This is a genomic window from Noviherbaspirillum humi (assembly GCF_900188095.1).
GTDB classification, from domain to species: Bacteria; Pseudomonadota; Gammaproteobacteria; order Burkholderiales; family Burkholderiaceae_D; genus Noviherbaspirillum; species Noviherbaspirillum humi.
On sequence record NZ_FZOT01000003.1, the window covers coordinates 1 to 115,343 of the forward strand.

Annotated in this window: 91 protein-coding genes and 2 pseudogenes (1 of these 93 running past the window's edge); 46 read left to right on the forward strand and 47 right to left on the reverse strand. The window is 64.7% G+C overall.

The window, feature by feature from the left end; all coding sequences use genetic code 11:
* Nucleotides 1-254 precede the first annotated feature (254 nt).
* Together CHB88_RS06570 and CHB88_RS06575 are read left to right on the forward strand one after the other, a co-directional pair.
* On the forward strand, nucleotides 255-1,472 hold the full coding sequence (locus CHB88_RS06570) for a cupin domain-containing protein (protein WP_245844791.1): 1,218 nt from the start codon (nucleotides 255-257) through the stop codon (nucleotides 1,470-1,472).
* A 24-nt stretch (nucleotides 1,473-1,496) separates the two neighbouring features.
* Nucleotides 1,497-3,023, forward strand: a complete 1,527-nt coding sequence (locus tag CHB88_RS06575; protein ID WP_245844792.1) for an ethanolamine ammonia-lyase reactivating factor EutA — start codon at nucleotides 1,497-1,499, stop codon at nucleotides 3,021-3,023.
* A 15-nt stretch (nucleotides 3,024-3,038) separates the two neighbouring features.
* On the opposite strand, the gene CHB88_RS06580 is transcribed toward CHB88_RS06575, so the two are convergent.
* Entirely contained in the window at nucleotides 3,039-4,025 is a 987-nt protein-coding gene (locus tag CHB88_RS06580) for a Bug family tripartite tricarboxylate transporter substrate binding protein (RefSeq protein WP_089398527.1), read from the reverse strand.
* A 158-nt stretch (nucleotides 4,026-4,183) separates the two neighbouring features.
* On the opposite strand from CHB88_RS06580, the gene CHB88_RS06585 reads away from it, so the two are divergent.
* The gene (locus tag CHB88_RS06585) at nucleotides 4,184-4,651 is read left to right on the forward strand and encodes a CreA family protein (RefSeq protein ID WP_089398528.1); all 468 of its coding nucleotides are present in this window, start codon (nucleotides 4,184-4,186) and stop codon (nucleotides 4,649-4,651) included.
* A gap of 68 nt (nucleotides 4,652-4,719) precedes the next feature.
* On the opposite strand, the gene CHB88_RS06590 is transcribed toward CHB88_RS06585, so the two are convergent.
* Nucleotides 4,720-4,908, reverse strand: coding sequence for a hypothetical protein (locus tag CHB88_RS06590; RefSeq protein WP_089398529.1), 189 nt, complete (start codon nucleotides 4,906-4,908; stop codon nucleotides 4,720-4,722).
* Between the two features lie 99 nt (nucleotides 4,909-5,007).
* Complete coding sequence (locus CHB88_RS06595) at nucleotides 5,008-5,400, reverse strand: hypothetical protein (RefSeq protein ID WP_089398530.1); 393 nt, start codon at nucleotides 5,398-5,400, stop codon at nucleotides 5,008-5,010.
* 278 nt (nucleotides 5,401-5,678) lie between these two features.
* Here CHB88_RS06595 and CHB88_RS25090 point away from each other — a divergent pair, with 278 nt between their 5' ends.
* Complete coding sequence (locus CHB88_RS25090) at nucleotides 5,679-5,855, forward strand: hypothetical protein (RefSeq protein ID WP_176442347.1); 177 nt, start codon at nucleotides 5,679-5,681, stop codon at nucleotides 5,853-5,855.
* Nucleotides 5,856-5,896: 41 nt separating this feature from the next.
* On the opposite strand, the gene CHB88_RS06600 is transcribed toward CHB88_RS25090, so the two are convergent.
* On the reverse strand, nucleotides 5,897-6,106 hold the full coding sequence (locus CHB88_RS06600) for a hypothetical protein (protein ID WP_089398531.1): 210 nt from the start codon (nucleotides 6,104-6,106) through the stop codon (nucleotides 5,897-5,899).
* A 951-nt stretch (nucleotides 6,107-7,057) separates the two neighbouring features.
* The gene (locus CHB88_RS06605; RefSeq protein WP_143131149.1) at nucleotides 7,058-7,345 is read right to left on the reverse strand and encodes a hypothetical protein; all 288 of its coding nucleotides are present in this window, start codon (nucleotides 7,343-7,345) and stop codon (nucleotides 7,058-7,060) included.
* Between the two features lie 274 nt (nucleotides 7,346-7,619).
* Here CHB88_RS06605 and CHB88_RS06610 point away from each other — a divergent pair, with 274 nt between their 5' ends.
* Nucleotides 7,620-7,997 carry a hypothetical protein gene (locus tag CHB88_RS06610; RefSeq protein WP_089398533.1) on the forward strand — a complete coding sequence of 126 codons (378 nt, stop codon included), beginning with the start codon at nucleotides 7,620-7,622 and terminating at the stop codon, nucleotides 7,995-7,997.
* A gap of 214 nt (nucleotides 7,998-8,211) precedes the next feature.
* Here the strand turns inward: CHB88_RS06610 and CHB88_RS06615 are convergent, their stop codons facing one another.
* On the reverse strand, nucleotides 8,212-8,574 hold the full coding sequence (locus CHB88_RS06615) for a hypothetical protein (protein WP_143131150.1): 363 nt from the start codon (nucleotides 8,572-8,574) through the stop codon (nucleotides 8,212-8,214).
* 327 nt (nucleotides 8,575-8,901) lie between these two features.
* Here CHB88_RS06615 and CHB88_RS25820 point away from each other — a divergent pair, with 327 nt between their 5' ends.
* A complete protein-coding gene (locus tag CHB88_RS25820) occupies nucleotides 8,902-10,506 on the forward strand; it encodes a methyl-accepting chemotaxis protein (RefSeq protein WP_089398535.1) in 1,605 nt (534 codons plus the stop codon).
* A gap of 51 nt (nucleotides 10,507-10,557) precedes the next feature.
* Nucleotides 10,558-11,523, forward strand: a complete 966-nt coding sequence (locus tag CHB88_RS06625; protein WP_089398536.1) for a chemotaxis protein CheV — start codon at nucleotides 10,558-10,560, stop codon at nucleotides 11,521-11,523.
* A 21-nt stretch (nucleotides 11,524-11,544) separates the two neighbouring features.
* Here the strand turns inward: CHB88_RS06625 and CHB88_RS06630 are convergent, their stop codons facing one another.
* Entirely contained in the window at nucleotides 11,545-12,405 is an 861-nt protein-coding gene (locus CHB88_RS06630) for a PhzF family phenazine biosynthesis protein (protein ID WP_089398537.1), read from the reverse strand.
* A gap of 377 nt (nucleotides 12,406-12,782) precedes the next feature.
* Here CHB88_RS06630 and CHB88_RS06635 point away from each other — a divergent pair, with 377 nt between their 5' ends.
* From CHB88_RS06635 to CHB88_RS06645, 4 genes and pseudogenes are all read left to right on the forward strand, one after another.
* A complete protein-coding gene (locus CHB88_RS06635) occupies nucleotides 12,783-14,504 on the forward strand; it encodes a ShlB/FhaC/HecB family hemolysin secretion/activation protein (RefSeq protein ID WP_176442348.1) in 1,722 nt (573 codons plus the stop codon).
* 13 nt (nucleotides 14,505-14,517) lie between these two features.
* Nucleotides 14,518-14,661, forward strand: a pseudogene (locus CHB88_RS25980) (ESPR domain-containing protein); the annotation flags it as partial.
* A gap of 3 nt (nucleotides 14,662-14,664) precedes the next feature.
* Nucleotides 14,665-25,470: a filamentous hemagglutinin N-terminal domain-containing protein gene (locus tag CHB88_RS06640; RefSeq protein ID WP_245844793.1), complete on the forward strand. Its 10,806-nt coding sequence runs from the start codon at nucleotides 14,665-14,667 to the stop codon at nucleotides 25,468-25,470.
* A 323-nt stretch (nucleotides 25,471-25,793) separates the two neighbouring features.
* On the forward strand, nucleotides 25,794-27,335 hold the full coding sequence (locus CHB88_RS06645) for an acetolactate synthase large subunit (protein ID WP_089398540.1): 1,542 nt from the start codon (nucleotides 25,794-25,796) through the stop codon (nucleotides 27,333-27,335).
* Nucleotides 27,336-27,608: 273 nt separating this feature from the next.
* Here CHB88_RS06645 and CHB88_RS06650 read toward each other — a convergent pair whose 3' ends face one another.
* The 5 genes from CHB88_RS06650 to CHB88_RS06670 all read right to left on the reverse strand — a co-directional run bounded on the left by CHB88_RS06650 (nucleotide 27,609) and on the right by CHB88_RS06670 (nucleotide 36,634).
* Nucleotides 27,609-28,382: a ferredoxin--NADP reductase gene (locus CHB88_RS06650; RefSeq protein ID WP_089398541.1), complete on the reverse strand. Its 774-nt coding sequence runs from the start codon at nucleotides 28,380-28,382 to the stop codon at nucleotides 27,609-27,611.
* Between the two features lie 346 nt (nucleotides 28,383-28,728).
* Nucleotides 28,729-29,898, reverse strand: coding sequence for an NAD(P)H-dependent flavin oxidoreductase (locus tag CHB88_RS06655; RefSeq protein ID WP_089398833.1), 1,170 nt, complete (start codon nucleotides 29,896-29,898; stop codon nucleotides 28,729-28,731).
* 160 nt (nucleotides 29,899-30,058) lie between these two features.
* On the reverse strand, nucleotides 30,059-32,425 hold the full coding sequence (locus CHB88_RS06660; RefSeq protein ID WP_089398542.1) for a PAS domain-containing hybrid sensor histidine kinase/response regulator: 2,367 nt from the start codon (nucleotides 32,423-32,425) through the stop codon (nucleotides 30,059-30,061).
* Nucleotides 32,426-32,554: 129 nt separating this feature from the next.
* Nucleotides 32,555-33,778 carry a sensor domain-containing phosphodiesterase gene (locus tag CHB88_RS06665; RefSeq protein ID WP_217900135.1) on the reverse strand — a complete coding sequence of 408 codons (1,224 nt, stop codon included), beginning with the start codon at nucleotides 33,776-33,778 and terminating at the stop codon, nucleotides 32,555-32,557.
* Between the two features lie 210 nt (nucleotides 33,779-33,988).
* The gene (locus tag CHB88_RS06670; RefSeq protein WP_176442349.1) at nucleotides 33,989-36,634 is read right to left on the reverse strand and encodes a bifunctional diguanylate cyclase/phosphodiesterase; all 2,646 of its coding nucleotides are present in this window, start codon (nucleotides 36,632-36,634) and stop codon (nucleotides 33,989-33,991) included.
* 349 nt (nucleotides 36,635-36,983) lie between these two features.
* Between CHB88_RS06670 and CHB88_RS06675 the strand changes: the two genes are divergently transcribed.
* A complete protein-coding gene (locus CHB88_RS06675) occupies nucleotides 36,984-38,144 on the forward strand; it encodes a GGDEF domain-containing protein (RefSeq protein ID WP_176442350.1) in 1,161 nt (386 codons plus the stop codon).
* Between the two features lie 162 nt (nucleotides 38,145-38,306).
* Here the strand turns inward: CHB88_RS06675 and CHB88_RS06680 are convergent, their stop codons facing one another.
* Nucleotides 38,307-40,283 carry a PhoX family protein gene (locus tag CHB88_RS06680; RefSeq protein WP_089398545.1) on the reverse strand — a complete coding sequence of 659 codons (1,977 nt, stop codon included), beginning with the start codon at nucleotides 40,281-40,283 and terminating at the stop codon, nucleotides 38,307-38,309.
* A 395-nt stretch (nucleotides 40,284-40,678) separates the two neighbouring features.
* Here CHB88_RS06680 and CHB88_RS06685 point away from each other — a divergent pair, with 395 nt between their 5' ends.
* The 3 genes from CHB88_RS06685 to CHB88_RS06695 all read left to right on the forward strand — a co-directional run bounded on the left by CHB88_RS06685 (nucleotide 40,679) and on the right by CHB88_RS06695 (nucleotide 46,863).
* Nucleotides 40,679-41,107 (forward strand): response regulator transcription factor, encoded by a 429-nt coding sequence (locus CHB88_RS06685; protein ID WP_089398546.1) that lies wholly within the window; start codon nucleotides 40,679-40,681, stop codon nucleotides 41,105-41,107.
* Between the two features lie 281 nt (nucleotides 41,108-41,388).
* Nucleotides 41,389-44,445: a hybrid sensor histidine kinase/response regulator gene (locus tag CHB88_RS06690; protein ID WP_176442351.1), complete on the forward strand. Its 3,057-nt coding sequence runs from the start codon at nucleotides 41,389-41,391 to the stop codon at nucleotides 44,443-44,445.
* 144 nt (nucleotides 44,446-44,589) lie between these two features.
* Nucleotides 44,590-46,863: a hybrid sensor histidine kinase/response regulator gene (locus CHB88_RS06695; protein WP_176442352.1), complete on the forward strand. Its 2,274-nt coding sequence runs from the start codon at nucleotides 44,590-44,592 to the stop codon at nucleotides 46,861-46,863.
* A gap of 89 nt (nucleotides 46,864-46,952) precedes the next feature.
* Here CHB88_RS06695 and CHB88_RS26035 read toward each other — a convergent pair whose 3' ends face one another.
* The 5 genes and pseudogenes from CHB88_RS26035 to CHB88_RS06715 form a co-directional block, all read right to left on the reverse strand.
* Nucleotides 46,953-47,297, reverse strand: a complete 345-nt coding sequence (locus CHB88_RS26035; protein WP_483869941.1) for a galactose oxidase early set domain-containing protein — start codon at nucleotides 47,295-47,297, stop codon at nucleotides 46,953-46,955.
* A 33-nt stretch (nucleotides 47,298-47,330) separates the two neighbouring features.
* Nucleotides 47,331-47,603: pseudogene (locus CHB88_RS26040) on the reverse strand (galactose oxidase); the annotation flags it as partial.
* A gap of 10 nt (nucleotides 47,604-47,613) precedes the next feature.
* Entirely contained in the window at nucleotides 47,614-48,447 is an 834-nt protein-coding gene (locus tag CHB88_RS06705) for a Kelch repeat-containing protein (protein ID WP_089398550.1), read from the reverse strand.
* 356 nt (nucleotides 48,448-48,803) lie between these two features.
* Complete coding sequence (locus CHB88_RS06710; RefSeq protein ID WP_089398551.1) at nucleotides 48,804-50,309, reverse strand: cytochrome c peroxidase; 1,506 nt, start codon at nucleotides 50,307-50,309, stop codon at nucleotides 48,804-48,806.
* A 78-nt stretch (nucleotides 50,310-50,387) separates the two neighbouring features.
* Nucleotides 50,388-50,624, reverse strand: coding sequence for a hypothetical protein (locus CHB88_RS06715; protein WP_089398552.1), 237 nt, complete (start codon nucleotides 50,622-50,624; stop codon nucleotides 50,388-50,390).
* Nucleotides 50,625-51,232: 608 nt separating this feature from the next.
* On the opposite strand from CHB88_RS06715, the gene CHB88_RS24250 reads away from it, so the two are divergent.
* Both CHB88_RS24250 and CHB88_RS06730 read left to right on the forward strand, forming a co-directional pair.
* Complete coding sequence (locus tag CHB88_RS24250) at nucleotides 51,233-51,814, forward strand: Spy/CpxP family protein refolding chaperone (RefSeq protein WP_143131151.1); 582 nt, start codon at nucleotides 51,233-51,235, stop codon at nucleotides 51,812-51,814.
* A gap of 131 nt (nucleotides 51,815-51,945) precedes the next feature.
* Nucleotides 51,946-52,485 carry a PaaI family thioesterase gene (locus CHB88_RS06730; RefSeq protein WP_089398555.1) on the forward strand — a complete coding sequence of 180 codons (540 nt, stop codon included), beginning with the start codon at nucleotides 51,946-51,948 and terminating at the stop codon, nucleotides 52,483-52,485.
* Between the two features lie 106 nt (nucleotides 52,486-52,591).
* On the opposite strand, the gene CHB88_RS06735 is transcribed toward CHB88_RS06730, so the two are convergent.
* Entirely contained in the window at nucleotides 52,592-53,587 is a 996-nt protein-coding gene (locus CHB88_RS06735; RefSeq protein WP_089398556.1) for a Bug family tripartite tricarboxylate transporter substrate binding protein, read from the reverse strand.
* A gap of 152 nt (nucleotides 53,588-53,739) precedes the next feature.
* Complete coding sequence (locus CHB88_RS06740; protein ID WP_089398557.1) at nucleotides 53,740-54,885, reverse strand: extracellular catalytic domain type 2 short-chain-length polyhydroxyalkanoate depolymerase; 1,146 nt, start codon at nucleotides 54,883-54,885, stop codon at nucleotides 53,740-53,742.
* Between the two features lie 297 nt (nucleotides 54,886-55,182).
* Between CHB88_RS06740 and CHB88_RS06745 the strand changes: the two genes are divergently transcribed.
* Complete coding sequence (locus CHB88_RS06745) at nucleotides 55,183-55,647, forward strand: YaiI/YqxD family protein (RefSeq protein WP_089398835.1); 465 nt, start codon at nucleotides 55,183-55,185, stop codon at nucleotides 55,645-55,647.
* A 261-nt stretch (nucleotides 55,648-55,908) separates the two neighbouring features.
* On the opposite strand, the gene CHB88_RS06750 is transcribed toward CHB88_RS06745, so the two are convergent.
* The 6 genes from CHB88_RS06750 to CHB88_RS06775 all read right to left on the reverse strand — a co-directional run bounded on the left by CHB88_RS06750 (nucleotide 55,909) and on the right by CHB88_RS06775 (nucleotide 61,438).
* A complete protein-coding gene (locus CHB88_RS06750; protein ID WP_245844826.1) occupies nucleotides 55,909-56,184 on the reverse strand; it encodes a copper-binding protein in 276 nt (91 codons plus the stop codon).
* Nucleotides 56,185-56,312: 128 nt separating this feature from the next.
* On the reverse strand, nucleotides 56,313-57,683 hold the full coding sequence (locus CHB88_RS06755) for a multicopper oxidase family protein (RefSeq protein ID WP_089398559.1): 1,371 nt from the start codon (nucleotides 57,681-57,683) through the stop codon (nucleotides 56,313-56,315).
* A 16-nt stretch (nucleotides 57,684-57,699) separates the two neighbouring features.
* Nucleotides 57,700-59,124 (reverse strand): TolC family protein, encoded by a 1,425-nt coding sequence (locus CHB88_RS06760; protein ID WP_089398560.1) that lies wholly within the window; start codon nucleotides 59,122-59,124, stop codon nucleotides 57,700-57,702.
* The gene (locus tag CHB88_RS06765) at nucleotides 59,124-59,495 is read right to left on the reverse strand and encodes a hypothetical protein (RefSeq protein WP_143131152.1); all 372 of its coding nucleotides are present in this window, start codon (nucleotides 59,493-59,495) and stop codon (nucleotides 59,124-59,126) included. Before CHB88_RS06765 ends, CHB88_RS06760 begins: the two co-directional genes overlap by 1 nt.
* A 100-nt stretch (nucleotides 59,496-59,595) precedes the next feature.
* Nucleotides 59,596-60,024 carry a hypothetical protein gene (locus CHB88_RS06770; protein ID WP_089398562.1) on the reverse strand — a complete coding sequence of 143 codons (429 nt, stop codon included), beginning with the start codon at nucleotides 60,022-60,024 and terminating at the stop codon, nucleotides 59,596-59,598.
* Nucleotides 60,025-60,259: 235 nt separating this feature from the next.
* On the reverse strand, nucleotides 60,260-61,438 hold the full coding sequence (locus tag CHB88_RS06775) for a DUF2863 family protein (protein ID WP_089398563.1): 1,179 nt from the start codon (nucleotides 61,436-61,438) through the stop codon (nucleotides 60,260-60,262).
* A 270-nt stretch (nucleotides 61,439-61,708) separates the two neighbouring features.
* On the opposite strand from CHB88_RS06775, the gene CHB88_RS25095 reads away from it, so the two are divergent.
* From CHB88_RS25095 to CHB88_RS06785, 3 genes are all read left to right on the forward strand, one after another.
* On the forward strand, nucleotides 61,709-61,882 hold the full coding sequence (locus CHB88_RS25095) for a hypothetical protein (protein WP_176442353.1): 174 nt from the start codon (nucleotides 61,709-61,711) through the stop codon (nucleotides 61,880-61,882).
* 16 nt (nucleotides 61,883-61,898) lie between these two features.
* Complete coding sequence (locus CHB88_RS06780; protein ID WP_089398564.1) at nucleotides 61,899-63,464, forward strand: sensor domain-containing diguanylate cyclase; 1,566 nt, start codon at nucleotides 61,899-61,901, stop codon at nucleotides 63,462-63,464.
* A gap of 202 nt (nucleotides 63,465-63,666) precedes the next feature.
* A complete protein-coding gene (locus tag CHB88_RS06785; protein ID WP_089398565.1) occupies nucleotides 63,667-64,119 on the forward strand; it encodes a Spy/CpxP family protein refolding chaperone in 453 nt (150 codons plus the stop codon).
* A 115-nt stretch (nucleotides 64,120-64,234) separates the two neighbouring features.
* On the opposite strand, the gene CHB88_RS06790 is transcribed toward CHB88_RS06785, so the two are convergent.
* Nucleotides 64,235-64,711, reverse strand: coding sequence for a hypothetical protein (locus CHB88_RS06790; RefSeq protein ID WP_143131153.1), 477 nt, complete (start codon nucleotides 64,709-64,711; stop codon nucleotides 64,235-64,237).
* Nucleotides 64,712-65,123: 412 nt separating this feature from the next.
* On the opposite strand from CHB88_RS06790, the gene CHB88_RS06795 reads away from it, so the two are divergent.
* From CHB88_RS06795 to CHB88_RS06805, 3 genes are all read left to right on the forward strand, one after another.
* The gene (locus tag CHB88_RS06795) at nucleotides 65,124-67,862 is read left to right on the forward strand and encodes a bifunctional diguanylate cyclase/phosphodiesterase (protein WP_089398567.1); all 2,739 of its coding nucleotides are present in this window, start codon (nucleotides 65,124-65,126) and stop codon (nucleotides 67,860-67,862) included.
* Between the two features lie 237 nt (nucleotides 67,863-68,099).
* Nucleotides 68,100-68,678: a peroxidase-related enzyme gene (locus tag CHB88_RS06800; protein ID WP_089398568.1), complete on the forward strand. Its 579-nt coding sequence runs from the start codon at nucleotides 68,100-68,102 to the stop codon at nucleotides 68,676-68,678.
* A gap of 161 nt (nucleotides 68,679-68,839) precedes the next feature.
* Nucleotides 68,840-70,387: a cation:proton antiporter gene (locus CHB88_RS06805; protein WP_089398569.1), complete on the forward strand. Its 1,548-nt coding sequence runs from the start codon at nucleotides 68,840-68,842 to the stop codon at nucleotides 70,385-70,387.
* A 48-nt stretch (nucleotides 70,388-70,435) separates the two neighbouring features.
* On the opposite strand, the gene CHB88_RS06810 is transcribed toward CHB88_RS06805, so the two are convergent.
* The 5 genes from CHB88_RS06810 to CHB88_RS06830 all read right to left on the reverse strand — a co-directional run bounded on the left by CHB88_RS06810 (nucleotide 70,436) and on the right by CHB88_RS06830 (nucleotide 75,645).
* Nucleotides 70,436-71,398, reverse strand: a complete 963-nt coding sequence (locus CHB88_RS06810) for a tripartite tricarboxylate transporter substrate binding protein (protein WP_089398570.1) — start codon at nucleotides 71,396-71,398, stop codon at nucleotides 70,436-70,438.
* Nucleotides 71,399-71,456: 58 nt separating this feature from the next.
* Nucleotides 71,457-72,473, reverse strand: a complete 1,017-nt coding sequence (locus CHB88_RS06815) for a cyclase family protein (protein WP_089398571.1) — start codon at nucleotides 72,471-72,473, stop codon at nucleotides 71,457-71,459.
* A 22-nt stretch (nucleotides 72,474-72,495) separates the two neighbouring features.
* Entirely contained in the window at nucleotides 72,496-73,476 is a 981-nt protein-coding gene (locus CHB88_RS06820; protein ID WP_089398572.1) for a tripartite tricarboxylate transporter substrate binding protein, read from the reverse strand.
* Nucleotides 73,477-73,538: 62 nt separating this feature from the next.
* Entirely contained in the window at nucleotides 73,539-74,750 is a 1,212-nt protein-coding gene (locus CHB88_RS06825) for a CaiB/BaiF CoA transferase family protein (RefSeq protein ID WP_089398573.1), read from the reverse strand.
* A gap of 16 nt (nucleotides 74,751-74,766) precedes the next feature.
* Nucleotides 74,767-75,645 (reverse strand): HpcH/HpaI aldolase/citrate lyase family protein, encoded by an 879-nt coding sequence (locus tag CHB88_RS06830; protein ID WP_089398836.1) that lies wholly within the window; start codon nucleotides 75,643-75,645, stop codon nucleotides 74,767-74,769.
* A 137-nt stretch (nucleotides 75,646-75,782) separates the two neighbouring features.
* Between CHB88_RS06830 and CHB88_RS06835 the strand changes: the two genes are divergently transcribed.
* From CHB88_RS06835 to CHB88_RS06850, 4 genes are all read left to right on the forward strand, one after another.
* On the forward strand, nucleotides 75,783-76,670 hold the full coding sequence (locus CHB88_RS06835; protein WP_089398574.1) for a LysR family transcriptional regulator: 888 nt from the start codon (nucleotides 75,783-75,785) through the stop codon (nucleotides 76,668-76,670).
* 116 nt (nucleotides 76,671-76,786) lie between these two features.
* Nucleotides 76,787-77,377 carry a TetR/AcrR family transcriptional regulator gene (locus tag CHB88_RS06840; RefSeq protein WP_089398575.1) on the forward strand — a complete coding sequence of 197 codons (591 nt, stop codon included), beginning with the start codon at nucleotides 76,787-76,789 and terminating at the stop codon, nucleotides 77,375-77,377.
* A gap of 88 nt (nucleotides 77,378-77,465) precedes the next feature.
* The gene (locus CHB88_RS06845) at nucleotides 77,466-78,173 is read left to right on the forward strand and encodes an SDR family oxidoreductase (RefSeq protein ID WP_089398576.1); all 708 of its coding nucleotides are present in this window, start codon (nucleotides 77,466-77,468) and stop codon (nucleotides 78,171-78,173) included.
* A gap of 14 nt (nucleotides 78,174-78,187) precedes the next feature.
* A complete protein-coding gene (locus CHB88_RS06850; protein WP_089398577.1) occupies nucleotides 78,188-79,588 on the forward strand; it encodes an MFS transporter in 1,401 nt (466 codons plus the stop codon).
* Nucleotides 79,589-79,647: 59 nt separating this feature from the next.
* On the opposite strand, the gene CHB88_RS06855 is transcribed toward CHB88_RS06850, so the two are convergent.
* From CHB88_RS06855 to CHB88_RS06865, 3 genes are all read right to left on the reverse strand, one after another.
* The gene (locus tag CHB88_RS06855) at nucleotides 79,648-80,658 is read right to left on the reverse strand and encodes a Bug family tripartite tricarboxylate transporter substrate binding protein (protein ID WP_245844795.1); all 1,011 of its coding nucleotides are present in this window, start codon (nucleotides 80,656-80,658) and stop codon (nucleotides 79,648-79,650) included.
* A 90-nt stretch (nucleotides 80,659-80,748) separates the two neighbouring features.
* Complete coding sequence (locus tag CHB88_RS06860) at nucleotides 80,749-81,585, reverse strand: metallophosphoesterase (protein ID WP_089398579.1); 837 nt, start codon at nucleotides 81,583-81,585, stop codon at nucleotides 80,749-80,751.
* Nucleotides 81,586-81,687: 102 nt separating this feature from the next.
* A complete protein-coding gene (locus CHB88_RS06865; RefSeq protein ID WP_281254985.1) occupies nucleotides 81,688-82,980 on the reverse strand; it encodes a M20/M25/M40 family metallo-hydrolase in 1,293 nt (430 codons plus the stop codon).
* 441 nt (nucleotides 82,981-83,421) lie between these two features.
* On the opposite strand from CHB88_RS06865, the gene CHB88_RS06870 reads away from it, so the two are divergent.
* The 3 genes from CHB88_RS06870 (at nucleotide 83,422) to CHB88_RS06875 (ending at nucleotide 85,012) form a co-directional block, all read left to right on the forward strand.
* Nucleotides 83,422-83,838: a hypothetical protein gene (locus CHB88_RS06870; RefSeq protein ID WP_089398580.1), complete on the forward strand. Its 417-nt coding sequence runs from the start codon at nucleotides 83,422-83,424 to the stop codon at nucleotides 83,836-83,838.
* An 89-nt stretch (nucleotides 83,839-83,927) separates the two neighbouring features.
* Nucleotides 83,928-84,200 (forward strand): hypothetical protein, encoded by a 273-nt coding sequence (locus CHB88_RS24255; protein WP_143131154.1) that lies wholly within the window; start codon nucleotides 83,928-83,930, stop codon nucleotides 84,198-84,200.
* 449 nt (nucleotides 84,201-84,649) lie between these two features.
* Entirely contained in the window at nucleotides 84,650-85,012 is a 363-nt protein-coding gene (locus CHB88_RS06875; protein ID WP_089398838.1) for a hypothetical protein, read from the forward strand.
* A 175-nt stretch (nucleotides 85,013-85,187) separates the two neighbouring features.
* On the opposite strand, the gene CHB88_RS06880 is transcribed toward CHB88_RS06875, so the two are convergent.
* The gene (locus CHB88_RS06880; RefSeq protein ID WP_176442354.1) at nucleotides 85,188-86,795 is read right to left on the reverse strand and encodes an ATP-binding response regulator; all 1,608 of its coding nucleotides are present in this window, start codon (nucleotides 86,793-86,795) and stop codon (nucleotides 85,188-85,190) included.
* A gap of 230 nt (nucleotides 86,796-87,025) precedes the next feature.
* Between CHB88_RS06880 and CHB88_RS06885 the strand changes: the two genes are divergently transcribed.
* Complete coding sequence (locus tag CHB88_RS06885) at nucleotides 87,026-87,790, forward strand: phytanoyl-CoA dioxygenase family protein (RefSeq protein WP_089398582.1); 765 nt, start codon at nucleotides 87,026-87,028, stop codon at nucleotides 87,788-87,790.
* 186 nt (nucleotides 87,791-87,976) lie between these two features.
* On the forward strand, nucleotides 87,977-90,127 hold the full coding sequence (locus CHB88_RS06890) for an FUSC family protein (protein WP_089398583.1): 2,151 nt from the start codon (nucleotides 87,977-87,979) through the stop codon (nucleotides 90,125-90,127).
* An 86-nt stretch (nucleotides 90,128-90,213) separates the two neighbouring features.
* Here CHB88_RS06890 and CHB88_RS24260 read toward each other — a convergent pair whose 3' ends face one another.
* Nucleotides 90,214-90,435 carry a hypothetical protein gene (locus CHB88_RS24260; RefSeq protein WP_143131155.1) on the reverse strand — a complete coding sequence of 74 codons (222 nt, stop codon included), beginning with the start codon at nucleotides 90,433-90,435 and terminating at the stop codon, nucleotides 90,214-90,216.
* On the opposite strand from CHB88_RS24260, the gene CHB88_RS06895 reads away from it, so the two are divergent.
* The 4 genes from CHB88_RS06895 to CHB88_RS06910 all read left to right on the forward strand — a co-directional run bounded on the left by CHB88_RS06895 (nucleotide 90,434) and on the right by CHB88_RS06910 (nucleotide 95,256).
* Nucleotides 90,434-90,940: a DUF1269 domain-containing protein gene (locus tag CHB88_RS06895; RefSeq protein WP_089398839.1), complete on the forward strand. Its 507-nt coding sequence runs from the start codon at nucleotides 90,434-90,436 to the stop codon at nucleotides 90,938-90,940. The genes CHB88_RS24260 and CHB88_RS06895 overlap by 2 nt on opposite strands.
* Nucleotides 90,941-90,988: 48 nt before the next feature.
* On the forward strand, nucleotides 90,989-91,501 hold the full coding sequence (locus tag CHB88_RS06900) for a hypothetical protein (protein WP_089398584.1): 513 nt from the start codon (nucleotides 90,989-90,991) through the stop codon (nucleotides 91,499-91,501).
* Between the two features lie 558 nt (nucleotides 91,502-92,059).
* Entirely contained in the window at nucleotides 92,060-93,154 is a 1,095-nt protein-coding gene (locus CHB88_RS06905; protein WP_089398585.1) for a calcium:cation antiporter, read from the forward strand.
* 266 nt (nucleotides 93,155-93,420) lie between these two features.
* The gene (locus CHB88_RS06910; RefSeq protein WP_089398586.1) at nucleotides 93,421-95,256 is read left to right on the forward strand and encodes an FG-GAP repeat protein; all 1,836 of its coding nucleotides are present in this window, start codon (nucleotides 93,421-93,423) and stop codon (nucleotides 95,254-95,256) included.
* Nucleotides 95,257-95,406: 150 nt separating this feature from the next.
* Here CHB88_RS06910 and CHB88_RS06915 read toward each other — a convergent pair whose 3' ends face one another.
* Both CHB88_RS06915 and CHB88_RS06920 read right to left on the reverse strand, forming a co-directional pair.
* Complete coding sequence (locus CHB88_RS06915; RefSeq protein ID WP_089398587.1) at nucleotides 95,407-96,231, reverse strand: alpha/beta fold hydrolase; 825 nt, start codon at nucleotides 96,229-96,231, stop codon at nucleotides 95,407-95,409.
* A 58-nt stretch (nucleotides 96,232-96,289) separates the two neighbouring features.
* The gene (locus CHB88_RS06920) at nucleotides 96,290-97,348 is read right to left on the reverse strand and encodes a LacI family DNA-binding transcriptional regulator (RefSeq protein WP_425436072.1); all 1,059 of its coding nucleotides are present in this window, start codon (nucleotides 97,346-97,348) and stop codon (nucleotides 96,290-96,292) included.
* 150 nt (nucleotides 97,349-97,498) lie between these two features.
* Here CHB88_RS06920 and CHB88_RS06925 point away from each other — a divergent pair, with 150 nt between their 5' ends.
* The 4 genes from CHB88_RS06925 to hpaI are packed head-to-tail and all read left to right on the forward strand — an operon-like array spanning nucleotide 97,499 to nucleotide 102,422.
* Nucleotides 97,499-98,500, forward strand: coding sequence for a Bug family tripartite tricarboxylate transporter substrate binding protein (locus CHB88_RS06925; RefSeq protein WP_089398588.1), 1,002 nt, complete (start codon nucleotides 97,499-97,501; stop codon nucleotides 98,498-98,500).
* Nucleotides 98,501-98,503: 3 nt separating this feature from the next.
* Nucleotides 98,504-100,063, forward strand: a complete 1,560-nt coding sequence (locus tag CHB88_RS06930; RefSeq protein ID WP_089398589.1) for a UxaA family hydrolase — start codon at nucleotides 98,504-98,506, stop codon at nucleotides 100,061-100,063.
* Between the two features lie 43 nt (nucleotides 100,064-100,106).
* The gene (locus CHB88_RS06935; protein ID WP_089398590.1) at nucleotides 100,107-101,594 is read left to right on the forward strand and encodes an NAD-dependent succinate-semialdehyde dehydrogenase; all 1,488 of its coding nucleotides are present in this window, start codon (nucleotides 100,107-100,109) and stop codon (nucleotides 101,592-101,594) included.
* Nucleotides 101,595-101,624: 30 nt separating this feature from the next.
* Complete coding sequence (gene hpaI / locus CHB88_RS06940; protein ID WP_089398591.1) at nucleotides 101,625-102,422, forward strand: 4-hydroxy-2-oxoheptanedioate aldolase; 798 nt, start codon at nucleotides 101,625-101,627, stop codon at nucleotides 102,420-102,422.
* Between the two features lie 20 nt (nucleotides 102,423-102,442).
* On the opposite strand, the gene CHB88_RS06945 is transcribed toward hpaI, so the two are convergent.
* From CHB88_RS06945 to CHB88_RS25100, 4 genes are all read right to left on the reverse strand, one after another.
* A complete protein-coding gene (locus tag CHB88_RS06945) occupies nucleotides 102,443-103,204 on the reverse strand; it encodes an anti-sigma factor family protein (RefSeq protein ID WP_089398592.1) in 762 nt (253 codons plus the stop codon).
* Nucleotides 103,201-103,704 (reverse strand): sigma-70 family RNA polymerase sigma factor, encoded by a 504-nt coding sequence (locus CHB88_RS06950; RefSeq protein WP_089398593.1) that lies wholly within the window; start codon nucleotides 103,702-103,704, stop codon nucleotides 103,201-103,203. The genes CHB88_RS06945 and CHB88_RS06950 overlap by 4 nt, the downstream gene beginning before the upstream one ends.
* A gap of 6 nt (nucleotides 103,705-103,710) precedes the next feature.
* On the reverse strand, nucleotides 103,711-104,085 hold the full coding sequence (locus CHB88_RS06955; RefSeq protein WP_089398594.1) for a COG4315 family predicted lipoprotein: 375 nt from the start codon (nucleotides 104,083-104,085) through the stop codon (nucleotides 103,711-103,713).
* A 305-nt stretch (nucleotides 104,086-104,390) separates the two neighbouring features.
* On the reverse strand, nucleotides 104,391-104,702 hold the full coding sequence (locus tag CHB88_RS25100) for a hypothetical protein (RefSeq protein WP_176442355.1): 312 nt from the start codon (nucleotides 104,700-104,702) through the stop codon (nucleotides 104,391-104,393).
* Nucleotides 104,703-104,861: 159 nt separating this feature from the next.
* On the opposite strand from CHB88_RS25100, the gene CHB88_RS06965 reads away from it, so the two are divergent.
* The gene (locus CHB88_RS06965; RefSeq protein ID WP_245844798.1) at nucleotides 104,862-106,199 is read left to right on the forward strand and encodes a c-type cytochrome; all 1,338 of its coding nucleotides are present in this window, start codon (nucleotides 104,862-104,864) and stop codon (nucleotides 106,197-106,199) included.
* A gap of 22 nt (nucleotides 106,200-106,221) precedes the next feature.
* Here the strand turns inward: CHB88_RS06965 and CHB88_RS06970 are convergent, their stop codons facing one another.
* Nucleotides 106,222-106,836, reverse strand: a complete 615-nt coding sequence (locus CHB88_RS06970) for a hypothetical protein (RefSeq protein ID WP_143131156.1) — start codon at nucleotides 106,834-106,836, stop codon at nucleotides 106,222-106,224.
* A 97-nt stretch (nucleotides 106,837-106,933) separates the two neighbouring features.
* Entirely contained in the window at nucleotides 106,934-108,112 is a 1,179-nt protein-coding gene (locus CHB88_RS06975; protein WP_089398842.1) for an acyl-CoA dehydrogenase family protein, read from the reverse strand.
* A gap of 134 nt (nucleotides 108,113-108,246) precedes the next feature.
* Between CHB88_RS06975 and CHB88_RS06980 the strand changes: the two genes are divergently transcribed.
* Complete coding sequence (locus tag CHB88_RS06980; RefSeq protein ID WP_089398597.1) at nucleotides 108,247-109,137, forward strand: LysR family transcriptional regulator; 891 nt, start codon at nucleotides 108,247-108,249, stop codon at nucleotides 109,135-109,137.
* A 117-nt stretch (nucleotides 109,138-109,254) separates the two neighbouring features.
* Here CHB88_RS06980 and CHB88_RS06985 read toward each other — a convergent pair whose 3' ends face one another.
* Nucleotides 109,255-110,232: a Bug family tripartite tricarboxylate transporter substrate binding protein gene (locus tag CHB88_RS06985; RefSeq protein ID WP_176442356.1), complete on the reverse strand. Its 978-nt coding sequence runs from the start codon at nucleotides 110,230-110,232 to the stop codon at nucleotides 109,255-109,257.
* A gap of 205 nt (nucleotides 110,233-110,437) precedes the next feature.
* Between CHB88_RS06985 and CHB88_RS06990 the strand changes: the two genes are divergently transcribed.
* Nucleotides 110,438-112,009: an acyl-CoA synthetase gene (locus CHB88_RS06990; RefSeq protein WP_089398599.1), complete on the forward strand. Its 1,572-nt coding sequence runs from the start codon at nucleotides 110,438-110,440 to the stop codon at nucleotides 112,007-112,009.
* A 94-nt stretch (nucleotides 112,010-112,103) separates the two neighbouring features.
* Nucleotides 112,104-113,000, forward strand: coding sequence for an alpha/beta fold hydrolase (locus CHB88_RS06995; RefSeq protein ID WP_089398600.1), 897 nt, complete (start codon nucleotides 112,104-112,106; stop codon nucleotides 112,998-113,000).
* A gap of 95 nt (nucleotides 113,001-113,095) precedes the next feature.
* Here the strand turns inward: CHB88_RS06995 and CHB88_RS07000 are convergent, their stop codons facing one another.
* On the reverse strand, nucleotides 113,096-114,721 hold the full coding sequence (locus CHB88_RS07000) for a methyl-accepting chemotaxis protein (protein ID WP_089398601.1): 1,626 nt from the start codon (nucleotides 114,719-114,721) through the stop codon (nucleotides 113,096-113,098).
* Between the two features lie 308 nt (nucleotides 114,722-115,029).
* Here CHB88_RS07000 and CHB88_RS07005 point away from each other — a divergent pair, with 308 nt between their 5' ends.
* Nucleotides 115,030-115,343, forward strand: the beginning of a protein-coding gene (locus tag CHB88_RS07005; RefSeq protein ID WP_089398602.1) for an MFS family transporter. Its footprint extends 1,012 nt past the window's final position; only the first 314 of its 1,326 coding nucleotides appear in the window; its start codon is at nucleotides 115,030-115,032; its stop codon lies beyond the right edge, outside the window.

Sequence of the window (115,343 nt, forward strand, 5' to 3'; positions counted from 1 at the left end):
CGGAGCGGCCGGTGCGGCTGATCTCGGCGATCAACCGCATCTACGAGAAGTTCGGGCTGAACGATCTGGAGCAGATCGAGGATGCGCCGGAGTACAAGCCGGGATTGATTCTCACCCCGGAACTGATCCAGCAGTACCTCACGAAGAAGGTATCCGAGCCGGCCTGACAGGCGAGAAAACAAAGGGCGGCCAACGGGCTGCCCTTCTTCATTCAAGGTTCCATTTCAAACACGCAGCGGAGAGGCATCACGGCAATGACGAGCTTGGGCAGCGAAACCGCATCGAACGGCGACACGCCGGAAGTGAAGGAATCACGGGTCCTGATCGACCCCTACCGCGACTGGTCGGAGGGCGAGGGCATCCCCATCCATCTCGATTTCGGCCACAACCTGCTGGCCCTGGAAACCGGCTGGTGGGACCGCTACGAAGCCAAGGGATGCTTCGCCCATACCCATGGTTCCGGCGACTTCATGGCCAACTACGTGCTGGAGGTGCCGCCGAGCGGCAAGACGCGCCCGGTGAAGCACTTGTACGAAATGTTCTGCTACGTGCTGGCCGGCCACGGCTCGACCAAGGTGTGGCTGCCCAACGGCGAGACCCGCACCTTCGAGTGGGGCCCGAAGGCGATGTTCGCCATTCCGCTCAACTGCCAGTACCAGATATTCAACGGCACGGGCAAGAAGGCGGTCCGCATCTCCTGCACCAACGATGCGCCGATCACCATCAACCTCTACCACAACCTCGATTTCGTCTTCAACAATCCCTGCGCGTTCCCTGAACGCGTCGGCCAGGAGAAGCATTTCGAGGGCGAGGGCGACCACACCGCTTACACGCACAAGTCCAACACGGTGAAGCGCAACGTCTGGGAAACCAACTTCGTTCACGACCTGTCGAGCTTCAAGCTGTACGACCTGGAAGAGCGCGGCAAGGGTTCCACCAACGTCAGCTTCATCCTCGCCGACGGCACCATGCATGCGCACGTGTCGCAGATACCGAAGGGGCGCTACAAGAAGGCGCATCGCCATGCCGCCGGCACCCATGTGCATGCGGTCGATGGCGAGGGATATTCGCTGCTGTGGTACGAAGGCGATTCGGAATTCACGGAAATCCCGTGGGAGCACGGCTACATGTACACGCCGCCGTTCTGGATGTTCCACCAGCATTTCAACACCGGCCCGGCGCCGGCGCGCTACCTCGCCTGCAGCCTCGGCAGCCGGCGCTATCCCTTCATCTCGCTGCGCCGCAAGAGCGCCGAAGGCGCCGGCTCCATCTCGCTCTCCCAAGGCGGGCGCCAGCTGGAGTACGAGGACCAGGACCCACGCATCCATCGCAAGTGGCTGGAAGCGATCCGCGAAACCGGCGTGCCTTCCGAGATGGGCGAAATCTTCGATGAGCCGGCCATCATGGCGCTGCCGCAGGAACGTCTCACCGGCGTGATCAGCACGCCGCGCTCCACCGGCCCGGCAGTCTGATCCGGTTCGAAGCCACAGGACGACATGCCGCACGATCTCGATTTCGACCATGAGCATGAGCAGATGTCGGCGGCGCAGCGCGATGCGCTCGCCCGCTTCCTCTGGGAGCAGGAAACCATTGCGCTGACCACGGTCGGCATCGACATCGGCAGTTCAACCTCCCACCTGATCTTCGCCCGCGTGGTCCTGCAGCGCCTGGCGGAAGGCTTGTCCAGCCGCTTCGTGGTGGTGGAGCGGCGCGTGCTGTGGCGCTCGCCCATCATGCTTACGCCCTTCCTGCCGGATGGCACGATCGATGCGCATGAGCTGCAGCACTTCATCCACCACGCCTACCACGATGCCGGCCTGGCGCGCGGCGATGTCGACAGCGGAGCGGTGATCCTCACCGGCGAGGCGATCAAGCGTCGCAATGCCCGCGTCATCGACGAGATCTTCGCCCGCGAATCGGGCAAGTTCGTCTGCGCCACCGCCGGCCACAAGCTGGAATGCATCCTGGCGGCGCACGGCGCCGGCGCCACCGCGCTGTCGAAGCGGCGCGGGCAGTGCGGGCTGCACGTGGACATCGGCGGCGGCACCACGAAGCTGGCGCTGATCGACAATGGCAACATCGTGAGCGTGGCTGCCTTCGCAGCCGGCGGCCGCCTGCTGGCGCAGGATACTGCGGGCGCTTGGAGCCGCATCGACGATGCGGCCCGTTTGGCGGCTCAGGAACTCGGCATGGCCGCGACGCCCGCCGCCTTCGACAGCAGCGCCGGCCGGCAGGCCGTTGCCGCACGGCTGGCGGCCATCATCATGGACCGGATCACTGGCACGCCGCTCGATGGCCTCGGCCGGCAGCTGATGCTCACCGACCCACTCCACCGCACGGTCGAGCCCGAGTTCGTCACTTTCTCCGGCGGGGTCGCCGAATACCTGTTCGGCCATGAAACCCGCGACCATGGCGACATCGCCCCCCTGCTCGCCGCCGAGATCGTCGCGCAGATCAAGGCGCGCCTGGCCATCCCCGTGGTCGAGCCGCAGGAGCGCATTCGCGCCACGGTGATCGGCGCCTCGCAATTCACGGTGCAGGTCAGCGGCAAGACCATCTATCTGCCGGACCGCGCCGCGCTGCCGGTGCGGAACCTGCCGGTGCTGCACCTTGGGGTAGACCTGCCGGAGCACATCGACAGCGAGGCGGTGGCGTCAGCCCTGGCGCGCGAAGCCGACCTGGTGAATCTCGATGCCTCGGCGCGGCTGGCCATCGCCTTTACCTGGCAGGGCGAGCCGGAGCATGCGCGGCTGCTGGCCATGGCGCGCGCCATCATGGGCTTTGCCGCTCCCGGCGGACACCGACATGCGCCGCTGTTCCTGATGATCGATGGCGATGTCGGCGCCTCTCTCGGCCGCATCCTGCATGAGGAACTCGGCCTGGAAGATGGGGTGGTTTCCATCGACGGCGTGCAGCTGCGTCCGCTCGACTTCGTCGACATCGGCGAACTCATCGATCCGCCCGGCGTGGTGCCGGTGGTGATCAAGTCTTTGCTGTTCCCGGGCGACATCCCGGCGGGCTGAGACGAGATCGGCTGCCTACTCCGCCCGCGCTCCCGAAACCTTCACCACCTCCGCCCATTTCTTCGTCTCGCTGCGGATGTAGGAAGCAAACTCGTCCGACTTGCTGCCGACGGGTTCCGCGCCTTGACCCAGAATCTTTTCGCGGATCTCCGGCAGGGCGACGATCTTCGCCACTTCGTTCGACAGCTTGTTCACCACCGGCGCCGGCGTGGCGGCCGGCACGAACAGGCCGAACCAGGAGCCGGCTTCGAAGTCCGCGAGTTCGCCGCCGTAGCTCGCCACCGTCGGCACGCCGGGCAGCGCCGGCACCGGTTTGGTGGTCGTGACGGCCAGCGCCTTCAGCTTGCCGGTCTTGATGTGGCCGATGGAAGAGGGCAGGTTGTCGAACATGATCTGCACCTGCCCGCCCACCAGGTCGGACACTGCCGGCGCCGAACCCTTGTAGGGGACGTGCACCATCTGGGTATGGGTCTTGGCCTTGAACAGCTCGCCGCTCAGGTGGATGGAAGTGCCGGCGCCGCTGGAGGCAAAGTTGATCTCGCCGGGATGGGCGCGCATGTAGGAGATCAGCGCCGGCACGTCGCCGATGCGGTTCTTCTCCGCGAAGCCGCTGTTGATGGCAAGGACGTTCGGCACCGAGGCTACCAGGGAAATCGGCGTGAAGTCGCGCAGATGGTCGTAGGGCATCTTGGCGTACAAGGCCGGGTTGATGGCATGGGTGCCGACCGTGCCCATGAACATCGTGTAGCCGTCGGGGGCCGCCTTGGCGGCGATCGCGCCGCCGGTATTGCCGGCCGCGCCGGGGCGGTTCTCGACGATGACCGGCTGGCCCCAGTTCTTGCTCAATTCGGCGCCGACCAGGCGCGCCAGGATGTCGGTGGTGCCGCCCGGCGTGAAGGGAACGATGATGGTGATCGGCTTGGTGGGATAGTTTTGCGCCTGTGCCGGACCCAGGGTGGCGAAGGCCATGGCGGCGACTGCCGCGAAGCGTCGGAACTTCATGCTTGTCTCCTGATTGTGTTGTGTTGTGTTGTGGCCTAATGATAGGCGATTTTGATTCCGAGACGCAGCTTGGTTCGCCGTCGATTGCGCTTGCCGGGACCGCCTGCCCGATTTGCCGCCATAATTTGTTCAGTTCAATCTGTGCAGAGGATGAAGACATGAAGAAAAGCGTCATCGCCGCCCTCGGGCTCGCATTCGCCGCCGCCGCGCAGGCGGAAACCATCGGCGACGTCAGCACCACCTTCCGGCTGCTCGGCGCCAACAACAAGATCGTGGTCGAGGTGTTCGACGATCCCAAGGTGAAGGGCGTCGCCTGCTACCTGTCCCATGCCAAGACCGGCGGCATCAAGGGCAGCCTCGGCATGGCGGAAGACACATCGGATGCGTCGGTGGCTTGCCGCCAGGTCGGGCCGATCGCCTTCAATGGCACGATTCCGCGCGAAGAAGAAGTGTTTTCGGAGCGGTCGTCCATCCTGTTCAAGCATGTGCGGGTGGTGCGCATGGCCGATCCGAAGCGCAATACGCTGGTCTATCTGGTTTATTCGGATCGGGTGATCGAAGGCAGCCCCAAGAACAGCGTGACGGCGGTGCCCGTGCCGGGCGATATGCCGCTGCCGCTCAAATAAGCTTGCTGCTCATCGGCGGCACCGGGTAACCCGCCCAGAATGCGAGACGGCCCGTAGGACGGGCCGTTTCATTGCAGGCGCTTGGCGATCCGGAACAGTTCCCTCGCCTTGTCCAGGGTGAACGCTTCGTCCGGCAGGCGCTGGGCCAGCGAATTGACTAGGCGCGCCATGGCCTTGCGGTCATCCTCGGAAAGCGCCATGAACAACTGACAGAATTGGGAAAATTCGGGCTTGGAGTGGGATTCGATTTGGGCCATCTCTGCTCGCCATGCTTGTAACTGGACGATCAATAGTCCTAGAGCGCCGAAATCCGCACAATCCCCTCTACACGGTATGACCTATCGATGCGGCGGAAGTCATTGATCCTGTTTAAGTTCAAGCAGGGTCTCGATCAACTGGATCACGACCTTTTGTTCCGACCGGTCGAGCTTGTTGAAGCCGTTGAGCAGCGAAGGCGGAAGGGTTGAAGACCGTCCTTCCTGCGCGCCGGGCGCATGTTCGCCACCACCGAAGCGCAGCCACTCCGGCGTGACGCTGAGTTCATGGGCAAGAATGCGGATCTTGTCCTGCGTCGGAATGGATTCGCCGACCAGCCATTTGCGCGCAGCATGGATGGTGACCTTGTCCGACATGGAGAGCGAATTGTAGAGGCGGGCGAGCTGTGTCGGCCCCGCGCCCGGGAACCCTGCGTTTTCCAATGCGTTGACCAGGCGTTCACTGAACTGCCGGCGCTCCAATTCCTTGTTCAACTTTGCCTTCCTCATGAACCAATTGCCAATGGGCAACAATTATAGCGTCAAGCCGGGAAATTGGAATTTGATGTAGCACATATTTCATGCAACATCTGAGCGGCATCAATACACGTTTCGTCAATCGACGCCCCGCGTCGAGAGCGGACTTCCCGGTTCCATCGCCATAACGCGAAAAGAACGCGATTATGCCCTTTAAATAACGATATGAAATTGAAATGCAAAAATTATGATTTTCCTGAACCGACTATGACGCCGCGCGAGCGGCTGGCCGACGAATGGAAAACGAACAATTTCTCCGACGCGCCGCGTCCGCTGCGCTGCGCGACTATGCCAAGCGCATGAGCGAGGGCCGCGAGACCAGCTTTCCGCGCTGGGCGGTGGAAATGCTCGGCATGCCGCTGCGTACGCTGCAGCAGCAGGCGCCCAAGGGCCATCTGGCTTCAGGCGGCTGAGGCCGAATCCCGGGTCGCCGCCTTAGACCCTCAGAGCCTGTTCAGTGTCGATGGCCCCAGCCGCGGCCGCCCCAGTAGCCGAAGCTGAAGCTGACCGGGGGCGCGGCATACACCGGCGCCGGCTGCACCATCACCGGCGCAGAATATACCGGCGCCTGGCTGTAGACCGGGGCGGGCTGGTACACCGCGCAGCCGCCGAGCAGGGAAGAGGCTGCGGCAACGGCAGCGAGAACTTTGATGGACGATTTCATGGAACACCCCTTTCTCATGTCTGCATGATAGACAGAGCCAGAAAGTCTCCGTAGCGCGCTTACCCTTTCTTACAGGGAAGGCAAGCCCTGATACATGGCGACACAAGCAGCGTGTTCCATTGACGCCATGAACGAATTCCTTCGATGCCGCCGATAAAAAAAGCCCGGCGACTTGCGTGGCCGGGCAAAACTTAACTCTTAAAGGAGACCAATGGACATGTTCATGAACATGTCCTGATTGGAGACCCAATTGTAGGGGGCGAGACTGACAGAGAGCTGAAGCCCCCGGGCGGCTGGGCGTTTAGTGGGCAGGGCTTGAGAAAGATCAAGCCTCGCATGACTCGTGCACGCCGGATCGCGGAGCCTGGCCGCGCATTCGCTACCTGCGCTGCGGGAGCCGCGCTGCCTGCTTCAGCGTTGAGCGGCTCAGTCTATGTAGCTCAGTCTATGTAGTATTCGGCGGGCGCACGCGTCACCTCGTGCGATGGCGTGGAAGCGCAGCCGACCAGCATCGACGCCAGCAATGACACAGCGATCAGTAACTTGCCCATGGCTATTCTCCGGAGGTTGATCAATCGGGATGCTGCATCCCTTCAACCCTAGACCATGAACGGTGAAACGCCACTTCCGGATCGTGATATCACTCATTTGCGTGAGTAATGCCACGCACGGCTGCCGTGATCAGGCAATCCTGCCGGGCACGCCGGGTTCCTCATGGGCGGCGAAGCGCACACGCAGGCGGTAAAACCCGTCGGCAAGACGAGCGGACCGCCGTGATCCTGCGAACGCGGTGAATAGGCGACATCGGTGCGCCATCATGCGACTTGTTCCGATGCGTTCTCCAGCCAAAGAATGGAGGCCCCGAAGGCGCGCAGGCTGTCCCTCGCCTGACTCGCCGCTATCGGCGCTTGAGCTTGCGGACCGGCCGCGAAGGCGATCCTTCCTTCCCGCTCATCGCGGCAGCGGCGGAGTCGGCGACTGGGGCGGGCGCTGAATGGGCGTACCCAGCGAAGGGTAGAAGTAAGGCGACGGGCGCGGAAAAACCGTGGTGCCGGAGCGGGCGGGCGCCGAACCGCGCTCGGCGGCCGCGTCGGCGTTGTAAATGAGCGTGTCGGATGGCAGCGGAATGGCTTCGCGGGTGGCAGGATCGATGACGGTCAGCTCCGGCCGTCTGGCGCCGTCCTCGGGATGGGCAGGGAGGGCGAGAAGCAGAAACGGCGTCAGTATCAGGCTTCGCATGATTTCTCCTGGACCGTGCATGTCGCGCAGGCGGGCGGCCGGCGAGCGGCGTTGAACGCGGGGCAGCGCAGCCGCCGTGTGAAGCATAGCCGACTCCTTCGGTCGGCAGCATTGATCTGGACCAGATGCCTGCCATCCGCTGCGAACTGTGAACTAATAGCATAGGAAGCAGTCCTTTTTTAACAGCGAACTGAATGGTTGACCATTCTGCGCTCGCTCTCATTCAAGGCATAATGCTGCCTTTCATCCATTCCCTGGTCGCTGAAGTTTGAATATGGCAAGCTCCGCGTTCGACGTAACCGTGGTCTACATGGGCAAATCCCTCACCGTCCATGTGGCCGACAGCTGGACTTACCGTACGGCCGATCTGTTCGGCATTCTCCTGGACGAGCTGGAACAGGCCAGCCTGCGCCAATCCGACTTTCCCGAATTCCTCGGCAACCTCGAAGCCGGCGACCTGATCGAAACGGCGGCGCGATTCTCGACCCGGGCGCAGGAGTTCGGCAGGTGGTTCAAGTGGCAGATGTCGCAGCAGGTCTACGATGCGACCTACGCCCGCGGCAAGGAAGATCATCACGCCGAGCGCGCCGAGCGCGAGTATGCGTCGCTGCTCTCGCGGCTGGACGTCAGGACGACCAAGACCAGGCCCTGAGTCTTTTTCGATGGTGTTTGCCGCCTGGGAGGCGAGGACCGACGAGCCGCCGTCGCAGTGATGGCGAAGGGAAAACGCACCGTCTTCTGCAGGAAAGGTTTTGGATAACTCCAACCGCGCTTACGGAAACAAGGGATGGGTCATTTCACGTTAATGAGAGAGTAATCTCGACGGCTTCGGGCAGCGCGGATGCCCGGCTGGAAAACCCGATGGCCTATGGACGCCCGAGCAGCCGCATCCACCTTGCCGGAAGGGCCGCGCGTGCGAAAGCCGGCACGGCCTGGCCGGCGACTCGCCGCGTCAGCATGGCGATCCGAGGACGGCGGGCAGCAAGCCAGTTCCCGAAGCAAGGCAGCGCAAGGACTTGCACATCCTCGCAGGTGAACTTAAGCGAGACGCCATCCCAATGCAGTTGCGAACGGCTCTTGCGAGCGCCCGAGGGCTGATGGCTTTCCATCCCCGACCATGCCGCTTCATAGTCGCGCCGCAAATCTTCGAAGCAGGCATGCCAGTCGGCCAAGGTGGATTTCCGGCCCAGTGAATCGGCTTGCAGGAAACGGGAGGGGGCCGGCTGCATGGGTTCCACGGTCGGCTCGGCTTGCGGAGCGGCTGACATCGACCTATTCATCATATTTCCTCAATCACACGACAAGCCGAGCCTAGCGGCGCCGGTTTGCCTCGGCGAGCAGGGTTACATTTTGTAGCTGGTGGATCCGAAAGCCCAGTCTGCCGCGCTTGCCGATGCTGCTCCCGCCCTCGGCGTGCCGCCGCCCTGTTCAAGGTCGAGGCGGCTTTCCAACCCATGGACTTTTCACGCGCGATGCTTTCCACGAGCCTGCTGACTGTGGTATTTTCCTCACGGAAACATACTTAAAGGCAACAACGTCTACCCGCGGAGACATCGGTGTTCAACAACATATCCATAAAAACCAAGCTCATCTTCATCCTCGCTTCCCTTTCCACCGTGTCGCTCCTCGTCGGCGCCTTCGGCCTGTACAGCCTGAATGGCACCAACCGGTCGGTGCAGAACGTCTATCAGGACCGTCTGGTCACGCTGGGAGAACTGAACAAGATTGCCTTGCTGATGCAGGCCAACCAAATCCTCCTCGCCAAGGCGGTCACCGGCGATGCCTCCGGGGTGGAAGCTGCGGTTGCCGATATCAACAAGCGCAACGCGGAAATCGACGCCATCTGGAAAGCCTACTCTGCCCGCACGCTGAGCGAAGAGGAAAAGCAGCTGGCCACTGCAGCGGCGGAGACCCGAGTCAAGTTCTTCAATCTCGGCTTGATGCGCGCGCTGCGCGAACTGAAGGAAGGCGACCCGCTGACATCGGCCGAACTGTTCCGCGGCCCGGTGATGAAACTCTTCGATGCCGCCCGCAAGGACAGCGATGCCCTGCTGCAGCTGCAGCTCGACCTCGGCAAGCGCGAGTACGAGCAGTCCCAGTCAAGATACGAAACCGCGCGGGTGGCCTTCATCGCGCTGCTCGGCATCGGCCTGGCCCTCGGCGTGGCGGTCGGCGTTTCGCTGATCACCGGCATCAGCCGTTCCCTCAACCAGGCGGTGCAGTTCGCGGAACGCGTCGCTGCCGGCGACTTGAGCCACCGGGTGGAGGTGCGATCCCGCGACGAAGCCGGCCAACTGCTGCTGGCCATGACCCGCATGAACGACGAACTGGCGAAAGTCGTTGGTGAAGTGCGGGAAGGAACCGATACCATCGCCACCGCCTCCAGCGAAATTTCCAACGGCAATCAGGATCTGTCTTCGCGCACCGAGCAGCAGGCCAGCTCGCTGCAGCAGACCGCATCCTCGATGGAGGAACTGGCCTCCACCATCCGCCAGAACACCGACAACGCGCGCCAGGCGAACCAGCTGGCCGTTTCCGCTTCCGACATGGCAGGCCAGGGCGGCGCCGTGGTGTCGGAAGTGGTGCAGACCATGGGCTCCATCAAGGAAAGCTCGCGCCGCATCGTCGACATCATCGGCGTGATCGACGGCATCGCCTTCCAGACCAACATCCTGGCGCTGAATGCGGCGGTGGAAGCGGCCCGCGCCGGCGAGCAGGGCCGCGGCTTCGCCGTGGTGGCGGCGGAAGTGCGCAGCCTGGCCCAGCGCAGCGCTGCGGCAGCCAAGGAAATCAAGGAACTGATCAACGATTCCGTGGCCCGCGTCGATACCGGCGCCCAGCTGGTCGGCAAGGCTGGCAGCACCATGGACGATGTGGTCAACAGCGTCAGGCGGGTGGCCGACATCATGGCCGAGCTGCTCGCCGCCAGCCAGGAGCAAAGCAACGGCATCGAGCAGGTGAATCAGGCGATCTCGCAGATGGACCAGGTGACGCAGCAGAACGCGGCGCTGGTGGAAGAGGCGGCGGCCGCCTCCGAGGCGATGCGCTCCGAGGCCGCGCGCCTGGCGGCGACCGTCGGCACGTTCCGGCTCAATGCCGAAATTGTCCCCGGCAGCATGCTGCCTGCGCCCGGCATGAAGGCGATCGCGCACCTGGGATGACGGCGGCCGCCCGCTGACGGCCCCGACGATAACGATATCGAGGAGACAACCATGGATGCGATCCAGAGCGATCTCGAGGCGCGCACCTCGCTGACCGCGAACAACAAATTCGAACTCATGCTGTTCCGCCTGGGGAAGGGCGGCGGCGAGCGAAGCGAGCTGTACGGCATCAACGTTTTCAAGGTGCGCGAGCTGATGGAAATGCCGGCGATCACCACGATTGCCGATGCCTCGCCTTATCTGCTCGGCATGGTGAACATTCGCGGCCAGATCATCCCGGTGCTCGATCTGCCGGCGCTGGCGGGATGCCGGCTGGAGCAGCCGCCGAAGATACTGATGGTGACCGAGTTCGCCCGCACCGTCCAGGCCTTCGCCGTGGAAGAGGTGGATGACATCGTCAGGCTCGACTGGTCGCAGGTGAAGCCGGCCGAATCCTGCGTCGCCGGCGAGGGCACCATCACCAGCATCGCCCATCTCGATGTCGACGTGCGCGGCAGCAGCCTGGTGCAGGTGCTGGATGTGGAGCAGATCCTGCATCGGGTCTTTCCGCCCCGGGAAGCCGCGCTGGATCGATCGGAAGCGGCATCGGAAGCCGGCGCCCGGCACGACATCCATGTGCTGGCCGCGGACGACTCCTCGTCCGCGCGAATGATGATCAGCCGCGCGCTCGATACCATGGGCATCGCGCACCGGATGGCCACGTCGGGCCAGGACGCCTGGAACCAGCTGAACCGGCTCGCCGAGGAAGCGGAAGCCGAAGGCGAGCCGTTGCTCAGCCGCGTTTCCCTGGTGCTGACCGACCTTGAAATGCCGGAAATGGATGGCTTTACCCTGACCCGCAAGATCAAGGCAGACCGCCGATTCGGCAAGCTGCCGGTGATCATCCACTCCTCCCTCACCGGCGACGCCAACGAGCAGCATGTCAAGGGCGCCGGCGCCGATGCCTATGTGGCCAAGTTCAAGCTGGAAGAACTGGCGGCCGTGATCGACCGCGTGCTGCAGCGGGTGCCGGCCTGAACGCCTGCGGGCGTGACCAGCTCAGACGGTGATGGAGCCGGAACCGAGCCCGAGGACACGTCCGCCGACCCGGATGGTGCCGTCGGCATCGAGAGCGAGCCGCAGCAGGCTTTTCCGGTTCACCGCTTCGCCTTGCTCCACTTCGTAGCGGGCAGGAAGCGCCACGCCTTCCCGCAGCAGCCAGGCGCCGAGATTGGCGCAGGCCGAGCCGGTGCCGGGGTCCTCGGCGATGGCACCGCTGGGCCGCACGGAGAAGAAGCGGGAGAGCAATCGGTCCGGCATGATGTGGTCCCGTGCGAACACATAAGCCACCTTTCGGCCTTGGCTGTTGCTGGGCCAGATGTCGAAGCGGCGGCTATCCGGCGCCGCCCGGCGCACCGCTTCAACCGAACGCACCGGCACCATCAAGTGCTGGGCGCCGGTATCCATCCACAGCGGCGGTCCCAGCAGATCACTTTCCTCTAGTCCCAGCAGCGTGGCGATCTCCTCCGACGGAAGCGCCACCGTTGCCGCTTGCGGCTCCCCGACGACCGGCGGCTTGAATTGCCAGATGTCGCCTTGCGCGGCAAGGTCCACGCATCCCGCCTCGAACTCCAGCTGGAAGGCATCTCCCGTCTGCAGTCGCTCGCGCACGACATGCGCGCTGCCGAGCGCCGGGTGCCCGGCAAAGCGCACTTCCTGGGTTGGCGTGAACACCCGGACGCGGGCGGCAGCGCGAGAAGAGGGCAGCAGGAAAGTCGTTTCCGAGTAATTGAACTGGCGTGCCAGCGCCTGCATGAGCGTTGCATCCATGCCGCGCGCATCCTCGAATACGACAAGCGGGTTGCCCCCGAAGGGTGTTTCGGCGAACACGTTCAACAGCGCAAATGTATAGGTAGGCATCAGTCAATTCCCGAATCAATTCAAAGATCATCAATGGCGGCCTGCATTGTAGTTGCTTCGATCCGATCATGCGTGGCGCGTTCGTCTATGTGCGCCGTCACAAGCAGTTTCAACTGCGCCACCCTCGAGGCGCGACGCGCGTTTGTTTGCGCGTGAAGGGAGCAAGTAGTCATCGACGCAACCCTGTCGTCAATTCTCCACGCGGTCCTGAATTGACATTGTGGCGTGATTGGAAAGTTTGGTCTTATTGATGCTGACACAAGACCCTCTTTCCATTTCGCCTTCCTCCTATGCGCCTGCGCCCATCTGCTATCGACCACCCGTCAACGGCTTGCTTGTTGCGGCAACAGAGCAAGACTGCAATCCGCACACGCGGCATGCGCAGGAAGGCGCTTGCGCTGGCAGTGCTTGCCGGTTACGCCAGCCTGACCGATGCGCAGACCGTCGCACAGCCGGGGGCGCCGGCCGGCGCACGTGTGCCGGAAGCGGGCGATATCGGGCGCGACCTCGGCCAGGACAAGGAACGATTTCCGCAACCGGCGCGCAGCGTACAACCCAGTGACGACATCGGCGAGGCGGAGCCGGGCGCGCCGACGGTAACCGTCGCCCGCTTCGAGTTCGACGACATCAAGCTCGTCGAGCGGCAGGAACTGGAAGCACTCATGGCCCCGCTGATTGGCCGCGTGCTTACCATCCGCCAGCTGGAGCGGGCGGTACAGCGCGTCACCCGCTTCTATCGCGAGCGCGGCTGGCTGGCCGTACCCTACCTGCCGCGCCAGGAAGTCAGGGATGGCGTGATCCGGGTGGGCGTGCTCGAAGGCGTATTCGACAAGGTCGAAACGACCGGCAATGCCGCCCAGGGCGACATCGACTTCGCGCGCCACATCGTTACCTCCCGCCTCACACCGGGCAAGCCGATACGTGTGGACGACCTCGAGCGCGGCCTGCTGATCGCCAACGACCTGCCCGGCACGCTGGCCGTCGGCACGCTCGGTCCGGGCAGCGAGACCGGCACCGTCGGCCTCAAGCTCAAAATCGACCGCGGCATCCGCTATCGCGCCGATGGCGAGTTCCGCAACTTCGGCAACCGGGCCACCGGCGTCGAGCAGCTGGTGCTGGGCGGCGAGTACTTCCCGGAGAATGCCTCCGGCGCCAGCATCGCGGCGCGATCGCTGGCCAGCGAGGGCATGCTGGCGCACAGCCTGGCGTATAACCGGTACGTCGGCCGCGACGGCTGGCGCATCGGCGCCCAGGCCGGCCACCTCAAGTACAAGTTGATCGAACCCTACGAAGCGCTCGACGCCCGCGGCGAAAGCAACACGCTGGGCGGCGCTGCCAGCTATCCGCTGCTGCGTTCCGAAACCGCCAACCTGCGCACCACCGTCTCCACGCTCTACCGCCACTCCATCGACTATGCCCTGAACGTGCCGCTGCGGCGTCGGCGCATCGTCAACGCCACCGCCGGCATCGACGGCGACCGCGCCGACGGGCTGTGGGGCGGCGGGGTCAACTGGGGCGGCGTCTCGCTCACCGTCGGCCGGGCCAACCTGCGCGGCGTCATCCAGGACTACCTGCAGGACCAGGCCGGCCCCAAGGTGCATGGCCCCTTCGCCAAACTCAACTTCTCCCTCAACCGGCGCCAGGAACTCAAGGACGGCTTTTCGGTGGTGGCCAGCTTCAATCTCCAGCATGCATGGCAGAACCTGGACGCGTCCGAACGTTTCGTGCTCGGCGGGCCGACCAACATACGCGCTTATCCGGTGGGCGAAGCGCCCGGCGACAGCGGCATGCTGGCCAGCGTCGAGCTGCAGCGGCGCCTCAGGGACGGCTGGCAGATGTTCGGCTTCATCGACAGCGGCCGCATCCAGGTCAACCAGAAGCCGTGGGCCGCGTCCGCTTCCGCCGCCGCGCTTCCCAACCGCTACGCGCTGCACGGCATCGGCGCAGGCGCCCGGGTCACTACCCCCGAGGGCTGGCGCGTGGAAGCCACCGCCGCCATGCCGATCGGGTCGAATCCCGGCTCGCGTTTCCGCAACCGCGAGGGCGATGGCACGGCGCATGACTTCCGCTTCTGGATCCGCATTGCAAAACCATTCTGAGTAAGGAAACACCATGAATCGCCACGCAGGACTGAACCACATCTACCGCCTGGTATGGAGCGACCGCCTGGGCGAATGGGTTGTCGCCTCGGAGATCGCCGCCAGCCGCGGCAAGCGCAGCGGTGTGAACCGTAGCCGCCGTGCCGTGGCGGTGGTCGGGATGCTGTTCAGCCTGAATGCGACGGCTGCGCCGCCCGTGGGGCAGTTGCCGCAGGGGGCGAGCGTGGCGTCGGGATCGGTGACGACAAACACCGTCGGCAGCGCGATGACGGTGACCCAGAGCACGCCGAAAGCGGTGGTGAACTGGACCGGCTTCGACATCGGCAGCTCGGCCAGCGTGGCCTTCCAGAACAGTTCGGGCAGTGCTGCGACGATCCTCAACCGCGTCTCCGGCGCGCAAACACAGATCTACGGCGGTCTCAGCTCCGACCCGACCCAGCATGTGTTCATCGTCAATCCCGCGGGCGTGCTGTTCGGCCCGGGCAGCACTGTCAGCGTCGGCGGCCTGACTGCTTCGGCATTCGATATTACTGACGCGGACTTCAATGCCGGCACCTATCGCTTCACCCGGGGAACTTCCACCGGCATGGTCATCAATCAGGGCAGCATCACCGCATTGAGCGGCGGCGCAGCGACGCTGATCGGCGTGACCGCCCGAAACGACACCGCCGGGGCGATTACGGCCGCTGGCGGCAACATCGCGCTGGCGTCGGGGGACGAGGTGACGGTCGGCATCGGCGCCAACAACCGGCTGCAGGTGGCCTTGACACCGTCGACTGTGCAGTCTCTGGTGGAAAACAAGGGCCAGCTGGAAAGCAGCGGCGGGCAAATCTACCTGGGCCTGCAAGCCACCAGCGCGGCGCTGGGCAGCGTCATCAACAACACCGGCCTGATTCGCGCCAACTCGCTGTCCACGTCCGAGGGCATCATCAAGCTCGATGCGACCAATGGCAACGTCACCAATGCCGCCAGCGGCGTCATCGAATCGAATGTCGGTGAAGCAGGCGCGCTTGCGGGCAGCATCACGCTGAACGGTGCCAATGTCACCAGCGCCGGCCAGCTCACCAACAACAGCGGCAGCATCGCCATCACCGCCGGCACTGGCGCGGCATCGCTGACGAATGCCGTGAACGCCAGCGGCGCCATCACCGTCAACGCTGGCGGCACGATCACGGCTACAGGAGGGGTAACCAGCAGCGGCGGGCAGGTTTCGATGACGTCGGGGTCGACCACCACGGTGGGCACGCTGAGCGCGGGCACAGGGCTCATTCTGCGAAGCGCGAGCACCATTACGCTTAACAGCGGCGCGGCGCTGACTGCGGGGACTGGCGGGATTGATGCAAAGGTCACGTCAACCTCCGGCAGCATTACTGGCGCGGCGAGCGATGCGACGCTGACTGCCTCGGGTGATGTGACCCTGGCAGCCGGTTCATCGAGCGGCAACATTACTGGGATACAAAGCATCACGACTACGCCAGGCAGCAATGGCAGCATCGACCTACAGGCGCTGGGCGGCACAGTTGACGTCACCGGAAATACCAACTTTAGTCTGATGACCGACAAGAATTTGGCATTGGCATCGCGTGGTTCGCTCAATGCCGGAGATTTGTCTGCGCCAGGCAATCTGAGCGTCACATCGACCCACAGCATCGTCAACGTAGGAGACCTGACTGGCGGGACAGGCGTTTATGTGGGCAACGACACCACAGGGGCCCAGCTGAACTCCCAGGGCATAGTCAAAAGCATCACGGCCGGTGTGTCGGGCAGCAAGAACGGCAAGGTGACCATTGTCAGCAACAATGGCAACAACACCAACTGGTATCAACAATACCTGACGGTCAACGGCTCCATCACCACGTATAACGATGCACTGGGCACGACCGACAAGGCGATCGACATATCAGGCAGCGGACGGCTGCAATTCATGGGGGCCAACCGCAGCATCCAGGCGCTGGGCAGCAATAGCGGCAACGTCAGCATCGCCATGGGCAAGGAGGTTTCTTTTGGCGGATACACGGACAACAACTCGAACTCTTACTCAGCAATTCAAAACTACGTAAGTCAGATCCGCTCTGCTACAGGCGATATAGAAATCAACGCAACGGGTAGCGGTGCTGGGATTTATGGTGATGCGAGCAGCACGCAGTTGATGGCGGCCCGAGATATCTCTCTAACGGCCAATGGCAATGTCAGTAGTTTCAACAGCATGACGGCTGGGCGCGATATCAGCATTACCTCACAAAACAGCGCCATCATTAATGCTGGTAATGCCACAGCGGGCCGCGACCTGAACCTGCTGTCGCACGATTCACTGATTGCTGGGGATTTGTCTGCGCCCGGCAATCTGAGCGTCACATCAACCCACAGCATCGTCAACGTAGGAGACCTGACTGGCGGGACAGGCGTTTATGTGGGCAACGACACCACAGGAGCCCAGCTGAACTCCCAGGGCATAGTCAAAAGCATCACGGCCGGTGTGTCGGGCAGCAAGAACGGCACGGTGACTATTGTCAGCAACAATGGCAACAACACCAACTGGTATCAACAATACCTGACGGTCAACGGCTCCATCACCACGTATAACGATGCACTGGGCACGACCGACAAGGCGATCGACATATCAGGCAGCGGACGGCTGCAATTCATGGGGGCCAACCGCAGCATCCAGGCGCTGGGCAGCAATAGCGGCAACGTCAGCATCGCCATGGGCAAGGATGTGGCCCTTGCTAGTTATGTCGACAACAATTCAACCAACATTTCTTCGGTAAACGCGGACTACGTGGGCCTGCTTCGATCGGCTACAGGCGACGTTACGGTCAATGCTCTTGGTAGTGGCGCGTCAATCAATGGCTCTCCAAGCTATACCCAATTAGCGGCGGCACGCGATGTGACAGTAACGGCTGCAAAGGATGTTAGCGGCTTCAACAGCACCACTGCTGGCAGAGATATCAGCATCACGGCAACCGGCGGAGCCATCACCAATGGTGGTGCCTGGACGGCGGGTCGCAACCTGAGCCTGCTGTCGCATGACGCATTAGTCGCTGGAAATCTGAGCGCGCCGGGCTACTTGAGCGTGAAGTCAACCGATGGTCAAGTCAGTGTGCTGGACCTTAGTGGCGGTACCGGTGTTTATGTGGGCAATGCCACTTCCGGTGCAGCAGTTAATGGTCAGGGCAGCGTCGGCAATATCACAGCAGGCGCACCAGGTAGCACGAATGGAACGGTCAAGATAGAAAACAACAACAGCATTGGAACATCATACAGACAATATTTAACGGTTAATGGATCGGTAACCTCCTATAACGATGCTCTGGATGTCAGTACACCCGCCATCGACCTATGGGGTACCGGCCCGATCCAGTTCAAGGATGCCAACCGTAGCATTCAGGCGCTAGGGAACAGTAGTGGGAGCGTGCGCATTGTTACGGGTAAAAGCATTGATTTCGGCGGTTATGTCGATAACAGCGGCACTTCGTTTCCCTCGATTGCCCACAATGTTGGCCAGGTGCGGGCGGCTACCGGAGACATCATAATCAGTGCGACAGGCAGTGGGGCTTCCATCACCGGCGCACCCAGCAACACGCAATTGACCGCAGGCAGGGACATCATCCTGACTGCCAGCAAAAACGTAAGCAATTTCAATAATCCGACTGCGGGCCGCGATATCGACATATCGGCGCAGGGCGGGGCCATCATCAACAGCAGCGGATGGAATGCCGGCCGCAATCTCAGTTTGCTCTCGCACGATCCGCTTACCGTCGGCAGCTTGTCGGTGCCTGGCACACTGAGCATCACGTCCACACATGGTCACATCACCGCATTGGATTTGACCGGCGGCACAGGCGTCTTTGTTGGCAACGATACCAGTGGTGTCGACGTTGCAGCGCAGGGCAGTGTGGGCAATATCACGGCGGGTGTGTCCGGCGGCACGAACGGTACCGTCACTATTGTCAATAATAATGGTGGTAATGCCTATTGGGCCCATCAATACCTGAAGGTCGATGGATCGATCACGACCTACAACGAATCCCTCACCGTCAATGACAAGCCGATCGACATATCGGGCACGGGCGGGCTGGAATTTTCGGGCGCCAACCGCAGCATCCAGGCGCTGGGCAATGGCAGCGGCAGCATCGGCATTGCCATGGGCAGGGAGATACGCTTTGGTGGCTACTACGACGGCAATGGTACCCAGTACCAGGCAGCCGGCAATTATGTAGGTGCAATCCGCACACTCAATGGCAACATCAACATCAGCGGCAACTCGATTAACACCGGGGCGATCAACGTATCGTCAACGCCGACGACACTCAATGCTGCTGGCAACATCACCGTCACGGCCACAGGCAATATCGCTGGAATCCAGCAGGCGACTGCTGGAGGCAACGCGACGCTGACCTCGACCGGCGGCAATATCAGCAGCGCCGGCAACTGGACGGCTGGCGGCAACATCACCGCATCGGCCAATGGCTCGCTGGGCATGGGCAATGCGACTGCAGGCACGAGCTTTGTCAGCGTGACCTCCAACGGCGGTCTCACCATGGGCAACGCCACGGCGCCTGATACGGTGAGCGTGACGGCAACCGCAGGCGCAGTCGATACCGGCGATCTGACCGCAGGTACCTCTGTCTATGTCGGAAGCGATGTCACCGGGGCGGCCTACAACGGGCAAGCCAAGGTAGACAGCATCACGGCCGGCGTATCGGGCATCAGGAACGGCACAATCACCATCGTCAATAACAATGGCAGTGCCAGCTGGTGGCCGGATCGATACCTGCGGGTGGACGGCTCGATCACGACCTACAACGAATCCCTTACCGTCAATGACAAGCCGATCGACATATCGGGCACGGGCGGGCTGGAGTTCTCGGGCGCCAATCGCAGCATCCAGGCGCTGGGCGGCGGCAGCGGCAGCATCGACATTGCCATGGGCAAGGAGATACGCTTTGGTGGCTACTACGACGGCAATGGTAACCAGTACCAGGCAGCCGGCAATTATGTAGGTGCAATCCGCACGCTCAATGGCAACATCAACATCAGCGGCAACTCGATTAACACCGGGGCGATCAATGTATCGTCAACGCCGACGACTCTCAATGCTGCTGGCAACATCACCGTCACGGCCACTGGCAATATTGCTGGAATCCAGCAGGCGACTGCTGGAGGCAACGCGACGCTGACCTCGACCGGCGGCAATATCAGCAGCGCCGGCAACTGGACGGCTGGCGGCAACGTCACCGCATCGGCCAATGGCTCGCTGGGCATGGGCAATGCGACTGCGGGCACGAGCTTCGTCAACGTCACCTCCAATGGCGATCTGACCATGGGCAACGCCACTGCGCCTGATACGGTGAGCGTGACGGCGACCGCAGGCGCAGTCGATACCGGCAATCTGACCGCTGGAACCAGCGTGTATGTGGGAAGCGATATCAATGGCGTAGCGTCTGTCAATCAAGCCAAGGTGGGCAGCATCACGGCAGGCGTGTCGGGCAGCAGGAACGGCACGGTCACCATCGTCAACAACAATGGCAGCAACACTACCCCCTCGCATCAGCAATATCTGCGGGTAGACGGCTCGATCACGACCTACAACGAATCCCTCACCGTCAATGACAAGCCGATCAACATATCGGGCACGGGCGGGCTGGAGTTCTCGGGCGCCAATCGCAGCATCCAGGCGCTGGGCAATGGCAGCGGCAGCATCGGCATTGCCATGGGCAGGGAAATACGCTTTGGTGGCGGCTATGACAACAACAACAACCAGTATTTCGCAAATAATCACTATGTCAGCCAAATCAAATCCGCAACAGGTGAGATCGACATCAACAGCGGAGGCTCGATTATTGGCGCAGCCAATAACACACAAATAACATCTGCACGAGACGTCACTTTGACTGCGGCGAATAGCGTCAGCAATTTCAAGAGCACTTCAGCGGATCGCGATATCAGCATCTCGGCATTGGGCGGGGCGATCGCCAATGCCGGCACTTGGAATGCGGGACGAAATTTGAGCCTGCTTTCCCATGATTCCTTAAGTACAGGAAATCTCTCTGCACCAGGACTGGTAAGCGTCACGTCGACGCATGGCCAGGTCAACCTCGGCGACATTACCGGCGGTACCGGCGTATTTATAGGAAGCGATACCGCAGGTGTGGATGTGGACGCGCAAGCGACCGTTGGCAACATCACGGCCGGCGCTCCGGGAAGCAAGAACGGCACCGTCACCATTGTCAACAACAATAATCCCAGCAGCGGCCCGACGCAGGGTGGCAAGGTCTACTTGATCGTTGGCGGCTCGATCACAACTTACAATGAATCGCTGAACGCGGATGATAATGCCATCAATATATATGGCACCGGACGGCTGGAATTTTCGGGGGTCAACCGCACCGTGCAAGCACTTGGCAGCAACAGCGGCAGAATCCGCATTGCCATGGACAAGGAAGCGCGCTTTGGCGGGCTTTGGTTGGGCAGTTCCAATTTCACAGGGCCCAGCCAGCATTACGTCAGCCTCATCAATTCCAATTCCGGCGATATCGTCATTACTACCTCAGGCACCGGATCATCCGTAATCGGTTCAGCCGCTTCCACTCAGTTGACCGCAGGACGCGATGCCGTCATTACCTCGGCAGGCAGCGTCATCGATTTCAAGTCCACCACTGCGCTGCGTGACGTGAGCGTTTCAGCAGTCGGCGGCGCCATCACGAACGGCGGCAGCTGGTCCGCCGGTCGAGACCTGAGCCTCCTGTCTCATGATGCGCTCAGCGCGGGCAGCCTTTCCACGCCCGGCAACCTGAGCGTGACGTCGACCCACGGCCAGGTCAATGTTGGCGACCTCACCGGCGGCACCGGTGTTTTCGTGGGTAATGACACCTCGGGCGCGGTGGTCGAGGCGCAGGGCACGGTAGGAAACATCATCGCCGGCATTTCCGGCAGCAAGAACGGCGCTGTCACGATCGTCAACAACAACAACGCCGCCACATCGAACAAGCAGTACCTGTCGATCGACGGCTCGGTCACTACCTACAACGAAGCACTCGATCCCAGCATCACCCCGATCAACATCTGGGGCAGCGGACCGGTACAGTTCACGGGAACCAATCGCGCCATACAGGCCTTGGGCAGCAACAGCGGCAGCATTCGCATTGCCGTGGACAAGGGAATGCAATTCGGTGGCGCAGTTGCAAGCGATGGATCGTTCGTGCCGCCGGCGAACCATTACGTCAGCCAGATTCGTTCCGCCACGGGTGACATCAGAATCGAGGCAACGAACAGCGGCGCATCCCTCACCGGCGCAGGCAGCGGCACGCAGCTGACTGCGGCGCGGGATGTCGTTCTGACTGCTCCGGGGAGCATCAGCAATTTCATCGGCACAACGGCGGGTCGGGACATCAACGCTTCGGCGCTCGGCGGACCCCTTGTCGCTTCCGGCACCTGGAGTGCGGGGCGCAACCTTTCTCTGTTGTCGCAGGCCAACCTGACTGCTTCAAATCTGTCTGCCTTGGGCGGCCAGATCAACCTGACATCCACTGCAGGCAATCTCAATGCCGGTGCCCTGAGCGCGACGAGCGATATCACCGCCAACGCCAGCGGCAGCATTACGACCGGCGTGGCGACCACGCCGGGCACCGCCAGCTTTGCCGCCGGCACGGCCATTAACGCCGGCACCGATGCCGCCAATGTGGTCGCCTCCAGCGCCAATGGCAACATCAACCTCACCGCCGCGGCTCTCCAGCAACCGGTGTCGGTACTGCAGTCGGTGAGCGCGGCCAACGGCGCCGTTTCCGTCATCGGGCAGGGCGGTACGCTCAAGGTGCAGCAGGTGTCCGCTGCCGGCGGCATCACGCTTACCAACAGCACTGGCGATCTTCAAGCCCAAGGCAGCGGCGTGCATCTCGACGCCGGCAACAGCAACATCGTCCTGAGTGCCACGGCCGTCGGCGGCACCGCCGCGCCCTTGAGCCTGCGGTTCGGTTCCGGCACGGTCAGCGCCACCGCCAGCAATGGTGCCATCGCGCTCAACCAGGCGGACGGCGATCTCAACCCAGCCAAGTACGCACTCTCGTCGGCCGGCACCAACCAGGCCATCCAGCTGTCGACGACCGACGGCGCCATACAGGTCAACACTCTTGCCGGCTTCAACAACAATACCGCCAATGACAACCTGATCCTGCTTGCCCGGGGCACCGGCAAGGCGGTACAAGTCAATGCGCCGCTCACCATGAATTTCGCCCGGGTGGCGGTGGCTGGCAGCGCCGCCGGCGGCAATGGCATCGCCAACTTCAATGACGCCGGCACCACCACGGTGGGCGGCGTGTTCAGCGCCGACACCATCAACGTCAACGCTGGCCAGGTGAACCTTGCCGGCGGCGGGGATTTCAATAATGCCACCTTCAATATCGCCAGTGGCACGGCGTTGAACTTCACTGGCGGCACCCAGCAGTTCGCCGGCGCCAACAGCCTTAACGGCGCCGGCAGCATCGTGCTCGGCAACGCCACTTACGGCGGCAGCGGAGCGGTCATCAATCACGCCAATGTGGATGCCTCCGGCACCTTCGCTTTCGCGCCGGCCTGGACCAATGCCGCCGACGGCACGCTGACCAAATCCAGCGGCATCGGTGACAGCCGCTTCGACGGTCCCTTCATCAACAACGGCACGGTCGAGGCCAAGTCCGGCCGTCTCGTATTTGCCACCGGCTACATCCAGAATGCCGGCCTGACCAAGCTCAATGGCGGCAATTTCGCCGTGGGCGTCAACGGCATGACCTTCAATGCCGGACGGCTGGCCGGCAGTGGCAAAATCGAGGGCTACGGCACCACCGCCAATGTCATCAACAACGGCGCTCGGGTCGCGCCCGGCTTCTCGCCCGGGAAGATCGTCATCGAGGGCGACTACACGCAGAATGCAGGGGGCACGCTGGAGGTAGAGATCGCCGGCACGACGCCGGTGACCGGCTACGATGTGTTGGAAGTGACAGGCACGGCGAACCTGGGCGGGACCGTGGATGTGCAATACCTCAATGGATTTGTGCCCAGCACGGGCGACAAGTTTCAGGTGGTCCAGTATGCGAATAGAACAGGGACCTTTGCGACGCTGCAGGCGCCGGCCATGCCTCCGTTACAACAGAACTACAACTCCACCAATTATGAGTTGGAAGTTTTAGGTACGCCGACGCCAACACCGACGCCTACGCCTACGCCGACACCAACACCGTCGCCTGTTCCAACACCGACGCCAACGCCTGTTCCGACGCCGACGCCAACACCGTCGCCTGTTCCGACGCCAACGCCAACACCGTCACCTGATCCAACACCGACACCGACGCCAACACCGTCACCTGTTCCAACACCGACGCCAACACCGTCACCTGTTCCAACACCGACGCCAACGCCGTCACCTGATCCGACGCCAACACCAACACCGTCGCCTGTTCCAACACCGACGCCAACACCGTCGCCTGTTCCAACACCGACACCAACACCGTCGCCTGCTCCGACGCCGACGCCAACACCGTCGCCTGATCCGACACCGACACCGACACCGTCGCCTGTTCCGACGCCGACGCCAACACCGACGCCTGCTCCGACGCCGACGCCAACACCGACGCCTGCTCCGACGCCGGCGCCTACTCCGGCACCGACACCAACACCGTCGCCTGCTCCGACGCCAACACCAACGCCGTCACCTGATCCGACACCGACACCAACGCCGTCGCCTGTTCCGACACCGACGCCAACACCGTCGCCTGTTCCGGCACCGACGCCAACGCCGTCGCCTGATCCGACACCGACGCCAACGCCGACGCCTACTCCGGCACCGACGCCAACGCCGTCGCCTGTTCCAACACCGACGCCAACGCCGTCGCCTGATCCGGCTCCGACGCCAACACCGTCGCCTGATCCGACACCGACGCCAACACCGTCGCCTACTCCGGCACCGACGCCAACACCGTCGCCTGTTCCAACACCGACGCCAACACCGTCGCCTACTCCGGCTCCGACGCCAACACCGTCGCCTGATCCGACGCCGACGCCAACACCGTCGCCTGATCCGACACCGACGCCAACACCGACGCCTACTCCGGCACCGACGCCAACGCCGTCGCCTGTTCCAACACCGACACCAACACCGTCGCCTGTTCCAACACCGACACCAACACCGTCGCCTGATCCGACGCCAACACCAACGCCTACGCCTGTTCCAACGCCGACACCAACGCCGTCGCCTGATCCGACACCGACGCCAACGCCGTCACCTGATCCGACGCCGACGCCAACACCGTCGCCTGCTCCGACGCCGACGCCAACACCGTCGCCTGCTCCGACGCCGACGCCAACACCGTCGCCTGCTCCGACGCCGACACCAACACCGTCGCCAACCTCGTCGTCAGGTTGCACGGTCACGCCGACGTCGGCTTCAACGCTAGACTGCACGGCCTCACGGACACCAGCGCCAGCGTCGACACCAGCGCCTACACCGTCGCCCGCGCCAACAGGGGTGCCACAGTTGCCTCCCGATGTGCCTCCTTTGGATCTGGTCCTGCCGCCGCCTGGCCCAACCGCGCCGCCGGCGACCGACATACTGACGCGTGATACGCCGACGCCGCCTGCGGGCACGCCTCTCCCGCCCAAGCCGGATACGGTGATCCAGCCGATTCCCAAGGATTCACCGACGCCGCGCCTGTGCTATTCGGCGCCGGTCATCCAATTGGATCGGGATGGCTGCCTGACCAACGAGGATGACAACAGCAAGTCGAAGCAGTGCGTCGACCGCAGCAGGATCCAGATTCGCCATGCCGGCACCGAGCAGCCGGTGGAGTGGCTGAAGATCGATCCGGACACGCTGCAGATTCAGGCGAGCGTGGTGCCCGACGGCGGATTGCCGCTGCTGGTGGAAGTCGTGTTCGGCAGCCCGGGCAGCCCGGGCGGCGCGGTCATGAAGACGCTGATCGAATCCTGCGACTGAAGCAGGTTTTTCCTGTGGTCCCGTGCTGCCAGGCATCGATGCATCGGGGCCACAGGATTTCGCTGGCGTAATGTCCCATGCTCCCACGGGCGTCCGGAAGGGCATGCCTGTCCTCAATGCCGCGCATCGGTTAGGATTCACACTCGCGCGGCGTTCCCGCTTTCGATCTGCGAACTGCGCGCTCGGCGTGAGCGCAGGCCGCAGGCGTGGCCGCCGCCAGCAAGACGTAGAATGGGTTGATGAGCCACGCAGGACCATGCAACCCGTAAAGATGAATAGAAAAGCCAGGGTGCCATCGCCACTGGCATCAAGGAGGAGAATCCATGAATGGAGCCAAGAGCCTGGTCGAGACGCTGCTGGCCAATGGCATTGATACCTGTTTCGCCAACCCGGGCACCAGCGAGATGCATTTCGTCGCCGCCCTGGACCAGACGCCCGGCATGCGCTGCGTGCTCGGCCTGCAGGAGAACGTGGTGACCGGCATGGCCGACGGCTACTGGCGCATGGCACGCAGGCCGGCCAGCACCCTGCTGCACTGCGGCCCCGGCCTCGCGAATGGCTTCGCCAATCTGCACAATGCACGGCGCGCGCAGAGCGGCATCGTCAACATCGTCGGCGACCATGCCACCTACCATCGGCCCTACGATCCGCCGCTGGCGGCCGACACCGAGAGCCTTGCACGGTCTGTCTCGGCCTGGGTGCGCACGACCGACCAGGCAAGGCACGTCGGCCGCGATGCGGCGGCCTGCGTGCAGGCGGCGCGCACCTCGCCGGGACAGATAGCGACGCTGATCCTGCCGTCGAACGTGTCATGGGACGAGGGCGGCATCGTCGCCGCCGATCTTCCGCCGCCTGCCGTGCCGTCGGTGGATGCCGCCGCCGTCGACCAGGCGGCGCGGCTGCTGCGCGACCGCGCCAAGGTGCTTCTGCTGCTCGCGGGCGACGCCGTCACGGTGGAAGGGCAGGGCCTGGCCTGGGACATTGCCCAGGCGTCCGGCGCCAGGCTAATGGTGGATTACGTCAACGGCACCATCGCCCGCGGCAGCGGCCGGGTGCCGCTGGAGCGCATGCCCTACAGCACCGACCTCGCGCTGGAAGCGCTGGCGCCGTTCGAGCATATCATGCTCGTCGGCGCGAAGGCGCCGGTGGCCTTCTTTGCCTATCCCGGCAAGCCTTCCGCCCAATATGCGTCGACGACGCAGATTCATGTGCTGTCCCGCCCCGAGCAGGATGCGGTGGCGGCGCTGCGTGCATTGGCAGGGCAGCTCGGCGCGAAGCGGGCGCCGATTCCATCACCGGGAGAGCGGCCTTCCATCGCCAGCGGTGCGCCGACGCCGGAGCGGCTGGCGCAGACGGTGGCGGCGCTGCTGCCGGAGAACGCCATCGTCGTGGATGAAAGCGTCTCCTTCGGCCGGGGCTTCTACCGCCATACCCATGCCGCCGCGCCGAGCGACTGGCTGCATTTGACCGGCGGCGCGATCGGCGCCGGCCTGCCGATGGCCACCGGCGCGGCGATCGCCGCGGGCGGCCGGCGCCGCGTGCTTACATTGCAGGCCGACGGTTCCGCCATGTACACGCTCCAGGCCTTGTGGACGCAGGCGCGAGAAAACCTGCCCTGCACCACCGTGCTGCTCTCCAACCGCAAGTACAACATCCTGATAGGCGAATACAAGGCCGTGGGCGCGGCGCCGGGGCCGACCGCGATGCAGATGCTCGATCTCGGCAATCCGGACCTCGACTGGGTAAAGCTTGCCACTGGCATGGGGGTGGAAGCCGCGCGGGCTGAAACCATGGAGCAGTGCGCCGAATTGATGGCATCCAGCTTCCGGCGCGAGGGGCCGTTTCTGGTGGAACTGGTTGTTTGAGCGCCGTCCTTGAGCGCCGCCGGTTGTGCGGCATTTCCATGGCCGGTCCTGGATCGGCTGATGGCGACGATTCGCGCTGCTGAAAGGCTTTAAGGAGAAACCGGAGATCGAGGGCGATTTCAGCGGTGTTCAGGGGAGGGGCGCCGCCGTCCACCGGCCTGCCTATCGCTCTGCTTGCCAGCGCAAGGCACGGTGAACGGGTTGGCCGATGATCGGCCAGCGAAGAAATCAGCCGGCGATGGAGGGCGAGCCCCCATGGCCGGCTTGATGCGTTTACTGCTCTGCGAAAGCGCGTTCGATGACGAAGTCGCCGGGGGTGGAGGTATTGCCTTCGACGAACTTGCGCTCTTCCAGCATGCGCTTCAGGTCGCGCAGCATGCCGGGGCTGCCGCAGATCATGATGCGGTCCACCGCCGGATCCAGCGCCGGCACGCCGAGATCGGTGAACATCTTGCCGTTCTCGATCAGTTCGGTAATCCGGCCCATGTTCTTGTAGGGCTCGCGGGTCACCGTCGGATAGTAGCGGAGCTTGCTGGAGACCATCTCGCCCAGGAATTCATGCTGGGGCAGATGCTCCACGACCAGGTCGTGGTAGGCAAGCTCGTCGACCGTGCGCACGCCGTGCACCAGGATCACCTGTTCGAATTTCTCGTAGGTCTCCGGGTCGCGGATGATGCTCATGAACGGCGCCAGGCCGGTGCCGGTGGAGAGCAGGTAAAGGCGCTTGCCGGGCAGAAGGTAATCGATCAGCAGCGTGCCGGTGGGCTTGCGGCCGACGATGATGGTGTCGCCTGGCTGGATATGCTGCAGGCGCGAAGTCAGCGGACCGTCCGGCACCTTGATGCTGAGGAATTCGAGGTGCTCCTCGTAGTTTGCGCTGACGATGCTATAGGCACGCAGCAGGGGCTTGCCGTTCACCCGCAGGCCGATCATCGTGAAATGGCCATTGCTGAAGCGCAGTGACGGATCCCGAGTCGTGGTGAACGTGAACAGGTTGTCGGTCCAGTGATGAACGCTCAGCACGCGCTCTTCGTTGAAGGCACTCATTTTTCCTCAAAGACGAAATAGTTCTGCAAAAACCCATTATTTTCGCCCAGTTCTGCCAATATGCCAACTTGCCCTTGCGGTTTTGGGCGTTAATCCGGCGCGGGAAGGGCGTTTTCCCTTGAGATGGCGGGTTCCGGGCGGGAGTTCGGCATTCTGCCTGAAAAGGCGAACCGCTGCTGGCAGCACTGCTTGTTGCAAAGCTTTCAACCAAATCCGGCGCCAGCCTGCAGGCGCGCCTCGTTCATTATCCGATGCCGCTTTCCGGCGCGGCCGGTTCGGCCAATGGCGAATCATGCTTCCTTCTGCTTGAAAACCACCGATCAGCCGTTTTGGCCGATCTTGTACGTCACGCCGCCATCGCCATCGGCTCCAGGCCGTTCAGCAGAAAAGCGATCAATTCGCGCACGCTTCGAATCTCGCTGCCGAACGGAAGCTTTTCGGACCCGCGGAAGAACAGGCCCCGTTTCACATCGCCCTTGAGAGCGAAGGCAAGACGGGCATCGATGCAGAACTGGCCGGCGCGGGCGATGCCGTCGCGCAGACCGCATTCATGCAGGCAATCGAAACCCACTTGGCATGCTTTCGGGCCGGCTTTCTTCTGCAGCTTGGCTTCCTTCTCCAGGTAACTCTCCAGCCAGGGCGTGCGCACGCCCCGCGCCGGCAGCCCGGCCACGCTCATGAAGGTGACGATGTCTTCCTCCTTCGCTTCGGCCAGCACCTTCTTGAAGTTGATATGCGCGTCGCCTTCCTCCGTCACCGCGAACGCGGTGCCGAGCTGTACCGCGGAAGCGCCTAGCGACAGCAGTTCGCGCACCTGTTCATGGCTGTTCACGCCGCCGGCGGCAATGAGCGGAATCCTCTCGCTTTCGATGCCGAGTTCCTTGAACAGCGCGAGCGTTTCGTCGAGCACGACGGAAAAGGCGAAGCGGGGCTGGTTCACGTCCTCGATCCGGGCCGCGCCGAGATGGCCGGCGGCATGGCGGGGATTTTCGATGACGATCGCGTCCGGCAGGCGCCCGCGGCGCATCCATTTCTTGAGAATCAGCGAAATGCCGCGTACATCCGACAGAATCGGAATGAGGGCGACGTCCGGATGGGCGGACGTCAGTTCCGGCAGGTCCAGCGGCAGGCCGGCGCCGACCACCACCGCATCGCAGCCGCTGTCGCACGCTTGCCGCACATGGGCGGCGTACTGTTCCACCGCGCGCATGATGTTGACCGCGACCATGCCCCTGCCATGCGCAATCTCCTTGGCCTTGCGAATCTCGCGGTCGAGCGCGACGAGGTTGGCGGCATCGATCCGGGCCTTGTCGCGCGACTTTTCGGTCTGCTCCATCAAATCGGCATGATGGCGCCGCAGATCGACGCTGGAAATCGTGCCGACACCCCCAAGGCCGGCCACGCTTCCGGCGAGCCGGTGGGCCGAAACGCCTACGCCCATGCCGCCCTGGACGATGGGGAGCAAGGGTTTGCCTTTGATGACGAGGGGCTTGAGTGGCGTCTGCAGCACGGTTATCCTTTCGGGAAACGGGTCAACGGGCGACTGTACAAATGCCACTCCTCAAAAACTTTGATCTGAGTCAATTTAGTCCGGATGATCCAGGCTCGCGGGTTTAGCTTCCGCCTGACGACCTGCCTCGGAATGGACGGGGGCATCCAACCGCCGGCACGGTATTTCAGTTTTGAGCGACGAGCAGATTCTGCAGCTGATCCACGCTCATCGGCTTCACCAGATGATGATGGAAACCCGCATCCATCGATGCCTGTCGGTCCTTTTCCTTGCCATAGCCGGAAAGGGCGATGAACAGGCTATCCGCTGTGGTGCCGCTCGAGCGCAGGGCCTGCACCAATTCATAGCCATTCATCCCGGGCAGACCGATGTCCAGAAGGTATACGTCGAAGGCGCCCTGGCGGTGGCGCTCGAGCGCCGCGGCGGCATCGTGTTCGACCGCCACCTTCAGTCCCATGTCCTCCAACAGCACCCCCATCATGCGCGCCGCGTCGATGTTGTCGTCCACGATCAAGAGCCGCAATCCGTGCAACGGCTTGTCCCGATCGGCTTCCATCGGGCGGCTGATCTCGGCTGCCCCTGCTTGCCGGGGCAGCCTGACGATGAACCGGCTGCCGCATCCGGGACCCGAGCTGGTCGCCGCCACCGTGCCGCCGTGCAGTTCCGTCAGGCTCTTCACCAGCGACAGGCCGATGCCGAGGCCGCCCTCGGTCCGGTCCAGCGGCCGCTTCTCCTGGTAGAACAGGTCGAAGGCATGGCTGATCAGTTCCGGCGACATGCCGGCGCCGTCGTCCTGCACGCACAGCGTTACCCACTCGTCATCCGCCTCCATGATCAGGCCGATGCGCCCACGCTCGGGCGTGTATTTCGCCGCATTGCTCAGCAGGTTGGCGACCACCTGAACCAACCGGTTGTGGTCGCCGCGCACATGCACCGCTTCGTATTCGAGGTCGAGATTGAAGCGGTGGCGCCGCTGCTCGAACAGGTGCTTGACCTGCTCGACGGCATCGTTGATCACATGCTTGAGATTGAGCGTGCGCTGGTCGAGTTCGATGTGCCCGCGCGTGACCCGGGAGGCATCGAGCAGGTCGTCCACGAGATGCGCAATATGCTTGACCTGACGGGTGATGGTGCCGCTCGCCTCTTCCAGTATGGGATCCTGCTTGGAGCGCGCGGCGAGAATTTCCGCGGCTGCGGAAATCGGCGCCAGGGGATTGCGCAATTCATGGGCGAGCATTGCCAGAAACTCGTCCTTGCGTGCGTTCGCCTCCATCAATGCAGCGTTGGCCAACTCTTGCCCGTGGATGTCGGTGTTTGATCCTATCCATTCCAGGATCTGTCCGTGCTCATCCCGCACCGGGGCGGCGCGAACCAGGGTCCAATGGTAATCGCCGGTGCGGTGCTTCAGGCGATTCTTGCTCTCGTAAGGCGTGCCATTCGCCACGCTGTCCTGCCATCGAACGGCGTCGCTCGCCCGATCCTCCGGATGAACCGCCTCCCATCCGAGCAGCGAGCCCTGCGGCAGGCCGGTGAAGTCATACCATTGCTGATTGAAGAAATTGTTCGCGCCGTCGGGCGAGGCAGACCAGATCATCTGCGGCACTGCATCGATGATGGCCTTGGCTCGCCTTTCGCTTTTTTGAAGCGCCGCGGTCGCATGGACTTCCTGAGTGACGTCCGAGCCGACAGCGAAGATGCCGATCACATCGCCGGCGCCATCGCGAATCGGCTGATAGATGAAGTTCATGTACACCTGCTGCTTCGTTTCGTCCCCGGTATGCGCCTGGAACGGAATATGGTGTCCGATATACGGTTCGCCGGTCCGGTAGACGTGGTCCAGCAACTCGCCGAAGCCCGTTTCCACGCCTTCCGGAACGGCTTCATGAAACGGCTTGCCGATGATCGCGCGATCCCCGACGATACGCTTGTTCGCCGTATTGGAAATTTCGAACCGGTGTTCCGGCCCGAGCATGATCGCAATCGGAACCGGCGCCTGTTCGAAGAATTCCCGAAGTCGGGCAATTTCGGCGATCGCCGCATTCCCCGCCCGGTTGCAATCGATTTTCCCTTCGCAGACGCCGAACGCGCCGCCGACACGGTTTCCGGAGTCACAGACCGGGGAGTACGAAACGGCGAATCGCGTCAATTCAGCGCCGTCTTCACCATGCAGCGTGAATGCGGCGTCTTGAAACGGGACGGCTCCACCCGCCAACGATTGGCCGATCAGGTTCGAAAGATTTGTCGATGCACTGCTCGATATGTCGCGCAGGGGGCTGCCCATGGCGCGCGGATGCCACTCGCCGAGCATGGCGATAAAGGCGTCGTTGTAGAAAAATGTCTGCGCTTCGCCCCAGACGAGAAACATGGGAAAGCGCGCGGCGAGCAGGATGTTCAACGCCGTCGTCAGCGCGGCAGGCCAGCCTGAAGGTAGGGGAAGAGCTGTTTGCGTCCAGTCGAAACCACGCATGCGGCTCGCCATTTCCCCGTTTCCCACACTTGGGAACACCAGATCCGAAGCGTCGCTGACAGACATGCCGATCTACCCGGAAGTTGAGCTAAATCAATATTACATCAGATAAATCAGGAAGGCTAAGTTCTCTTATGCCACATGCATGTGGCGTGCTGCCTAGGCGGTAAGGGAAGCGGAGCGCGCTCGGCAATATCAATGCAGGTAGGTCAGCAGGTCGCCGATGGGAGCAGGACGGCCGACGAAATGTCCTTGCACCGTCGATACGCCCAGCGCCTTGAGGGTGTCCAGCTCGGACTGCGTTTCCACGCCCTCGGCGATGATCTTCGCGCCGGTTTCCTCGGCGAAGCGGATGAAGGCGGCGGCAAGCGCGCGGCGCGAGCCGTCGCGGTCGATATTGCGGGTCAGGCTCATGTCGAGCTTGATCCGGTCCGGCGCCAGATTGAGGATGTGCCTGAAACTGGCATAGCCGGCGCCGGCATCGTCCACGGCGATGCGCATGCCACGGGCGCGAAACGGCGCCAGCTGGCTTGCCAGTCCATCGTATTCGGCAACTGCCGAGTGTTCGGTGATCTCGAGCACGACGCGGTCCAGCGGCATATTGCTGAAAATACCCGCCATGGCGCCGTCGAGAATGTGTTGCGGAGAAATGTTCACCGAAACATACATGTCGAGCGGCAAATGCTCGAGCGCCCTCAGGCCGAGCTGAATCGCGCGTGATTCGAGTTCGACCCCGAGTCCGACTTCATTCGCCTCGCCGAACCATATGTCGGGCGATTGCAGCGGCAGGGCCTGGAAGCGGGACAGGGCTTCCACGCCGACGATCTTGTCTGCGACGAGATCGTAGATCGGCTGATAGGCCGTCGAGAGCTTGTTGGAACTGAGCGCTTTCCTGATCTTGTGCTTGAGCTCGCGCTTGCGAACGACGGCCGCGCGTTCGGCCTCGATCAGCTTGGCGGTCACTTCGGCAAACGCGCGCATCATCTTCAGGTCGCGTTCATCCAGCGACTCGTCGGCGGTGAAGCTGAAGCAGCAGAAGGTGCCGTAGGTAGAGCCATCCGACAGCCGGATCGGCACGCTCAGGTGGGCGCCGACCGGAAGCGCATGGGTAACGTCCAGCGCCGCGGAAACCGGATTGCGCCGCGCGTCGCGCATCAGTTGAGGCAAGTGACCATCGACCACCCGCTTGCAGAAGGAGGCTTCGAGCGGATCGCCGGCGCCGGGCTTGATCGGATTGCGTGGATTTGTCGAGTCGACGTGGCGGAAAACGCGTTGTCCCTGGAAAAATTCCGAGACGAAGGCAACGTCCATTTCCAAGTGGCGGCGGACCGCTCCCAGGATCTGCGCCACCGTATCGCCCCGCGCGCCAGCTTGATGCTCCAGTCCGCTTGAAAGCAATGCAGAAATGCTCAGATCCAAGATTTCCTCTCTACCGTTCCGGTTTCTTAATATTCATCGTGATCATGCAGTTCATGAGACCTAGGCATGATCAGGTGCGGTAGTGTACCCGAAGCATCACGGAAAACGGAAGGTGAAAACGCTACGGATCCTCAAAATTACTTTTAAGAATCAAATGCTTACAGGAAACTAAAGGCGGCTTGCGAAGCCAGGCGAAACTCATCGGGGGTATTACGGATTGGCCGTCCCGGTTCGGATCGCTGCGTCGAGCACTTGCAGGTCGATCAGCATTTTCCGCTGGAGGAAGGCGCTGGCGGCCTCGGCCGGCACTGGCCTGGAAACGAAGTAACCCTGAATCTCGTCGCAACCGAGGGCTTGGAGGATCCTGAGCTGGGCCGGGTTTTCCACGCCTTCGGCAACGACCTGCATATCGAGCACATGGGCCATGGAAACGATGGTGCGGAAAAAGTCGACGCCATGCTTGCCATTCTCCAGTTCGATGGTGAAGGAGCGGTCGATCTTCAGCACATCCAGGTCAAGGCGCTGCAATTGGGAGAGGGATGAGTAGCCGGTGCCGAAGTCATCCACCGACACGCGTATGCCCAAGGCTTTCAGGGAGGCGATCTCTTCCGCCACCTTCGCGCTGTCCTGCAGCATGCAGGATTCGGTGATCTCCAGTTCCAGCATGGAGGGCGCGACCTGGAATCGGGTGAGCGCCGTCGCGATCTCCACCTCCAGGTCGGAATCGGTGAATTGCCGCGGCGAGACGTTCACCGAGATCGGTACCACCGGCAGGCCATCCTGCTGCCAGGCGACGATCTGCGCGCAGACCTGGTGCAGCACGATTTCGCCGATCTCGACGATCAATCCCGTCTCCTCGGCCAGCGGGATGAATTCCATCGGCGGGACCAGGCCACGGGTCGGATGCAGCCATCGCACCAGCGCCTCCATGCTGACCAGTTCCCCGGTCAGCGCATTGACCCGGGGCTGGTAATGGACGATGAACTGGTTCGACTTGATCGCATGGCGCAAGCCCTGTTCGTTGTTGGTGCGATTGACGATCTCTTCCGTCAGCTGCGGCGTATAGAAGGACAGCCGCCCCTTGCCGGCCCGCTTGGCGGCGAACATCGCGGTGTCGGCATGCTTGAGCAGCGAATCCATGTCCGGCCCGTCATCGGGGTAGACGCTCAATCCCGCCGACGCGTACACGACGTGCTCCGAGCCTTCGCTGAGGGAAAACGGCGACGCGAATGCATCCAGGATGCGGTCGGCGACCGGCACGGCATCGCCCGCGTCTTCCAGCCCGGGAAGGACGACGACGAATTCATCGCCGCCAAGTCGCACCACCTCGTCGCCGTAGCGCAGGATGGATTGCATGCGCAGGCTCGCCTGCCGGAGCACTTCGTCGCCCGCGGCATGACCCCGGGTATTGTTGACGTTCTTGAAGTCGTCCAGGTCGATGAACAGCAGCGCCACCTTCTTGCCGCTCGCCGCGGCGGCCTCGAGCGCTTCGGGCAAGCGCTGGGAAAGCCAGTTCCGGTTGGGCAGGCGGGTCAGCGAATCGACGGTCGCCATCTGGTGCAATGCTTGTTCATGGTCCTTGGCGTCCGTGATGTCGCGCAGCGTGATCGCCAGGCCTTCATCCGAGCGGACGATGCGCCGATACATCCAGCGCCTGTCCGAGCCCTGCAGCATCGGAAACTCGTCTTCCAGGAACCCCTTTTGCAGCGCCGAGCGGAAAGTCGTCATGACGCGCTCGAAGGCCCTGCCGGTGTAGAGCTGGGAAAAGCGCGCTTCATGCAGCTGATACTTCTGGTAGCCCAGCATGTTCGCGCCCTGTTCATTGCATCGCTCGATGACGAAGTCGGTGACCTGGCGCTCGGAGCTCTGCAGCGAACGGATCATGAAGAAACCCTCGCGCGCGCCTTCGGTCGCCAGGCGGTAGGTTTCGCTGATCGCCGCGGCCTGGTGCTTGCGCCATGCCAGGCGGCCAATGAAGACGCAACCGACGACCGCAAGCAGAAACATCACGGCGATGGCCGAGACGGCGATGCCCATGTAGTCTCTGCGCAGCGCATCGAACGATGCGTAGAGGTCTTCTTCGGCCATGGCGACCACTGAAACGAAGGGATAGTCTTCAAGACTGTTCCAGGCCACGATGCGGGAGCGCTCATCGAGAAACCGGCTGCCGGCGACGACCTGCACGCCCTGGGCTTTCGGGAACACCACCTCGTCCTTGACCAGGTTGCCGTGCTGGCGCACGTTGCGCCCCAGTTTTGTGGCCAGGAACTCGCCTGAGGTGGTGACCAGGGCGAGACCGCCGTTGTCCCCCTCCGAGGCATTGTCGTAGAAGGAGGCGAGGAATTCCGGCGCCACGCCCACATACACGATGCCGTCGAACTTGCCCTGCTTGTCCTTGAGGGCGCGGCTGAAGATGATGACCGGCTTGCCGACGATGCGGCCATGGTCGATCTTATGAACATGCAAGCCGGTGACGGCGCCGCTCTTGTGAGCCTGGAAATAAGGCCGGTCCGACAGGTTGACGCGCTGCGGGCGCTTGAGCAGGCCGGTAACGACGTCGCCATCCCGGTTGACTACGCCAAGCGAGAAATCGATCGTGGTGGGGTACAGTCCGCGCGCGGCCTGTTCCTCGAGATTGAGCGTGCCGCCGCTCTTTTCCCAGTAATAGGCGAGGCTCTTTGTGATCTGGTCGAGATGCGCGACGGTATGCGAGAGTTGTTCGGCATAGGACCGCGACAGGGATTGCGCTTCCCGGAACGCCTGCGCCCGTACGCTTTCGCGCTCCGCATCGATGCGGCTGATGCACAGGTAGCCGATCGTCAAGGCAACGGCGAGGCAGAACAAGGGCCAAGCCATGAGGGCCCACCGGCTGTTTTTCAAAAAAGCCAGTTGGGTCAACGCGCTTTTGACTTCACTCGTCTGAGTCTGGGTCTCCATGATCGTCCTCGCTGAGAGGCTTCCTCCGAATGCTGTCTGTTGGTATGGGGACCGGATTTCTTGTATGCAACTACAAAAGAGTAGCGCCAATATCTCGCATTTGTAAAGCAGGCGATGCACGAGGAAAGCAAGAAGATGCATTTGCCATGGCTTTTCTGGCAAGACCTCGAGAAAATCGCAGTTTCCGATTTATTTCCGCTGGTAAATCTTCTAGAATCCCCGCCGGAAATCACCAGACTGGCAAAAAACGATGAACAAGGCGATTGCTGTGGGTAGACGCGCGCATTCGGCGCTGCTGGCCAGAGTCGTTCCGGTCGGAACGGATTTACATTCCGAGGCAGGAGAAGAGTTCGCCAAGCTGCTGAACCTGGCCGTTCTCGCGGCCCTGGTGATCCCGGTTTTCGTTGTCGAGTTCGTCTGGTTCAGGCGGTGGGATCTGGCGATTTTGCTATCGCTTGCCGGCACCGTCATGGTGGGTGCGCCCTGGATAGCCCGCCGCACGGCCAATATCGGACTGGCCCGCGAGCTTTTCCTCATCAGCCTGTTCAGCTTCAAGCTCTATGAATCGCTGCTCATCGGCAGCGTCTTTTCGCCCGGCTCCATGTGGTTCATCACGATGCCGGTAGTCGGCATTCTGTTCGGCAGCATGGTGTCCGCCTCCTGCTGGCTGGCCATGGGCGTCGGCGCCCTCGTTGCCTTGCACGGATGGTTCCGGGCGCATCCCGTTTCTGCGCCTGCCCTGGCCGCGCACGCCGAGTTCATGTACACGTACAGCCTCGTCTTCATGGGCTTGGCCATCGCCGCCTTCGTGTTCATGATGGAGGTGGCCAGAAAAAGGGCATGGGTCCGGCTGCAGCAGGCAAACGCCACCGTCAAGGAACTGGCCGAGCGCGATCCGCTCACCGGTCTCTACAACCGCAGGCACGTCTGGAGCGAACTCGAACAGGAGGAACGACGGGCGGGCGCCGAGCGCTCATCCTTCTTCGTCTTCCTGCTGGATATCGACCATTTCAAGACGATCAACGACACCCATGGCCATGCGGTCGGCGATGCCGTCCTGCAGCGCGTCGCGTCCGCATTGGGCAATGAGATACGCGGGACCGACTGCTTCGGCCGTTATGGTGGCGAAGAATTCATCCTGCTGTTCAAGAGCGCCAATGGCCTGCACCCCGAACGCTTCGCGGAGCGGCTGCGGCAGTGCGTGGCGTCGCTGTCGTTCGTGAGCGTCGAGGGTCCGCGCAAGGTCACGGTATCCATCGGCATCGCCGAATTCTCGCCCGGCGAAAGCTTCAGCAAGACCATCAGCCGGGCCGACCAAGCGCTATACGTCGCCAAGGCATCGGGACGCAACAGGGTAATCCGCGCCTTTCCTGCCGAGGAATCCGATGGCGACGCCATTCGCACGGCGTGTGTTCGCCAGGCTGCTTGAAGGCCTGGAACCGTCGGTGCATGCTGCGGCATGACACCGACCTGAACCCTGCGCAGCCATGGCACGCTTGCCGTTGAGATCGGCAAGCCCGGCCACGCCCGGGAAAGATGACGGGAAGCGCGCATGCCCGCGCTTCTCATCCTGCCTGACGCCAGGCTGCGCTCAAGCCTTCCCGAGCGACATCTGCCTGAGGTCGGCGGTGAGATACCCCACCGCCGCGCCAAAGCCATTCTTGTAGTTGGCCTTGATCAGCGGATCGAGCGTCGATTTCACCGTGTTGTGAATCGATCCCCAGTCGCCGGCGTGCTGGAAGTTGCTCATGATGTAGGTCCAGCCGTTGATCTCGTCCACCGCATGCAGGCCGGTCGACTCGCCGCCGGCCGGAATCGACATGATGCGCGACAGCTGCCTGGTGTCGACGTTGTAGGCCCACAGGAAGTTGTTGACGTGCTGGCTGCTGTCCTCGCCGATGAACAGGGTGCGCATCTTTTCCGAAAACTTCAGGTTGTCGGGGTTCGCCACCTTGTCCGGATTGGCGGTGTTGCCGAGCGCATCGGCGGCGATGTCTTGTCCCACCAGCAGCGCCTTGATGTCCACCGGCATCCACTCGCTGTTGATGGCGGCGCCGCTGGTATCCTGCACGCCGGCCTTCAGGTTCAGCGCCATGACCGCGCCGGCCACCAGCTGGCTGGGCAGCGACACGCCATTGGCCGGAACGTTGAGCGCATTGCCGGCCACCATCGAGCTCTGGCAGTTCTGCAGCGCCGAGTAGGCGATCTTGTCCCTGGCGTTGACGGTGGTGCCTTCCATCTTGGTGAAGGCGGTGGATGCGCCGACCAGCGCCGCATAGCGGTGGGTCTCGAGGAAGGCGGCCGCCTTTTCCATGCCCGGCACCAGCTTGATCCACTCGGTGCGGCCGTTGGCGGCGACCTTGGTGTAAGACGCGTCGGACGGGTCCGAGGTCTTCACGTCCATGATCTGGGTCGGCTGAAGGATGGTCGCCATCTGCTTGATCTCGGCGCTGGTGGCCGAGCCGAGCTTGATCCAGGTCAGCGGTGCGCCGCTGCCGTTGGGATCGAGCGAGAAGCCGGCGCCGACTTTTGCCGCATACAGCGTGCCGGAGGAGAGATCCTTCTCGCGGTCGGCGACGAAGACGAAGTAGGCGCTGTTGGTCGCATCGTCACCCATGAGCACGGTACGGTTGTCCGGCATCACCTGCACCAGCTCGTGAGAGATGCGGCCGAGGCAGTAATGCTTCTTGATCGATGCGGTGCCGTCGGCATTCACCGTGACTTCCGGCAGATGGCCGTAGTTATACGGATTGGCGACGGTTTCGCTGCCGTAGAGGTTCTTGCTGAAGGCGCGGAACTGCGCGTCGGTGGACGCGGTGAAGGCATTGGGCTCGTACTCCTCGCTGGAGAGGTGGGTGCCCCAGGGCGAGAGGCTGGCGCCGCAGGTGATCCACAGGCCGTTGACGGAGGAGGTGTCGACGTTGTGGTACTTCACCAGCGACAGCTTGCCGGTGGCGGGATCCTGATCCAGCGTCAGCACGGCGATGGGGGAGGGCAGCTTGCCGTACATGCCGGTGGCGCCGTCCTGCGCCAGCGAGGTGTATTCGAACTGCACCACCGCGAATACCGTGTTTCCTTTCACCCCGGCGACCATGGCGTTGGGCACGGTGAGCAGCGAGGTGCCGTCGGGAGAATCGGAGAAGAACTGGCGCGGGCTGGCCGGCACGGTGGTGTCGATGATGGGCTGGTTGTAAATGTCGTAGTAGCCGCCGGCGAGAATGGTGCCGCCGTTGCCGTCCGGGACCCGGTCGCCGGTGATGAAGAAGGGCTGGTAGGCCAGCTTGAAGTCCGCCTTGGTGGCGTCGCTGAAGTTGACCGTCATGGTGGAGCCGACAGTGGTGGTCGCCATGGCCGCCGGCGTGCTCAGGGTCGGCGCCGGCATGCCGCTGAAGCTCACCGACGCAAAGGATACCGTCGACTTCAGCGCGTCGGCCGCCGGTACGGCATCCGAACCGCCGCCGCAGCCGTTGAGCAGCGTGGAAGCAAGGGCCGGCCCGAATGGCAGCAGCGGCGCGCCAGCGAGGAACTTGAGTGCCTTGCGGCGGGAGAGTTGGGTGTTGTCAGTCATCTTCCTGGATATGAAGAGTTGATCGAATTGTTGTTGCAAGGACCACGTTCATGGCGAGCGAATTATAGGAACCGCATATGACCGCAATGTGACAGCCGTTGCCTTGGCTATCACGCCCTGGCTGGTGGTTCGAAGTCCCAATCACGTGCCGCGGCTTGCCGCCAGAAATGCATTTCCCCGTTTCCCTGGCGGCGCTTCGCCCATTGCGTGGATGAGCGTTGCATCTGCGGCGGGCTGAAGCGAAGCCGGTTTATCGAAAGCAATTTTTGTCAGTCGGATGTCAGAGCCAAGTCAGCTCTGCGTCAAGCGCCGGCCGTACCCTTGCAGTTCTCAAATCAACGATCGATGCCTGTTCTCCGGTGCTCGGCGGCCGGAGCGGAAGCGTCCACACCGATATGGAAACTGTACTGATTGCGGCAGGCGATGCTTCCCTCGCGGAAGACATGAGCCACATCCTTTCCCAAGTCGGGTATGACTGCTGCATCGCCAGCGATGAGCCGGGACTGCTGGACCGGATGCGCCATCGCCGGCCGGATGTCATCGTCCTCGACGCGGCGCTTCCCGCGATGGGCGGCATCAGGGCGCTGCGCTGCCTGCGCCATTTCGATGCCTCGGTGCCGGTTCTGCTGATGACGAGCGGGCGCGGGGTGGGTGACTGGATCCGGGGCGTGGAAGCGGGCGCCAACGATTTCATGGCGCTCCCGGTGCGGTCGGAAAATCTGGTTCCGCGCGTCGCCGCGCTGCTGCGGCAAGCCGATCCGGCGGTGCATCCGTTCCGCATCGAGGATGCGCGCCAGGCATGCCCGGCACAGGAACATTCATAAAGGGCGCATCGCCGGAACTTCATTCCCGCGAACCGAGGAGCCGCCACGCCGTTGTTGCGTCGGCGCGGCGGCCCGCTGTTGATCAATCCTCGCCGTGGTTCGTCCATCAGGCGCAAGCCGCTTCAAACCGAATTCGGGCATACTTTGCCTGAGCCATCACTCCGCCATTGAGCCGAAGGGAATCACGATTTCGTGAGCCTTCGCGCTTGGCCGTTCTCGCTTGCAGGCGTCTTGCGGCCGGGACGTGGCTAGCTTGGCCGATGTACTTTCCCTTGAGGTTTATGCCATCCCTAGACAAGCTGACGTTTGAACAACGTTTTCGCCTCGTTTCCGATCAACTGCAGGACCGCGCCCTCGTCACGCTGGATATCGGCGGAACGATCGTCGACTGGACCGCCGGCGCGCAAGCCATGTTCGGCTGGAGCGCGGCGGAAGCGGTCGGCAAGCCTTTCACCCTCCTGTTTACGCCGGACGACATCGCAGCGGGCATTCCCGCGCTGCAGTGCCAGGCTGCGCGGGAAGCCGGAAGGACGCACGGCCTGCGCTGGCACGTCAGAAAGGATGGATCCCGTTTCCTCGCCGATGGATCGCTAACGGCGCTCAAGCTGGAAGATGGCTCCGTGGCCGGCTTCGCCAAGGTGTTCGTGGCCGCCACGACCGCCTTGCAGCTTCAGGAAAGCGAAGCGAAGTTCAAGGCGATGGTCAATGCCACGCCGCACATGGTCTGGTCGGCGCTGGCCGATGGCAGCGGCGATTACTTCAATGAACGGATGATCCGTTTCGCCGGCGTGCCGGCCGACGCGCTCAAGGGAGATCGCTGGCTCATGCTGGTGCATCCCGACGATCGCGCCAGAGCGGAGAATGCCTGGAGGGAAGCCATCCGGGCAGGCAGGCCGCTGTCCCACGAGTTCCGGTTCCGCGACGCCTCCGGCGACTATCGATGGGTGTTGTGCCGCGGCGAGCCGGTCCGGGATGATGCCGGACAGATCGTCCGCTGGATGGGCACCAATACCGACATCCATGAGCAGAAGGCCGCCCAGGCGCAATTGGCCGAAAGCGAAGAGCTGTTCCGGTCCCTTGCGACCGCCTCGGCTCAGGTGATCTGGCGCGCCGATGCCGACGGCAAGGTGATCAGGGACTCGGTCTCCGCCCGCGCGTTCACCGGGCAATCGGTCGAGAAGTGGCAGGGCGACGGCTGGCTCGATGTGATCCATCCCGACGACCGGGAGAGGGCGAACGCGGTATGGATGATATCGGTGGCCGAGGGCTCCGATTACGAAAACGAGTTCCGCGTGCGGCATCTGAGCGGACAGTACCGGTGGGCGGCCGCCCGCGGCGTCCCGATCCGCGATCGGGATGGCGCCATCCGCGAATGGATAGGCACCATCAGCGATATCACCGAGAAAAAGCAGACCGAGCTGGCGCTGCGCGAAGCCCGCCTGCGGCTCGAGGCAACGCTCGCCGCCGGCGATGTCGGCACCTATGCCTGGGATGTCCGTACCGACCGGGTCTTTGCCGATGCCAACACGGTAAAGCTGCACGGCCTGGCGCCGGAATGCGCGAAGGGCGCCCCGGCACAAGCCTATTTCGCCAGCGTGCACCCGGAAGACCTGGACGAGGTTCGGCAGCGCATCGAGCAGGCCATCGCCGGCAGGCAGCCTTTCCAGGCGCTGTACCGCGTCCGGCTTCCGGATGGCAGCCAGCGCCACATTCATTCCCGCGGCAACGTCGGTGCCGCTCCGGGGAGCGATTCCCTGTGGCTGTCCGGCGTCGCAATCGACGTCACCACGCTGCAGGAGACGGAGGAAGCCCTGCGCAACCGCGAGGAACGCTATCAGGCGCTCTTCAACACCATCGAGGAAGGCTTCTACATCATCGAGCTGATCTACGATGAAACCGGCACCGCGGTGGATTACCGCTTCCTGGAAGCCAATCCCGCTGCCGGAAAGATCAACGGCCTGCACAACGTCGTCGGCAAGACGCTGCGGTCGATCTTCGCTTCCCCCCGCATGGAATGGGTGGAGCGTTACGGACAGGTGGCGCGGACCGGCCAGCCGATGCGCTTCGTCGATTACTCGCCCACGCTGGGCCGCTGGTTCGATGTCTCGGTGAGCCGGCTGGGCAGCGAACCGGGCAGGCAGGTGGCGCTCCTGTTCAGCGACATCACCGACCGCAAGCGAAGCGAGGAGCAATTGCAGCGCCTGGCGGCCGACCTGTCGCAGGCCAACCGGCGCCAGGGGGAGTTCCTGGCCACGCTGGCGCATGAATTGCGCAATCCGCTGGCGCCGCTGCGCACCGGCCTCGATCTGGTCAGCATGACCATGCAGCCGCCGGAACCGATCGCCCGGGTGCATGCCATGATGAGCCGGCAGGTCGACCACCTGGTGCACCTGGTCGACGACCTGCTGGACCTGGCCCGCGTCAACAGCGGCAAGATCGTACTGAAACGGTCGCGGCAGCCGCTGGCGGACGTGATCCAGGCGGCGGTCGAAGTCGGCCAGCCGCTGATGCGGGAGAAGGGCCATGAGTTCATCCTGCGCCTGCCTGACGAACCGGTCTGGATGGACGTCGACAGGAACCGTCTGAGCCAGGTGATCAGCAACCTCCTGACCAATTCGGCGAAGTACACGCCGCCCGGCGGCAGGATCATGCTGGCGCTGGAGCGCGAAGGCGGCATGGCCGTCATCCGGGTGACGGACAATGGCATCGGCCTTGCCGCCGACGACGTGCCGCGGGTATTCGACATGTTCACCCAGGTAGGGCGGGGCCTCGGCCATTCCCAGGGCGGGCTCGGCATCGGCCTGAACCTGGTCAAGCGCCTCACCGAAAAGCATGGCGGCACGGTATCGGTTTCCAGTCCCGGCCTCGGGCAGGGCAGCACCTTTACGCTGCGCCTGCCGGTCGAGCAGCGCGGCACGGATGGCGCCGACCTCGATGTACAAGCGCCGTCCGGGGCCGTCGGCGCGACGGAACCGCTCAGCATCGTCATCGCCGACGACAACCGCGATGCGGTCGAAGTGCTGCGGCAATTGCTTGAATTGAACGGTCACAATGTGGCCGCCGCCTATGACGGCGAGGCGGCGCTGGCGGCGATCAGACAGTCGCAGCCGGACCTGGCCTTGCTGGATATCGGCATGCCCGGCCTGAACGGTTATGAAGTCGCCAGGGCGGTTCGCAACGATGCGGGGTTGCAGAATACTGCCCTGGTGGCCGTGACCGGCTGGGGCAGCGCCGAGGACAGGGCAAGGTCGAGCGAGGCCGGCTTCGATCACCACCTCGCCAAGCCGGTCAGCTATGACATGCTGCTGCAGCTGATTGCCCAGGTGGGAGCGCGATAGGCCCGACCAAGGCGCTGGCGCCAAAAATCTCGGCCGGACACGCGATACGGCGTCATTTTTGCAAGACGGTTTGCTACTATTGGCCTGCCAACTTTTTGCACGACGCGCCTTCCGCGTTTATGACCAATGAATCAGCTGACTTCCATGCGCCTTTCGACCCAGTTGGCTTTGCTGCTCGCCGGCTCGATACTGGTGCTGACGCTGGCCCTGACGGCGCTGGTTGGCAGGCTGGCAACGGAGAAGGTGAAGGCGGACATCGGCGCGCGATTTGCCGACCTGTCGTTCCAGGCCGTCGACAAGATCGGCCGCAGCCTGTCCGAGCGGCAGCGGGAATTCGAGTTGCTGGCCGCCCGGCCGGATTTCGCCGAGCCCGGCGTTTCCGCAGAGACCAAGCGGCGGTATCTCGAATCGCTGCAGAAGAACTATCCCCACTATGCCTGGATCGGCATGACCGACAACGACGGCAAGGTCATGGTCGCTGCCAACGGCATCCTGGAAGGCACGAACGTGGCCAGCCGGCCGTGGTTCGTGCGTGCGATGCAGGGCTTGCACCTGACTGACGTGCATCAGGCCGTTCTGCTCCAGAAACTCCTGCAACCCGGCTACGGCGACGAACCGATGCGCTTCATCGATCTGACCTTTCCCTACCGTGACAGGGAAGGGCGCATGGCCGGCATCCTCGGCGCCCACTTGAGCATGAAATGGGCGGAAGAAATCGAACGGTCGATCCTGCTGCCGGCATTGCGCCGCCAGGGCATCGAAACGATCGTGCTGGACAAGGATTACTCCGTCGTGCTCGGCCCGCCGGAGCTGATGAATCTCACGCTCTCCTTCCCGGCGCTGAGCGCGGCAGCGGAACCGCAGACCGGCTACGCGATCCAGCGCATTGCATCGGCCAATGAATACCTGCTGGGATACAGCAAGAGCAGCGCGGCCGCCGGCCACCCCAGCCTGGGCTGGACCGTCGTGGTGCGCCAGGATCTCAAGGCGGCGTATGCGCCGGTGCGCCAGTTGCAGCAGCAGATCATGGCAATCGGCCTGGCCGTCGCGGTCCTGTTCGCCGCCCTCGGCGCATTCCTCTCCGGACGCATTTCCAGGCCGCTGCGCCTGCTGACGGAAGCGGCTCACCGGGTGCAGGCAGGCGAAGACAGCCGCATCAGCAAGCCCAAGGGCGGCTACGCCGAAATCCATGTGCTGCACCGGAGCCTGCAAACCCTGCTGGAAAAGCTGCAGGAGAAGGAAGCTGCCATGCTCGCCGCCGACAGGCGCAAGGATGAATTCATCGCTACGCTCGCGCATGAACTGCGCAACCCGCTGGCGCCGATGCAGAGCGGGCTTGAACTGATGCGGCTGAGCGGCAACAGCCCGGCGGTCGTCGCCAGGGTGCAAACCGTCATGGACCGCCAGCTCGGCACCATGGTGCATCTCATCAACGACTTGCTGGATGTGTCGCGCATCACCCGCGGCAAGGTCCAGCTGAGAAAGGAGCGCATCAGTCTGCGCCAGGTGCTGGAAAGCGCCATCGAGACCGCGCGGCCGCTGATCGAGTCGCGCCGGCATGCGCTGGATCTGCGCCTGCCGGCCCATGATATCTGCATCGAGGGCGATCAGGCCCGGCTGGCGCAGGTCGTCGGCAACCTGCTGAACAATGCGGCCAAGTACACGCCCGAGCATGGCCGGATCGCGCTGGAGGCTTGCCAGGACGGCGACGATGCGGTCATATCGGTTGCGGATGACGGCATCGGCATCGCCCAGGAATCGCTGCCGGCGATCTTTGAGATGTTCAATCAGGTTGGCAAGACCCAGGATTCATCCTACGGCGGGCTTGGCATCGGCCTCAACCTGGTGCGCCAGCTGGTCGAGCTGCACGGCGGGACGGCGACCGCGGCCAGCGCCGGCATCGGCCGGGGCAGCACCTTCGTCATCAGGCTGCCGGCCGGGCCGAACGCCCGATCCGCCGCGCAGCCGGAAGCAGCGCTGCCGGTTCCAATGCAGGCGATCGAGTCGGCCGCTCCTGCAGTGACGCTGCGCATTCTGGTTGTCGACGACAACAGCGACGCCGCCCAGAACCTCGCCGCCCTGCTCGAGGCACTCGGCCATGAAACGAGCATTGCTGCGGATGGCCGGCAGGCGCTGGAAGCGGTGCCGCGGTTCCGCCCCGACATCATCTTCTCCGACATCGGCATGCCGGTCATGAACGGCTATGAATTTGCGCGCACGATGACTGCCACGCCTGCCAGCCGCAGGACCGTTCTCGTCGCCGTCACCGGCTGGGGTTCCGAGCGGGACCGTCTGCGCGCAACGGAAGCCGGCTTCGACTACCACCTGACCAAGCCGGCGCAGCTCGCGGATATCCGCCGGATATTGCAGGAGGCCTTCCCGGCCGGCGAGGACGGTGCCCGGGATCGCGCCGCCTGAGACCGGCTGCAAACGCTGCACGGCACCGCAAGGCCGCCTGGCGGTGCCGTGCAGCTCTTCCCGACTAATAGAGAAGCGTTCGCCGGGACTCACTGGATCTGGATGATGCGCGCGATCGATGGCACGCCTCGCTCATTGATCAGGAACAGCATGTAATGCCCCGGCGGCGTCAGATTGGGGTCGGCCGGCGCGGTGACATTCAATCCGGTGGCCGTCTTCGTGAACTGCAGATAATTGATGCGCTGGTTCATGTTGAAGGCATGCGTTACCGCGCCGAGCCGGATCCAGGTTGCCTTGACGATGCTGCCGGCGTCAGGCGTTTCCACGAAAAAGCCTTGCCCGTACTGAAGCGTGGCCGGCGCGTTCTTGACAGTCGGACGCGAGCCGGTGAACAGATAGGGAGGCGAATAAATCTCGGCATTGCTGTTGTCCACTCCGTTCAGCGGCGCGGGCTGGCCGCCGCCTGCCGACAAGACCCGGCCGTCCGGCAACAGCAGGGCAGTGGAGTGGTAAAGCCTCGGAATCTTCATGCTTGCCATCTCGGTCCACTTTCCGGTGAGCGGATCCCACATTTCGGCGGCGAGCACGGCGGTAGCGGCATCGTTGAAGCCGGGACCGCTCATGCCCCCGGTTACCAGCACCTTGCCGTCGGCGAGAATGGTCGCATTCAACTGCCTGCGGGCATACTTCATCGGCGACGTCCAGGCCCATTTCGGCTTCGCGTCGTACAGGTTGATGACTTCCGCAGTATTAGTCGGCGGATCGCCTCCCCCCCATCACCAGGACCTTGCCGTCGCCATACATCACGGACGAGCCGTAGTCGCGGGCTTGCATGTCGAAATTCTGCACCGCCACGTCCGTCCATTTGCCATTGCCGCTGGTGTCGAGATAGCGGGTCAGCGGATCGATGCCGGCCATGAACACCTGGCCGTTCGGCGCCAGATGCATGCGGGGATACATGCCGACGTCGTATTGAGCGTTGGTCAGATTGCGCCAGCCGCCGGTGGTCTTCCATACCTGCGGCAGGAGATTGGTGTCCTGCTTGGTCGCATCCATGATGCCGCCGAGCGTGAGGATTTCGCCGTTGGCCAGCATGGTGCTGGTCGGATACCAGCGCGGACCGCTCATGCCTTCGACCTGCTGCCAGGTGTTGGTGCGGTAATCGAAGATATTGGTGTCGGCGGAACCGCCGAAGGCAGTCTCGCCGCCGGTCACCAGCAGACGGCCGTCGGGAAGAAAAGTCTGGCCGCTGCAGAACAGCTTGGTATTGGGATTCGGCAGGTAGACCGGATTGGTCGGCGTCCCGCCGATGGGGACCTCCATCATGTAGACCTCGGCGCTGTTGCCGGCGTTGGGCGAATGGTCGTCGTATCGGGAGGACCAGCTGATCAATCGCGCATCCGGCAGCAGGGTCAGATTCACCGCCACCTGCGGCCATTCATACACCGGCGACCATTCGCCCATGGGCTTGGTCGGCGCGGTCGGTTCGGGCGGCGCGGCTTCCGGCTGGCTGGCCGCTGGCGGCGTGGCAGTGCCGGTCTGCTGCGTCGACTCGGCGCCGGATTGACTGCCGTTGTTCTTCAAGGCGACGGGGGAAGCGGCTTCCGAGCCAGCCGTCGCCGCGCCTCCGCCTCCAATACCGCCTGTGCCGCCCGTACCGCCAGCACCGCCTCCGCCGCCACAGGCGGAAAGGCTCCATGCGACGGCAATCAGCAGGAATGGGTGATGCAAGCAAAACATGGCTTCACGCCGGCGCTTCGCCGGAATTCTTTCTTCCTCATGCTTCATGGCGTTCCCTTTATCGGCAAATTGGCTTTCATCAGAATGAGCTCAGCCGTCCGACGGCAGGGCCGGCTGGAGATGACAAACAATGGAAATCCTCGGCGCCGGTCGAGCGGCTTTCACGCCACTGCAGAACCGCCGCTCACATCGATCAACGCTTACAAGGCTTTCAGAAACGCCGTCAGATCGGCGATTTCCTGCGGCGACAGGTGCATCTGAAACCGCTGGTTGTAAAAGTCCACGACTTCACGCAAATCCTTGGCCGAGCCGTTGTGGAAATAGGGCGGTCTCGCCGCCAGCGCTCTCAGAATCGGCACCTTGAATTTGCCGATGTCGCTCCACCTGCCGCTGGCCAGCGCTGCGCCCGGGTCGGTGGTTTCCAGCACCTCGCCGGTGGTCTTGTTCTTCAATGTGTACAGGGGCAGATCCGCGGTCCGGCGCGCGCCATCCGACACGCCTATGTCCAGCAGCAGCGGCACCGAATGGCTGCCCGCCTCGGGCGCGCTGTGGCAGGTGGCGCATGATCCCCTGACCAGCGTGCCGGGCAAGCCCTTGACGCCGCCGATCGACATCTCGCGCTGGTTGAACAGCGCCTGACCGCGCGCGATGGCGAGCCGTGCGCCAGCCACCCTGGCTGCGTCCTCGGGCGCCACGTCGGCATCGACCGGCGGATTGGCGAGGGCCCATCCGCTGTAAAGGCTCATCACCTTGTCGGTGAATGGCGCCCGGGTGCGGTAGTCGCCATCCACCAGATCGTTGATGCCGAAATAATAGGCAACGCCGGCAAGCGCGAGCGGACCGCCGCGCCCGCCGATTCCGGCCAGGTTGCGGGCGCCGGCATCAAACACCTGGGCCGTGAACAGGCCGGACTCGAAGGCAACGATGGCAGCCTGATCTGCCGCGCTGAGTTCGGCGCCGGCCTGCGCATGTCCCAGGGCGGCGTTGTTGGCTTGCAGCGCGAGATCGACCGCAGGCCCGGCATAGCAGCGGGCGGCGTTCAACATGCATTGCGCCGAGTCCGGTGCGAGATGGGTTTCCCGTCCATCCCACATGACGGTCGATTGGAAACTCAGGTTGGTGGAGGGCAGCGGCCGGCGGAACAGGGACAGCTCCTTGTCGCCGGCGAAGCGATAGGGGTCGTCCACGCCGGCGAGCTCGAAGTCGGCAGCGGCCGGCACTTTCATGCCGATGCGGATCAGCCCTTTTTCGAGCAGCAGGCGATAGGCAAGGCGGCGCGCCTCGTCGCTCGATACATCCGCCTGCGGAGAGGTGGCGCCGTCGAGCGGCAGGAACAGCGGATCGGCGCCGTTCGACGCGAGATACCTGGCTTGCACGCTGGCGGGCGTAAGCGACCAGCCATCCCTGGCGTCATGGCAGCTTGCGCAGCTGCGGCCATTGCCGATCGGCTTGAAGAACGGATTGGCCGAATCGATGAATCCGGCTCTGGAGTACGTTCCATGACTGCCGCTGGCATTGGCGCTCACCAGCACGAACGGCGCAGCCGCCTTTTCGGCAGGATCGCCGGTGCTCGCCGCGGAGGCGGTGCCGGACGTCCTGGCCGGCACCTCCTGCGTTGCCGATCCGCCGCCGCAGGCGGACAGCAGCAGGCAAAGCATACTTATAGCGGCACGCATCAGCGGCCGCGCATTCGGGCTCGTGGTCATCGGTCGTTATTCGCGTTGATTTGAAATGCGCTGGAGCGGCCCGTCAGTCGGGCGGCCATGCCTCGATTCAGCCCTAGATCAATGCCCGCCCGTATAAGGCAGGAAGGCGCAATTCACCTTGCCGGCCGGGGTCTTGACGCAAAACCGGGGGCGCTCTGCCTCACCGGTCTTGGCGGCGCCTGCCTTCACGCCTTGCGCTTGCGTGCCCGCTCGATGCGCCTCTCCAGGCAGTGCGGTCAGCTGAGTCCCAGGGCCGAGTTGATGAGCAAATGCGGCGTTCGCAGTGAAGGCAATCATGAATGCAAGATGACGCATGCTTACTCCTGTTTCGATGAGCGCTGGCGTGACGGCGGTGATGCAGCTGTTCTGTAACCTTTGGTTAAATAGATTATCGATATGCAATTGATGACTATATTGATGGCCGTCATCTTGAATACGGGAACATCGCGACCAGTCAAGGTTGCTTGATCGCGCTCATGAGAAAACATGGAACCAATGCGGGCGGCAAGGTTCGCCCGGCCAGAAGCAGCCCCAGACGTCTACATTTCGTCGATGGAGCGTGAGGGAAGCAGCCTCTGAATCGGTCGTGATGTGAAAATCACCACCCGCCAGCAGAGGCATGGCAGCCGCGCGAGCACGTTGACAAAATGAATTACTCGATTTGCCAACAGAAATCGAAAATTCCGTGTGGCGCCACTTCGTAAGAAGCGTAACCGCATGTAATAGCAGCACGGAAATGTCGCTTTCCTGCAATACATTTGCTCCTGACATTCCCGCCGCAACCGCCCGGGCAGCGTACCCGGGTTGACGGGCAATGCATGGCCGCATGCGCAGTCGGCCACCCTTATAGCGTTAACCCGTCAGGGAGCCTTATCGGACTTCAACGCATCCTGGTTTCATCGCTTAGCATCAGGGAGGTATCAATGAAGCGATCACACTCATCCACTCTCCACCGCAGCATCCTGGCCACGGCGTTGCTTGCCCTCTCGGCCGTACCCGTATCGATCGCCGTCCACAAGGCGGGCGCGCCGGCAAAGGCAAACGAGCCCGCCATCGCCATCGCGGCAGCGCCCCATGCGCCAGCTGCGGCGAATATTCCGGCGGCGACCCAAGTCGCATCGTCTTCGCTGTCGGGAGATGAAGCCCCGCCACCCGCACGGAGCAGTGCCGCCATGCATCCGGTGTTCCGCGCGCTGCATGTCTCCGATATGCAGCGGGAGCAGATACAAAACATCGGCCGCAACCAGGCGGCGCGCTTGAATGATCTGTACCGGACGCTTGCTTCGGCAAAGACGGCGCTCGCTGCGCTGACTCGGAACGGCCAATTCCACGACACGCAGGCCAAGCCCCATACCGACAGGCTCGGCGCCGCCATGGCGGAGATCGCCCTCGTCAGGGCAAGAAGCGAGAGCGAAGTGATCGCCTTGCTGACGCCGCAGCAGCGGCAGCGGCTCGACCAGCTGCGCCGGCAGGGGACCCTCGATCCGGCCACGTCGATCGAATAGGTGCGCGCTGCGGCGGCTTGCCGCTTCGCTCAGCATTTCCCAAGCGGCTGTCCGGCAGCGGCATCGCGGCAGCTGCTACACTCCGGATGCAAAATCAACCACGCCTCATCAGCCGCCAAAGGAGATGTCGAATGAATGCAGAAGAGACCCTCGCCCAGTGGAATGCGGAACTCGATACCGTCCAGCGGCGCGTTCGGGCGCGCCAGGACAAGCCCGGCGTGGCAACGCGGGAGAGCGTCGCCGGCAAGACGGGTCTGGAAATCATTCAGGGCATCCTCGACGGCGAGCTGCCCTTTCCACCCATCTCGGAAACCCTGAGCTTCTGGCTGGTCCATGCGACCCAGGGCCAGGCGATTTTCCAGGGAACGCCGCAGGTCAAGCATTACAATCCGCTCGGCACGGTGCACGGCGGCTGGTATGCAACCCTGCTCGATTCGGCGCTGGGGTGCGCGGTGCAAACCATGCTGCCGCAGGGACAGGCGTACACGACGGTGGAGTTGAGCGTCAATGTCGTGCGCGCCGCCACGGAGAAAACCGGTCCGCTCCGGGCGATCGGCAATGTGATCCATTGCGGGCGCCAGATGGCGACCGCCGAAGCGCGCATCGTCGGCCCGGACGGCACGCTATACGCGCACGGCACCACCACTTGCCTCGTGTTCCAGGCGCGTTAAGCGGAATCAGTCACGCGAAAGCCGCTTCGGCGCGCGGGCATGCAGCGCCGCGTGCGGCATTCGCGGCACGATGCGGCGCGCATCCATGGTGAAGCCTCCCGCGCCGTCAGTCCAGCCTGATGCCGCGCGCCTTCACGAGCTTGCCCCAGCGCTCGATCTCGCTACCGATCAGCGCCCCAAATTCCTCCGGCGTGCCGCTGGCCGGCTTCAATCCATCGGATTCCAGCTGGGTCTCCATGTTGGCGCCGTTGAGCGATTCATTGATCGCCTTGTTGAGCTTGGCCACGATGTCAGCCGGTATCCCCTTGGGACCGATAATGCCGTGCCAGTTCGTCACCTCGTAAGTCGGAAAACCGGCTTCCTTTACCGTGGGCACATTGGGCAGGGCGGGCAGGCGCGACGGGGTGGAGACGGCCAGCGCCTTCAGCTGGCCAGACTTGACGAAGGGGAGGGTCGACGCCGGCGTGCCGAACACGACCTGGGTCTGCCCGGCTATCGTGTCGGTCAGCGCGGGCGCCGTGCCCTTGTAGGGAACATGAGACATCTCGATGCTGGCGGTGGCCAGGAAATACTCGGACACGATATGGGTGATGCTGCCATTGCCCGCCGACGCATAGAAGATCTTGTTCGGCTCCTTCTTCGCGGCCGCCACGAGATCCTTGAGCGAATTCACCGGCAACTGCGGATTGACCGCGATGATGAAAGGCCCGCGCGCCAGCTGCGCGATCGGCGTCATGTCCTTGACCGGATCGAAGCCGAGCTTGTAGAGGCTCGCATTGACGGTATAGCTCGCCGCCGCGAGGAACAGGGTATAGCCATCGCCTGGCGACTTGAGCGCAACCTCGGCGCCGAGGTTGCCGCCCGCGCCCGGCCGGTTCTCGACGATGACCGGTTGGCCCAGCTTGTCCTGCAGCCGCTTGGCCACGATGCGGGCGATGAAGTCGGACCCGCCGCCTGGCGCGAAGCCGACCACCAGCTTGATCGGCTTATTCGGGTAGGCGGTTGCCTGCGCGTGAGCGGCAGTGCCGGAGAAGATCAGCGATGCGCCTGCCAGAACCGCGAGCAGGCGGCGACGATGAAGGCTGGGGGCGGCTTTCGGCATGGTGTCTCCTTGTCGTGGTGTTTTCATTCGAAGACCTTGATTGCCATCTGCGGCGGCGACTCCGGCCGGGACGCCTGCCTGGCACCAGGATGCCAACGATCCTAGCATGGGGTTGGCGCGCCGGCTCGAGCCGAAGCGAACGGCTCCGAACGCTACGGCCGTCCGGTCACCCGCTGCACCATGGCGTAAAGCACCGACATCTGCAAGCCGCTCTTGAGGGCATAGTTCGGATCGACCTGGTTGGAGTAGCCCCACCAATCGAAGCATGCGTTCGGATTGGTCGGACCCGGGGCGGAGGAGGCTATCGTGTCGGGGTACACGACGACGAGCTGGTTCGTGTCGGCCCATTCATTGATGCCAGCCTCGGTGACCCAGCGATTGCCGATGCGTGCCGCCTCCTGCTTGCAGCCATGGAGCGCAAGCACGAAGCCGCAGGTTTTCCCTTGCTCGCAGGCCTTGGGAACAAAAACGCTTCCCGTCGAACTCATCGACACGTTGGGCGAGGCGCCGAACTCGGTTTGGTCGAATGCGTAAAGCGTTCCGTTCAGCTTGCCGTTGTTTCGCGGATTCAGCTTTCCGAGAAACATCGTCAGCCAAGTCTTGACCGAATCATAGGATGCGCCGTTGAGCAGGCAATTCACCATGAAGGGACTGTCGAGGGTGCCGCAGGAAAGTTCGCCGTTGGGCGACTCCCAGCCATGCGCGGCCGGGAAGGTGTTATCGAAGTGAACCTTGGCGCCGTAGTGTTTGTACTCCGTGTTGAGATCGGCCATCTCCAGCGGATTGACCACCGTGTCCTGGGTGCCGGACCAGAGGTAGACAGGCTGGCCGCGCAGGTTCGACGACGGGTCGATCGTTCCCAGGGAGGACTGCATGTCGAGGTAGGCCTCGGATGCCGCCAGCGTGCTGTTATAGGAGGCTTGGTTCGTCGGCAGCGTCTGGCCGCCGCAGTTCAACAGCGCCGTCGCAGCGCCGCCAGCGCCGGCGCACCAGTAGACGCCCCCCGCGTAGATCGCAGCGCCCCTGAAGGTCGCCGAGTGAGCCATATGCATTTGCACCGCCGCGAAGCCGCCGGAGGAAATGCCGGCGACGAAGATCTTCGCCGGATCGATCTGATAGCGCTTGAGCTTTATGGTCGCGGGGTTGGCCGAAGTGGCGGCCAGCATCGTTGCCTGCGAGGAAGCCGGAGTGGCACTCGCGGCCATGCTGACCGCGCCATCTCCGCCACCGCATCCAGCCAGACCAATGGCCAGAACCGTTGACAACGCCCACCGTGAAGCCAGCCTGATTGCAGTCATGTCGCTTCCTCACCGAATCGGAACGACAAAATAGTACCTCGACCTTCTTACGGCTTCATTGTGCGGACGCAGGATTGATTTGCCCGTACGAGTAAAGCAGCGCACGCGGCTCGTCCGTGATGACCGGCCCCTGTCGAGAACCGCCTCGAGGCAGAGCGGGGGCCAGCGACAAGGCGGACCGGCATGGTGAAGCGAGTGAAGACGGGTTCGGCGACCGCGTATGTGGGGCAGCAGCTGTCGAATCGGTGCGGCCAGGCGGCTACAATGGGGCATTCCACCGATTTCAAGCGACTTGCCATGCACATCTGGGTCGACGCCGACGCCTGTCCGGCCGTCATCAAAGACATCCTTTTCCGCGTGGCCGAACGGCTACAGCTCGACGTCACGCTGGTCGCGAACCGGCTGATGCGCGTGCCCGGCTCGCGCTTCATCCGCGCGCTGCAGGTTCCGGCGGGCGCCGACGCGGCCGACGCCGAAATCGTCGCGCGCGTCGCCTCCGGCGACATCGTGGTGACCGGCGACATTCCGCTGGCTGCGCAGGTGCTGGAAAAGGGCGGGCTGCCGCTCAATCCGCGCGGCGAGTGGTACACCAGCGACACCATCGCGCAGCAGCTGACGATGCGGGCCTTCATGGATGAGCTGCGCGGCAGCGGCGTGGACACGGGCGGTCCGGCTGCCTTCAGCCAGGCCGATCGACAGCGGTTCGCCAATGCGCTCGACCGTGAATTGGCACGGCGAAATAACCGGGCGGAGCCCCGTTAAGCGGTCGATGGCAGACTGGGCGGGCGTGGCGAAAATCGAGACATTCTGATTTGGCTAGATCGAGACATTCTAATTCGGGCTCTACATTGAATTTACGCATAACTTGGATTATGTAAAACGGTGCCCCCCCACATTTCTTCCGTAACCCCTAGAGGTCCAAACAATGGCGCATTCCGCGCCAATGCAACCATGACCGGCGGCGCCGTCCGGCCCCTTCACCGGCCTGCGGCGATTTGCTCGCGAATTATCCCGTCCCGATCATCACTCCTGCCTTTCGAGACGGGTGACCGTGAGTTGGCCATTCGGCTTTTCGGCGACGAAGTTGATTTTGTCGCCGGGCTTGACCTGCTCCAGCATGGCGGGATCCTTGACGCGGAACACCATCGTCATCGCATCCATGCCGATATTCTTCAGCGGGCCATGCTTGATGGTGAGCCTGCCTGCGCTCCGGTCAATCCTGATCACCTCGCCTTGCGACATCGCTTCGGATGGCGCGGCGGTTCCGGCCTGCGGGGTTTGCGCATGGAGGTGCGGCATGGACGACAGGAGCGCGGATGCCGCGAACATCGCCTTGACAAGGGATTTCATGAGGTTCCTTTCTTGTTTCATGTCGTGGACTTAGCCAACACCGGTCAGGCGCAAACTTTTGCATCGCGCCCGCCATATCAATGATGATCGTGGCCCTGCGGCCTGCGAGCCTTCAGTTCGACGCCGGGCTTGGCCGCATCATCGCCGGGAGCCTTGGACGCGGCCGGCGCCTCGCCGGTCCATTCATAGGCCACCGTGCCTTTCGGATGCCGGTACCAGCCGGGGTCGCTGTAGTCGCCCGGCTTCTGGTCGCGGCGCACCTTGATCAGCGTCATCATGCCGCCCATTTCGATGCCGCCGAAGGGCCCGTCGCCGCTCATCATCGGCAAGGTGTTTTCCGGCAGCGGCATCTCCATGCCGCCCATCGAACCGCCCTTCTCGCCCATCGCCATGTAATCCGGAATGAGCTTGTTGATCTTCTCGGCGATGCCCTGCTGGCTCACGCCTATCATGGTTGGCACGTTGTGGCCCATGGCGTTCATCGTATGGTGCGATTTGTGGCAGTGGAAGGCCCAGTCGCCCGGTTCGTCGGCGACGAATTCCAGCGCCCGCATCTGGCCGACGCCGATATCCGCCACCACTTCCGGCCAGCGCGCCTCCGGCCGGATCCATCCGCCATCGGTGCCGGCCACGACGAACTCATGTCCATGGATGTGCATCGGGTGATTGGTCATGGTGAGGTTGCCTATGCGCATGCGCACCTTGTCGCCCTGGCGCACGTTCATGCTGTCCACGCCGGGGAAGACCCGGCTGTTCATGGTCCACAGGTTGAAGTCGAGCATGGTGTTCACCTTCGGCACGAAGCTGCCCGGCTCGATGTCGTAGGCGGCGAGCAGGAGCACGAAGTCGCGGTCCACCCGCATGACGTCCGGGTTCTTCGGATGCGTCACCCAGGAACCCATCATCCCCATGGCCATCTGCACCATCTCGTCCCCATGCGGGTGGTACATGAAGGTGCCGGCGCGCTTCGCCACGAATTCGTAGACGAAGGTCTTGCCGGGCGGGATGCCCGGCTGGGTCAGCCCGGTGACGCCATCCATGCCGTTTGGCAGGCGCTGGCCGTGCCAGTGGATGCTGGTGTTCTCGGGAAGCCGGTTGGTGACGAAGATGCGCACCTGGTCGCCCTCCACCACTTCGATGGTCGGTCCCGGCGATTGGCCGTTATAGCCCCACAGGTTGGCCTTCATGCCGGGCGCGATTTCGCGCACCACCGGCTCGGCCACCAGGTGGAACTCCTTGACGCCGCGGTTCATGCGCCACGGCAGCGACCAGCCGTTGAGGGTGACCACCGGGTTATAGGGCCGGCCGGTATTGGGCGCCAGCGGCGCCTGGGTGCCGGGCCCGGTGGCCACGACCGCCTCGGGCAGGGACGCTGCGCCGACGCGGCTCACCAGCCCGGCGCCCACCATGGCAGCGGCGCCGGCAAAGAAATTTCGTCGAGAGACCATGTTGTTTTCCTCGTTCCTAATGTGCTTGCGCAGTCGGCTCGCTCGATGCCGCCGGGCTGCGTAACGGTGTGCTTGCGCCGCCGCTGCCATTGATGGCGGCCTGCAGGTCGGTTTCGGCGATCCAGAAATCCCGCTGCGCGTCGATGGCGCGATTGACCGCGCTCACCTGATCGCGGGCGTCGGCCAGCAGTTCGAACACGCTGGCGAGCATGCCGTTATAACGCAGCAGCACTTCATCCGAAATCTTTTTTCGCAGCGGCACCACTTCGTCGCGGTAGTGCCTGGCGACGTCGTAGCCGGTGCGGTAGGCCGAATAGGCTTCCCGCACTTCGGAGCGGGCGCGGATGGCGATGTCGGCGGTGCGCTGCACGGCCTGCATGTAGAGCGCCTCGGCCCGCGCGACGCGGGCGCCGCCCCAGTCGAACAGCGGCAGCTCGAGCGACACTTCGTAGCCGTTGGCGCGCGGCGCGTCGCTGGTGCTCTTGTTGGCATAGCCGGCTTCGAACACGTCGATGAAGCGGGTGGCGCGGCTCAGGCCAAGCGCGCTGGCAGTCGCCTGCGCCCCTTGGCGCGCCATCTGCACGTCGAGCCGCTGCGCCATGGCCTGGGCTTCGACCTGGCTGCTTTCACTCGGCGCCTTGGGCAGATCGGGCAGCCGCTCGGGCAACTGGTAGCCGGCATCGGCGCCCCACAACCCCAGCAGGCGGGTGAGCTGTTCGCGGGCAGCGGTGGCATTGTGCCGGCTGCGCGCCAGCTGTGCGACGGCATCTGCATGGAAGGCCTGTTCCCGCGCCTGGTCGAGCTTGCTTCGGTTGCCGCTCTTCGCCATCCGTTGCGCCAGTTCCGACGTCGCCTCGGCGGCCTCCGCCACCTGCTGCGCATACCGGGCCGCCTGCTGGGCGGCGACGGCATTGAAATAGGCCCGGCGCGTGGCGGCAGCCAGCGCAACCGCCTGCGAGGCGGCGAACAGCTTGGCCTGCTCGAAGCGGCGTTGTTCGATGCCCCGTCGTACCGGCATGGTGAGCAGGCCGACAAGGTCGAACATCACGCTGCGGTCGATCTCGATCTCATTGCCGCCGCGGATGTGGCCGAAGGAAAAGCCGGGATTGCGCAGCCGGCCGGCCTGTACCAGGCTGGCTTCGGCAATGCCCAGTTCGGCGAAGGAAGCTTGCAGGCCCTTGTTGTTCAACAGGGCGATCCGCACCGCCGAATCGGGCATCAGCGGTTCGGCCAGCAGAGCGAAAAGCGTCTCCCGGCTGACCGCAGAAGCCTCCGCCGCGCCGTCGCGCTGAACGGCTTGGCCGGTGCGCTGCCTGGTCAGTTCGGAGACGTCGTCCATGCCGCCATCGGCCGAAAAGCTTGCACAGCCGGCCAGCAGCGTGGCCGAGATGGCGATGAAAAGACGTTTCGCCCGTAGCGCTGATGATGGAAAGCGCATCATCATTTTCCTTCAGGGCGGTGGCGATGGCGGCCGTGATGGCCGGCGTCACCCGGTTGGCTGGCATGGGGATTCGCCTGCGCCGGCGCAGCCTTGACTGCTTCAGCACCGCCATTGCCGCCCTGCACCGCGTGTTCAGCATGGCCGCCCTGCTCGCCGGCCGCAGCGATGGCCGCATTGGCGGCGCGCCATGCGGCATCGGGCGCCGTCGGCTCATGGGCAGCGGTTCGATAGCCGCTGAGTACGGAGGCGTAAGCGACCGGCGGCACCGGGGCGCTGGGGTCGGATGGATCAAACAGTTGCTTCTGTTCGGCGGAGCAAGCCGGCGGCAAGCTCGCCACGGCAAACACCGCCAGCCATTTGGAAAGGGACATGATTTCCTCGCAATCGATGAATGGGGCATGCGAAGGCACGCACTGCGGCAAGCCTTGCAGCGCCGGCGCGATAGGCCGTTCGCCGCAAGCCCTGCGTCGATCAAGCGGAAACCGGTTTGGGAGGTCGTTCCTGACCGGCCGTCAAATGAGCGACGGCGAGTGCGGGAGGGGAAAGGACAACGAGTTCCGACCCTGCATGATCCGGGGTCGTAAGAGAAGGTGTGGGAGGCGCAAGCGCGCCGACGCAGCAGGTCGCGCATGCGCTGCAGGAAGCGTGCTTGTGCGCGGGCGCTTCCGCCTTCGCCGCCTTGACGGTGTCATGCGCCGCGCCGTGGGCGGACGCCTCGGCCCCGTCGTGATGGTGATGCGCCGTTCCGGCAGCGTGCCGATGGCCGGCATCGGCATTGGCCGCGATCATTGTCGCGTGTTCCGCCGGCGCGCACGCCGACTTAACGACCGCGGCCAGCCCCTGCAGGGGAAGGGCGGCCATCAGGAGCCAGAGCAGCAGTGTCTTGAGAAGGCGGGTCATCACTGTCCAAGTATACCGGAACGCGGAATTGGCAATCTAAGCCTTCCCATGGCGGGAAGGTCAAGGACAAGTTTGATCTCGACCGCCTGCCGGCAACCCATGCGTTCGCCGGGCGATGTTTCGTTCGGGAAGGCATGAGCCGACCGCTCACACCGGCCCGGACGCTTCAGGATGGTGACAGGGAAGGCGCCCAGGCGCCGGGGAAGGCGCCGGATGGGATGCCGCTGACCGGTTCCTAATGCAGCAGATAGGAAGCCGTATGGCCGTCGCCCGACAGCAACTCGTCCGCCGGCGCGTATCCTTCTTCGGTCAGCACCAGGTGCAGCTTGTCGATGGCCTCATCGAGCGATTCGTGCGGCAGGGTCAGCCACGGCATTTCCTCCAGCGCCCTGTCGTCGCCGTCCAGCAGGAGCAAGCGTATGCCGATGACCTCGCCATCCTCGCCGGCGAGCGGAAACTCCGCCAGCGCGGCGTCCGCAAGGGTCAGCGCGGCGTTGTCGAGCGCGGCCTTCAGCTGCAGGCGGCAATTGTGCTCGCGCGCCAGCTCGAACCCGAAGCGCACATCCGCATGCAGCCCCATGGGCGCGCCCACATCGAGCACGCCTTGCATGGCCCCGCTCCAGTCTTCGATGGCTTGGGCCAGCGCCCGGCCCGGCGCCTGGCCAGGAGCATTGCCATCTCCAGCGGTCTCGCCGCCTTCGTCGGCATCGTCATCGAGGGGCGGGAACAGTTCATTCAGCCCTTCCTCGGTTGTCAGCGCCAGTCCCACCAGGTAACGCAGGGTGACATAAGGGGCGGCCTGCAATGGCGTCATGACAACGGCGGGCGGCGGAAAGGCTTCGCCATCGGCCGAAACATCGGTCTCGTGCGGCTGGGCCAATTGAACCGCGAGATGCCGCGTCAGGCGCATGAAGTCGCCATAGGGCCGCCCGCGCAGTTCCTGTGGGGTGAACAGCCGCGGCAGCAGCCGGAACCGGGCCTCTTCGCCGATGATGCCCTGTTCTTCCAGGATGTCGTGCAGCTCCTGGAACGCAGCCGAGTTGACCGGCGTGGCCGAAGGCTCGGTAAAGGCGGGGAAAACGACCGGAATGGCGAACAGCACGCACGCCCGGGTCGGCCCGGACTTGCCGAGCCTGATGAACTGCAGCTCGGACTCCATTTCGACTTCTTCCAGCAGCCACGCGATGCAGTCATCATGACCGCTCGACAGCAGCAGGTTCACCGCCTCGCTGATGACGTCGGATTCGTAGGGTTCGGGACGCGACAGCACCCGCTGCAGCAGGGCTTCGAATTCGCCCGCATCGTCGCTGCCGGGCTTTTGCGCAAAGCGTCGCGCCGCCTGCGCCAGCGCCTTGGCATCGCGCTGCAGCGCGGCAGCCGAGGGAGCGGTTGTCGTGCCTGGTGAAGCCAACATGTTCAGCCCTCCTGGTGTTGCAAAGATTGCCGGTCCGGGATGGCCAATTGCTTGCCTGCTCCGGCCCCGATCAGCCCATGGTATCGGAATCCCGCCTTTCTGGGCAGCGCAAGCGCTTGTGACGCAACAAGGCGTCGTCGTCCAGGGCTTGATGACTGCCAAATTCGCCGCAGCGGTGCTTTCGGGCTATCCGGTTCGGCAGCTGCGCAAAGGCGCACGGCGGAACAACATCGCTCCCGGAAAGCGGTTAATTAGTCAGGACAGCTTACAATGTTTGACCACGCCGTCGACATGGCAGCGCAGGGCATGTCGGCCGAGTTCTTCATGCTCAGGACTTATTCCGCGAAATCGAGCCGCCAGGCAAAACCAAAGGCGCTGGCCGGTTTCCAAGCAGGCGGCGTTGCGCTCCCCCTGAAATGCGAAGTTTGCGCAATGCGCTTTTAGACAACACAAGTAATCAATGGCAACAGGTTCCGTTCCCTCCGTCCGCTCCCGCATCAATCAGCTTGCTGCCGTGTTCATCGTTCCGGCACTGCTGATCGTGATCGGGCTGCTGGTGTTCGATTACCATCAGGCGCGCGCCAAGCTGATCGACCACCACATCACGACAGCCAGGGCAATGACGTCGCTGGTGGACAAGGATTTCGCCAGCGTGGAGGCCACCCTGCGGGCCCTGGCCACATCGCCCGCCATTGCCGACAACGATCTGCAGCGTTTTTACGAGCAGGCGCAGGAAATGCTGAGCGGCCAGATCGAGAACATCGTGCTCAGCGATCCACAGGGCAACCAAGTGTTCAATACCCTGCGGCCCTTCGGCGCTGCCCTGCCGCCCTTCAATACACCGGCGACCCGCCAGCTTCTCAGCGACAGGAAGGAGGCGGTCGTGTCCGGCCTCTTCACCGGCAAGGTGTCGATGCGGCCAATGATTTCGATCACCGTTCCGGTATGGCGAGACAATCGGCATGTATACAACCTGAGTGCGGGCATATCGCCCTGGCGGCTCAACACCCTGCTCAGCCAGCAGCAATTGCCTGACGACTGGATCACCGCCATTCTTGACGAGAATAATGTCATCGTCTCGCGCACCCACGAGATGAGCCGCTTCATGGGCCGCTCGGCGGCGCCCAACCTCGGCAATGCGCTCGCAACGAACAACGAGGGCTATTTCTACGGATCGACCAGCGAAGGCGTCTCGGTGCTGGGCATCTACAGCCGTTCTCCGGCCACAAAATGGTCGGTGGCGATCGGCTTGCCCACATCCAGCCTGAACGCGGCGCTGTGGCGGCAAGTCGGCTGGCTGGCCCTGGGCGCCATCGTCCTGTTCGCGCTGAGCCTTGCCTTTGCAAGGACCATCGCCAAGCGGCTTGCCCGGTCGGTCACCGGACTCATCGAGCCCGCCCTGGCCCTGGGGGAAGGCGAGAAGATCGTCATGCCGGCGCTGGACTTGAGGGAAGCGGACGAAGTCGGAAAGGCGCTGACTCGGGCATCGCGGATGCTGGAAATTGCGCGGTACCAAGCCAATCACGACGTCCTCACCGGCCTGGCCAACCGCGGCCTGTTTCAGGAACTGGTCAACAGCCAGCTGGCCCTGGCCGGAAGAAACGGCACCCATGTCGCCGTGCTTTTCATCGACCTCGACGGTTTCAAGGAAGTCAATGACACCTATGGGCATGCGGCAGGCGACGACCTGCTGTATCAGGCATCGACGCGGCTGCGCGCCAGCGTCCGGGAGTCGGACGTGGTGGCACGGCTGGGGGGCGACGAGTTCGCGGTCATGCTGATCTCCGTCCTGCCCGACAAAGCCGAGGCATTGGCGCAAAACCTGCTCGAAACCGTTTCCGCCGAATACGACATCGCCGGCAAGGTGGCGACCGTGTCCGCCAGCATTGGCGTAGCCTGCTACCCGGAAAGCGGCGCCACGATGCAGGAACTGCTGTTTGCCGCGGACACCGCTATGTACAAGGCCAAACAGGCTGGCAAGCGTCAGGTGATCCTGGCCCAGGCGGCTCACGCCACCGCCGATTAGTCCCGCATCATTCAACCGGCTTACAGGAAATGGTGCAGCAGCGGATTGGTTGCATGCGTCATGCATTGATACAAATCCGCTTCCGGTTGATACGCGCCGATACCTACCGACATCGGCGGCTTACATGGACACGCGAAGATGGACACCGTGACAGAACGGGCATCCGCCCTTGGTTCACGGACATGACATCAACGGAGAAATCATGAAATCGATTCGCAACCCCCTATTGATCGTTCTGGCTTCCCTTGCCATCGGTGCCGGATCGCTTGCCGCAGCCCAGGACAGCGGCAGCGCAAATCAGCGCGGCGGTGCCAACGGCCAATTCGGGCAGCGCTTCCAGGAGCGCATGCAGAAGCGCGCCGCCGAGTTGCACGACAAGCTCAAGCTGACGCCGGCCCAGGAACCGGCATGGAACGCCTATATCGCCCGCATGCGTCCGGCCTCGCAGCCGCAGCGGCCCAGCGCAGACGAACTCAATGCCTTGACCACGCCGCAGCGGATGGAGCGGCGGCTCGACATGATGCGGCAGCATGAGCAGCGCATGGCCGAGCGCATTGCGGCGACCAAGGAGTTCTACGGCATCCTGTCGCCCGAGCAGAAGAAGGCCTTCGATGAGGCGTCCCGGCACCGGATGGAACACCGGCACCATGGCTGACACGGATCGCGCCGCCGCGCTCCGCGGCTGAACGGCGTCCCGCTGCACCGGACCCCGTTCAGCCACAGCGCCGGCGGCCGGCGGGACGACAACGGATGGCCGGCTCGCGCAATCGCTATTCCGCCGTCCATACCTGGACCCGAAATCCGCTTCGCACCCATCTGGCAGCGTTGTCCCTGGTCATCCGGAAGTCTGCCGGCACGATTTCCGAAGCCAGCCTCTCCCCGCCTCGGCCGCATGCCGTCAGCACGGCATGCGGATCATCGTCGTCCGGTATCACCAGCAACTGCACGTCGACCTCTCCCTCGTCGCCATCCACGATGACGGACTTTCTGCGCGCGGCTTCGATCCGCTCCCGATGGCGCCGCTCCAGGCCGTCGGCCGCCCGCACCAGGGCGGTGAACGAAGCTTCATCGAGCTGCTTCGGCGTCGAGCGGTCCTTCTCCGTTTCCCAGCGAACCACCAGGCTCGGTTCATCCGCCCCGTTCTTCGTCAAGTGGACACACCAGCCATCCTCCTCTTCATGGCGAACGACGCGCGCCACCCACTTGTAATTGCGCCGGACCAGCCGGCCTTCTTCATCGATCTCCATGCTGTGAATGTCGTCATATACGACCATGATTCCTCCGATAAAGGCTGTACATGCATACAGTATTGAGACTTGAAAATGGCTTGAAAGTTGCGCCCCCGCGACCATAGAAAATGATGTTTGCGGGCATCGGCTCCTGCCGTAATCGCCTGCGGCAAAGGGGCCGGAGAGAGGTGGTCTTATTTGCGGTCGCCTCGCAACCATGTCGAAAATCGTGCCGTACCGCTTCTCCTTTTCCGCCGATCTATGGCGCCACGATCCATGCGCCGCCTATCAGGTCACTTCTTGGAAAAAATCAGCATGGCGGTGCGGTAACGCGCTAGCATGGTGCGCAATCCCGAGCGGTCACGGCGGCGCGGGACAAAAGGACATTCAGGGCGGAAACGGATAACGAGTGCCATTACAGGCGTCGAGCATGCCCATCCACCACTACCAGGGTCTTCTGCGCTACCTGCTCCAGACATCCCAACGCCTCAGCGAGCGCTTTGCGTTCTTGCGCGGCAACTGGCGCCTGGTGGTCTTCTGGCCGCTGGCGGCTGTGGTGGTTGGCATCATCGGCTGGCTGGCGCTGCTCAACTCCCTGGAACGGGAACTGGCAAGCACGGAGCGGCATGCGCTCGAGGAAGCCGCCATCCTGGCGCGCGGCTATGCCGACCAGCTGACACGCACGGTCGAGGCCATGGATCACATGCTGCTGCACATCCGCTATGAGTGGAAACTGAATGGCCGCCATCTCGACCTCGAAGCCAGCCGGGCCGAGGGCATCCTTCCCTCGAGTGTCTATTTCAACGTCGGCATCGTCGACCGCGATGGCATCGGCGTCTTCAACACCCTCGGCGTTTCGGAAAACGCCCAGCTCGCCGACCGCCCCTATTTCTTCGTTCAGCAGGCGGCGGACAAGGACGAACTGTACATAGGCGAAGCGGCCGAGGGCCGCTCCACCCGGCGCGCGGTGGTCCATTTCTCGCGCCGCCTCAGCAGCGCCGATGGCAGCTTCGACGGCGTGGTGCGCCTGTCGGTGGCACCGGAGTACCTGACCGCCAGCTATGACGAGGTGACGCTGGCGAAGCACGGCATGATGGCGGTGGTCGGCACCGACCGGGAAATACGGGCGCTGCGCGTCGGCGGCACGGTATCGGACTGGCACAACCATGCGATCAAGCGCGTCGCGCTCTTCGGATTGCCCGCCAGGCAGACGCTGTTTGCCTCGGCCGGCGGCAGCGCCAAAGCGCCGGGTCCGGCTTGGTTCGAGGACGGACGCAACCGCTATGTCGGCTGGCATCAGGTGGCGGGATACCCGCTGGTCGCGGTGATGGCCCTGGACGAGGCCACTACCCTGGCGCCCTACCGGAGCATGCGCGAAAACGCGATGGCGCGCGGCATCCAGAATACCGCCATCCTGGCGCTCTTCACGCTGATCGCGATGGCGCTGTCGCTGCGCCTCGCGTGGCGCAAGCACCAGCTGCAGGTGATACAGGCGGCCTACCGCATCGCCACCGAGGAAGGCAATGAAGGCTTTTATATCGTGCGGCCGATTCATGCGGCCGACGGCCGCATCGCCGATTTCCGCATCATCGACTGCAACCAGACCGGCGCCGAGTTCTACGCCACCACGCCGGACAGAATGATAGGACGGAGCGTATCCGACCTCTACGCATCCGACGACGAGCTGCGCCCGGTCGCCATGCATTGCCTCGCGCAGGCGGTGCAAGCCGGCATCTTCGAGGATGACTTCCATGCGCCGCGGCTGTCGAAATGGTTTCACGTGCGCGCGGTCCGCTCCGGCAGCATGCTGGCCGTCACCTTGCAGGACGTCACGGCGGAGCGGGAGCACGTGCAGGCGCTCGAACGCAAGGGCAATGAGGATGCGCTGACCGGCATGCCGAACCGCCATTGGCTGTCGGCGTTCCTGCCGCAGGCGCTGGAGCATGCGTCAGCCCAGGGATCGACGGTGGGCGTGCTGTTCGTCGATCTGGATGGATTCAAGGTGGTCAACGACAGTGCCGGCCATGAAGCCGGCGATGAACTGCTGAAGGCGGCGGCCAGGCGCATCCGGCTCGCGGTGCGTCCCGGCGATCATGTGGTGCGCATCGGCGGCGATGAATTCGTCGTCATCACCGAGAATCTGGCCGGCAAGGGCGCGGCGGCGCCGATCGCCCAGCGCATCCTGGGCGCATTCGGCGAAAACTTTCGCATCACGAAGGGCATCTTCTCGGTCGGCGCCTCGATCGGCATCAGCGTCTACCCGGATGACGGCATGGACGCGAAGACCCTGCTCAACCATGCCGACATCGCGATGTACTCGGCCAAGACCGCCGGCAAGCATGACTACCGCTTCTTCGACGCCCGCTTCTATGATGCGATCCGGGCGCGCCACAGCCGCGAAGCGGAACTGCGGCATGCGGTCGACCAGGACCAGTTCGTGATGTACTACCAGCCGCGGGTCGACATCTCCACCGGCGTCACCTGCAGCATGGAAGCCCTGGTGCGCTGGGCGCATCCCAACCGCGGCATCGTCGAACCGGTCGAATTCGTGCCGCTCGCCGAAGAGTCCGGGCTGATCGTGCAGCTGGGCGAACTCGTGATCGACAAGGTGTGCGCGCAGCTTGCCTTCTGGCTGAGCCGCGGCCAGGAACTGGTTCCGGTATCGATCAATGTTTCGGCCAGGCAGTTCAATGAAGCGCGGGTGGCGGAACGCCTGTCGGAGGCGCTGCAGCGGCACCAGGTTCCGGCCCACCTGGTCGAGATCGAGCTGACCGAATCCTCCATGACCGGCGACTGCCAGGAAGTGTCGGAGGCGCTCAAGGCGATCCAGGCCATGGGCATCAATCTCGCCGTCGATGACTTCGGCACCGGTTACTCCTCGCTGTCGCAACTGCAGCGGCTGGACTTCGACGTGCTCAAGGTCGATCGCGCCTTCACCGCGGAACTGGAAGCGACCCGGGAGGGCGCCGTGTTCTTCAACGCCATCATCACCATGGCCCATGCACTCGGCATGCGGGTCGTGGCCGAGGGCGTCGAGACGATGGAACAAGTCAGAAAGCTGAAGGAGCTGCAATGCGACGAGGTGCAGGGCTTCTTCATCTCGACGCCGCTGCCGCCGTCGGAAAGCCAGCCCATCCTGCCGAAGCGGCTGTTCTCCTGGGTGAACTAAGACAGGATCAGCGTCGCCGGCGGCGAGGCGAACTTGAACCAGGCGGCGACGTCGGGCTGGATGGAACAGGCCATCCACGCGCCCGTGATCACCTGGATGACCAGGGCCGGCATGCCGATGCGCTCGCAGGCCGATTCGAAGTCTTTCAGGATGACGCCACTGCGGCGCAGGGAACAGTCTGATGATACCCTTGCAGCGCAGCCCGACCGCTTTGCCCTACCACTCAAAGGAAGACACATGGCACAGGCAGACACGCATGCAATCAGCCGCTTCCCCGTTCCCGAATTGGCGGACATGCCCGCCGACATCCGCGACCGGATCATGGCGGTGCAGGAAAAGTCGGGATTCATTCCCAATGTCTTTCTGGCGCTGGCCCATCGGCCCGACGAGTTCCGCGCATTCTTCGCCTATCACGATGCGCTGATGGACAAGCCGGGCAACCTGAGCAAGGCCGAGCGGGAAATGATCGTCGTCGCGACCAGCAGCGCCAACCAGTGCCAGTATTGCGTGATCGCGCATGGCGCCATCCTGCGGGTCCGCGCCAAGAATCCGTTGATTGCCGACCAGATCGCAAGCAACTACCGCAAGGCCGACATCACCGACCGCCAGAAAGCCATGCTGGATTTCGCGATGAAGGTGTCCCAGGCGGCTCACCTGACCGGCGAGCCCGATTTCGAGACGCTGAAGCAGCATGGATTCAGCGAGGAGGACATGTGGGATATCGCCGGCATTGCCGCCTTCTTCGGCATGTCCAACCGCCTCGCCAATGTGAGCAGCATGCGCCCCAACGCGGAGTTCTACTCGCTTGGCCGCTGAGGCAGGCGGGGTCGGGCTCAACTTCGCTTGCCTGCCGACAATCCCGGCCAACCTGTCCAGGCCATGAAGCGGCATGCGCGTCCCGGCATTGAACGATCGTCAAGTACGGCGCACTAACCTGCGGCAATTTCGCGCTTCCCGTCCCCTCATCATTCGACGCCATGCACGCACTCGAGCAGGTACTCGTGCTGTTCCTGGCCGCCGTCATCCTGGCTGCGGCGGCACGCCGCGTCGGCGCGCCCTATCCAGTGTTTCTCGCTATCGGCGGCGCCTTGCTCGCCTTCCTGCCCATCGCGCCAACCTTCACCCTGCCGCCGGAACTGGCGCTGGCCCTGTTCGTGGCGCCGGTGCTGCTCGATGCCGCCTATGACGCCTCGTTCCGGGACTTGAAGGACAACTGGCGGCCCCTCGCCGGGCTGGTCGTCTTCGCGGTGATCTTCACCACGGCGGCAGTGGCGGTGGTGGTCCACTGGCTGGTGCCGGCGATGCCGTGGGCGGCGGCGATCGCCCTGGGCGCGATCGTGGCGCCGCCGGATGCGGTGGCCGCCACCGCGGTGCTTCGTCAACTGCGGCCGCCGCATCGCATCCTCACCATCCTCGAAGGCGAAAGCCTGCTCAACGATGCGAGCGCATTGCTGATTTTTCGCCTTGCGGTCGGCGCCGCCGGGCAGGACGGCTTCGGCATCGGGCAGGTGGTTCCCGCCTTCCTGCTGTCGGTCGCCGGCAGCGTGCTCGTCGGACCCGCGCTGGGATGGATGACGCTGCGCGTCATGGAACGGGTGGCGCACGTGCCGACGGCGATCATCCTCCAGTTCCTGTGCACCTTCGGCGTCTGGATCCTGGCCGAGCGCGCGGGCCTGTCGCCAGTGCTCACCATGGTTTGCTATGCCATCGCCCTGGCGCGGGTAGCGCCGGGCCGGCTGCCGGCCCGCTCCCGCATTCCGACGAATGCCGTCTGGCAAACCGTCGTCTTTGCGCTGAACATCCTGGCCTTCATCTTCATCGGCCTGCAAGCCCGGCCCATCCTCGAAAGCCTGGAACCCGCCGTGCGCAACCAGTATCTCGCCGTCGCCGGGGCCGTCCTGCTGACGGTGATCGTGGCGCGCCCGGCCTGGCACATGCCCTTCAACGCGCTCGTGCGCCGGCGGCACGAGCGCGACGGCTTCCATCCCCCGCGACCCATGCTCCGCCCCAGCGTCGGCAGCGGGCTGCTCATCTCCTGGGCCGGCATGCGCGGCATCGTCACCCTGGCGGCGGCGATGGCGCTGCCGGCGACCTTTCCCTATCGGGACCTGATCACGCTCACCGCTTCCGCCGTGGTGCTCGGCACGCTGGTGATACAGGGATTGACCCTCAAGCCCTTGCTGCGCGCCCTCGATCTGCATGACGACGATCCGGTGCACCGGGAATTCAGCGCGGCCCGCGAAAGCGCCTATCAGGCCGGACTGGACAGCGTCGCCCGCGAAGAGTCGGCGGCGGCGAAGGCGCTGCGCCACAAGCTCGCCGTGCACATGAAATACGAACGGCCCGAGGCCGAGCCCGACGACGCCATGGTGATCCACAACCATCTCCATCGGCGCGCGATCCGGGCGGCGCGCCAGGCGGCGCTGAACATGCGGGACAAGGGCGAGATCGGCGACGATGCCTTTCATCAGATCGAGGAAGAGCTTGACTGGCTCGAGATGACCGCAGACCGGACGCGCGCCTGACCGACTGAAAGTGCGGCGTTTCCCGCGCCGACCGCCCTGCCCGGCGTTTCAATCCACGGTGATCTTGTTGCTCTTGACGAGGGCGCCCCAGCGCGACATCTCGGACTGCACGAAGCGGGCGAACTCGTCCGGTGAACTGCCGACCGGATCGACGCCCAGGCCTTCCAGCTTCTGGCGCGTGCCCGGGTCCTTGATCGCGGCCTGGATCTCCCTGCCCAGCTTCGCCACGACATCCTTCGGCGTGCCCTTGGGAACGAAGAAGCCGTTCCACTCCAGCACCTCGAAGTTCTTGAAGCCGCTTTCCGCCAGGGTCGGCACGTCCGGCAGCGCCGCCATGCGCTTGCCCGAAGTCACCGCCAGCGCGCGCAGCTTGCCCGACTTCACATAGCTCATGCCGGAGGCGGCATTGGCGAAGTAGGAATTCACCTGGCCGCCCATCACGTCGGTCAGCGCCGGCGCGCCGCCCTTGTAAGGCACATGCAGCAGATCGATCTTGGCCTGGTTCTTGAGCAGTTCGCCGATCAGGTGCGCCGCGCTGCCGGCGCCGTAGGACGCATAGCTGAGCTCGCCCGGATGCTTGCGCGCATAGTCGACGAACTCCTGCACCGTCTTGTAGGGCGCGGAAGGCGGCACCACGAAGATATTCGGCACCGTCACCGCCAGCGATACCGGCACGAGGTCCCTGGCCGGATCGAAAGACATCTTGCGCAGGGCCGGATTGACCGCGAAGGCCGATGCGTCGTACAGCAGGGTGTAGCCGTCGCCTTCCGCCTGGGCCACCAGCTGGGCGCCGATCATGCCGCTGCCGCCGGGCCGGTTGTCGATCACGACCGGCTGCCCCAGCGCCGTCGACAGCCGGGTGGCGATGATGCGGGCGGCGTTGTCGGCGCCGCCGCCCGGCGAATAGGGCACCACCACCCGGATGGGCTTGGCGGGATAGGCCTGGGCCAGCGCCGCCGCCGGCGCAGCGGCGATGGACAGGGCGACGATCAGTTTTTTCAGCAGGGACATGGGGACCTCGTTTCCTTGAGTGATGGGGTGGCTTGCGGGGTAGCGCGGGGATGCCTTGCTATACCGTGGCGATCGGATTCGCCGGCGAGCCGACGGCGCCCGGCAGATGCAGCGGCGGCGCCGTCAGCAGGAAGGCATGGCGACCATGCCGGGCCAGCCACTCCGCCAGTTCGGACAGATGCCACATCTCGCCCAGCGGCAGGCCGAGCTTGAACAGGCAGTGCTCGTGTAGCGGCAGCAATGCGCCCTGCGCGCCGGGAGGCAGCGCCTGCCGCCGCTCCTCGACGGCGTAGTTGTCGGCGGCGATGGCGGCGATGCCGGAATCGGTAATCCATTGCAGCAGGCGGGCGTCGGTGCCGTCGAGCACCGCGCAGGACGTGCGCAGCAGCGCATGGTCGTCCGTCGTCGCCAGGCTGGCGGCCAGCCGCGCGAAGCCGGTATGCAGGCACAGGATGTCGCCGCTGCGGATCTCGACTCCATCGTCCTCGAGCAGGCGCATCAGGTCGTCGTAGCCCACCGCATGCCGCACCTGGCCGAAGCGGCGGTGGGCATCGATCAGCACCCCCCGCCCCTGCACGCCGTGCGCGGCGGCGGAGGCCACCGACAAGGCCTGGGCGCCGCGGTAGTCGGCAAGGGTTTGCGGCGCGTCGCCGGCCACCGAAAAGCCGTTGTAGCCCACCGCCTCCGCCACGCCGTCGCCATCGGCATCGAACTGCTGGCAGACGTGGGCCAGGGCGTCCCACTGCGTCGAATACTGCGGGAACAAGGTGACGCTGTCGTCGCTGACGACATCGGTCGCGCCCGGGACGATCTGCCCCAGCGCATAGCTGAAATACGGCGCGCCGTGATGCATGGCCGGCTGCAGGCGCGGCGGCTGCCGGCGCGGATTCAGTGCCGGCTGGCGCGGCACGTCGAGCGGCAGGCTGAGGGAGAAGGTGATGCCCTCCGTGACCTCGCGCATCGCCGCCAGGCGCTGCGCCGGGCCGATCAGGTTGAGGCGTCCGAGCTGGTCGTCCGGACCGAAATCACCCCAGTTCGATCCGGGCGGACGCCGGACCCATCGCTTGCTCGTCATGGCTGTCGCTTTCTCAACCTATTCATTCGGCGGTGATGTGCTTTTCCTGCGCCACGGTGCGCCACTTCTCGATTTCCTTGCGCACATAGGCGGCGAACTGGTCCGGCGCGACCGACGAGGTCGGCTCCGCGCCTTCCTGGGCAAAGCGCTCGCGCATCTCGGGCGTGTTGATCACGGTATTGATTTCCGCATTGAGCCTTTCCACGATGGCCGGCGGCGTGCCGGCGGGCGCGAACACGCCCCACCAGATCTCGACTTCGTAGCCGGGCACGGTATTGGCCAGCGGCGGCACGCCCGGCACCAGGGCGGAAGGCTTCGGCGAGGTCACGGCCAGCACCCGCACCTTGCCGGCCTTGAGCTGGCCGAGCGCCGAAGCCGGAGACGCCACCATCATCTGCACCTGGCCGGAGATCATGTCGGTCAGGCCGGCGGCCGCGCCCTTGTAGGGCACATGCGTCATGTCGGTCTTGGCCATGGCGTTGATCATTTCCGCCGACATCTGGTTGATGGAGCCGATGCCGGCGGAGGCATAGTTGATCTTGCCCTTGTTGGCGCGCGCGTCGGCGATCAGATCGGCCGCCGTGCGGTAGGGCGACTGGGCGCCGACGGTGATGAGCATCGGCCCGGTGGCCAGCAGCGACACCGGCGCGAATCCCTTGATCGCGTCGTAAGGCAGGTTCTTCTGCACCGCCGCCGTCGTGGTGAAGGTGGACGAGGTCAGCATCAGCACCGAGCCGTCCGGCGCGGCGCGGTTGACGAAGCTGGCGCCGATGACGCCGCCGGCGCCCGGCTTGTTGTCCACGATGACGGTGGAGCCGATCTTCGGCGCCAGCTTCTGCGCCAGCACCCGGGCGAAGGTGTCGTTGCTGGCGCCGGGACCGAACGGCACCACGAGGGTGATGGTCTTGGGCAGCGCGGCCGGCGCTGCCATGGCGGGCAGCGTGGAAACGAAGGCGGCGGCGCCGATGGCGCAGGCGCCCAGGACGCGGTGAAGGTGGTTCATGCGGGTCTCCTTGATATCGTTTATTTGGGTCTTGCAAAGGTTTGTGATGCTGGAAGCGGCGCTTAATTCCCGAGCACGCCCAGCGAGCGCAGGCGCTCGATTTCCTGCTCGCTGTAGCCGTGCTGCGCCAGGATGGCGGCCGAATGCTGGCCGGGCAGCGGCGCGGCGAACGGCGCCGGTCCGGGCGTGGCGCCGAACTTGATCGGCTTGCCGAAGCCGCGGTAGCGGCCCACCAGCGGATGCTCCAGCGTCGCCACCATGTCCTCCGCCAGCACCTGCGGATGATCGAACATGTCTTCGATGCGGCGCACCGCGGCGCACGGCACCTGTTCGCCGAACAGCGCTTCCCATTCCAGCGCCGTGCGCGCCTGCAAGGCCGCGCGCAGCCTGGGGACGATCTCGCCGGCGGCCTGGGCGCGCTTGCGCACCGTGTCGTAGCGCGGGTCGGTCGCCATCTCCGGCAGGCCGACCAGCTCGCACAGGGCTTGCCAGAAATGCGGCGTGTTGGCAGACAGGTAGAGGCTGCCCTCACGGGTCGGGTGGATGCCGGTGATGCCGCCGGAGCGCATGTCCCGCTCCACCTCCCTGCCCTCGCTCTCGGCCCAGATGAAGCGCGCCGACTGCATCGCCAGGGCGCTGCGCAGCAGCGACACGCCGACATACTGGCCCTCGCCGGTGCGTTCCCGGTGCAGCAGCGCGGCGCTTGCGCCCAGCGCCAGCATCGAGGCGGCGTAGTAGTCGACGATGGAGCCGTAGGCGATTTCCGGCTGCGCCGCGCTCTTGCCCTGGAAAGCGCAGATGCCGGTCATGCTCTGCAGTACCTGGTCATAGCCGGCCTTGTCCTTCAGCGGGCCGGTCTCGCCGTAACCGGTGACGGCGCAGTACACCAGGCGCGGATTGTCCGGCTTCAGCTGCTCGTAGGCGATGCCGAGGCGCGCCGGCACCGACGGCCTGAAGTTGTGCACCAGGACGTCGGCTTCCGCCGCCAGCCGCTTCAGCGCAGCCAGCCCTTCGGGTTGCTTCAGATCCAGCACCAGCCCGCGCTTGCTGCGGTTGACGCCGAGGAAGGCGCGGCCTTCCTTTTCCAGCGTGGAAGGATACTTGTGCAGGGTATCGCCCTGAGGCGCTTCGATCTTGATGACTTCCGCGCCGAGGTCGGCCAGCAGCGTGCAGCCATAGGGGCCGGCGATATAGCTGCTCAGGTCCAGCACCCGGATGCCGGACAGGGGGCCGGGAAGGTCGGCAGCGTTGCCGGGACGTTTTTCGGTACTCATGGATTCGTTCCGTGGATCAAGGGTTGGCGGCAGGCAGGCAGCCGAGTTGCCGTGCCAGCGCGACGATGGCCTGGGCCCGCTTCGCGAACGGCAGGTCGATCATGCGGCCATCGACGAGCAGCGCGCCGGTGCCTTCCCGCTGCGCCGTGTCCCAGGCTTCCACCACCCGCAGCGCCCGCTCGATCTCGGCATCGCCGGGACGGAAGGCGGCATTGGCCAGCGCCACCTGGCTGGGATGGATGCAGGTCTTGCCCATGTAGCCGAGGCGGCGCGCATTCTCCGCCTCGCGCCGGTAGCCTTCCGGGTCCTTGACGTTGGCGAAGGCCGAATCCAGCGCCGGCAGGCCGGCCTCGCCGGCGGCCAGGCGCATGCTCAGCTGGAGCTGCTGGATGGCCGCCTCGCAGCCGCGGTCGATGCCGAGCGGCTCGAGCAGGTCGCCGAAGCCGAGCTGCAGGCCGACCACGCGCGGATCGGCGGCGGCGATCTCGGCCGCCAGGCGCAGACCGCGCGGCGACTCGATGTTGGCCAGGATGCCGATCGGGCGCTCGATGCCGCGCTCCGCCTCCCGGCGTTCCAGCGCCCGCGCCGCCTTCCGCACGTCTTCCGCCGATTCGGCTTTCGGCAGGTTGAGCACCTGCATCGCCGGCCAGGCGCAGGCGTCGATGTCGGCCTCGAAGTGCGGCGTATCGAGCGCATTCACGCGGACGATGACGGTCTTGCCCGGCACCGATGCCTCACCGCTGCGCAGGAAGCGGGTGAGCGCGAGCCGCGCTTCGGCCTTGCGGCTCTCGGATACCGCGTCCTCGAGATCGATGGAGATGGCATCGGCCTCGCCAGCCAGGGCCTTGGCGAACAGTTCGGGCCGCGAGCCGGGCACGAACAGCTTGCTGCGGATGAGGGGAAGCGTCATATGGGGTGTCTCCGGTGTAATGGGCGGCACGGGTCGTGCGGCCGTTGCTATGTGAGCCACTATAAGGCCGAATCGCAATCGGAAAAACTATACAATCCTAATTTCAGAAAATAGTTTTTCTAATGGATACCCATTTCCTTCACACCTTCGTCGTGGTCGCCGAACGCGGCTCGATCGCGGCGGCGGCGCGCCAGCTGAACCTGACGCCGGCGGCGGTGGCGCTGCGCATCCAGGCGCTGGAAAGGGAACTGGATGCCGCCCTGCTGATGCGCTCCGGCCGCAGCATCAAGCCGACCGAGGCCGGCGCCCGCATCCTGCTGCGCGCCCGCCGGCTGCTGCAGGAAGTGCGCGACCTGAAGGCCGATGCCGCCGAAGAGGAAGTAGCAGGCGAGCTGCAGCTGGGCGCGATCGCAACCGCGCTGAACGGCATGCTGCCCGACGTGCTGGCAGGCCTCGGGCGCCAGTATCCGCGCCTGACGGTCCATGTAGTGCCCGGCCCTTCCGATGCGCTGCTCACCCAGGTGCAGCAAGGCAGCCTCGACGCCGCCATCATCGTCCAGCCCGAACACGGCTTCGCCAAGACCTGCGACTGGAAAGTGCTGCGGGAAGAACCCCTGGTGGTGCTGGCGCCGCGGGAAGCGGCCGTCAGCGATCCCGACGAGGCCTTGCGCACCCTGCCCTTCATTCGCTACGACCGCACCACCTACGGCGGACGCATCGCCGATCACTACCTGCGGCGGGCGGGCATACAGCCGGCGGAGCGTTTCGAGCTGACCTCCCTGACGGCGATCGCGCTGCTGGTGGACCGCGGGCTGGGCGTCGCGCTGGTGCCGGACTGGTCGCCTCCGTGGCCGGAGGGCCTGTCGCTGCGAAAGCTGCCGATCGCCGGCCGCTCGCACCTGCGGCGGCTCGGGCTGGTCTGGTTCCGGGCGTCGGCCCGGGTGCGCCTCGTCCATGCGCTGATGGACGAGGCGGTCCGGTGCATGCATCCGGACCCGGATACCGAGTAGGCAGTTTCTGCGCCGACATGGTGCCGGCGCTGCGCCTGCCGCCGACGGTGCAACGGATGCTTGACAGCGCCATATGATGGTCATAATATGATGATCATCATATAAATCGCACTGCCATGGCAACCGAATCCCCCAGCCGCAAGGAAGCCTCCCACATCCGCATCCTCGATGCCGCCGCCCGCGCCATCCGCCGCGCCGGGCATGCCGGCGTCAGCGTCGCCGACGTCATGAAGGAAGCGGGACTGACCCATGGCGGCTTCTACGCCCATTTCGGCTCGCGCGATGAAATGGTCGCGGCCGCCATCGATTACGCCGGCCAGCAAAGCGGCAAGAGCCTCGGCAACAGCATGACGCTGCAGCAGGAGAAGGGTACGTCGCCGTTCCGCTCGCTCGTCAATGCCTACCTGTCGCCGCAGCACATGGAATCGCCCGACGCCGGCTGCGTCGTCGCCGCGCTCGGCTCGGAGATGCCGCGCCAGTCCGACGCCGTGCGAGCGGCTGCCCGCGAGCGCGTGCTGTCGCTGGTCCGCACGGTCGAGTCGGTGCTGCCGCCCCCGGCGGCGGCCGAAGCCAGCCATGTGGCCGGGGCCATGGTCGGCGCGCTGCAGATGGCGCGGGTGCTGGGCGGCGCGGAGGGCAAGGCGCTGCTCGCCGCCAATCGCCGCATCCTGCTCGAACGGTACGACCCGGAAAACGTGAAGCACTGACCTGCCCGCAGTCGCCTTTTGGCGGCTTTTTTACCACCACGAATATGATGGTCATCATATTCAATGATGTCCAACGGAAGGAATTGCCATGAAACTGCAGGATGCAACGATTCTCGTCACCGGCGCCAACCGCGGCCTGGGCCTCGCCTTCGTCCACGCCGCCCTCGAGCGCGGCGCGCGCAAGGTCTATGCCGCCGCCCGCGATCCGCGCCAGGTGACCACGCCCGGCGTCACGCCGCTGCGGCTGGACGTGCTCGATGAAGCCGGCATCGCGGCGGCGGCCCGGCAATGCGACGACGTCACGCTGGTCATCAACAATGCCGGCATTGCGAGCGTCGCCGGCATCCTGGGCGAGGCCGGACCCGATGCCCTGCGGCGCCACATGGATACCAATTTCTTCGGCATGCTCCATGTCAGCCGGCAGTTCGCGCCGATCCTCAAGGCGAATGGCGGCGGCGCGCTGCTGAACGTTCTCTCGGTCGCCAGCTTCGCCAATTCGGTGCCGCTCAGCGCGTATTCGGTTTCCAAGGCGGCCGCATGGGGGCTGACCAATGCGCTGCGCAACGAACTCGCCGGCCAGGGCACCCAGGTGCTGGCGCTGCATGTCGGCTTCATCGACACCGACCTCACCCGCGACTTCGACGTTCCTAAGACCGCTCCGGCGATCGTGGCGGCGCGGGCCTTCGACGCGCTGGAAAGCGGCGCCAGCGAAGTGATGGCCGACGACGTCGCCCGCCGGGTCAAGCAAGGCCTGGCCCTCGATACCGCTCCCTACCTGCAGGCGCTCGGCGCCTAACCCGAGGAACCATCATGACCCAGCCCTCCGCCGTTACTGCCGCCGGCCTCAAGCCGGCCGTCTCGCCCTGGCCCACTTTCTGGATCGCCAGCATCGCCGTGCTGCTGGTGTCGATCGACACCACCGTTCTGTATGCCGCCTTCGGCACGCTGCGCAAGGCTTTCCCGGCCGGCACCGCCGCCGACCTGTCGTGGGTGCTGAATGCCTACACCGTAACCTATGCGGCCATGCTGATTCCCTCCGGCGGACTGGCCGACGTCCACGGCCGCAAGAAAATGTTCCTGCTCGGCGCCGCCATCTTCCTCATCGGTTCGGGCGCCTGCGGCGCCGCCGGTTCGATAGGCATGTTGATCGCGGCACGGGTGGTGCAGGCGATCGGCGCGGCCTTGCTGACTCCGGCCTCGCTGTCCCTCATCCTGGATGCCTTCCCGCAGCAGAAGCGCGCCGTCGCCGTCAGCCTCTGGGGCGCGGTCGGCGGACTGGCGGCGGCGATCGGCCCGAGCCTCGGCTCGTTCATCGTCGATCTCTTCGGCTGGTCCTGGGCGTTCTACATCAACCTGCCGATCGGCGCGGTATCGCTCATCTGGGGCATCGGACTGCTGCGCGAATCGCGCATCGCCGGCAAGGTGCAGCATGTGGACCTGGTCGGCATGCTGCTGCTGATCGCCAGCGTCGGCGGCGCCGCCCTGGCGCTGACCCAGTCCGATGCCGGCCAGTGGACATCCGGACAGATCACGACGGTCGCCGCCGTCGCCGGCGCGGCCTTCGTCGCGTTCATCATCTGGGCCGCCCGGGTGCCGCATCCGCTGGTCGATCTGGCGCTGTTCCGCAGCCGTACCTACAGCGCGGTCAACCTCGCCACGTTCTGCTTCGCCGTCGCATTCGCGATGATGTTCTTCGCCTTCTTTTCCTACATGACCGGCATCTGGCATTACAGCCTGCCGCTGGCAGGCATTGCCGTCACGCCCGGCCCCCTGATGGTGGTGCCCACCGCCATCATCAGCGGCCGGCTGGCGGCAAAGCACGGGCACCGGCCCGGCCTGGTGATCGGATCGCTGGTGTATGCGGCGAGCGGATTGTGGCTGGCCCTGGTGCCCGGCACCACGCCCGCCTACTGGACGCAATGGTTTCCTGCCCTCATGCTCAGCGGCATCGGCGTTGGCATGGTGCTGCCCTCGCTGTCCGGCGCGGCGACGGCGCGCCTGCCGCAGCACCAGTACGGCGTCGGCAGTGCAGTCAACCAGGCGGTGCGGCAGATCGGGTCGGTGCTCGGTGTGGCGTTGACCGTGGTGCTGCTCGGGCATGAAACGCTGGCACGGGCGGACTTCGCCGTGCTGTATGGGATGCATGTCGCGCTGGCCCTGCTCACCGGGCTGTGCTGCCTTGCCGTCGACACGCGGCCGAGGAAACTGTAGCGACCTGCCGTTGGGATGAAATTGCTGGCGGGCCGCATGCTGCATGCCCGCCTGCCTGGTCAGTCTGCCGACATGCCGGCCTGGCGCGCCACCTTGCCCAGCCTGTCGTATTCCTTTGCACTGAGAGCGGCAAGTTCCGCCGCCGTCGAGCCGCGCGGCGTGAAGCCCGCCTGCAGCAGCTTTTCCTTCACCTCCGGCTGAGCCAGCGCCTCGTTGAATGCCTGGTTCAGCTTCTGCACCACCGCGGCGGGCATATTCGCCGGTCCGTACACGCCGAACCAGGGCTCCAGCTCGTAACCGCCGACACCGGCCTCGGCCATGGTCGGCACGTTGGGCAGCGAAGGCGAACGGTTCCTGCCGGCCACCGCCAGCGCGCGGATCTTCCCGGCCTGGATATGCGGCAGGGAAGCCGGCAGGTTCTCGAACATCACCTGCAGATGGCCGCCCAGCATGTCGTTGATGGCCGGCACGCTGCCCTTGTAAGGCACATGAACCAGGTTGGTGCCCGTCATCTGCGCAAACATCACCGCCGCCAGATGCATGGACGTGCCGACGCCGGCGGTGCCGTAATTCACTTCCGGCTGCTTCTTTGCATAGCTCACGAATTCCGCCACCGTCTTGACCGGCAGGCCGGGAACCACCTGCAGCACGATGGTGGAGGTGCCGAGCAGGCCGACGGCGGTGAAGTCCTTGCGCGGATCGAAGGGCATCTGCTTGTAGACATGCGGGTTGAGGGCATTGGTGGAAATGGCGCCGAAGCCGATGGTGTAGCCGTCCGGCGCCGACTTCGCCACCGCATCCATGCCGATGTTGCCGCCGGCGCCCGGCCGGTTCTCGATCACGACCGGCTTGCCAAGTTTCTCGCCGACCTTCTGGCCGACGGTGCGGGCGACCAGGTCGGTGGTGCCGCCGGGCGCATACGGAACGACGAAGCGGATCGGCTTGCTGGGATAGTCGCTGCTCTGCGCAGCCGCATCCGCGGCGGCGAGGAAAAGGCCGCCGAGCAGCGCGCCGCATGCGGCGGCGCCGGAATGCAGGAAGCGCCGTCTTGCCATCAGTCTTGGTGTCATGGGTCTCATCGATGAAGTGAAGTGGAGGATTGTTGTTCTTCTAGCGCCCGGATGATGCCAGAAGACCTGCAGCCGCATTGGGAAAGCGCTTCAAGGAAGCTCGATCACGAAAGTCTCACGAAACGCCTTGTCTTCGCCCTTTTCGGGATAGCCGCGCGGGTTGGCCACCACCCTGCAGGAAAACGGCTTCCCTGCCTCGACGCCGGAGACGACGAAATCATTCTCGCAGTGCAGATGTCCGTGGATCCACATGTCGGCACGCGGCAGGAGATGGTCGAGCGCATTGCAGAAGCCGGCGGTGCCCGGCGTGACGCCATAGCGCGGATCAGCGCTGCCCAGCGTGGGGGCGAAATGGGTGACGGAGACGGTGGTGCCGTCGAAGGGAATTGCCAGCGCATCGTTCAGCCAGCGCTGGCAATCGAAAGCCAGTTCGCGGATATCCTCGGCCAGCATGGGCTTGCCGTTTCTCAGCGTGGTGTTCTTGCTCAGGTAAAAGTTGGCTGCGCGGCAGGCCTTCTCCAATGCCTTGATCCGCTCTGCCTCCGATTTCTTGTCCTTGGCGAGGGATTCGAAATCGCTCCACAAGGTGGTCCCGACGAAACGCACCGACCCGACGGTGATGACCTCCCGCTCCAGCCATTCGATGCCGAGCGCATCGCAGGTGCGGCGCAAGCGGGCATAAGTGGCGTCGAAATCCAGCGCATCGAATTCATGGTTGCCGGGCAGGTAGAAGACGCGCGGCCATTTCGCCTGCGGCCCGCGCGGCGAGAAGCGGCCGAGGCCGAAGTCGTCATCCTGCAGTTTCGATCCCGCCTGATAGGAGCCGATGTCTCCCGCCAGCAGCAGAATATCGACGCCTGGCGCGGCGGGCGGCACGTAGGTGGGATAGTTTTCGAGATGGAGGTCGGAGACGAGCTGGATGCGCATGGCCCTATGCTACCAAAACGCGGCTCGGGCTATCGGCGGCAGGGCCACGGGCTGGTGCCGGAAGCGGTCGACGGATGGGCTGCATCGACCGCTTCCCCGCGCTCATCGCGATTCGCCTGCCCCGCGCGAAAATTCCATGATGAGCTTGGTGGCGAGATACAGCCGCGGCTCGATCGAATCGATGAGGATGTATTCATCATCATTCGAATGCGCGCCGAAAGACAGCAGGCCGAAGCGCTCCAGCACCGCCTTTTGGTTGCCGAGCGCGGCGAAGGCGGCATCGGTGCCGCCGCCCTGGACGGCATCATCCACCATCAGGGTCTTGCCGAGTTCGGCGTAGATCTTCTTCGCCTGCTCGCCCACCGCCACCGATGCCGGTCGCAATTCCAGCGGCGGACGGCGGCGCTCGAATGTCATCTCCACCTTGGTGTCGGGAATGAGCTGCTTCTTGATGGTCTCGCGCAGGCGCGCTTCCAGGCCATCGTAGTCGGAGACGCGGACCACCCGCACATCGGCCGCCGCCTCCGCTTCGGCCGGAATGACATTGCGGTTGGTGCCGCCGGAGATCATGGTCCAGTTCATCTTCAAGCCCTTGGAAGGCTCGGAGAAATCCTTAGTTTGCAGCACCTGGTGGGCGAGCTCGTAGATCGCGTTGCGGCCGCGCTCCGGCGCGGACCCGGCATGCGATGCCTTGCCGGTCACCTTGAGCGTGACCGCCGCGATGCCGGCGGTGGCGAGCGACAGCTGGTCCTTGGCGGCGGGCGAGCCCTCGTGCGACATGGTCAGGTCATGCTCGGCGCCGAGCTTGGAGAAATAGGTGCGCGCCGCCGGCGAACTGATTTCCTCGTCGCCGTTGATCAGCACCGTCAGCGTGCCGTAGTCCTTGAAATCGAGCGCCTTCAGGGTCGCCAGCGTATGCAGGATCACCGCGATGCCGGCCTTGTCGTCGCCGATGCCGAGTCCATAGGCGCGATTGCCGTCGATGCGGAAAGGCTGCTTGGCCAGCATGCCCTTCAGATACACCGTGTCCATGTGCGCGATGAGCAGGATCTTCTTGCTGCCCGTGCCCTTGAAGGTGGCGCGCACCATGCGGCCGATCTTTTCCGGCGTGTCGTGCATGCGGTAGATGTCGGCGCCCGGCTCGATGAATTCCACTTCGCCGCCCAGGGCGCGCAAGCGGTCGAAGATCAGCTGCGACAGCTTGTCGAGTCCTTCCTTGTCCTTGCTGCCGGATTCGATCGACACCAGGTCCTTGAGCGTGCCCAGCAGCGGCTCCTTCTGCTTCTGCACCTGGGCATAAATCGCTTGATCGGGCGCGGCGGCGGCGAGCGTCGTCCAGCACATGGCGGCGGCGAGAAAGGCGTGGCGTATGTATCGATTTCTTTTGTTTTGCATTTTTCTGGTCATCGAAATGGGCATCGGCTTGCATGCTGCACATGTAGGCTGCGACTCCTCAGCATGCCCTGCCCGGTTAATGAATGCTTCGTTGGAGCCGCACCATAGCCTACTGGAAAACCGACGACCCCACCAGCCATCGGGCGCATGCTTCCATTCTCGGGCTTGCGCTAACGCAGACGGCGCCAAAGGCCGATGCCGCCTTGCGAACCGACGCGATGCTAAGATAGGCCGCCCCAATCGCCCCAACCGGCTAGTCACCGCCTCGTCACCGCCTGCCATGCGGCGCCATGCAAGTGCTTTCCTCCGCTCGTGGGAAAGCGTGCTCGAACCGGGCGCGGCATGACCCATTCATTCAATGCACACATGAGCCGCTTCTTCATTCGCCGCTGCCGGCGTACTCTCGCAGCAATCATCGCGATGGGCGTTCTTGTTTCAGGAATGAACCTCGCCCTCGCCGACGCGGCATTGTCGACCCGGTATGGATTGCTCCAGACGGTGGTCGATGCCCAGAGCGGGCGCGGCCAGCTGATCTTCAACGGCAAGCCGGTGTTCGTCACATCCACCGCCGCGGCGGCTTACCGACTCGTGCCGGCGCCGGCGCAAGGATCGAATGATTTTGCGGTCATGGAAGAGCAACTGCCGGATGCAAGCTGCGCCTACCGCCATACGCTCATCCGGATCGGCCCCGAGCGCCAGACCACCGTCACCCCGCCCTTCGGCGCCTGCATGCGGCTGTCCGGCACGCGCCCAGCGCCCCAGGGCGTTGAAGTCATCACGCAAGGAAGCGATCAGCGCGAGCATGTGTACTTCTGGCGAGGAACCGGGCCGGTGCGGGAAAGCGTGCCGACGAGATGAAAGCCGCGGCCATCGCTCAGCCTCTACAGGCCGCAAGCATGGTGCGCCTCGCCTGCAGCGGTCAGTGATCTTTCCTTGATGATCTTTCCTTGAAGCCTCGCCGCATTGCTGGCGCCGCTTGCCGCTGCGCCGCCTACCTGCTGCCCGATCCGCCCTCTGCTCCCTTCTCTGCCCACTTGCAGCAATCGGGCAGCGCGAAAGCAATTCTGCTGTCGGCATCGATCAACAGGCTGAAACAGGACTTTGCCGCCTCCGATCACTTCCCACGAATGACTCGCTCCCGCACCGCTTTGCCGGCCTTTCCGCTTGTGCCAGAAGACGAAGCCTTTCATAAGCCGCGCACCAACCGGGGTCTCGAATGAATGCCGCCTGATCCGAACTAACAATCCCGAATTGACGCTCTTCCGTAGCCTGCAGACCTTTGTTGGCAAGCTTGGTGCGCGGGCTGGTCGTAACGCGGCATGAAGTTAGTTCACTTTGAGCGACGGTTACGCCTCGGTCGTTGAGACGATGCCGCAGCCTATGTCCGGCGCCTGCCAGCAGTGTATGGTCACGTCCGGATGCCGGCCAGTGCAGACGCCGTATGGCCGTTCGGCGGCGAGCCGCTGAAGGCGGGTGTCTGCCGGGCGATCTGGGATCCAGCCTGGGAATGCAAGGGCCGGGAGGCAGGCGATGCAATCGGCGTGTAGCGCGGATTTGTCGCAATGTGTCTGATGTAACGGTTTGACCGGAAAGCCGCCGGGCCGCGCGTCTCTTCCTATACTCAAGTCATCCCGCGGCTTACAGCGGGCAACTCGAGAAGGTGACCATCATGTCGAAGCTATTCATCGCCCTTGCCGCAAGCTCCACCCTGCTCTTGCTCAGCGCCGACGCGTTGGCGCACGCCGACGTCACGGTCAGCATCGGCACGCCGGGCGTCTACGCCGTCCCGGCGCCCGCGCCGGTCTATACCCCGGCGGCGCCGGTGATGGTGCGGCCGGTTCCGGTGCGCCGGGAGTACCGCGAAGAAGTCTGGGCGCCGCATGCCTACCCTGTGATGCGCCCGGTGCCGCGCCATGGTCCACGCGGCGACCAGGACAGGGACGGCATTCCGAATTTCCGGGATCGTGATCGCGACGGCGACGGCATCCCCAACCGCTGGGATCGCCGACCGGCCGACCCCTACCGCCGCTGATCCGTCACGCTCGGGATATCCGGCGCCGTACCCGGTGGCGGGCGGCGCGAAACGCTTTCTCCCTGCGGACGAAGGCCGCGCTCGAGCAGTGCGAGCCTTGTCGCCATCGCCTTGTCGCCATTGTTCGTCGCCCTCGCGACGAACATCAAAAAACCTTAGTAACGGCGCGGAAAGATCAGGCAGCGGCGGCTTTCGCCGCATGGCCCGACCGCATGGCCGGTATCTGTTGCAGCGTCATGGCAAGCCGCGCCGCATCGACCGGCTTGGTGAAGTGGTGGTCGAACCCTGCCTCCCGCGCCTGGCGGATATCATCTTCGGTGCCATAGCCGGTGAGCGCGATCAGGGTGGTGTCGGCATGGCGCCCCATGGCCCGGATATGCTTCGCCAGCGCGTAGCCGTCCATTTCGGGCATGCCGATATCGAGAATCATGGCATCGAAGGCCTGCACGCGAGCGCGCTCGAGGGCGCGGCGCGGATTGAACAGCGTGGTGACCTGGTGGCCCTGGGAAGAGAGCAGCAGGCTCAGGCCGCGGGCCGCATCTTCATTGTCGTCGACCACCAGCAATTCGAGCCCGCCGGACGCCCGCCGCTGCGCTGCCTGCGGTGCCGGCGCCTGCTGCGGCACTGCCCGCTGCCCATGGTCGGCCGCACTGGGCAGATGGATGGCGAACACGCTGCCCCTGCCGAGCCCATCGCTGTACGCGGAAGCCCGGCCGCCATGCAGCGTGACGATGGACTTGACGATGGCCAGGCCGAGCCCGAGCCCGCCTTGCGACCGGTCCGCCGTGCGCTTCGCCTGAACGAAGGAATCGAAAATGAACGGCAGCAGTTCGGCGTTGATGCCCATGCCGTTGTCCTGCACGCTGAGCCCGACCTCGCCGTTGCAGACGTCCAGGCGCACCACGATGTCGCCGCCCTCGGGCGTGTATTTCGCGCTGTTGGCCAGCAGGTTCGCCACCACCTGCACCAGCCGCGTCTGGTCGCCCTCCACCCAGACCGGCGCGTCCGGCAGCTGCAGCGTCAGGCGGTGCTGGCGTTCGCTGATGACAGAGCAGGCTTGCTCGACCGCTTCATTGATGGCCACGACGAAATCCATCGGCCGCTTCGACACGGTGATCATGCCGCGGCTGATGCGCGAGACGTCCAGGATGTCGTCCACCAGCTTGGTCATGTGCCGCACCTGCCGAGCGATGACGTCCGTCGTCTGGGCATGCCGCCTTTCGTTTTCCCGGACGAAGGGCAGCAGGTCGGCGGCGGTGCTCATGCCGGCCAGCGGATTGCGCAGCTCATGCCCCAGCATCGAGATGAATTCGTTCTTCTGCTGCTCGGCCGCTTCCTTCTGGAGATCCGCATGCCGCAACTGCGCGTCGCGCTCTTGCACCTGGCGCATGGCCGACGCGAGTTCTTCCGCCTGCAGCGCGTTCCTGCCGCGTTCCGCCCTCACCTGCCAGGCGAGGAAGCCCATGCCGGCGCAGACGCCGGAAAAGCTCAAAAGATGCGCCGCCCCATACAGCGGGTGAATGATCGGCTCGCTGCTGCCGAGGACCAGCAAGGAGCCGGCCAATGCCGCCATCACGCCGGTCACGACGGCGCCAGCGAGCCCGAAGCGAATCGCCATGACCGCAACGGGCAGGGCCAGGAAAAGAAAGGGTTCGGTTTCGCCCAGCAGGGGATTGAGCGCATGGCGCAGCACGCCTGCTGCGATCACGATAACGGCAGCGAACGCATAGCGGTTGCGCAGGAACGCCAGCCGGCCGGCGAGACTTCTCAGCTTTGTGAACATCAGTGCGCTCATCCCATGAGGATTGAAAAGCGTGGTGGACGGATTTCGTACCAGTTCGATGCAAGCTCTCGGACGAACCAATCATACATTGCAGCAAGAGTCGCTTTGCGGCCCGAGATGTGTAGCGGAAAGAAAATTGATCTCCGTCAATCAGGCCGGGCCGAGGCGTACGAGCCCAAATTACGGTACCGTTATGCCTGTTTCGTTAACGGCTTCGAGAGGAACGCCAGGTGTCGCTGACCGCATCGCAAATCGAGCAATTCAGGCAGGATGGCTTTTTGATATTCAGATCACTGGCGGCGCCGGAAGCCTGCGCGGCCATGCGCGACGTGACCGAGGCGCATCTGCGCGACGAGGTGCCCCCCCTGGAGTATGAAGCCGACGTCGGCTATGCCGGCGCGCCGGCCTCACGCGATGCCCCGGGCGGGCGGACGGTGCGGCGCCTGCGCGGCGCCTATCATCGGCATCCCGTGTTCCGCGACTGGGCGGAAGACCCGCGCATCGCCGCGGCGCTGGCGCAGTTGTTCGGCGAGCCGGTCCGGCTGACGCTGGCCCATCACAACTGCGTGATGACCAAGCACCCCCGCTTCAGCACCGCCACCGGCTGGCACCGCGACATCCGCTACTGGTCCTTCCTGCGCAACGATCTGATCTCGGTCTGGCTGGCCCTGGGCGATGAAGTCGAATCGAATGGCGCTCTCAAGGTCATCCCCGGCTCGCACCGGCTCGACATCCGGCGCGAGCAGCTCGACGATCTGGATTTCCTGCGGCCGGAGCATCAAGAGAACCAGCGCATCTTCACCGGCGGCATCCCGGTCGAGCTGAGACAGGGCGACGTGCTGTTCTTCCACAGCGGTCTGTTCCATGCCGCCAGCGAGAATCATGGCAACGAGACCAAGCAATCCGTGGTGTTTGCCTATCACGGGCGCAGCAATGAAGCGCTGCCGGGCAGCCGTTCGGCGGCGGCCGGCCATGTAGCGCTGGGGCCGGAGTAGCGGGCGGGCTCGACAGCGCCTCGCGGCTGCTTCCGCTTCGCCGTCGCGGCGGCACCGGCTGCCTGCTTTCACGCATGCCGTCCGGCATGGTGAACTGCATCGAGCCCGCTGCGTCAACCCAGTTTTGACAAACCAATACCGGCCGGCGGCGTCTCAACCATGTCGCCCATGCCGATCTAGCCATCGATGCACTACGCGCTATCACCCCGGACCTTTTTCTTCAGCCATTATTTTTACACCGGCTTGCGCATCGCCACCGGCGTGGTGGGCATCGCCGTGACCGCGGCGCTCACCGCCGGCACGCAGACGGCAGTGCCGATCGCCTTCGGCGCGCTGTGCACCAGCCTGATGGACCTGCCCAGCCCGCTGCGGCACAAGTTCAACGAGATGCTGGCCAGCGTGCTGCTGTGCTCGGCGATCGCGCTGATCGTCAGCCTGTGCACGCCGCATCCCTGGTTGCTGACGGCGGCGGTCGGCATCATCAGCTTCATCGCCAGCATGCTGGTGGTCTACGGACGCAAGGCGATGCCGCTGCAGTTCGCCGCCCTCTTCACCATGCTGCTGATGGGCGAGGCGCCGGTGGATTTCAGCCGGGCGCTGCTGAGCTGCGTCCTGTTCTTCGTCGGCGGACTGGGCTACCTGCTGTATGCCATGGCGGTGTCCTGGAAGCTGCGCATCCGGATCCGGCAGCAGGTGCTGGCCGAATCGCTGTACGCGCTGGCGCGTTACATGGAGATCAAGGCTGTCTTTTACCGCGAGGACGCCGATCCGCAGCAGCAGTTCGCCAGGTTGGTGCAGCAGCAAGTGGTGCTGGCTGAAAAGCAGCAGGCGTCGCGCGACCTGATCCTGCGCGCGCATGCGGCGGAGGGCGGCGCGCTGGTACGGGTGCACTATGCGATGATCGACCTGTACGAAACGGCGCTCGCCCTGCATACGGATTATGCGTCGCTGCGGCACCACTTCGCCGGGTCGGATGTCCTGCCGGCACTGGAAGCGCTCGCTTCCCGGCTGGCCGCTGACATCGAGTCGGTGGCCTATGCCATGGCCCGCGGCGGCCAGCCTCCCGTCCTGCAGGACTGCGAGCCGGAGATGCAGGTGCTGCGGCGCGCGCTGGACCGCTTCGCCACCGGCCCTGCGCCGGCTGACCGGGAAGCGCATGCGGTATTGCAGATCACGGTCGGAAAGGCGGGCGAACTGATCGCGTCGGTCGCGCGGCTGCATGGCGCCATGGCCGGCGGCTCGTCCCTTCCCCTCCCCTCCGGATCCATCCCGGCGCCGCTGCTGAGCGTCCAGCGCTACGAGCTGCGGACCCTGTGGGCGGAAATGCGGATGGCATCGCCCACCTTCCGGTATGCGCTGCGGGTGGCGCTGGCCATCTCCTTCAGCCTGGCGGTGTCGCGACTGCTTCCCTATGCCGCGCACGGCTACTGGATCGCGCTCACCGTCGCCGTGGTGCTGAAGCCGAACTTCAGCCTGACCCGCCAGCGGCGCCGGGACCGGGTGCTCGGCACGCTGATCGGTTGCGTGATCACCGCCATCGTGCTGCAGATTTTTCATTCGCCGCTGGCCTTGCTCGCCTGCCTGTTCGTGGCGACCGCCGCCGGCCCCAGTTTTCTCCACATCAAATATCGGTACACCGCGGTGGCTGCCACGGTGCAGGCATTGATCCTGATCGGCCTGACGACGCCGGCAGCGACGCAGGCGGTCTACGAGCGGCTGGCGGATACCCTGGTCGGCGCCTTGATCGCGACTTTCTTCAGCTATGTGCTGCCGTCGTGGGAGGTCCAGAACCTGCCGCGGCTGGTGGCCCTGGTGCTGGCGGCGAACCGGTCCTATGTGTCGGCCTGCCGCCAGCTCCTGCTGCGGCAGGTGCCGGACGACGCCGAGTACCGGGTCAGCAGGAAGCGGTTCATGGACCGGATCGCCGGCTTGAGCGGCGCCATCCAGCGCATGGGCGAAGAGCCGGCGGACAAGCAGTACCGGGCGGCGGACCTGAATCGCTTCGTGGTCCGGAATTACCTGCTGGTCTCCCACTGCGCCGCCATCCGCCTGCTGCTGCAGCGCCATCCCGACCCTGCCGCAGACGGCGCGCTCGGCGATTTCCTTGCCCGGGTGTTCGGCGAGGTGGAAGCGGCGCTGGACGCGGCGCTGAAGGCTGTCGGCCCAGCCACCGCGTCGATGCCCGTTGCGGCGGATGCGCGCGAGGCCGCGCCGGCAGCGCCCCGGGACTGGCCTCAGGCCGCGCTGCTGCAGCGCCGCTCCGCGCTGCTGAAACGCGACGCCGGCGAAATATCCGCCCTGGTGAAGGCCATGGAATTGCACCAGGCGCCCGGTTGATGCACGCCGCTGCCGGCAGGCCGGTGCATGCGGCCGGCCGCGGGAATGGCTGCTGAAACGCGACCCTGCGCAGCGGATCGCATTGCCTATTCTCCGTGCCGCCGGATCGCGCTCGGCGCTTGCGCGCCGCGGATCATCGAAATGCCAATCGCGATGCAAATCCGAAAGAATGGGCAGGCGCATGATGCAGCCTTCCGCGCCGCCGGCCCGGCTGCCGATCCAGCCATGAACACGGCATTGCGGCCGGCAGTTTCCGTGAAATTGACTATACTGGGTTTACGCATCAGCGGCACCGAGGAGGTGGCCATGCGACATCGTCTCTATTACCTTCTGCCGGACATGGCGAGTGCGCGGCGCGTGCTCGACGACATGCTCCTGAACCGGGTGGAGGTGCGCTATCTCCACTTCATCAGCCATCGGGAAGAACTGGGGCCCGACCTGCCCGAGGCGAGCTTCCTTTACAAGACCGACGTGGTGCACGGCGCCCAGGCCGGCATGCTGGTCGGCGCTGTGCTCGGCGTGGTGCTCGCCGCCGCCGCTGCCAGCTATTTTTCGCCCGAATCGCCGGCGCCGCTGGCAATCCTGATCACGCTGGTCTGCACCCTGTTCGGCGCCTGGTCGGCCAGCATGGTGGCAGCGGCCTTGCCGAATTCCCGGCTCAAGGCCTTCTATCCCGACCTCGAACGAGGACGCATACTGCTGATCGCCGACGTGCCCGCGCGCCGGGTGGCCGACATCGAGAAGACGATGGCGGAGCGGCACCCCGACATCCGTTTCGGCGGCGAAGCGCCGGAAGTGCCCGTCTTTCCCTGACATGCAGGCCGGAAGCGCCATCCCGTCCGGCCCGCGGAGGACAGCGACATGGAACATCACCTGAAACTCTATCGGTGGTCGCCGACCGGGCTCGACTGGCCGGCGGCGATCGTTGCCGGCCTCGTCGGCGGCGCCACCCTGATGGTCATGGAATTGTTGTGGCTGGCCACCAGCGCGACGGATTCGCCCTGGGCGATTTCCGACATGATCGCTGCCATCGTGCTCGGGCCGGACGTGCTGCATGCCGCCGGCTTCGACTGGCGCATCGCGGCAACCGCGCTGATCACCCACTATGCGCTCGGCATCCTGTTCGCGCTCGTGCTGGCAGCCCTCTTTCTAGCCTTGCATCTCCATGAAAACCCGAGCCTGATGCTGCTTGCCGGCGCCGTCTTCGGCGCGTTGCTATACGGCTTCAACTTCTATGTGATGGTGCGCGCATTCCCGTGGTTCGCGGAATTGAGGAGCGGCACCGCGTTCATTGCCCACATCATTTTCGGCATGGTGACGGGCGCGATGTATCTCTACCTGCAGCAGCACAGCCGGCTGAGATCGATCGCTTGAGCGGGTGGCTCGCCGCTGCGGAACCGACGCGGCCCCGCAGCGGCGCGGCATGCTTGCGGATTGCCCCAGAGCCTGAAATTCCATGGTCCGGTTTCCACCTTGACCATGGAATGCCCGTTGCCTGGCGCCATCGGTGCAGCATGTCTTCTTGATACCGCCGTCACCGGAGCGCCACAGGAAGCCGGATAAGCGTTGACGCCGATGGCGGGATGAGGTCTACTCCTGTTTCCCACAGGAATCTCTTTTCGACGGATTGCTGTGGCATCAACTAGAAAGCTCCCGGCTACATGAAGGCCGGACCTGCCACCCCGGGCGCCGCAAGGTCCTCGGGGTTTTTCTTTGCCGGCTCCCAAGAGTTCGACGGGCCTGCCGCCGGTTCCGACCGGCGCAGTGATCGTCGACGCTTCCGAACCATGCGCTGCCACACTGCCGCCCCTTTTCGGTTCTCGACTGGCCGGTGCGCCGCGGCTTCTTGCAGGAGGCATGGTCGGATCACTATTGGCGAGCCGAAGCCCGTTTGTTGCTAAGATGCGTTGTCTCTGGCACAACGCATCGTTCATGAAACTTTCCTCCACCCTGCCCGCCTGGTCGATCGCCGCGCCGGCGCTTGCCTGGATACTGCTCGCGCTTTCCTTTCTGGGGGTGGGCGATGCGCTTGGCGTCGCCTTTACCTTCATCCTGGCGGCCGGGCTTTTTGCCGGCGTCATCGCTTCGGTATTTCATGCCGAGGTGGTTGCCCATCGCGTCGGAGAGCCCTACGGAACGCTGGTGCTGGCGGTGGCGGTCACGGCGATCGAAGTTGCGCTCATCGTCGCGCTGATGATTTCCGGGGGTGAGCAGGCGGCCGGGCTGGCGCGCGACACGGTGTTCGCCGCGGTCATGATCATTCTGAACGGCATGGTCGGCTTGTGCCTGCTGGCAGGCGGACAGCGCCACGGCGAGCAGACCTTCAGCCTGTACGGCGTATCGGCATCCCTCGCCACGCTGGCGGCGATCGCCGTGCTGACGATGGTGCTGCCGAATTACACGACGACGACGCCGGGGCCGGTCTACAGCCGCAGCCAACTGGCCTTCATCGCCGTGGTCTCGCTGGTCCTATACGGCACCTTCGTCCTGGTGCAGACGGTGCGCCACCGCGAGTACTTCCTGCCGGCTTCCAACGCAGCCGACGATGAGGCCCATGCCGAGCCGCCGCCGGCGCGGATGGCGGCCATCAGCGCGGCGCTGCTGCTGGCCTGCCTCATCGCCGTCGTGCTGCTCGCGAAGTCCTTGTCTCCCGCGCTGGAAGCGGCCGTGGCCCGCATCGGCGCGCCCGAGGCCCTGGTCGGCATCATCATCGCCATCGTGGTCCTGCTGCCGGAGAGCATCGCCGCCTATCAGGCGGCCCGCGCCAACCGCCTGCAGACCAGCCTGAACCTCGCGCTGGGTTCGGCCCTGGCCAGCATCGGGCTGACCATTCCCACGGTCGCCATCGTCTCGCTGGCCACCGGCTGGACGCTCTCGCTCGGCATCGACGTCAAGTCCACCGTCCTGCTGGTGCTGTCCATCATCGTCGCCACGCTGTCGCTCGGCACGGGACGCACCACCGTCATGCAGGGAGCGGTCCATCTCGTCATCTTCGCGGTCTATCTGTTCACCACCATCGTTCCCTGACAGGCAATCGCCGAAGACCCCGGCCGTCTCCCTGGCCCGTTTATGCTGACAGCCCCTTGAACGAGAGGGCGAGCGCGGCTGCGACTCAGGCCCATCCAGTTCCGCATTCGTGAGAAGCCTTATTCCCGTCGATTTCCTTGCGTGCGGTTTGCTTCATCCGCATGACCTATGCCACGTTTCGAAATCGGGCGTCTGCCAGTAACGTTAGGCATTTGTATGGTCGGGGACTCATCTCGACCAACTTCTCCGGGAGAGGATTCAAGCGTATGCGATTACAACGCTTTGCAAACCATTGGATCAAGCACGTTTGCCTTGGCATATGCGCAATTGCATTGACGGCGCTCGCCGCGTGCGGTGGCGGTGGCGGTGGTGAAAGCGCGGGCAGCGTTGCGAGTGCGCTTCCGCCAGCCGAGGCGCCGGCGCCGACCTTGACCCTGGGCATGAAGGAAGTGTGCTTGTCCTGGGCGGCGGTCAGCGGCGCCACGGCGTACCAGCTGCTGGAAAGCGCCGATGGCATCTCGCCGTTCGCGCCGGTGGGCGACCCTTTCACCGGCACGAGCGTGAATCACCCGATTGCGCTGTACCAGCGGGTCAATGCGCGCTACAAGGTAAAGGCCTGCAATGCGGCTGGCTGCACTGAATCGGCCGTGAAGCCATTGAGCGGTTCGCTGGCCGAAGCAGTAGGCTACTTCAAGGCCTCCAATACGAATGGCGGGGCATCCTTTGGCTCTTCGATTGCGCTGTCGTCGGACGGCGCGACGCTGGCGGTTGGTTCGCCATTCGAGAATAGCAGCGCCACCGGCGTCAATGGCGACCAGGCGGATGCGGGAGCCGTAAATAGCGGCGCCGTCTATGTGTTCACGAAAGCCAATGGTGAATGGCGCCAGCAGGCTTATGTGAAGGCCTCGAACACGGGAACTTCGGATTATTTCGGCACCACGGTCGCACTGTCCGCGGACGGCAGCACATTGGCAGTGGGCGCCTATCAGGAAAGCAGCGCAGCCGCTGGAATCAATGGCGACCAAGCCAGCAACAGCGCGTTTTCCAGCGGCGCCGTCTATGTGTTCAGCCGGAGTGGCAACACATGGAGCCAACAAGCGTATGTCAAGGCATCCAATGCCGAAACCGGCGACGGTTTCGGCATTTCGGTTTCCCTTTCCGGTGATGGCAATACGTTGGCCGTAGGCGCGCTCGATGAAGACAGTGCGGCCACGGGCATCAATGGCGACCAGAGCAGCAACGGCGCTTCGGGCAGCGGCGCGGTATATGTGTTTGGCCGAAGCGGCAATGCGTGGAGTCAGCAGGCCTATATCAAAGCGTCCAATTCCGAAGCGGGCGACGCCTTCGGCAGGTCGGTCGCCCTTTCCGCCGACGGCAATACCCTGGCAGTCGGTGCTGATTTCGAAGACAGCGCCGCCACCGGCATCAACGGGGACCAATTGGACAATAGCGCTGCCAGCAGTGGTGCGGCTTACGTGTTCATTCGCAGCGGCAATTCATGGAGCCAGCAAGCCTATCTCAAAGCTTCCAACACAGGCGCCAATGCCAGGTTCGGCATATCGCTGGCGCTGTCCGCGGACGGCGATACGCTGGCGGCGGGCGCGTTCTCGGAAGGCAGCGCAGCCACGGGCATCGACGGCGATCAGAACAGCAATGGCGCGCCGAACAGCGGCGCGGTGTATGTCTTCATCCGCAGCGGAGGCGTCTGGAGCCAACAGGCGTACGTCAAGGCTTCGAATACAGGAGCGGGCGAAAACTTCGGCTATGCCATTTCAATTTCTGGAGATGGAAATACGCTGGCCGTGGGAGCCGAGGGAGAAAGAAGCGCAGCCATCGGCTTGAATGGTAATCAAGCCGACGACACGCTTGGCAACAATGGCGCGGTGTATGTGTACACGCGCAAGGGCGCCACATGGACACAGCAGGCATACATCAAGCCAAGCGCATCGTCGGCAAACAATTTCTTCGGCACGCCTCCGGCGCTGTCGGGAGATGGGAAGACACTCGCGGTAGGCGCCTCGGGCGACGGCAGTGATGCCTCGGGCATTGGCGGCGCACGGAACAGCAATGCGCCTTTTAGCGGAGCGGTCTATCTATATTGAGCCGGCTGTTTTTCCCGGACCCGGAATTCGCGTGAGAATGAATCGAGTAAAACCCCATTTCGATTTCGATACCGCCTCCAAAATTCCGGGCATGCCGGCCGGCCGCTCAGGCGGTTCATTGCGTGCTATGGCTACGGGAGCCGGTTTCGACTAGGCTCCGAGGAATCGTTTCAGAAAACCTGACACCAGGCGCAGGATTTCCTCGGGCCGTTCCCGATGCGGCACATGGTAGGCGCCCGCGATGATTTCGGCGCGGGCGGGTCCTCCGCTCAGCCGCGCGATCATCTCGGGGTGGCGGTTCGATCCGTACTCGTCATGCTCGCCATGGAGCGCCAGCACCGGACACATCACCGCCGGCAGCACGTCGGCGATCGACCATGAGGCAAACGCCGGACTGAGCCAGGTCTCGGTCCAGGCATCCACCACCCATCGCGCCTTGTCGCCGTGGTATCTCCGCAGCCGGTCCAGCTGCCTTTCATCCTTGAATTGCTCCCGTGCGGCGGCGATATTGCGCAGCGTCTGGTCTTCCGCGAAAGCCTGCGCCGATTCGGTGATCAATGCGAGGCAGGCCGGACCGAAATCGACCGCGCAATGCACCGCCATGCCGCCGCCGACGCTGTGGCCGAAGGCGATGAAGCGGTCGAAGCCGAAATGCGCCTTGACCGCGGGGAAATAGGTCTTCGCCTCGTCGGCGACGAAGCCGACTGCGGGCAGGTCTGCGCGCGGATCGGATTTGCCGAAGCCCAGCCGGTCGTAGGCGATCACGGTTCTCCCCGCCGCCGCGGCGAGCTGGGCCGGAAATTCGCGCCACAGGTCGACGCAGCCCAGGGAGTCATGCAGCAGGACGATGGGCGCCCGTTCCGAGGGATGGCCAAGTTGGCCTGGCGGATGCCAGGCGCGGGCGAAGAGTCGGCCCCGGGGATGTTCGACCCAGGCATCGGAGATTTGCAGACTGTCGGCGTTGAAGTTGGACATGGAAGATGGATGGGTTGCTTGGTCAATCAATGCGCGGAAATTCGCCCTTGCCGAATCCTCAGGTGCTGGCGCGCTCGATGAGCTGGAAGCCGACATCGACCACCGGCTGCGCCACTGCCTTGCCTTCGATGCGGTCCATCAGCATGGAGGCGGCCAGGGCGCCGATGCGGCTGCCGTCGATGCGCACCGTCGACAGCGGAGGATCGGTGTCGACGGCGAAAGCGAGATCGCCATAGCCCAGCACGCGCAGCTGTTCGGGCACGCGGATGGCGCGGCTGCGCGCCTCGATCAGCACGCCGAGCGCCAGGCTGTCGGCGGCGCAAAACACCGCCCCGAGATCCGGCTGCCGCGCCAGCAATTCCTGCAGCGCGCGGCGTCCGTCGCCGAGGCGGGTGGGCGCGGCGACGGGAAGGATGGGAACCTCCATATCGGCCAGCCGGCGCACCGCATCCCTGAAGGCATGGGCCCGGGTCATGGCGCGGCGGTCGTCCGGCGTGATCACCGCCACCGGGCGCGTTCCGGCCTGGCACAAGTACTCGGCGGCGGCACGGCCCACCGCGTCGTGGGAAAAGCCGACCAGCATGTCGATCGGTTGCGGCGTCAGGTCCCAGGTTTCGACCACCGGAATTTCCGACGCCTGCAGCAGCTGTCGCGTCTTCCCGGAGTGGAGCACGCCGGTCAGCACCACGCCGGCCGGCCGCCGGCCCAGCACTTCCTCGATCAGCGGCTCTTCCTGGGCTTCGTCGTAGCTGCTCTGGCCGATCAGCAGCTGGTAGCCGCGCTGCCGCAGCGTAGCCGTCATCGCCTCCATGGTTTCCTGGAAGACCGTGCCGCCGATGTTCGGCACCAGAGCCACCACCAGATGGCTGCGGTTGGAGGCCAGCGAACCCGCCACCAGGTTGGGGATGTAGCCGGTCTCGCGCACCGCTTCCTGCACCCGCCGCAGGGTCTCGGGCGACACGAGATGCGGATGGTTGAGGGCGCGGGAAACGGTTACCTTGGTGACGCCGAGGCGCTCGGCAAGCTGCTTCAGGGTAATGTGACCCGAGGCGCGGCGCGGACGCCGGGCTTCCTGAGAGGTCGGGTCGGCTGGCAAGGCTGAGGAAGGCTTATTCAATGGAAATCTCGCAAGGGTTGCAGCGATTGTAGCAATTCCCCGGTTTATCGGTTAGCATATGTTACCGGTTACAGTTACCGATAACATGCAGACTGCGACGAAGCAGGACGGACCGGGTCAACCGAACGCATTCCATCCAAGGAGACAGAGATGACGACATCCCCCTTCAATCCCAAACGCCGTCGCCTCATGCTGGGCGCGGCAGGCCTTGCCGGCACCGGCCTGCTGCCGGCCGCCGCGGCGCTCGCCCAGTCCTACCCGAACCGTCCGATCACCTTCCTCTGTCCGTGGCCGGCCGGCGGCACTGCCGATGCGACGATGCGCGTGCTGACCAAGGAAATGGCCAGGCACCTGGGCCAGCCGGTGGTGTTCGAGAACCGCCCGGGCGCCTCCGGCATGATCGGCTCGCGCGCCATCGCCGCGGCGGCGCCGGATGGCTACACCATCGGCCAGATTCCGATCTCCGTCACCCGCTTCTCCCAGCTCGGCACCGTCAATTTCGATCCGCTGAAGGACTTCACCTACCTCGCCCGCACCTCCGGCCAGACCTTCGGCATCGTGGTGCGCAGCGACGCCAAGTACAAGACCCTGGCCGACCTGGTCAAGGATGCGAAGGCCAATCCGGGCCGCATCAACTATGGCAGCGCGGGCGTGGCCGGCGCCACCCACGTCGGCATGGAAGAGTTCTGCCTCGCCGCCGGCATCAGGATGAACCATGTGCCGTACAAGGGCGGCGCGCCGGCGCTCACCGACCTGCTCGGCGGCCAGCTCGACGTGCTGGTCGATTCCAGCTCCTGGGCGCAGTACGTCGAGACCGGCAAGCTGCGCCTGCTGGCGACCTGGGGCGCCGAGCGCCCGCCGCGCTTCAAGAACGCGCCGACGCTCAAGGATGCCGGCTACGACGTGGTGGTGGATGCGCCCAATGGCGTCGGCGCGCCGGCCGGCCTGCCGCCCGAGGTGGAAGCCAGGCTGCGCGACGCGCTGCGCAAGGCGGTGGCCAGCGCCGAGTTCAGGCAGGCGTGCGAGAAGATCGACGCTCCGGTGATGTACCAGGATGCCGCCGACTACCGCAAGTTCGTGCTCGAACAGTATGTGCATGAAAAGCGCCTGATCGAGAAGCTCAACCTCAAAGAACAAATCAAGAACGGCTGATCCATGACTTCAACCACCGTCCGGGACCCGGTTTTCCCTATGCTGCCGCTGATCCGGCTGCATGCGGCCGACAACGTGCTGATCGCGCGCCAGCCGCTGGCCATCGGCCAGCAGATCGACATCGGCGACGGCGTCGTGCGCATGAAGGCGCAGGTGCCGGCCGGCCACAAGGTGGCGGCGCGGCGCATCGCCCGCGGCGAACGCGTGCTGAAGTACGACACCGTCATCGGCGTGGCGATGCGCGACATCGACTGCGGCGAGCATGTCCATGCGCACAATATCGAGCTGGTCGACTATGACCGCGACCCGGCCTTCTGCCAGGACGTGCGCCCGGTGGACTACGTGCCCGCGCATGAGCGCGCCAGCTTCATGGGCATCGTGCGGCCGGACGGCCGCGTCGGCACCCGCAACTTCATCGGCCTGTTCTCTTCGGTGAACTGCTCCGCCACCGTGATCAAGAAGATCGCAGAGTGGTTCACGCCGGAGCGCCTGGCCGACTATCCGAACGTGGACGGCGTGGTGGCCTTCGCCCAGACCAGCGGCTGCGGCATGTCGTCGCCCAGCTATCACTTCGAGGTGCTGCAGCGGACCATCGCCGGCTATGTGCGCCACCCGAACCTGGGCGGCGCCGTCATCGTCGGCCTCGGCTGCGAGCGCAACCAGGTGGCCAACCTGGTCGAGGCGCAGGGACTGCAGCCCGGCCCGCTGCTGCACACCATGGTGATGCAGGAAGTCGGCGGCACCCGCGCCACCATCGAGGCCGGCATCGCGGCGGTGCGCGAGATGCTGCCCGCGGCCAATCGCGTCGAGCGCCGCCCGGTGCCGGCCAGCCATCTCAAGATCGGCCTGGAATGCGGCGGGTCGGACGGCTTCTCCGGCATCACCGCCAACCCGGCGCTGGGCGCGGCGATGGACATCCTGGTGCGCCATGGCGGCACCGCCATCCTGTCCGAGACGCCGGAAATCCACGGCGTGGAAAACATGCTGACGCGCCGCGCGGTGACGCCGGAAGTCGGTCGCAAGCTGCTGGCGCGCATCGAATGGTGGAAGGAATACACGCGCGGCCAGAACGCCCAGTTCAACGGCGTGGTCGGCCACGGCAACCAGGCCGGCGGCCTCGCCAACATCTTCGAGAAATCGCTCGGCTCGGCAATGAAGGGCGGCACCACGCCGCTTCAGGCGGTGTACGAGTATGCGGAGCCGATCGACACCGCCGGCTTCGTCTTCATGGACTCGCCGGGCTACGATCCGGTCGCCTCCACCGGCCAGATCGCCAGCGGCGCCAACCTGATCTGCTTCACCACCGGCCGCGGCTCGATGTTCGGCTCCAAGCCGGCGCCGACCATCAAGCTGTCCAGCAACACGACCATGTACCAGCGCCTCAAGGAAGACATGGACATCAACTGCGGCCGCATCCTCGACGGCGAACTCACGGTGCAGGAGATGGGACAGGTCATCTTCGACGACATCCTGCGCTACGCTTCCGGTGAAAAGACCAAGAGCGAGCTGCTCGGCCTCGGCGACCATGAATTCATTCCCTGGCACCTCGGCATCGTCAGCTGACCTTCGTTCAATCGCCCAACATAACGACCCCCACGCAACCGCCATGACCCTGACACTGAGCCGTCCCGACCTGCTCCGCCACGAGAGCTTCCTGAACAATGAATGGGTGCGCTCCGGCCGCACCTTCGCCGTGACCAACCCGGCCACCGGCGAGGTGCTGGCGGACGTGCCGGACTGCGGCGAGGAAGAAGCGCGGGCCGCGGTCGACTGCGCCCAGCGCGCCTACCAGGCGTGGCGCAGGGTGGTGGCGCGCGACCGCGCCGCCCTGCTGCGGCGCTGGCACCAGCGCATCCTCGACAACCAGGAAGACCTGGCGCGCCTGATCTCGCTCGAGCAGGGCAAGCCCCTGGCGGAGAGCCGGGGCGAAGTCGCCTACGGCGCTTCCTATGTCGAATGGTTCGCCGAGGAAGCCAAGCGCGCCTATGGCGACGTGATCCCGCAGCAGCACAACGGCCGGCGTCTGCTGACCGTGCGCGAGCCGGTCGGCGTGGTTGCCGCCATCACGCCCTGGAACTTCCCGATGGCGATGATCGCGCGGAAGATCGCGCCGGCCATCGCCGCCGGCTGCGCGGTGGTGGCCAAGCCGGCGGAAGACACGCCGCTGACCTCGCTGGCCCTGGTAAAGCTGCTGCAGGAAGCCGGCGCGCCGGCCGGCCTGGTGAACATGCTGACCACCTCTCGCGCCCGGGCATCGGTGCTGGCCGACGTCTGGCTCGCCGACAGCCGGGTGCGCAAGATTTCCTTCACCGGCTCCACCGCCGTCGGCAAGCATCTCGCCCGCGAGAGCGCGCCAACGCTGAAGAAGCTGTCGCTGGAGCTGGGCGGCAACGCGCCCTTCATCGTGTTCGACGATGCCGACCTGCATGCGGCGGTGGACGGCCTGATGGTGGCCAAGTTCCGCAATGCCGGCCAGACCTGCATCTGCCCGAATCGCGTCTACGTGCAGCGCGGCATCCATGATGCCTTCGTCGCGGCGCTGAGCGAGCGGGTGCGCCAGCTCAAGGTCGGCCCGGCCAGCAATGCGGCCAGCCAGATCGGTCCGCTCATCAACCTGCGCGCGCTGGAAAAGGTGCAGGAGCATGTGGCGGATGCGGTACTGCAGGGCGCATCCATCGCCGTCGGCGGCAAGGTGTTCGAGTCGCAGGAAGCGCCGGGCGGGCATTTCTATGCGCCGACGGTGCTGACCGGCGTGACGGCGGCCATGCGCATGTCATGCGAGGAAACCTTCGGCCCGGTGGTGCCGGTGACGGCGTTCGACGGCGAGCAGGAGGCGGTGGCCCTGGCCAACGACACGCCCTACGGCCTGGCTGCCTATGTCTACACCCGCGACATCGGCCGCGCCTGGGAACTGGGCGAGGCGATCGAGGCCGGCATGGTGGCGGTGAACGATGGCGTGCTGTCCACCGAGATCGCGCCGTTCGGCGGCATCAAGGAATCGGGCTATGGCCGCGAAGGTTCGCGCTACGGGCTGGAGGAATACATGCACATCAAGTATCTTTGCCACGGCAACCTCGACCGCCCGCGCGGCTGATTCCGTCCACCACCTTACCCGGAGCAACCCATGCAGAATTCCTTCAAGGCCGCGATTCAAAGCGGCAAGCCGCAGATCGGCTTCTGGCTGTCGCTGGCCAATCCCTACACCGCCGAAATCTGCGCCACCGCCGGCTATGACTGGCTGCTGATCGACGGCGAGCATGCGCCAAACGATGTGCGCAGCGTCCTGGCGCAGCTGCAGGCGGTCGCGCCCTATCCCGGCCATCCCATCGTGCGGCCGGTGGCGGGTGAGGCGCCGCTGATCAAGCAGATGCTGGACATCGGCGCGCAGACACTGCTGGTGCCGATGATCGATACCGCCGAGCAGGCGCGGGACATGGTGAAGGCGGTGCGCTATCCGCCGCACGGCATCCGCGGCGTGGGTGCGGCGGTGGCGCGGGCGTCGCTTTGGGGCGATCGCGGCGATTACCTGCAGCGGGCCAACGACGAGGTCTGCCTGCTGGTGCAGGCGGAGACCGCCACCGCCCTCGACAACCTGGAAGCCATCTGCGCGGTGGACGGCGTCGACGGCGTGTTCATCGGCCCGGCCGACCTGTCGGCCTCGCTCGGCCACCTCGGCAACCCCGGCCATCCGGACGTGCAGCAGGTGATCGACGACACCATCCACCGCATTCTCAAGAGCGGCAAGGCGGCCGGCACCCTGACCTCCGACATCGCGGCGGCCAGGCGCTATCTCGACATGGGCTGCCAGTTCGTCGCCGTCGGCATCGACACCCGGGCGCTGGCCGGCTCGGTGCGCGCCCTGCGCGCCGAATTCAAGGACGGCCCCGCCATCGCGCCGACGCAAAAGAACGCCGTCTACTGAAGCAGCTCAACCGATGTGCATCAGCGGTTGAGCTGGCGGTACACCAGCGTCGTCAGGCGCAGCATCTCGTCGCGGCCGGTCTTGCCCGACAGCGCGTAGCCGAAGCCGCCGTCGATCCAGTAGAAGACGTCGATGCCGTTCTCGTTGGCGTAGCGGAAGGAAGCCGGCTCCGCGCCCGCCGTTCCAGGCTGGACGTACAGCGTGAGGCGCTGGCGCTTCTCATCTTCGTACATGAACTGCGCCACCTCGCCCGTGTCGCCGGGCAGCAGCCGGCCTCCCACGAGGTGGAAGCCGGCGGCATCGAGACGCGGCGGCTTCAGGGGCGCGCCCAGGCGTTTCGACAGCCATGCGCTCAGGTGCGCTTCCTGGTCCGCGCCCACCTCCACCGGATGCCTGACCTCGGGCGCGTACACCGCATGCGCTACCGCCGCCATGCGCGGCAGGGAAGCGGCAACTGCGCGGTCGGACGGCGATGATGCCGTCGCGCCGTGCATCAGATAACCGGCCAGCCCGCCGACCAGCAGCCAGGCCACGGCGGCAAGTCGCTTCACGTCCGGCCAGCGCGGCGCATTGGCCGCCGGCATGAGGCGCGCGGGCACGGGCATCTCCAGCACCGCGTCGTAAGCGCCGTGGAGGCGGCCCGACTGGCGCCGCCACGCCTCCACCTGCTCGCGCCGTTCCGGATGCGCGTCCAGCCAGGCTTCCACCTCGGCCCGGCGCGGCGCATCGAGCCGATCGTCGGCGTAGCCGTGGAGGTCTTGTTCCGAGATCGGCGCGCTCATGATCGAATCACCTGGAGATGGGGAACCGCTTCTCCGGCCAGGATGGCCCTGAGATGCGCGCGGGCGCGGGACAGCCGCGACATCACGGTGCCCAGCGGAAGCCCGAGCGTGCCCGCGACTTCCTTGTACGAAAGCTCTTCGAGTCCGACCAGCAGCAGGATCTCGCGCTGCTCCACCGGCAGCAGCGCCAGCGCGCGGTCCAGGTCGCGCAGTTCGAGGCCATCCGTTTGATGCGGCGGGTCGCAGAGCCCGGCAAAGTCCTCTTCATTGCCATATTCGACGCGCCGCTCGTGCCGCAACTGGTCGACGTGCAGGTTGTGCATGATGGAGAACAGCCAGGGGCGCAGTTCGCGCCCGCGCTGCCAGAACCGCCATTTCTCGATGGCCCGCTCCAGCGTCTCCTGCACCAGGTCATCGGCCGCATCCATCCGCCCCGTCAGCGCGCGGGCATACCGGCGCAGGCGGGGTATTTCTGCAACGATCGCGTCGCGGCTATTCACGTTGCGTCAAGGCTTGGCGCTCTTCCATACCCCGTTGACGCCCTCCCCGGTCTTGTCGCCGGCCTTCTGGTCCTTGGCCCAGTAGTACAAAGGCTTGCCCTTGTAAGCCCATTGCTTCGAGCCGTCGTCGCGAGTGATGACGCTGTAGTCGCCGTCCGGCGCGGCGGCGCCATCCGCGGCAAGGGGCGGCCAGTTGGCGGCGCACGGACCGTTGCAGGCGCTCTTGCCGCTGCCGGCGGCGTCCTTGTCGAAGGTATAGAGCGTCATGCCGTTCGTGCCGGTCAAGGTTCCATCGCTGGTCTTGACCGGCGCGCCTGCGGCCCGGGCCGAACCGGCAAGCGCGATGAGCACGAGTGCGGCAATCAGTTTGGCGGCATTCATCTTGGCTCCTCCATCAGGGTTGCATGCTGTAGCGGGTATACGGATGGCCGCCCCGGTTTATTCCTGCTTCCGGCGACTCGGCTTGACCATCTTGACGCTGCGACCATGATGTTGCCAGCCGGATTCCTTTCCGCGCCATCTTCCCACGGCATGTCGATGGTAGATGTTCTGCGCGCCCGCGCCTTGATCTGGCAGACTGAACTCGCCATGCCGGGCTTGAACCCCTGCAATACCTCCCGGCTGCAGGTCCCCTCGACAAAAAAAAGCAGGTCTGAAGTGCTCGAGCTGTGCTTCCCCACCTATGGTCACATGGAAAACATGGCCAACGCCGTCGCCAAAGGTGCGCGCTCCACCGGCGCGATGATAGATGTGGAGCGGTGACGGAAACGGCGCCGCAGGAAGCCGCCAGGAACGCCCATTTCAAGCCCGACCGTCAGGCATGGATCGTTCATGGTTTGACCTGCCAACGATGCCGCCATCATCATCGCCGGCGGCAAGGGACAGCGCCAGCCATCCGCCACCGAACTCGTCGGCGCGCGCCACCAGGACAAGCTCATTGCCGCATGCCCGCATTGCTCGATGCGGTTCCCGCTCTCCTCCTCGACTTCGCTGAACACCGCCCGCGCATGCGTTGAAACGGCGCGGCATTCAGCGTCATCTAATGGTGCAGGAGAAGGCAAGGACGAAAGCATTCCCCGGTTCTGCCGCCTTCCTGCATGGCGCCGGCATCCATGGCGCCATGCCTTTCATGCGATCCTTGACAGGAGGGGTGAGCCATGAAGATACACAGCGCCTTGCGGAAGCGCCGCGGCACGCCATGCCGCACGGATTCCATGCGGCCGCGATTTCGGCCCGGCCTCGCAAGGCATGCCGCCAGGCTTTGCTGCATTGCCGGCACCGCCTGGCTCGCCGGCTGCGGCAGCGGCGGGGACGATGCAACGCCGACTGGCCAGACCGGCACGACGGCCGCCACGCCTCAGCCGACCGCCGCGGCCCAGAATGCCGCCCTCATCGCCGCCGGGAAGGAGATCTTCCGCTTCGATACCTTCGGCGATGAAACCTTCTGGAGCGATACCCTGCGCATGCACGAGGTGATCCCCGCCGCCGTCGATCCGGCCACCGCGCTTTCGGTGGGCCTGAAGGTGGATGCGGATGCGCTGCCGGCGGCGGTGGTCGACGGCATCAGGAACGGCAGCGTCGGCCTCAAGCGTCCCGACACCACCGTCACCCTGCTCAAGCTGAATGCGGTGGTGGGATTGCGCGGCAAAGTCGAAACCATCAATGGCAAGGACACGCTTACCCGGGTGGGCGTGACCTGCGCGCTGTGCCACTCCACGGTGGACAATTCCTTCGCGCCGGGCATCGGCAAGCGGCTCGACGGCTGGGCCAACCGCGACCTCAACCCAGGCGCCATCATCGCGCTCTCGCCGGCGCTGAGCGTCACGATGAAAGCGGTCTACAACTCCTGGGGCAAGGGAAAATACGATCCACGCTTCAACCTGGACGGCAAGAACGGCCCGCAGGTGATCCCGCCCGCTTACGGGCTGGCCAACGTCCACCGCATCACGTCGACCGGAGACGGCGAGGAGGTCGCCTATTGGAACCGGTACGTCGCCGTCACCCAGATGGGCGGGCACGGCAGCTTCGTCGAGCCGCGCACCGGCGTCAGCGTTACCAACGGCAGCGACGATCTGGTGTCGCTCAAGCTGCCGGCGCTGCAGGCTTACCAGCTCAGCCTGGCCTCGCCTGCGCCGCCGCCGGGAAGCTTCGACCCCTCGGCGGCGGAGCGCGGCAAGCTGATATTCAACGGCGCCGGACGCTGCGTGACCTGCCACAGCGGCCCGGATTTCACCGATGCGAATCTGCGCCTGCATCCGCCCTCGGAAGTGGTGAGCGAACCGGAGCCGAACGGCGCGCCGAGCTATGCGTCGCGCAGCGCGACCAGGCAGTACCGGACCGCGCCGCTGCGCGGCTTATGGCAGCATCCGCCCTACTTCCATAACGGCACGGCGCCGACCCTGGAAGCGGTGGCGGAGACCTACAACAGCCGGCAGGAGCTGGGATTGACGCCGCAGGAAATCGCCGACCTCGCGCAATACCTGAAGTCGCTGTGAACGAGAGGGCGCACCGCCCGGATCACATCGGCGGCTTGACGCCGTCCTTTTCCATCACCACGCGGCTGGCGGTGAGCTTGCCGGTCGCATCCTTCAGCGCCGAGATGAAGACCGTCAAGCCGGGCGCAGCGTCCTTGCCGGTGGCCGGCAGGAAGGTGACGACGGGAACATGCTCCGGCACGCGGATGGTCTGCTGCTTGCCGTGGTAGGCGACGTCGATGCTGCGGGCGGCGGTGGAAGAGACCGCCGCGGTGACGGTCGCATTGGTCATGCTGCTGTTGGGAAGCAGGTCCCAGTCGCGGTGTCCCTCGCCTGTTCCCCTCGCGGCTTCGGGAAAGACCAGCACCTCGATTGCCTCGATGCCGCCGCCGGCAAGCGGACGGCCTGCCACGCCCACATAGCTGTTGGGCTTGATGTCGGCAAACTGCAGCCCCTTGATGCTGGCATAGCCGGTCTTCTCGTTCGTCGCCAGCTTCACCGTTTCGTTCTCGCGGGAGCGCACCGTCAGCATGCCCTCCTCCACTTTCTCGATGATGCCGCGCACGCGCACCGGGGTACCCGGGTTTTCCTGCGCCATCGCAGGGAACGACAACATCCATAGGGCCGAACAGGCGGCGAGTGCCAGGCGACGATTCATGTTTTTTGTCTCCGTGTCATGGGGGATGGGCACGCACCCCGACCGGAGTGCGCTCGGCCGACCATAGCATAAATTGCTTTCGGGCAGCGGAGGCACGTCATGCCGCGGAGGGAACGGCGCGCAGAATCTCCTTGGCGATGGTGTTGCGCTGGATTTCGCTGGTGCCGGTGACGATGCGGTAGAGGCGCAGCCGGCGGAAGGCGAACTCGACCGGATGGTTCTTGGTGACGCCGACATTGCCGTGTATCTGCATCGCCTTGTCGGCAATCTCGAAGCAGCGCTCGGAGACGAAGAGCTTGCACATCGAGGCTTCCTTGCGCACGTCGTGGCCGGCATCGGCGCGCGCGGCGGCGGCGGCCACCATGCTTTCGCAGGCGAACAAGGCGGTGGCCATGTCGGCCAGCATGTGCTGGATCGCCTGGAAGCGCGCGATCGGGCCGCCGAACTGCTGGCGCGTCTGCGCATACTCGACCGCGCTCTGGTAGGCATGGCGCGCCAGGCCGATCATGGTCGGGCAGTGCAGCAGGCGGTTGACGCTGACGCGGTCCATCGCGATCCTGAAGCCGGCGCCTTCGCGTCCGATCAGGTTCGCCGCCGGCACGCGCACCTCGCGCATGTCGATGTCGGCATCGACGTGCTGGCCGGTCATCGGCAGATAATCGCAGGACAGTGTGACGCCCGGCGCGTCCAGGTCCACCAGGATGGCGGAAATGCCTTCGGCGCCGAGCGCCGGATCGGTCACGCACATGACGATGGCGAAATCCGCGAAGGCGGAGGCGGTGATGTAATGCTTGCGGCCGGTGATGACGTAATGATCGCCGTCGCGCACCGCCCGGGTCTGCATGCTGGCCACGTCCGAGCCGGAACCGGCTTCGGTCATGGCGAAGCAGGCGCCCTTCTCGCCCCGGATGCAGGGCAGGATGTAGTTCTCGACCTGGTAGGGCGTGGCGTACTTCACCAGATTGCCGATGCGCGACGGGCCGCCCCAATCGCCCAGCACATGCGGGAACAGCACCGCGCCGGACGCGGCGACGTCTTCCTTGAGCAGGCACAGCTCGCTCACGCTCAGGTTCTGTCCGCCGAGCTCCTTCGGCAGCTGCAGGCCGTACAGGCCGAGTTCGCGCGAGCGCTGCCAGAGGGAGCGGATCTGCGCCTTCGGCAGCCGGTCCTCATAGCCGATCCGGTGCTCTCTTTCGAAGGGGATGAGCTCCTGGCGCAGGTAATCCTGCAGGCGCTGGCGCAGCGCGTCGAATTCGGGGCGGACGGTAGGGTTCATGGCAGGGCTCGCTTCGCTGGGTTCATCGGCAGGGACGCCATGCGTGATGGCGGCCATTGATGACACCATGTTGACATCGTCGGAGAGCGGATGCGATTATCGAAGCCACCTTTCCAATAACGCTCCGGAATCAGATGCGACTCGAAGACCTGGATTATTTCCTGGCGGTGGCGGCCAGCGGCCATGTGGGTCGCGCCTCGGAAACCGTCGGCGCGACCCAGCCGGCGCTGACCAAGGGCATCCAGCGCCTGGAACGGGAACTGCAGATCCAGCTGTTCGAGCGCACCGCCAAGGGCATGACCCTGACCGTCCCGGGGCAAGCCTTCTACGAACGCCTGCGGGCCGCCCGCCTCGGCATCGATGAAGCGGTGAAGGAAGCCAATGACCTGCATCTCGGCAAGGTTGGGCTCATCCGCGCCGGCATTTCCCCCAACTACGCCGAGGGCCTGTTCGGCGATGCCTGCGCCAGCCTGCTGCGGCAGCGCCCGGCGGCGCGCATCCAGGTCACGGTGGGCCTCAACGACAAGCTGTTCGCTGCGCTGCGCCAGGGCGACCTCGACTTCTGCCTGAGCGCCCTGCCGCGCGGCGAACAGAACGAGTTCGACCAGCGGCCGCTGTTCAACGACCATCTGCATGTGGTGGCGCGGGAAGATCATCCGCTATTCCGGGCGCATGGATTGCGCTTCGACGGCCTGGGACGGGAATCGTGGATTTTGCCGGGGCCGCAGGTCATGGCGCGCCGCGCGGTCGAAGCCAGCTTCGCCGAGCGCGGCCTGCCGCCGCCGAACGTGGTGATCGAATCCAACTCCTCGATCGCCTCGCTCATGAATGTGGTGAAGAACACCAACCTGCTCGGCATCACCGGCGAAATGACGCTGAAGCAGGCCTTCGGCGCTGGCTTGAGGATGCTGGAGCTGGAAGGCGCGATGTGGCCGCGCACCGTCGGCATCATTACGCGCCGCAATGCCTACCTGTCGCCGCTGACGAAGCGGTTCATCGAACTGCTGGAGACGGCGGCGAAGTAAAGCAAGCTTTTTCCCGCATGGGCTGCAGCCGGCATGCGCCGGTGTCGCTTGACGCGAGCCCGCAAGCGGGCGGCAGGCGAACCTGCCGATGCCGCGCCGGCCTCACGCCGCCCCTTCTCACTCTGCCGTGATCTTGTTTTCCTTCACCACTTTCAGGAAAGCCTGGCTCTCGGCCTGCAGCATCGTTCCCATCTGCTCGGGCGAACTCGGCTCGATGCGGAAGGCCATCGCCTCCAGCTTGGCGCGCGAGGCCGCGTCGTTGAAGAAGGCCTGAACCACGCCGTTCCAGCGCTTCACCACCTCCGGCGGCAGCTTCTTCGGTCCGGCCAGCGCCATCCAGCTGCCGGTGTCGAGCGCCGGATAGCCCAGCTCCGCCAGGGAAGGCACATCCGGCAGGGCCGGCGATCGCGTCTTGCTCGTCACCGCCAGCGGCCGCATCCGCCCGGCCTTGATGAATTCCTGCGCGGGCGCGAGGGCGACGATGCCGGCATTGATCTGGCCGGCGGCGAGGTCGGTCAGCATGTTGGCGCCGCCCTTGTAGGGAACATGCATGGCGTTCAAGCCGAACTGGGTCTTGATCATCTCGAAGGTGAGGTGCATGGAGGTGCCGATGCCGGGGCTGCCGTAGCTGATGCCGTTGGGCGCGCGCCTGGCGTAGGCCACCAGCTCGGGGAAGGTCTTGACCGGCAGGCTGGCATTGACCAGCACCACATGCGGCGATACCGTCACCCGCGAGATCGGCGTGAAGTCGCTGACGACGTCGAAGCCCGGCTTGGCATACAGGGCATTGGCCGCCGCATGGTTGCCGCCGAGCGCCAGCAGGGTGTAGCCGTCGGCCGGAGAATTGGCCACGCGCGCCGCGCCGATGTTGCCGCCGCCGCCCGGCACGTTCTCGATGATCACCGGCTGCGCCAGCTCCCTGGCAGCGAACTGGCCGAGCATGCGCGCGGCGATGTCGAACTGGCCGCCTGCCGAGAACGGCACCACGATTCTCACCGGCTTGTCCGGATACTTCTCCGCGCCGTGGGCAAGCGCGGCGGCCCCTGCGATGGCCGCGACGGCAAATCCCCGGCCCAGTGTTTTCAACAGCGTCATGGTGGTCTCCTCGCATTGTATGGGCGTATTGTCGGCGCAGGCGGCCGCCTGCGCCATTCCCGGCGTGTGCCGCTCGATAACGCTGGGTTATCGTCGCCTGCCTTCATGCACCATTCCGCACCGTTATCGATTTCACGGCCGCGCTTATCGGCCGCGCCCGGCCCGGATTCTAAGATGGGCTCACTGATAACGAGGAGGAAACACCATGAATCAAGGCCGCTTCATCACCCGCAATGCCCGCTATTGGCCGGACCGGCCCGCCACCCTGTTCAAGGATCAGGCGATTACCTTCCGCGAACTGGACGAGCGCTCCAGCCGCCTGGCCAATGCGCTACTGGCGCTCGGCGCGCGCAAGGGCGACCGTATCGCCGTGCAATCCTGGAACCGGCCCGAGCTGATCGAACTGGAATGCGCGCTGTACAAGGCCGGCCTGGTGAAGGTGGCCCTCAATGCCCGCCTGTCGCCGGCGGAAGTGCGGGAAACCATTGCCAATGCGGAGCCGGTCATCATGCTGGCGGGCCCGGGCCATGGCGAACCGGTGTCGGCCTTGCGCGCCGACCTGGCGGCCGCCGGCGTCATGCATTTCATCGGCTTCGGCGGCTTCGGCGGCGACTGCGACGGCTTTCTTTCCTACGAAGAACTGCTGCGCCAAGCCCCTCCCGAGAGTCCGGATACCGAGATGCAATCGTCCGACCTCGCCGTGCTGCATTACACCTCCGGTTCCACCGGCAAGCTGAAGGCCGCGATGCAGACCGTCGGCAACCGCATGGCTTCGCTGCGCAAGGTGGTGATGGGACGCCTGCGCGCCGGCCCCGGCGACGTGCTGGCGCTGGCCGGCCCGATCACCCATGCCAGCGGCATGTTCATCCAGCCCTTCCTGTTCCAGGGCGGCACCATCCTCCTGCATGAGCGCTTCGAGCCCGAGGCCTTCCTCGCCTCCATCGAGAAGCACCGGGTCACCGCCTGCTTCCTGGTGCCCACCATGATCAACATGATCGTCGCCCACCCCAAAGCGAAGGCGTACGACCTCGGCTCGCTGAAGCAGGTGACCTACGGCTCGGCGCCGATGTCGCCGGCGCGCATCAAGGAAGCGTGGGAGGTGTTCGGCCCGGTGCTGTCGCAAGGCTACGGCGCCGGGGAAACCACCGGTGGGCTGGTGGCGCTGACCACCGAGGATCATCGCGAGGCGATCGACAGCGGGCGCATCGACATGCTGGCTTCCTGCGGCCGCATCTTCAGCGAATCGGAACTGCGCCTGGTGGACGACGACGGCAAGGAAGTCGCCCAGGGCGAGGTCGGCGAGATCGTCATCCGCGGCCCCGACATCTTCGCCGGCTACTGGCGCGAGCCGGGGCTGACGGCGGCAGCGATCAAGGATGGCTGGCTGCACACCGGCGACCTGGCGAAAATGGATCCGCGCGGCTATATCTACATCGTCGACCGCAAGAAGGACATGGTGATCTCCGGCGGCTTCAACGTGTATCCCACCGAAGTGGAGCAGGCGCTGTACCTGCATCCGGCGGTGTATGAAGTCTGCGTGGTCGGCGTGCCGCATGCCACCTGGGGCGAGGCGATCAAGGCGGTGGTGGTGCTGCGCCCCGGCCATCAGGCGACGGAGTCGGAACTGATCGAGCATTGCCGCGCCTACCTGGCCGACTTCAAAAAGCCGCGCTCGGTCGACTTCGTCGCCGAGTTGCCGAAGAACGGCAACGGCAAGCTCTCGCGCAAGGACGTGAAGGAGCGCTACTGGAGCGGACAGGAGCGGCGGGTGGCCTGAGCGCGCCGGCGCATCTGCGGCGGGGCCGTGAGAAAATGCCGGCGGCATCAGCGGTCTTGCTGCGCCGAACCCTTCATGCATGGATGAGTTACAGATGATTGAGCCGCTTTTTCCGGGATTCCGCACCGTTCGCACCGACGTCGACAAGGACGTGACCATCCACGCCATTCTGGGCGGCGGCGGGCCGCCGCTGCTGCTCTTGCACGGGCACCCGCAAACCCATGCGATCTGGCACAAGGTAGCGCCCGCCCTCAGCGAGCGCTTCACCGTCGTCGCCTGCGACCTTCGCGGCTATGGCGACTCCTCCAAGCCGCAAGGCGCCGGGGATCACGCCAATTACAGCAAGCGGGTGATGGCCGATGACATGCTGGCGGTGATGCGCAAGCTCGGCTTCGACCGCTTCAGCGTGATGGCGCACGACCGCGGCGCCCGGGTCGCGCATCGGCTGGCGGCGGATCATCCGGGTGCCGTCGAGCGCCTGGTGCTGCTCGACATCGCACCCACCCTGGCGATGTACGAGCAGACCGGCGAGGCCTTCGCCCGCGCCTACTGGCACTGGTTCTTCCTGATTCAGCCGGCCCCCTTGCCGGAACGCCTGATCGAAGCCGATGCGGCCGCCTATGTGCGGGACGTGATGGGCCGGCGCAGCGCAGGCCTCGCGCCCTTCGACCCGCGCGCGCTCGCCGAATACACACGCTGCCTCGCCCTGCCGGGCGCGGCGCACGGCATCTGCGAGGATTACCGAGCCTCAGCCTCGATCGACCTCGAGCACGACCGCGCCGACCGCGAATCCGCCCGCCCGCTGGAGATGCCGCTGCTGGCTCTGTGGGGCGAGCAGGGCGTGGTGCACCGCTGCTTCGAACCGCTGAAGGAATGGCGCAAGCTGGCCAGCCGGGTCGAAGGCGAGCCGCTGCCCTGCGGCCACTACATCGCCGAGGAAGCGCCCGAGGCCTTGCTGGCCAGGGCACTGCCTTTCCTCGCCGGCACCTGACGCCGGGAAAGTGAACGCAAGCGGGAATCAGCTGGCAAGACTGAGCGGCTCCCGCGCCAGGCGCGGCGCATCGATAGCGCTGTCGACCGGACCCGTCAAACGCGCGGCGCGTTCGTCGAGCGAAAAACGCCGATCGCCTGGCCGAGGTCATGGGATGTGACGAGCAGGGCGGCGGTCGACGCGCTGGCGTTCTTCATCAGCACCGCGCCTTCACCCGCTTCCTCGTTCAGGAGCGCGACCATGCCTGCAAGCGCATGCAGCTTTTCATTCTGCCGTTCGCTCGAAAGCTTGATGCCGTTCATCAGCCGGGCCACCTGCTGAATATCCTGAATCACGCCGGACATGGCGTCGCCGGCTTGCTGGGCGAGACGGTTGCCGCTTTCCGTGATGTCGGCCGACCGGCTGATGATGTCGTGGATCTCCCTGGCCGCCGTGGCGCTGCGCCGGGCCAGGCTTCTAACCTCGCTCGCCACGACGGCGAATCCCCGCCCGTGTTCTCCTGCCCGGGCCGCTTCCACTGCGGCATTCAAGGCCAGGATATTCGTCTGGAAGGCGATGCCGTCGATGACGTCGGTGATCCTGCCGATCTGCATGGAAGACTGCTTGATCATGGCGATGCGCTCGATCACTTCGGACACCACCTTCCCGCTCCGGATGACCGAATCGGCGGTCGCCCGCGCCAGGCTGTCGGCGCTGCGCGCATCCGCTTCATTGGCGGCAACCGCGCCGCTGACTTCGGCCATGGCTTGCTCGATTTTCCGGAAGGCGGCCATCTGCCCGTCGAAGCGGGCCGACAGCGCCTCGTTATCCCGCATCGTGTTGCGTGAGGCCCGGTCCGATTCGAGAACGCTGTCGCGCACGCTGATCAGCGTGCGGCGCATGCTGGCTTCCATTTCCTGCATTCCCTGAACAAGCTGGCCGATTTCATCGCGCGGCATGGCGGCTGGTTCGCGCGAAGCTTCGCGCAGATTTCCGGCCGCGATCCTCGCCGCAAGGGCTTGCGCCGACCGCAATGGCGGGATGATCGCGCGAACCAGCCGCCATGCCAGCAAGCCGCCCAGCCATACCGCGGCCACGCCCAATGCACCCAGTATCAGGCAGCTTTCCGGGTACGCCGCCCTGGAACGGCTCGCGATCAGGTCGGCCTGCTGCTTCTGGAAGGCGAGCAGCTGCCGTATCTTCGCTTCATGCGCAGCGCTCAAGGGTTCGAGTTGAGCCGGAACCAGTTCCTCGACCTCATTGGTGCGGCCCATGCTTTTCAACGCGAATACCTTGTCTCGCTGCTCGGTAAAGCGAACGCTTGCGGCGCCGGCCTGGGCGACGAGATGCGCCTCCTCCGGCAGCAGCGGCAAGGCATTCAGCTGCCTGCGCATCTCCGCGATCTCGGCGTCGCCCTGGGCCACCTGCCGGCCGTAGAACTCCGCCAGCTCCAGGCTATCGCTCTTTGCCAATGCGATCGCCCGCACCGTGTTCAGCTTCACGGCGGACAGCCAGTCGGCCGTCATCTGCTGCTTCTTCAGCTTGTCGTTGACGAGATGGCCGGCCATGCGGTTCACCTCGCTCAAGCGCCATAAAGCCAGGGCGATGCAGCAGGCAAGCAGTCCGATCAGGATGGCGAAGGCGGTCCACAAACGGGTTTTGATTCGACGTTTCTTCGATAGCACCTGGCGCTCCTCGTTGGCGATGCGCGTCGTCCCGGCTCCTTCTTCGAACGGCTTCATGCCGCATCGAGGTTGCCGGACGCACAAAGCCCGTGATCTTAGGTGATGAATATGTCAACTTCATGACAGCGGCGTGTCCGATGCTGTCCGGCAGGAACGGGCTGCCATTGCCTGTTCGACAGGCGCGGGCCTGCCGCGGAACCAGTCGTCCAATCCATGAGGCTGGCTCGGCCCCAACGCAAAACCGACGGAAGAAGGACCGGGAACAAGCGACTTCCCGTGTTGTCGATTTTAAAAGCATGAAAAAAGCGGCAGGCGTGCCTGCCGTCGACCGTTAAGCAACCCTTTCTCCGCAAAGGCGAAACAGCATGAATCCCCCTACCACCGCACAAGCCGCGGGCGGCGACCTCGGGCACCACGACAGCGCCGATACCCGGCGCCGGGTGATGGCCATCGTCGGCGCCTCGTCGGGCAACCTGGTCGAATGGTTCGACTTCTACGTCTACTCCTTCTGTTCGATCTACTTCGCGTCCGAGTTCTTCCCCAAGGGAAACGCGACCACCCAGTTGCTCAACACCGCCGGCGTGTTCGCCGCCGGCTTCCTGATGCGCCCCATCGGCGGCTGGTTCTTCGGCCGCCTCGCCGACCGGCGCGGCAGGCGCTACGCAATGATGGTGTCGGT

Coding starts and splice junctions, on each gene's coding strand:
- CHB88_RS06570 (WP_245844791.1), top strand. CDS start 255: ATGACGAGCTTGGGCAGCGAAACCGCATCGAACGGCGACACGCCGGAA.
- CHB88_RS06575 (WP_245844792.1), top strand. CDS start 1,497: ATGCCGCACGATCTCGATTTCGACCATGAGCATGAGCAGATGTCGGCG.
- CHB88_RS06580 (WP_089398527.1), bottom strand. CDS start 4,025: ATGAAGTTCCGACGCTTCGCGGCAGTCGCCGCCATGGCCTTCGCCACC.
- CHB88_RS06585 (WP_089398528.1), top strand. CDS start 4,184: ATGAAGAAAAGCGTCATCGCCGCCCTCGGGCTCGCATTCGCCGCCGCC.
- CHB88_RS06590 (WP_089398529.1), bottom strand. CDS start 4,908: ATGGCCCAAATCGAATCCCACTCCAAGCCCGAATTTTCCCAATTCTGT.
- CHB88_RS25090 (WP_176442347.1), top strand. CDS start 5,679: ATGGAAAACGAACAATTTCTCCGACGCGCCGCGTCCGCTGCGCTGCGC.
- CHB88_RS06600 (WP_089398531.1), bottom strand. CDS start 6,106: ATGAAATCGTCCATCAAAGTTCTCGCTGCCGTTGCCGCAGCCTCTTCC.
- CHB88_RS06605 (WP_143131149.1), bottom strand. CDS start 7,345: ATGCGAAGCCTGATACTGACGCCGTTTCTGCTTCTCGCCCTCCCTGCC.
- CHB88_RS06610 (WP_089398533.1), top strand. CDS start 7,620: ATGGCAAGCTCCGCGTTCGACGTAACCGTGGTCTACATGGGCAAATCC.
- CHB88_RS06615 (WP_143131150.1), bottom strand. CDS start 8,574: ATGCAGCCGGCCCCCTCCCGTTTCCTGCAAGCCGATTCACTGGGCCGG.
- CHB88_RS06625 (WP_089398536.1), top strand. CDS start 10,558: ATGGATGCGATCCAGAGCGATCTCGAGGCGCGCACCTCGCTGACCGCG.
- CHB88_RS06630 (WP_089398537.1), bottom strand. CDS start 12,405: ATGCCTACCTATACATTTGCGCTGTTGAACGTGTTCGCCGAAACACCC.
- CHB88_RS06635 (WP_176442348.1), top strand. CDS start 12,783: ATGCGCAGGAAGGCGCTTGCGCTGGCAGTGCTTGCCGGTTACGCCAGC.
- CHB88_RS06640 (WP_245844793.1), top strand. CDS start 14,665: ATGCTGTTCAGCCTGAATGCGACGGCTGCGCCGCCCGTGGGGCAGTTG.
- CHB88_RS06645 (WP_089398540.1), top strand. CDS start 25,794: ATGAATGGAGCCAAGAGCCTGGTCGAGACGCTGCTGGCCAATGGCATT.
- CHB88_RS06650 (WP_089398541.1), bottom strand. CDS start 28,382: ATGAGTGCCTTCAACGAAGAGCGCGTGCTGAGCGTTCATCACTGGACC.
- CHB88_RS06660 (WP_089398542.1), bottom strand. CDS start 32,425: ATGTCTGTCAGCGACGCTTCGGATCTGGTGTTCCCAAGTGTGGGAAAC.
- CHB88_RS06670 (WP_176442349.1), bottom strand. CDS start 36,634: ATGGCTTGGCCCTTGTTCTGCCTCGCCGTTGCCTTGACGATCGGCTAC.
- CHB88_RS06680 (WP_089398545.1), bottom strand. CDS start 40,283: ATGACTGACAACACCCAACTCTCCCGCCGCAAGGCACTCAAGTTCCTC.
- CHB88_RS06685 (WP_089398546.1), top strand. CDS start 40,679: ATGGAAACTGTACTGATTGCGGCAGGCGATGCTTCCCTCGCGGAAGAC.
- CHB88_RS06690 (WP_176442351.1), top strand. CDS start 41,389: ATGCCATCCCTAGACAAGCTGACGTTTGAACAACGTTTTCGCCTCGTT.
- CHB88_RS06695 (WP_176442352.1), top strand. CDS start 44,590: ATGCGCCTTTCGACCCAGTTGGCTTTGCTGCTCGCCGGCTCGATACTG.
- CHB88_RS06710 (WP_089398551.1), bottom strand. CDS start 50,309: ATGACCACGAGCCCGAATGCGCGGCCGCTGATGCGTGCCGCTATAAGT.
- CHB88_RS06715 (WP_089398552.1), bottom strand. CDS start 50,624: ATGCGTCATCTTGCATTCATGATTGCCTTCACTGCGAACGCCGCATTT.
- CHB88_RS24250 (WP_143131151.1), top strand. CDS start 51,233: ATGAAGCGATCACACTCATCCACTCTCCACCGCAGCATCCTGGCCACG.
- CHB88_RS06730 (WP_089398555.1), top strand. CDS start 51,946: ATGAATGCAGAAGAGACCCTCGCCCAGTGGAATGCGGAACTCGATACC.
- CHB88_RS06735 (WP_089398556.1), bottom strand. CDS start 53,587: ATGCCGAAAGCCGCCCCCAGCCTTCATCGTCGCCGCCTGCTCGCGGTT.
- CHB88_RS06740 (WP_089398557.1), bottom strand. CDS start 54,885: ATGACTGCAATCAGGCTGGCTTCACGGTGGGCGTTGTCAACGGTTCTG.
- CHB88_RS06745 (WP_089398835.1), top strand. CDS start 55,183: ATGCACATCTGGGTCGACGCCGACGCCTGTCCGGCCGTCATCAAAGAC.
- CHB88_RS06750 (WP_245844826.1), bottom strand. CDS start 56,184: ATGCCGCACCTCCATGCGCAAACCCCGCAGGCCGGAACCGCCGCGCCA.
- CHB88_RS06755 (WP_089398559.1), bottom strand. CDS start 57,683: ATGGTCTCTCGACGAAATTTCTTTGCCGGCGCCGCTGCCATGGTGGGC.
- CHB88_RS06760 (WP_089398560.1), bottom strand. CDS start 59,124: ATGATGCGCTTTCCATCATCAGCGCTACGGGCGAAACGTCTTTTCATC.
- CHB88_RS06765 (WP_143131152.1), bottom strand. CDS start 59,495: ATGTCCCTTTCCAAATGGCTGGCGGTGTTTGCCGTGGCGAGCTTGCCG.
- CHB88_RS06770 (WP_089398562.1), bottom strand. CDS start 60,024: ATGACCCGCCTTCTCAAGACACTGCTGCTCTGGCTCCTGATGGCCGCC.
- CHB88_RS06775 (WP_089398563.1), bottom strand. CDS start 61,438: ATGTTGGCTTCACCAGGCACGACAACCGCTCCCTCGGCTGCCGCGCTG.
- CHB88_RS25095 (WP_176442353.1), top strand. CDS start 61,709: ATGTTTGACCACGCCGTCGACATGGCAGCGCAGGGCATGTCGGCCGAG.
- CHB88_RS06780 (WP_089398564.1), top strand. CDS start 61,899: ATGGCAACAGGTTCCGTTCCCTCCGTCCGCTCCCGCATCAATCAGCTT.
- CHB88_RS06785 (WP_089398565.1), top strand. CDS start 63,667: ATGAAATCGATTCGCAACCCCCTATTGATCGTTCTGGCTTCCCTTGCC.
- CHB88_RS06790 (WP_143131153.1), bottom strand. CDS start 64,711: ATGGAGATCGATGAAGAAGGCCGGCTGGTCCGGCGCAATTACAAGTGG.
- CHB88_RS06795 (WP_089398567.1), top strand. CDS start 65,124: ATGCCCATCCACCACTACCAGGGTCTTCTGCGCTACCTGCTCCAGACA.
- CHB88_RS06800 (WP_089398568.1), top strand. CDS start 68,100: ATGGCACAGGCAGACACGCATGCAATCAGCCGCTTCCCCGTTCCCGAA.
- CHB88_RS06805 (WP_089398569.1), top strand. CDS start 68,840: ATGCACGCACTCGAGCAGGTACTCGTGCTGTTCCTGGCCGCCGTCATC.
- CHB88_RS06810 (WP_089398570.1), bottom strand. CDS start 71,398: ATGTCCCTGCTGAAAAAACTGATCGTCGCCCTGTCCATCGCCGCTGCG.
- CHB88_RS06815 (WP_089398571.1), bottom strand. CDS start 72,473: ATGACGAGCAAGCGATGGGTCCGGCGTCCGCCCGGATCGAACTGGGGT.
- CHB88_RS06820 (WP_089398572.1), bottom strand. CDS start 73,476: ATGAACCACCTTCACCGCGTCCTGGGCGCCTGCGCCATCGGCGCCGCC.
- CHB88_RS06825 (WP_089398573.1), bottom strand. CDS start 74,750: ATGAGTACCGAAAAACGTCCCGGCAACGCTGCCGACCTTCCCGGCCCC.
- CHB88_RS06835 (WP_089398574.1), top strand. CDS start 75,783: ATGGATACCCATTTCCTTCACACCTTCGTCGTGGTCGCCGAACGCGGC.
- CHB88_RS06840 (WP_089398575.1), top strand. CDS start 76,787: ATGGCAACCGAATCCCCCAGCCGCAAGGAAGCCTCCCACATCCGCATC.
- CHB88_RS06845 (WP_089398576.1), top strand. CDS start 77,466: ATGAAACTGCAGGATGCAACGATTCTCGTCACCGGCGCCAACCGCGGC.
- CHB88_RS06850 (WP_089398577.1), top strand. CDS start 78,188: ATGACCCAGCCCTCCGCCGTTACTGCCGCCGGCCTCAAGCCGGCCGTC.
- CHB88_RS06855 (WP_245844795.1), bottom strand. CDS start 80,658: ATGACACCAAGACTGATGGCAAGACGGCGCTTCCTGCATTCCGGCGCC.
- CHB88_RS06860 (WP_089398579.1), bottom strand. CDS start 81,585: ATGCGCATCCAGCTCGTCTCCGACCTCCATCTCGAAAACTATCCCACC.
- CHB88_RS06865 (WP_281254985.1), bottom strand. CDS start 82,980: ATGCAAAACAAAAGAAATCGATACATACGCCACGCCTTTCTCGCCGCC.
- CHB88_RS06870 (WP_089398580.1), top strand. CDS start 83,422: ATGAACCTCGCCCTCGCCGACGCGGCATTGTCGACCCGGTATGGATTG.
- CHB88_RS06875 (WP_089398838.1), top strand. CDS start 84,650: ATGTCGAAGCTATTCATCGCCCTTGCCGCAAGCTCCACCCTGCTCTTG.
- CHB88_RS06880 (WP_176442354.1), bottom strand. CDS start 86,795: ATGTTCACAAAGCTGAGAAGTCTCGCCGGCCGGCTGGCGTTCCTGCGC.
- CHB88_RS06890 (WP_089398583.1), top strand. CDS start 87,977: ATGCACTACGCGCTATCACCCCGGACCTTTTTCTTCAGCCATTATTTT.
- CHB88_RS06895 (WP_089398839.1), top strand. CDS start 90,434: ATGCGACATCGTCTCTATTACCTTCTGCCGGACATGGCGAGTGCGCGG.
- CHB88_RS24260 (WP_143131155.1), bottom strand. CDS start 90,435: ATGGCCACCTCCTCGGTGCCGCTGATGCGTAAACCCAGTATAGTCAAT.
- CHB88_RS06900 (WP_089398584.1), top strand. CDS start 90,989: ATGGAACATCACCTGAAACTCTATCGGTGGTCGCCGACCGGGCTCGAC.
- CHB88_RS06905 (WP_089398585.1), top strand. CDS start 92,060: ATGAAACTTTCCTCCACCCTGCCCGCCTGGTCGATCGCCGCGCCGGCG.
- CHB88_RS06910 (WP_089398586.1), top strand. CDS start 93,421: ATGCGATTACAACGCTTTGCAAACCATTGGATCAAGCACGTTTGCCTT.
- CHB88_RS06915 (WP_089398587.1), bottom strand. CDS start 96,231: ATGTCCAACTTCAACGCCGACAGTCTGCAAATCTCCGATGCCTGGGTC.
- CHB88_RS06925 (WP_089398588.1), top strand. CDS start 97,499: ATGACGACATCCCCCTTCAATCCCAAACGCCGTCGCCTCATGCTGGGC.
- CHB88_RS06930 (WP_089398589.1), top strand. CDS start 98,504: ATGACTTCAACCACCGTCCGGGACCCGGTTTTCCCTATGCTGCCGCTG.
- CHB88_RS06935 (WP_089398590.1), top strand. CDS start 100,107: ATGACCCTGACACTGAGCCGTCCCGACCTGCTCCGCCACGAGAGCTTC.
- hpaI (WP_089398591.1), top strand. CDS start 101,625: ATGCAGAATTCCTTCAAGGCCGCGATTCAAAGCGGCAAGCCGCAGATC.
- CHB88_RS06945 (WP_089398592.1), bottom strand. CDS start 103,204: ATGAGCGCGCCGATCTCGGAACAAGACCTCCACGGCTACGCCGACGAT.
- CHB88_RS06955 (WP_089398594.1), bottom strand. CDS start 104,085: ATGAATGCCGCCAAACTGATTGCCGCACTCGTGCTCATCGCGCTTGCC.
- CHB88_RS06965 (WP_245844798.1), top strand. CDS start 104,862: ATGAAGATACACAGCGCCTTGCGGAAGCGCCGCGGCACGCCATGCCGC.
- CHB88_RS06970 (WP_143131156.1), bottom strand. CDS start 106,836: ATGAATCGTCGCCTGGCACTCGCCGCCTGTTCGGCCCTATGGATGTTG.
- CHB88_RS06975 (WP_089398842.1), bottom strand. CDS start 108,112: ATGAACCCTACCGTCCGCCCCGAATTCGACGCGCTGCGCCAGCGCCTG.
- CHB88_RS06980 (WP_089398597.1), top strand. CDS start 108,247: ATGCGACTCGAAGACCTGGATTATTTCCTGGCGGTGGCGGCCAGCGGC.
- CHB88_RS06985 (WP_176442356.1), bottom strand. CDS start 110,232: ATGACGCTGTTGAAAACACTGGGCCGGGGATTTGCCGTCGCGGCCATC.
- CHB88_RS06990 (WP_089398599.1), top strand. CDS start 110,438: ATGAATCAAGGCCGCTTCATCACCCGCAATGCCCGCTATTGGCCGGAC.
- CHB88_RS06995 (WP_089398600.1), top strand. CDS start 112,104: ATGATTGAGCCGCTTTTTCCGGGATTCCGCACCGTTCGCACCGACGTC.
- CHB88_RS07000 (WP_089398601.1), bottom strand. CDS start 114,721: ATGAAGCCGTTCGAAGAAGGAGCCGGGACGACGCGCATCGCCAACGAG.